General features: G+C 53.6%; 93 protein-coding genes, 2 tRNA genes, 2 pseudogenes and 1 riboswitch (1 of these 98 running past the window's edge). Of the genes and pseudogenes, 45 read left to right on the forward strand and 52 right to left on the reverse strand.

All coding sequences use genetic code 11. The annotated features are described in order from the left end of the window. The first annotated feature begins 2 nt into the window (after positions 1-2). A pseudogene (gene tnpA / locus N512_RS23940) lies at positions 3-328 on the forward strand (IS200/IS605 family transposase). Between the two features lie 79 nt (positions 329-407). On the opposite strand, the gene N512_RS0101810 reads toward tnpA, so the two are convergent. The 3 genes from N512_RS0101810 to N512_RS21970 all read right to left on the reverse strand — a co-directional run bounded on the left by N512_RS0101810 (position 408) and on the right by N512_RS21970 (position 4,018). After that, the gene (locus N512_RS0101810; RefSeq protein WP_028779212.1) at positions 408-2,033 is read right to left on the reverse strand and encodes a phosphoethanolamine transferase; all 1,626 of its coding nucleotides are present in this window, start codon (positions 2,031-2,033) and stop codon (positions 408-410) included. 409 nt (positions 2,034-2,442) lie between these two features. Continuing rightward, complete coding sequence (locus tag N512_RS0101815) at positions 2,443-2,880, reverse strand: MarR family winged helix-turn-helix transcriptional regulator (RefSeq protein ID WP_025009721.1); 438 nt, start codon at positions 2,878-2,880, stop codon at positions 2,443-2,445. A gap of 13 nt (positions 2,881-2,893) precedes the next feature. Continuing rightward, entirely contained in the window at positions 2,894-4,018 is a 1,125-nt protein-coding gene (locus N512_RS21970; protein ID WP_081737057.1) for a cation diffusion facilitator family transporter, read from the reverse strand. Positions 4,019-4,275: 257 nt separating this feature from the next. Between N512_RS21970 and N512_RS0101825 the strand changes: the two genes are divergently transcribed. From N512_RS0101825 to N512_RS0101835, 3 genes are all read left to right on the forward strand, one after another. Next, positions 4,276-6,339 carry a PhoX family protein gene (locus N512_RS0101825; protein WP_028779213.1) on the forward strand — a complete coding sequence of 688 codons (2,064 nt, stop codon included), beginning with the start codon at positions 4,276-4,278 and terminating at the stop codon, positions 6,337-6,339. A gap of 292 nt (positions 6,340-6,631) precedes the next feature. Beyond that, complete coding sequence (gene eco, locus N512_RS0101830) at positions 6,632-7,177, forward strand: serine protease inhibitor ecotin (RefSeq protein ID WP_051472598.1); 546 nt, start codon at positions 6,632-6,634, stop codon at positions 7,175-7,177. 136 nt (positions 7,178-7,313) lie between these two features. After that, positions 7,314-8,009, forward strand: coding sequence for a tRNA/rRNA methyltransferase (locus N512_RS0101835; RefSeq protein ID WP_028779215.1), 696 nt, complete (start codon positions 7,314-7,316; stop codon positions 8,007-8,009). 19 nt (positions 8,010-8,028) lie between these two features. Here N512_RS0101835 and N512_RS0101840 read toward each other — a convergent pair whose 3' ends face one another. The 4 genes from N512_RS0101840 to N512_RS0101855 all read right to left on the reverse strand — a co-directional run bounded on the left by N512_RS0101840 (position 8,029) and on the right by N512_RS0101855 (position 14,789). Further along, positions 8,029-9,396 (reverse strand): efflux transporter outer membrane subunit, encoded by a 1,368-nt coding sequence (locus N512_RS0101840; RefSeq protein WP_231473485.1) that lies wholly within the window; start codon positions 9,394-9,396, stop codon positions 8,029-8,031. A gap of 83 nt (positions 9,397-9,479) precedes the next feature. Beyond that, positions 9,480-12,620 carry an efflux RND transporter permease subunit gene (locus N512_RS0101845; RefSeq protein WP_028779217.1) on the reverse strand — a complete coding sequence of 1,047 codons (3,141 nt, stop codon included), beginning with the start codon at positions 12,618-12,620 and terminating at the stop codon, positions 9,480-9,482. Next, positions 12,621-13,877 (reverse strand): efflux RND transporter periplasmic adaptor subunit, encoded by a 1,257-nt coding sequence (locus N512_RS0101850; protein ID WP_443018260.1) that lies wholly within the window; start codon positions 13,875-13,877, stop codon positions 12,621-12,623. It abuts the gene before it with no gap. 135 nt (positions 13,878-14,012) lie between these two features. Then, positions 14,013-14,789, reverse strand: coding sequence for a tRNA-uridine aminocarboxypropyltransferase (locus N512_RS0101855; protein ID WP_028779219.1), 777 nt, complete (start codon positions 14,787-14,789; stop codon positions 14,013-14,015). Positions 14,790-15,404: 615 nt separating this feature from the next. Between N512_RS0101855 and emrD the strand changes: the two genes are divergently transcribed. Beyond that, positions 15,405-16,586: a multidrug efflux MFS transporter EmrD gene (gene emrD, locus N512_RS0101860; protein ID WP_269319534.1), complete on the forward strand. Its 1,182-nt coding sequence runs from the start codon at positions 15,405-15,407 to the stop codon at positions 16,584-16,586. A 303-nt stretch (positions 16,587-16,889) separates the two neighbouring features. Here the strand turns inward: emrD and N512_RS0101865 are convergent, their stop codons facing one another. The 4 genes from N512_RS0101865 to dapA all read right to left on the reverse strand — a co-directional run bounded on the left by N512_RS0101865 (position 16,890) and on the right by dapA (position 23,493). Next, positions 16,890-19,982 carry an efflux RND transporter permease subunit gene (locus tag N512_RS0101865; RefSeq protein WP_028779221.1) on the reverse strand — a complete coding sequence of 1,031 codons (3,093 nt, stop codon included), beginning with the start codon at positions 19,980-19,982 and terminating at the stop codon, positions 16,890-16,892. Further along, positions 19,979-21,064, reverse strand: coding sequence for an efflux RND transporter periplasmic adaptor subunit (locus N512_RS0101870; protein WP_025009714.1), 1,086 nt, complete (start codon positions 21,062-21,064; stop codon positions 19,979-19,981). The genes N512_RS0101865 and N512_RS0101870 overlap by 4 nt, the downstream gene beginning before the upstream one ends. Before the next feature lie 439 nt (positions 21,065-21,503). Beyond that, positions 21,504-22,604 (reverse strand): outer membrane protein assembly factor BamC, encoded by a 1,101-nt coding sequence (gene bamC / locus N512_RS0101875; protein WP_025009713.1) that lies wholly within the window; start codon positions 22,602-22,604, stop codon positions 21,504-21,506. 4 nt (positions 22,605-22,608) lie between these two features. After that, complete coding sequence (gene dapA, locus N512_RS0101880; protein WP_028779222.1) at positions 22,609-23,493, reverse strand: 4-hydroxy-tetrahydrodipicolinate synthase; 885 nt, start codon at positions 23,491-23,493, stop codon at positions 22,609-22,611. A 174-nt stretch (positions 23,494-23,667) separates the two neighbouring features. On the opposite strand from dapA, the gene N512_RS0101885 reads away from it, so the two are divergent. Together N512_RS0101885 and bcp are read left to right on the forward strand one after the other, a co-directional pair. Then, positions 23,668-24,216, forward strand: a complete 549-nt coding sequence (locus N512_RS0101885) for a glycine cleavage system protein R (protein ID WP_028779223.1) — start codon at positions 23,668-23,670, stop codon at positions 24,214-24,216. Between the two features lie 40 nt (positions 24,217-24,256). Next, positions 24,257-24,724, forward strand: a complete 468-nt coding sequence (gene bcp, locus N512_RS0101890; protein WP_028779224.1) for a thioredoxin-dependent thiol peroxidase — start codon at positions 24,257-24,259, stop codon at positions 24,722-24,724. Positions 24,725-24,840: 116 nt separating this feature from the next. Here bcp and N512_RS0101895 read toward each other — a convergent pair whose 3' ends face one another. Next, a complete protein-coding gene (locus N512_RS0101895) occupies positions 24,841-25,467 on the reverse strand; it encodes a LysE/ArgO family amino acid transporter (protein ID WP_028779225.1) in 627 nt (208 codons plus the stop codon). 156 nt (positions 25,468-25,623) lie between these two features. Here N512_RS0101895 and N512_RS0101900 point away from each other — a divergent pair, with 156 nt between their 5' ends. Further along, positions 25,624-26,517: a LysR family transcriptional regulator ArgP gene (locus N512_RS0101900; RefSeq protein ID WP_028779226.1), complete on the forward strand. Its 894-nt coding sequence runs from the start codon at positions 25,624-25,626 to the stop codon at positions 26,515-26,517. Positions 26,518-26,582: 65 nt separating this feature from the next. On the opposite strand, the gene N512_RS0101905 is transcribed toward N512_RS0101900, so the two are convergent. Continuing rightward, positions 26,583-27,674: an AI-2E family transporter gene (locus tag N512_RS0101905; protein ID WP_028779227.1), complete on the reverse strand. Its 1,092-nt coding sequence runs from the start codon at positions 27,672-27,674 to the stop codon at positions 26,583-26,585. Positions 27,675-27,755: 81 nt separating this feature from the next. Next, positions 27,756-27,977: a sulfurtransferase TusA family protein gene (locus N512_RS0101910; protein WP_025009707.1), complete on the reverse strand. Its 222-nt coding sequence runs from the start codon at positions 27,975-27,977 to the stop codon at positions 27,756-27,758. A 102-nt stretch (positions 27,978-28,079) separates the two neighbouring features. Between N512_RS0101910 and N512_RS0101915 the strand changes: the two genes are divergently transcribed. From N512_RS0101915 to N512_RS0101930, 4 genes are all read left to right on the forward strand, one after another. Beyond that, the gene (locus tag N512_RS0101915; RefSeq protein WP_051472599.1) at positions 28,080-29,549 is read left to right on the forward strand and encodes a M48 family metalloprotease; all 1,470 of its coding nucleotides are present in this window, start codon (positions 28,080-28,082) and stop codon (positions 29,547-29,549) included. Between the two features lie 122 nt (positions 29,550-29,671). Next, positions 29,672-30,022: an arsenate reductase (glutaredoxin) gene (gene arsC, locus N512_RS0101920; protein WP_025009706.1), complete on the forward strand. Its 351-nt coding sequence runs from the start codon at positions 29,672-29,674 to the stop codon at positions 30,020-30,022. Beyond that, on the forward strand, positions 30,023-30,406 hold the full coding sequence (locus N512_RS0101925; RefSeq protein WP_028779229.1) for a DUF2069 domain-containing protein: 384 nt from the start codon (positions 30,023-30,025) through the stop codon (positions 30,404-30,406). It abuts the gene before it with no gap. Between the two features lie 222 nt (positions 30,407-30,628). Continuing rightward, a complete protein-coding gene (locus tag N512_RS0101930; protein WP_028779230.1) occupies positions 30,629-32,578 on the forward strand; it encodes a PKD domain-containing protein in 1,950 nt (649 codons plus the stop codon). A gap of 91 nt (positions 32,579-32,669) precedes the next feature. On the opposite strand, the gene hda is transcribed toward N512_RS0101930, so the two are convergent. Next, positions 32,670-33,380 carry a DnaA inactivator Hda gene (hda, locus tag N512_RS0101935; protein WP_025009703.1) on the reverse strand — a complete coding sequence of 237 codons (711 nt, stop codon included), beginning with the start codon at positions 33,378-33,380 and terminating at the stop codon, positions 32,670-32,672. Between the two features lie 77 nt (positions 33,381-33,457). Beyond that, positions 33,458-34,603, reverse strand: coding sequence for a DUF2066 domain-containing protein (locus tag N512_RS0101940; protein ID WP_028779231.1), 1,146 nt, complete (start codon positions 34,601-34,603; stop codon positions 33,458-33,460). Between the two features lie 211 nt (positions 34,604-34,814). Between N512_RS0101940 and N512_RS0101945 the strand changes: the two genes are divergently transcribed. Beyond that, positions 34,815-36,062 (forward strand): uracil-xanthine permease family protein, encoded by a 1,248-nt coding sequence (locus N512_RS0101945; protein ID WP_028779232.1) that lies wholly within the window; start codon positions 34,815-34,817, stop codon positions 36,060-36,062. A gap of 107 nt (positions 36,063-36,169) precedes the next feature. On the opposite strand, the gene N512_RS0101950 is transcribed toward N512_RS0101945, so the two are convergent. From N512_RS0101950 to N512_RS21975, 3 genes are all read right to left on the reverse strand, one after another. Continuing rightward, positions 36,170-36,658 (reverse strand): GNAT family N-acetyltransferase, encoded by a 489-nt coding sequence (locus tag N512_RS0101950; RefSeq protein ID WP_037473917.1) that lies wholly within the window; start codon positions 36,656-36,658, stop codon positions 36,170-36,172. A 481-nt stretch (positions 36,659-37,139) separates the two neighbouring features. Continuing rightward, positions 37,140-39,077, reverse strand: coding sequence for a sensor histidine kinase (locus N512_RS0101955; protein ID WP_028779234.1), 1,938 nt, complete (start codon positions 39,075-39,077; stop codon positions 37,140-37,142). Between the two features lie 14 nt (positions 39,078-39,091). Further along, positions 39,092-41,311: a GGDEF/EAL domain-containing response regulator gene (locus N512_RS21975; RefSeq protein ID WP_051472600.1), complete on the reverse strand. Its 2,220-nt coding sequence runs from the start codon at positions 41,309-41,311 to the stop codon at positions 39,092-39,094. Between the two features lie 518 nt (positions 41,312-41,829). Between N512_RS21975 and N512_RS0101965 the strand changes: the two genes are divergently transcribed. The 3 genes from N512_RS0101965 (at position 41,830) to N512_RS0101975 (ending at position 43,688) form a co-directional block, all read left to right on the forward strand. Continuing rightward, on the forward strand, positions 41,830-42,264 hold the full coding sequence (locus tag N512_RS0101965; protein ID WP_025009696.1) for a GNAT family N-acetyltransferase: 435 nt from the start codon (positions 41,830-41,832) through the stop codon (positions 42,262-42,264). Positions 42,265-42,318: 54 nt separating this feature from the next. Then, positions 42,319-42,807 (forward strand): LabA-like NYN domain-containing protein, encoded by a 489-nt coding sequence (locus tag N512_RS0101970; protein WP_028779235.1) that lies wholly within the window; start codon positions 42,319-42,321, stop codon positions 42,805-42,807. A gap of 95 nt (positions 42,808-42,902) precedes the next feature. Further along, a complete protein-coding gene (locus N512_RS0101975) occupies positions 42,903-43,688 on the forward strand; it encodes an alpha/beta fold hydrolase (protein WP_028779236.1) in 786 nt (261 codons plus the stop codon). A 96-nt stretch (positions 43,689-43,784) separates the two neighbouring features. On the opposite strand, the gene ruvB is transcribed toward N512_RS0101975, so the two are convergent. The 6 genes from ruvB to N512_RS0102005 form a co-directional block, all read right to left on the reverse strand. Then, on the reverse strand, positions 43,785-44,789 hold the full coding sequence (gene ruvB / locus N512_RS0101980; RefSeq protein ID WP_025009694.1) for a Holliday junction branch migration DNA helicase RuvB: 1,005 nt from the start codon (positions 44,787-44,789) through the stop codon (positions 43,785-43,787). A gap of 35 nt (positions 44,790-44,824) precedes the next feature. Beyond that, positions 44,825-45,442 (reverse strand): Holliday junction branch migration protein RuvA, encoded by a 618-nt coding sequence (gene ruvA / locus N512_RS0101985; RefSeq protein ID WP_025009693.1) that lies wholly within the window; start codon positions 45,440-45,442, stop codon positions 44,825-44,827. Further along, a complete protein-coding gene (ruvC, locus tag N512_RS0101990; RefSeq protein ID WP_028779237.1) occupies positions 45,439-45,960 on the reverse strand; it encodes a crossover junction endodeoxyribonuclease RuvC in 522 nt (173 codons plus the stop codon). The genes ruvA and ruvC overlap by 4 nt, the downstream gene beginning before the upstream one ends. 11 nt (positions 45,961-45,971) lie before the next feature. Then, on the reverse strand, positions 45,972-46,718 hold the full coding sequence (locus N512_RS0101995) for a YebC/PmpR family DNA-binding transcriptional regulator (RefSeq protein ID WP_028779238.1): 747 nt from the start codon (positions 46,716-46,718) through the stop codon (positions 45,972-45,974). 106 nt (positions 46,719-46,824) lie between these two features. Next, positions 46,825-48,606 (reverse strand): aspartate--tRNA ligase, encoded by a 1,782-nt coding sequence (gene aspS / locus N512_RS0102000; protein ID WP_028779239.1) that lies wholly within the window; start codon positions 48,604-48,606, stop codon positions 46,825-46,827. A 188-nt stretch (positions 48,607-48,794) separates the two neighbouring features. After that, positions 48,795-51,611, reverse strand: coding sequence for a diguanylate cyclase domain-containing protein (locus N512_RS0102005; RefSeq protein ID WP_028779240.1), 2,817 nt, complete (start codon positions 51,609-51,611; stop codon positions 48,795-48,797). Between the two features lie 147 nt (positions 51,612-51,758). Here N512_RS0102005 and cmoA point away from each other — a divergent pair, with 147 nt between their 5' ends. From cmoA to N512_RS0102055, 11 genes and pseudogenes are all read left to right on the forward strand, one after another. Then, positions 51,759-52,490, forward strand: a complete 732-nt coding sequence (cmoA, locus tag N512_RS0102010) for a carboxy-S-adenosyl-L-methionine synthase CmoA (protein ID WP_028779241.1) — start codon at positions 51,759-51,761, stop codon at positions 52,488-52,490. Next, positions 52,487-53,455 carry a tRNA 5-methoxyuridine(34)/uridine 5-oxyacetic acid(34) synthase CmoB gene (gene cmoB / locus N512_RS0102015; RefSeq protein WP_028779242.1) on the forward strand — a complete coding sequence of 323 codons (969 nt, stop codon included), beginning with the start codon at positions 52,487-52,489 and terminating at the stop codon, positions 53,453-53,455. The genes cmoA and cmoB overlap by 4 nt, the downstream gene beginning before the upstream one ends. A gap of 63 nt (positions 53,456-53,518) precedes the next feature. Further along, on the forward strand, positions 53,519-54,283 hold the full coding sequence (locus tag N512_RS0102020; protein WP_028779243.1) for an ATP-dependent zinc protease family protein: 765 nt from the start codon (positions 53,519-53,521) through the stop codon (positions 54,281-54,283). A gap of 8 nt (positions 54,284-54,291) precedes the next feature. After that, positions 54,292-55,797: an inactive transglutaminase family protein gene (locus tag N512_RS0102025; RefSeq protein ID WP_028779244.1), complete on the forward strand. Its 1,506-nt coding sequence runs from the start codon at positions 54,292-54,294 to the stop codon at positions 55,795-55,797. Position 55,798: 1 nt separating this feature from the next. Continuing rightward, on the forward strand, positions 55,799-56,746 hold the full coding sequence (locus N512_RS0102030) for an alpha-L-glutamate ligase-like protein (protein WP_025009688.1): 948 nt from the start codon (positions 55,799-55,801) through the stop codon (positions 56,744-56,746). Next, the gene (locus N512_RS21980) at positions 56,733-58,556 is read left to right on the forward strand and encodes a M3 family metallopeptidase (RefSeq protein ID WP_051472601.1); all 1,824 of its coding nucleotides are present in this window, start codon (positions 56,733-56,735) and stop codon (positions 58,554-58,556) included. The genes N512_RS0102030 and N512_RS21980 overlap by 14 nt, the downstream gene beginning before the upstream one ends. Beyond that, entirely contained in the window at positions 58,516-59,586 is a 1,071-nt protein-coding gene (locus N512_RS0102040; RefSeq protein ID WP_231473495.1) for a DUF3541 domain-containing protein, read from the forward strand. Before N512_RS21980 ends, N512_RS0102040 begins: the two co-directional genes overlap by 41 nt. Before the next feature lie 58 nt (positions 59,587-59,644). Next, positions 59,645-60,541 carry a LysR family transcriptional regulator gene (locus N512_RS0102045; RefSeq protein ID WP_028779246.1) on the forward strand — a complete coding sequence of 299 codons (897 nt, stop codon included), beginning with the start codon at positions 59,645-59,647 and terminating at the stop codon, positions 60,539-60,541. A 418-nt stretch (positions 60,542-60,959) separates the two neighbouring features. Then, positions 60,960-61,427: a hypothetical protein gene (locus tag N512_RS0102050; protein WP_028779247.1), complete on the forward strand. Its 468-nt coding sequence runs from the start codon at positions 60,960-60,962 to the stop codon at positions 61,425-61,427. A gap of 153 nt (positions 61,428-61,580) precedes the next feature. Continuing rightward, positions 61,581-61,667: pseudogene (locus N512_RS24600) on the forward strand (Mobile element protein); the annotation flags it as partial. 78 nt (positions 61,668-61,745) lie between these two features. Next, positions 61,746-62,351 carry a hypothetical protein gene (locus N512_RS0102055; RefSeq protein WP_028779248.1) on the forward strand — a complete coding sequence of 202 codons (606 nt, stop codon included), beginning with the start codon at positions 61,746-61,748 and terminating at the stop codon, positions 62,349-62,351. Positions 62,352-62,476: 125 nt separating this feature from the next. On the opposite strand, the gene N512_RS23950 is transcribed toward N512_RS0102055, so the two are convergent. From N512_RS23950 to N512_RS23670, 8 genes are all read right to left on the reverse strand, one after another. Beyond that, a complete protein-coding gene (locus tag N512_RS23950) occupies positions 62,477-63,844 on the reverse strand; it encodes a putative metalloprotease CJM1_0395 family protein (protein ID WP_081737059.1) in 1,368 nt (455 codons plus the stop codon). Between the two features lie 3 nt (positions 63,845-63,847). Further along, entirely contained in the window at positions 63,848-64,102 is a 255-nt protein-coding gene (locus tag N512_RS0102065) for a hypothetical protein (protein WP_025888106.1), read from the reverse strand. A gap of 124 nt (positions 64,103-64,226) precedes the next feature. Beyond that, positions 64,227-65,384: a 2-iminoacetate synthase ThiH gene (gene thiH / locus N512_RS0102070; RefSeq protein ID WP_028779249.1), complete on the reverse strand. Its 1,158-nt coding sequence runs from the start codon at positions 65,382-65,384 to the stop codon at positions 64,227-64,229. Next, complete coding sequence (locus tag N512_RS0102075; protein ID WP_028779250.1) at positions 65,377-66,156, reverse strand: thiazole synthase; 780 nt, start codon at positions 66,154-66,156, stop codon at positions 65,377-65,379. Before N512_RS0102075 ends, thiH begins: the two co-directional genes overlap by 8 nt. A gap of 3 nt (positions 66,157-66,159) precedes the next feature. Further along, positions 66,160-66,360 (reverse strand): sulfur carrier protein ThiS, encoded by a 201-nt coding sequence (gene thiS, locus N512_RS0102080; RefSeq protein ID WP_037473924.1) that lies wholly within the window; start codon positions 66,358-66,360, stop codon positions 66,160-66,162. After that, positions 66,350-68,938, reverse strand: a complete 2,589-nt coding sequence (locus tag N512_RS23955) for a bifunctional hydroxymethylpyrimidine kinase/phosphomethylpyrimidine kinase (protein ID WP_231473487.1) — start codon at positions 68,936-68,938, stop codon at positions 66,350-66,352. The genes thiS and N512_RS23955 overlap by 11 nt, the downstream gene beginning before the upstream one ends. A 1-nt stretch (position 68,939) precedes the next feature. After that, entirely contained in the window at positions 68,940-71,036 is a 2,097-nt protein-coding gene (gene thiC / locus N512_RS21995; protein ID WP_081737061.1) for a phosphomethylpyrimidine synthase ThiC, read from the reverse strand. Positions 71,037-71,263: 227 nt separating this feature from the next. Next, positions 71,264-71,363: riboswitch (TPP riboswitch) on the reverse strand. Positions 71,364-71,527: 164 nt separating this feature from the next. Then, positions 71,528-72,391 (reverse strand): hypothetical protein, encoded by an 864-nt coding sequence (locus N512_RS23670; RefSeq protein WP_156029031.1) that lies wholly within the window; start codon positions 72,389-72,391, stop codon positions 71,528-71,530. Between the two features lie 605 nt (positions 72,392-72,996). Here N512_RS23670 and trhA point away from each other — a divergent pair. After that, positions 72,997-73,677 (forward strand): PAQR family membrane homeostasis protein TrhA, encoded by a 681-nt coding sequence (trhA, locus tag N512_RS0102100; protein WP_037473926.1) that lies wholly within the window; start codon positions 72,997-72,999, stop codon positions 73,675-73,677. A gap of 71 nt (positions 73,678-73,748) precedes the next feature. Here trhA and N512_RS22005 read toward each other — a convergent pair whose 3' ends face one another. The 4 genes from N512_RS22005 to N512_RS0102120 are packed head-to-tail and all read right to left on the reverse strand — an operon-like array spanning position 73,749 to position 80,459. Beyond that, the gene (locus tag N512_RS22005) at positions 73,749-74,399 is read right to left on the reverse strand and encodes a DTW domain-containing protein (RefSeq protein ID WP_051472603.1); all 651 of its coding nucleotides are present in this window, start codon (positions 74,397-74,399) and stop codon (positions 73,749-73,751) included. A 30-nt stretch (positions 74,400-74,429) separates the two neighbouring features. Then, a complete protein-coding gene (locus N512_RS0102110; protein ID WP_037473929.1) occupies positions 74,430-77,588 on the reverse strand; it encodes an error-prone DNA polymerase in 3,159 nt (1,052 codons plus the stop codon). Beyond that, positions 77,588-79,285 carry a Y-family DNA polymerase gene (locus N512_RS0102115; RefSeq protein WP_028779255.1) on the reverse strand — a complete coding sequence of 566 codons (1,698 nt, stop codon included), beginning with the start codon at positions 79,283-79,285 and terminating at the stop codon, positions 77,588-77,590. Before N512_RS0102115 ends, N512_RS0102110 begins: the two co-directional genes overlap by 1 nt. Before the next feature lies 1 nt (position 79,286). Then, a complete protein-coding gene (locus N512_RS0102120) occupies positions 79,287-80,459 on the reverse strand; it encodes an ImuA family protein (RefSeq protein WP_156029033.1) in 1,173 nt (390 codons plus the stop codon). A gap of 152 nt (positions 80,460-80,611) precedes the next feature. Between N512_RS0102120 and N512_RS22010 the strand changes: the two genes are divergently transcribed. Then, positions 80,612-82,039: a HAMP domain-containing sensor histidine kinase gene (locus tag N512_RS22010; RefSeq protein WP_037473932.1), complete on the forward strand. Its 1,428-nt coding sequence runs from the start codon at positions 80,612-80,614 to the stop codon at positions 82,037-82,039. Here the strand turns inward: N512_RS22010 and def are convergent. Beyond that, entirely contained in the window at positions 82,036-82,530 is a 495-nt protein-coding gene (gene def / locus N512_RS0102130; protein WP_028779257.1) for a peptide deformylase, read from the reverse strand. The genes N512_RS22010 and def overlap by 4 nt on opposite strands. Positions 82,531-82,706: 176 nt before the next feature. Between def and N512_RS0102135 the strand changes: the two genes are divergently transcribed. Then, entirely contained in the window at positions 82,707-83,069 is a 363-nt protein-coding gene (locus N512_RS0102135; protein ID WP_037436559.1) for an MGMT family protein, read from the forward strand. Positions 83,070-83,088: 19 nt separating this feature from the next. After that, a complete protein-coding gene (locus N512_RS22015; protein WP_231473497.1) occupies positions 83,089-83,817 on the forward strand; it encodes a DUF3108 domain-containing protein in 729 nt (242 codons plus the stop codon). Here N512_RS22015 and N512_RS0102145 read toward each other — a convergent pair. Beyond that, the gene (locus N512_RS0102145) at positions 83,761-84,561 is read right to left on the reverse strand and encodes a class II glutamine amidotransferase (protein ID WP_025009668.1); all 801 of its coding nucleotides are present in this window, start codon (positions 84,559-84,561) and stop codon (positions 83,761-83,763) included. The genes N512_RS22015 and N512_RS0102145 overlap by 57 nt on opposite strands. Positions 84,562-84,813: 252 nt before the next feature. Between N512_RS0102145 and fadE the strand changes: the two genes are divergently transcribed. Then, a complete protein-coding gene (gene fadE, locus N512_RS0102150; protein ID WP_028779259.1) occupies positions 84,814-87,264 on the forward strand; it encodes an acyl-CoA dehydrogenase FadE in 2,451 nt (816 codons plus the stop codon). A 229-nt stretch (positions 87,265-87,493) separates the two neighbouring features. On the opposite strand, the gene bluB is transcribed toward fadE, so the two are convergent. The 6 genes from bluB to dnaQ all read right to left on the reverse strand — a co-directional run bounded on the left by bluB (position 87,494) and on the right by dnaQ (position 93,026). Next, the gene (gene bluB, locus N512_RS22020) at positions 87,494-88,237 is read right to left on the reverse strand and encodes a 5,6-dimethylbenzimidazole synthase (RefSeq protein ID WP_051472605.1); all 744 of its coding nucleotides are present in this window, start codon (positions 88,235-88,237) and stop codon (positions 87,494-87,496) included. A gap of 201 nt (positions 88,238-88,438) precedes the next feature. Then, complete coding sequence (locus N512_RS22025) at positions 88,439-90,442, reverse strand: cation:proton antiporter (protein WP_051472606.1); 2,004 nt, start codon at positions 90,440-90,442, stop codon at positions 88,439-88,441. A gap of 204 nt (positions 90,443-90,646) precedes the next feature. Further along, positions 90,647-90,723, reverse strand: a tRNA-Asp gene (locus N512_RS0102165). A gap of 50 nt (positions 90,724-90,773) precedes the next feature. After that, a tRNA-Asp gene (locus N512_RS0102170) sits at positions 90,774-90,850 on the reverse strand. 110 nt (positions 90,851-90,960) lie between these two features. After that, positions 90,961-92,271: a TIGR03503 family protein gene (locus N512_RS0102175; RefSeq protein WP_037473935.1), complete on the reverse strand. Its 1,311-nt coding sequence runs from the start codon at positions 92,269-92,271 to the stop codon at positions 90,961-90,963. 8 nt (positions 92,272-92,279) lie between these two features. Beyond that, entirely contained in the window at positions 92,280-93,026 is a 747-nt protein-coding gene (gene dnaQ, locus N512_RS0102180; protein WP_028779261.1) for a DNA polymerase III subunit epsilon, read from the reverse strand. A 72-nt stretch (positions 93,027-93,098) separates the two neighbouring features. Between dnaQ and rnhA the strand changes: the two genes are divergently transcribed. Beyond that, positions 93,099-93,575, forward strand: coding sequence for a ribonuclease HI (gene rnhA, locus N512_RS0102185; RefSeq protein WP_025009664.1), 477 nt, complete (start codon positions 93,099-93,101; stop codon positions 93,573-93,575). A gap of 42 nt (positions 93,576-93,617) precedes the next feature. Here the strand turns inward: rnhA and N512_RS0102190 are convergent, their stop codons facing one another. Together N512_RS0102190 and N512_RS0102195 are read right to left on the reverse strand one after the other, a co-directional pair. Continuing rightward, entirely contained in the window at positions 93,618-94,535 is a 918-nt protein-coding gene (locus N512_RS0102190; RefSeq protein WP_028779262.1) for a LysR substrate-binding domain-containing protein, read from the reverse strand. Between the two features lie 5 nt (positions 94,536-94,540). Beyond that, positions 94,541-95,284: a class I SAM-dependent methyltransferase gene (locus N512_RS0102195; protein WP_028779263.1), complete on the reverse strand. Its 744-nt coding sequence runs from the start codon at positions 95,282-95,284 to the stop codon at positions 94,541-94,543. A 116-nt stretch (positions 95,285-95,400) separates the two neighbouring features. Between N512_RS0102195 and gloB the strand changes: the two genes are divergently transcribed. The 3 genes from gloB (at position 95,401) to N512_RS0102210 (ending at position 99,738) form a co-directional block, all read left to right on the forward strand. Then, on the forward strand, positions 95,401-96,213 hold the full coding sequence (gene gloB, locus N512_RS0102200; RefSeq protein ID WP_037473937.1) for a hydroxyacylglutathione hydrolase: 813 nt from the start codon (positions 95,401-95,403) through the stop codon (positions 96,211-96,213). 274 nt (positions 96,214-96,487) lie between these two features. Beyond that, complete coding sequence (locus N512_RS0102205) at positions 96,488-98,020, forward strand: LysM peptidoglycan-binding domain-containing protein (protein ID WP_037474003.1); 1,533 nt, start codon at positions 96,488-96,490, stop codon at positions 98,018-98,020. A 167-nt stretch (positions 98,021-98,187) separates the two neighbouring features. Next, the gene (locus N512_RS0102210) at positions 98,188-99,738 is read left to right on the forward strand and encodes a methyl-accepting chemotaxis protein (protein ID WP_051472608.1); all 1,551 of its coding nucleotides are present in this window, start codon (positions 98,188-98,190) and stop codon (positions 99,736-99,738) included. Between the two features lie 98 nt (positions 99,739-99,836). On the opposite strand, the gene N512_RS22030 is transcribed toward N512_RS0102210, so the two are convergent. Genes N512_RS22030 through N512_RS0102225 form a run of 3 tightly spaced genes read right to left on the reverse strand, consistent with a single transcriptional unit; the run spans position 99,837 to position 102,746 of the window. Continuing rightward, a complete protein-coding gene (locus tag N512_RS22030; protein ID WP_081737064.1) occupies positions 99,837-100,379 on the reverse strand; it encodes a BsuPI-related putative proteinase inhibitor in 543 nt (180 codons plus the stop codon). Then, positions 100,376-102,211: an AsmA family protein gene (locus tag N512_RS0102220; RefSeq protein WP_028779267.1), complete on the reverse strand. Its 1,836-nt coding sequence runs from the start codon at positions 102,209-102,211 to the stop codon at positions 100,376-100,378. Before N512_RS0102220 ends, N512_RS22030 begins: the two co-directional genes overlap by 4 nt. 40 nt (positions 102,212-102,251) lie before the next feature. Further along, positions 102,252-102,746 (reverse strand): putative 4-hydroxy-4-methyl-2-oxoglutarate aldolase, encoded by a 495-nt coding sequence (locus N512_RS0102225; protein WP_028779268.1) that lies wholly within the window; start codon positions 102,744-102,746, stop codon positions 102,252-102,254. 210 nt (positions 102,747-102,956) lie between these two features. On the opposite strand from N512_RS0102225, the gene N512_RS0102230 reads away from it, so the two are divergent. The 3 genes from N512_RS0102230 (at position 102,957) to N512_RS22035 (ending at position 105,958) form a co-directional block, all read left to right on the forward strand. Continuing rightward, positions 102,957-103,274: a hypothetical protein gene (locus tag N512_RS0102230; RefSeq protein ID WP_025009657.1), complete on the forward strand. Its 318-nt coding sequence runs from the start codon at positions 102,957-102,959 to the stop codon at positions 103,272-103,274. Between the two features lie 363 nt (positions 103,275-103,637). Further along, complete coding sequence (locus N512_RS0102235; RefSeq protein ID WP_028779269.1) at positions 103,638-104,636, forward strand: ABC transporter substrate-binding protein; 999 nt, start codon at positions 103,638-103,640, stop codon at positions 104,634-104,636. Then, entirely contained in the window at positions 104,633-105,958 is a 1,326-nt protein-coding gene (locus N512_RS22035) for a GGDEF domain-containing protein (protein ID WP_051472610.1), read from the forward strand. Before N512_RS0102235 ends, N512_RS22035 begins: the two co-directional genes overlap by 4 nt. 31 nt (positions 105,959-105,989) lie before the next feature. On the opposite strand, the gene msrQ is transcribed toward N512_RS22035, so the two are convergent. Next, positions 105,990-106,604 (reverse strand): protein-methionine-sulfoxide reductase heme-binding subunit MsrQ, encoded by a 615-nt coding sequence (gene msrQ, locus N512_RS0102245; protein WP_037473940.1) that lies wholly within the window; start codon positions 106,602-106,604, stop codon positions 105,990-105,992. Beyond that, positions 106,601-107,596: a protein-methionine-sulfoxide reductase catalytic subunit MsrP gene (msrP, locus tag N512_RS0102250; protein WP_051472627.1), complete on the reverse strand. Its 996-nt coding sequence runs from the start codon at positions 107,594-107,596 to the stop codon at positions 106,601-106,603. The genes msrQ and msrP overlap by 4 nt, the downstream gene beginning before the upstream one ends. 279 nt (positions 107,597-107,875) lie before the next feature. Here msrP and rmuC point away from each other — a divergent pair, with 279 nt between their 5' ends. From rmuC to N512_RS0102280, 6 genes are all read left to right on the forward strand, one after another. Then, on the forward strand, positions 107,876-109,372 hold the full coding sequence (gene rmuC, locus N512_RS22040) for a DNA recombination protein RmuC (RefSeq protein ID WP_051472611.1): 1,497 nt from the start codon (positions 107,876-107,878) through the stop codon (positions 109,370-109,372). A 123-nt stretch (positions 109,373-109,495) separates the two neighbouring features. Further along, positions 109,496-111,370 carry a transglycosylase SLT domain-containing protein gene (locus N512_RS0102260; protein WP_028779272.1) on the forward strand — a complete coding sequence of 625 codons (1,875 nt, stop codon included), beginning with the start codon at positions 109,496-109,498 and terminating at the stop codon, positions 111,368-111,370. A 170-nt stretch (positions 111,371-111,540) separates the two neighbouring features. Continuing rightward, a complete protein-coding gene (locus tag N512_RS0102265) occupies positions 111,541-112,257 on the forward strand; it encodes an EAL domain-containing protein (RefSeq protein WP_028779273.1) in 717 nt (238 codons plus the stop codon). A gap of 13 nt (positions 112,258-112,270) precedes the next feature. Beyond that, entirely contained in the window at positions 112,271-113,173 is a 903-nt protein-coding gene (locus N512_RS0102270) for an AAA family ATPase (protein WP_028779274.1), read from the forward strand. Beyond that, positions 113,061-114,161, forward strand: coding sequence for a DUF58 domain-containing protein (locus N512_RS0102275; protein WP_231473490.1), 1,101 nt, complete (start codon positions 113,061-113,063; stop codon positions 114,159-114,161). Before N512_RS0102270 ends, N512_RS0102275 begins: the two co-directional genes overlap by 113 nt. Further along, positions 114,158-115,343, forward strand: partial view of a transglutaminase TgpA family protein gene (locus N512_RS0102280; protein WP_051472612.1) — the 5' portion only. The gene runs 878 nt beyond the window's last position; 1,186 of the gene's 2,064 nt are visible here — the first part of the coding sequence; the start codon lies at positions 114,158-114,160; the stop codon falls past the right edge of the window. The genes N512_RS0102275 and N512_RS0102280 overlap by 4 nt, the downstream gene beginning before the upstream one ends.

The following is a 115,343-nucleotide window of genomic DNA, read 5'->3' on the forward strand; positions in this document are numbered from 1 at the left end:
GTATGAGCCGATATGAAAGTGCATCGCACGTCTTCTATCGCTGTCAGTATCACATTGTATGGAAGCCAAAGTATAGACACAGGATCTTGAAGGGCCGAGTTGGGCAGGAGGTTTGTCGGAATTTATATCTATAGCGGCATGAAGAGGTGTCGGATAGTAGAGCTAAATATCCAGATAGACCATGTTCACTTACTGGTGAGACTTCCGCCAAGCTTGAGTGTCTTCAGTGGGAGCAAACGAAGAGATCATTCGTCGATATGTAAGGTATCAACAGAAAGTAGAGGCAGAGGAATCAAACGGTCAGATCAAGCTTGGTTTGGATGGGTGACTCTTTTAGCCCCCTTCTAGGGGGCTGTTCAAAGCCACCTGCTATGCAGGTGGATTTTTTACAATTTGAGCAGACTCGCTCAACGGCGACAAAGGGCAATCAAGTCCAACTCAGGCCGGTAAACCTTGCTGCTGACATCGAAGAGCCCCAACAGCGTATCGAACAGGTTGTCGTGGGAAACACTCTTGGCGGCGGCTTCCTTTGCCAGGCAGTCATCATTCAGCCCCAGTTGCTGCTTGAATTGCTTGGAAAACCAAGCCATCCAAGGCACCCTGGTTTGTTCACTCGGCGCTATGGCATAGGGTGATCCATGCAGATACATGCCCTTTTCGCCCAGGGACTCACCGTGATCGGACAGATACATCATTGCCGTATCATAATCGCCACTGCGTCCCTTTAGCTGCTCGACCACCTGAGAGACGATATAGTCGGTATACAGAATCGTGTTGTCATAGGTATTGGTGAGCTGCTCGCGGCTGCAGTTTTGAATGTCACTGCGCTGGCAATCCGGGGTAAAACGGCGATATTGTTCCGGATAGCGCAGATAATAGGTAGGTCCGTGACTGCCGATGATATGCAACACTATCAGCCGATCCTGGCCATTGTTTGGCTGCGACAAGGCTTGTTTGAGTTCATCAAGCAGCACCTGATCCTGACAAAACTGGCCATCACACAGCTTAGGGTCGGCGTTCAGTGCTATCAGCTTGTTTTCCACCCTGTCACACACTCCTTTGCAGCCACTGTCGTTATCAAACCACTGCACTTTCACACCGGCGTGGTTGAGCACATCCACAGCGGTATCCTGAGCCTTGGCGGCGCGGGAGTCATAATCTTCCCGGCTCATTCGGGAAAACATACAGGGTAAAGAAACTGCCGTGGCCGTGCCACAAGAGCTGACATCGCTGAAGATCAGCGGTGAAATCGCCTTGGTGTAGACATTGGTTGGCCTGTCATAGCCATAGTATTGGTAATTTTGCGCCCTGGCGGTTTCACCGACCACCAGCACCATCAGTCTGGCTTTAGTTTCACCGGCTGGTTTTACCTGCTTGGCATCTGTACCCAACTCTTGATATTCGAGCGGCTTTTGCAGGTAGTGCTGATTGATGTATTTGGCCGCCGAGCCGACAAAATAGGTGGGCACAATGTAGCGTTTGATTTCATCATTATTGCGACCAAAAGCCAGATAATTCTGCATATAGAAAAAGGCTATCACCACTATGATGAGGACGTTCGCTATGATGTACAGCGCCTTGTACGCCAGCTCCTTGCCTATGGGCTTATAGGCGATCTGGATACGATACAAGAGCATTGCCGGCAGCACCCCGGTCAACAGCAGATTTAACATTGATGCCCAGTTCACATAGGTCAGGGCCTCGGCGCTGTTGGTCTGAAAGGTATTCTCTATCATGCCGGTATCGAATACTACGCCATATTTGAATGCGGCAAAAAATACCCCCGATGAACACAGCAACAGCACAATAAAAAAAGGTTTGAGAATATATTTAAAGCTGAACAGGGAAAACAGTATCCCCAAAGCCGAGATCAAGAAGATGGGAATGGTAGCCACAAACAAAGGGTCCACATGCGCTTGGTTCTCGAGCCCCTGTTTGACTATGGTAAAAAAAGGCACATTGAACACGGCCACAAAAAACAGTGCCAGTACAAAGGTCAGGCGATTGACAGAGATGGGATTCAACACACTCATTCCTAAATGACGGTTAAAATTGATGCAAGGCCCAGCAATTTTAACCTATGGTTAACTAAATGTTAATATAACAATTTTATCTTAAGGTTCCCTTATCGGTTCCGACATCGCTCATGGGGACGAATTAAGCTTTCAGACTCTGTGCCAATGGGAAAGTTCGCGATGCACCATACGCTAAAACTGCGGTATAAAAGGTTAAAAGAGTCGTTTGATAACTCAAGAGCCGTTTTGCATGCAAATGTCCCGCAATTGTAAGTTGGAGGCGCATTAAGCTTGGCAAACCGGAAGTCGCCAAAATGTCTCTGAGAGTAAATTACGGCAAGTTTTATTGTGCTCTTCCATGTTCCGAAGAAAAAGAAAGCGCCTTTAAAGGCGCTTTGAGGTTTTATATCAGGGTAAACAGTCGCAATTAGAATTCGCTGTTGAGCCGGTTGAAGAACCCAAGCAGTTGCTCCAGCTCAGCGTCACTGAATTTCGCGGTCATCTCTCGGGTTAACTGCAAATGCAGGGCATCATGCTCTTTAAACATCTGCTCGCCCTTTTCGGTTAAGGATACCTGGATGGCGCGCCGGTCATTTTCCAGCGGCTGACGTTCGGCCAGGCCCGCCTTAACCAAACGTTCAACCTGCACGGTCAGGGTTCCTGTGGTAATACCGAGCTTTTCCGCCAGTTCCTTCATCTTCATAGGGCCGTGAGCCCCCAGGATCTCCACTGTATGGATCTGCGCCAGTGAAGCGCCTTGGTCTCTGACTACGCTCTGTTCCCATGAGGACAGACGCTCATAAAACTCTATGATGGCGTGGTTGATTGACTGTTGCAGCGAATCCTGCCGCTGTTGCTGTTTCATCTATTCTTGCACCTCAATGATGATGGTGATGATGTCCTGTCTCTGTGTGGTTCGCTTGCTCACATTCTTTGGCTCTCGGCGTTGCCGCTTTATCGCAGTCGGCACATTGATTTACTTCAATGGTCAGATGATCTATGCGACTGAAATCCGCCAGCAACTCATGATAATAGTCGGTACTGTGGGGAGCGTGGCTCACCAAAGAGATCATGGCTGCGTGATGATCGGCGCTGACCGGCCACACATGAATATCGGTTACCTTGTGGTCTTTTTCGGCTTCTATCCGTTCCACCAGCTTGCGACTGAACTCGGCTTCAACACCTGCGTCAAGCAAAATGGGGCTGGTCTGGCTGATAAGTCCCCAAGCCCAGCGACTGATGATAACAGCTCCGACAATTCCCATCACGGGATCCAGCCAATTCAATCCGAAATATTTACCGGCCAACAGCGCGCCAATTGCCAACAAGGAGGTCAAGGCATCGGCCAATACATGGAAATAGGCTGCGCGCAGATTATGATCTTTGTGTCCGTGGGAATCCCCATGGTCGTGGACATGCAGGTGTCCGTGATCGCTGTGATGGCTGTGATTGTGGTCATGTCCGTGCTTGTGGCTATCTGCCTGGCTATGGCTATGTGCATGGTTATGCCCATGACTGTGGCTGTGGCCATGATCGTGACCGTGATGATCCTTGAGCAGAAATACACTGACGATGTTGACGGTTAAACCTATGATGGCCACCAGAATCGCCTGGTCAAAACGAATATCTTCCGGATACAGGAGTCTGGAGCCGGACTCTATCAGCATCAACAGTGCCACCAAGCCGAGTGCAATCGCACTGGTAAAACCACCGAGTACGCTGACCTTGCCGGTACCAAAGGCAAATCTGGGGTTGTTGGCATGTTTCCTGGCGTAAGAGTAAGCAAACAATGTCAGCATAAATGCAGCGGCATGAGTTCCCATATGCCAACCATCGGCCAACAACGCCATGGAACCGTATATAGTACCGGCAACAATCTCGGCCACCATGGTGACCACAGTCAGCAAAAGCACCCACTTGGTACTCTTCTCTCCCTGCTCATTATGGTGGGTAAAGTTATGATTATGCTGCCAGCGCGTGGTGGTATGAAACTCTGAACTCATAGTTAGCCTGCCGTTATATTTTGATATTCAAACTATTTGATAGGCGAAATATCTCTTTTTCCTGACACAATTTCAAGCATTGCGACTGAAAAAAATCACAAGTGTGACCATGGGATTAACAAACTTCATCCTAAAGTCGGGGGATTATGTCTTATTTGTGTCACCTTTCAGTTATCTGGCTGTCATATGACGTCATTAGTCTTTGCGTCGCATTTGCAATTCCTATAACGAGATAGAAGATCACGGAGTGAAATCTTATGAGCAAGGCGACTTTCGATCCGACGCGTTATAACAAGAGTCAGAACGAACCTTTTGCCCAGGTACTGGATAAACACCTTTCCCGGCGCAATTTTGTAAAAAGTGGCTTGGGCGTCAGTGCCCTGACTGCATTCGGCGGCTTCGGCCTTGCCGGCTGTGGTTCCGACAACAATAACACCTCTGGCACACCGGATCTTGTGCCCCCTACTCCGGTTCCTCCCAGCCAATCCAGTGTTACACTCGGTTTTGAGTCGGTAGCCGGTTCTCGCCTTGATGCAGTGGTTATCCCTGAAGGTTACCGGGCTCAGGTCCTGGCTCCCTGGGGGACTCCGCTGAACAGTAAAGCGGCTGATTGGAAGGCTGATGGCAGTAATACCGCTCAGGATCAGGCCAACTCTGTGGGTCAAAACCACGACGGCATGCATTTCTTCCCGCTTAATGAAGCCGGAACCGATGGCCTCTTGTGTATCAACCATGAGTACATTGAACCAGATGCCCTGCACCCCAACGGCCCGACTATGGATGCCGATACCGGCCTGAGAACCCTGGTCGATGAAGTCCGTAAAGAGATCAATGCTCACGGCATGACAGTGGTACGCATCAAACTCAACGGCGGCAGCTGGGAAGTAGTCAAGGACGACAAACACAATCGCCGCTTCACCGGTGCTTCCACCATGGATCTCAGCGGCCCGGTAGCCTACACAGACAAAGTCGTAACCGCCTTCTCGCCTGATGGCAGCCAGACCCGCGGCACCCTGAACAACTGTGGTAACGGTTATACCCCTTGGGGGACTTACCTCACCTGCGAAGAGAACTGGCCCGGCTATTTCGTCAATAAGGGCGAGATGACTCAAGCCCAAAGCCGTATCGGTGTCAGCAGCAGTTCTACCCGCTATGGCTGGGCCGATCTAGCCGGTCATGCCGAAGAGCGACTGGATGAATTTGCCCGTTTCGATGTCACCCCCAAGGCCAGTGATGCCATGTATGACTATCGCAATGAAGATAACGGCTATGGTTATATCGTCGAAGTCGACCCCTACAATCCCAACTCCCGCGCAGTCAAACGCACAGCCCTGGGGCGTTTCCGTCATGAAGGCTGCGCCTACGGCAAGCTGACCGAAGGCAAACCACTGGTATTCTATTCGGGCCATGACTCGCGCTTTGAATATCTGTACAAGTTTGTTTCGGCGGCGCTTTGGGATCCCAAGGATGCAGACAGCAGCAACCGCCTGGCAACCGGTGCCAAGTACATGGATGAAGGTACCCTGTATGTGGCCAAGTTTAACGAAGGTGGCGTAGGTGAATGGTTGCCGCTGACCATGGATGCCATGACAAAGGACGGCAAGACCCTGGCCGATACATTTGCCAGCCAGGCAGATATCATCATCAATACCGCCGGCGCCGCCGATTTGGTTGGCGCGACACCAATGGACAGACCCGAGTGGTGTGTGGTGGATCCTTTCACCGGCAGTGTCTATCTGACCCTGACCAACAACTCCAAGCGGACAGAAACCAACGCCGCCAACCCAAGGCTTAAAAACAACTTTGGCCATATCATCCGCTGGGATGAAGGTGCCAGTGATACCGAGTTTAGCTGGGATATCTTCCTGTTCGGTTCTCCGGCCGACGGTGACGATGCCACCAACCTCTCCGGCCTGACTGAACTTAACCAGTTGGCCAGCCCGGACGGCCTGGCGTTCGATGCCCGCGGTATTCTGTGGATCCAGACAGATAATGGCGCCAAAGAGGTGACTGAGCACACCAACGACCAGATGCTGGCAATAGTGCCATCCAAGATGGTCGATGGCGACGGCAAGCCTCTGACAGTTACCGCCGACAATCAAACTGAGCTGAAGCGCTTCTTCGTCGGCCCCAATGGTTGTGAAGTCACAGGCTTTGCTATCTCGCCGGACTACACTTCGGTATTTGCCAATATCCAGCACCCGGGGAATTGGCCGGTATCGGCCAATGCCGCCGAGGAAACACCCATCGGCACCAGCATACGTCCGAGGGCAGCGACCGTGGTACTGCGTAAAGTCGATGGTGGTGAAGTCGGCATTTAAATAAACAGCTGTGTTTAAACGAACAGCCGGTTCACACGAACCGGCCTGAACTGACAACGCCCGCCAGACTGAACCTGGTGGGCGTTTTGCCTCTCGATAACTTGAATTAAGAGCAAGCACATAGCTGGTACTATTTTGATTTGTATAGCAATACAAAATTATTTATGATTTTTTTGAAAATAAATAACCCTTTCTCAGAAGCTGGCCGTTTAACTCTACAGAAGCGCAATCATACACAGCGCCAATCCAATAATTGATTTCAGCCCATAGCGGGCCCATAAGGAGAAAACCTATGCTTAAGTCCGGCAAACTGAAACTGGCACTTATCGCTTCCGCTTTGTTATCTGCCCAGGTTTTGGCAGTCAGCCCGCCGCATCCACAGGGATACAATCAGAACATGATTACTGCAAACCAATTTGATGCCAACAGCTATCAGCCGCAGGATAGCAGCAAGATGTTCCCCGCTCCCAAAGAAGGCATGGTGCAACACATACTGACCCTGCCCCAATTGGAAAACGAAGACGACTACATGGTTGAAATTCAGGTGGGCCAAACCCAGATGGTTGACTGCAACAAGCACGGCTTGATGGGCGAGCTGAAGCAGATGGATCTCAAAGGTTGGGGTTACACCTATTGGGAGCTGGATGAAATTGGCCCGGGACGCTCGACCATGATGGCCTGCTTCGATAAGGCCAAGCATGAGGAGTTTGTTCGCATTTCGGGTGAATACAAGCTTAGATATAACAGCAAGTTGCCTATGGTTATCTATCTGCCTAAAAATGCCGAGCTGCGCTACCGGGTGTGGCGGGCCGACACTGTGTTCAATTATTCCAGGTAACACAGTGCCTTAAGCCTTCTGACTGATCAAATAGAGCTGCAACAGACCTTTTCCCGGCCGGTTGCAGCTTTTTTGCTTTATTCTCGATTGCAGAACCTTATAATCGCTGCAGTTTTCCTTTAGAGCCTTTTTTCGGATGAAACTCAGCTTTGTACTCGTCTCCCCTGCTCGCGCCGCCAATGTTGGCGCCGTAGCCCGCGCCATCAAGACCCAAGGGTTCAGTGAACTCATTGTGGTGAATTCGCAAGCTCACCGGGAAGAGGAAGCGGCCTGGGTCGCCTGCGGCGCGGAGGACATACTGGCCAACATCCGTGAAGTGGCCAGCCTGGATGAGCTCAGAGAAGAGTTTGAGCTTATGGTGGCCACCACAGCAAGAGAGCGCGGCAGCCCACGACACTATTTAAGCCCGGCAGAACTCGGCGAACAACTGAGTCATCAGCAGGAACAGGTGAAGCGCACCGCCATCGTCTTTGGCTGTGAGGCCAGCGGCCTGAGTAACGCCGACTTGGCAATTTGTGACTTGCTCAGCTACGTACCACTGGCCACCGAATACCCTTCCCTCAATCTGGCGCAAGCCGTGATGGTCTATTCCTACGCTCTGGGTCAGGCTTTGGCCTGTGCCGATGGCAGCCTGGGGCTAAAAAGTGCTCAATCGCCGTTGGCACAACTCAGCGCCCTCAAACAAAAAGCCACCACTCTGCTGGAGCGAGTCGATGCCGCCGATGATGCCAAGTTAAGCCTGTGGTTGAATGAGAGCCTCTCTCGCCTCAGTGACAGAGACGCCAAAATGGCCCACCAACTGCTGGGCGATATACTCAAGAAACTCGACTGAAGTTACTGTGTTCCCTGGGTTAACTCTTTGCAGGTGCGCCGCCACGCAGGGCGCGGTATAGGGCTATCATAGCCAGCAACTTATCGCGTTTTGACTCGCTCAACGAAAGCTCGGCGCTGAAGCGTTGGCGCTGGGCATCCATCAAATCGAGTGAAGTAGCAACACCGTTCTTGTATCTGAGCCGCGCCAAGCGCACATACTCAGAGGAAGCATCGAGCAAGCGTTGCTGCTCTATCAGAGCCTGCTGCGTTCTCTGATAATCATTCATCGCATTGCGCACTTCCATATAGGCATTCAATACCGTGCTGCGATAAGCAAGCATTGCCTGCACCTGCGCTTCGTTGGCTATCTCATATTCGGCGCTTATCTTGCCGGCATTGAAAATTGGCGCCGTGATCCCACCGAGCAGCGACCAGGTGAGCCCCTTTGAGCTGAAAAGGTTATCCAGGTTATTGGATTCGCGACCATATTCGGCAGTAATGGTAAACCCGGGGAAGAAGGCACTCTTGGCTACCCCGACCCCGGCCGTGGCCGCTACCAGAGCCAGCTCGCTGGCGCGTACATCCGGGCGGCGCGACAGTAGCTGTGAAGGCACCCCAACCGCCAGAGATTCGGGAAATTCACTGCTCACCAGTTTGGGAAGCTCTGGCAAGGGGTGATCGTAAGCCCCCAGTAAGATAAGCAACTGATTACGTTTGGCCTTGCTGTCATATTCGAGCTGAGGCAAGGTCACCATGGCGGTTTGATATTCCACTTCCGCCTGGTGTACATCGAGACCCGAGATCATCCCGTTGGCCCGCCTGAGCTTAGCCAGCTGCAGTTCCTTGGCGCGGATCTGTGCCGTTTCCCGGGAGATCTTAAGTCTTTGCTCAATATCGGTCAGCTCGTAAAAGGCGGTGGCGATATCACTGATAAGACTGATTTGGGATGCCTCAAGCAGCTCTGCCTGCGACAGAGTATTGGCCAGTGCCGCTTCACTGGCCCGGCGGTTGGCGCCCCAGATGTCCAGCTCCCATGAAGCAACCCCGTTAAGACCCAAGGCCGTCTTCGCACTGGGATCTTTATTGGTAATGGCGCTGCTGAGTGACCGTTTGGCTTCAAACTCTAGCCCAAGCTCGGGCCACAGGGCCGCATCGACCACCCGCCCTTCTGCTCTGGCGGCTCGCAGCCTGCTCTGCATCATCGCCAGGTCGATATTGTTTCCCAGCGCCTGGCGAATAAGTGCCTGCAGTTCGGGATTGAGGAAAAACGTCTGCCACTCATCCTTAACGGCTTCATTGGACTCTACTTGCGGCAGCGTCTTATCAAACTGCGCCGGCATGTTGAGCTCGGGGCGCTGATAATCCGGTCCCAGAGTGCAGCCCCAAAGGCCCAAGGAAAGTGTCAAAGCGACTAGCGCCGGTCTAGTGCATTTGCAGCTGACAAGGCTCTTGTTCGGATTCTCTTGGCTCATGGCTAATACTCCGGTCATCATAAGCCTTCCTCCGTTGCCGGCTTTTGGCTTGCCGAATCACCCTTAACCTTGGCGCGAACCCAACCGGCTGTGGTCACAAAGAACAGCGGCACCAGTATAATCCCTATGCTGGTCGCCAGCACCATGCCGCCGAGGATAGGAATAGATACCGAGTGGCGACTGACTGAGCCGGGTCCGGCCGATAACACCAGTGGCAAGACACCGAGAATAAAGGCCATGGAGGTCATCAAAATCGGCCTGAAGCGCATCGCGGCGGCTTCCATTGCCGCCTCCAGTCTTGAACGGCCCTCCCGGTGCAGTTGATTGGCGAACTCGACAATCAAAATCGAGTTTTTGGCTGCCATCCCGATGAGGGCAATAAAGGCGACCTGGAAGAAGAGATTACTCTGCATACCACTGAGCAGTGTTGCCAAAGAGGCTCCCAGCATGGCGACCGGAGCAATAAGCAGCACGGCCACAGGAATGGTCCAACTCTCATACAGCGCCGCCAAAAACAGGAATACAAACACCAAAGCCAGTGTAATGGCGATACTGGTTTGGTTGGCTGAGCGTACTTCCTGGAAGGTAAGCCCGGTCCATTCGTACTTGAATTCGGGCGGCAGCATGGGCTTGGCCACTCTGTTGATTGCTTTTATCACATCGCCTGAAGCATACCCGGCTGCCGGAGTGACGTTGATGGAAGCACTGGAGAACAGGTTATAGTGAGTCACAGCCGCCGGCCCCACAGTGTATTCATAGTCGGCCAGAACTCCGATAGGCACCATGACACCATTGGATGACCGGACATAATAATCTTTGATCTGCTGGGGGAACTGGCGATAACTGTCCTCGGCCTGAACCCTGACCTTATACACCCGGCCAAACAGATTGAAATCATTGACTACAGAGGAATCGGTAAAGGTCTTGATAGTGCTGTAAAGATCGGCCACATCCACCCCGATAGCCATAGCCTTGGCTTCGTTGACCGAGAGATACATCTGCGGAATGGAACCCTGCAGCGACATGGCCGCCGCTGCGACTTCCGGTTGTTGTTTGAGCTGCTCCACCAATTCGTTGCTGGTTTCCATCAGCCCCTTGAAATTGGTTCCCGAAGTATCCTGCAGCACCATCTCAACCCCGGAGCCGTTCCCCAAACCGGGCACGGCCGATGGCAGGTAGAGGTTGAACTCTGCCTGCAATACCTGGCTGAGTTCATGTTTCAGCTCTTTCATCACCTTCTGCACTGTGGCCTGGCTTTGCTCCCGCTCCGCCCAGGGCTTGAGGACCACTTCAAACTGGCCGTTGGCCTGATTCGAACCCGAGCGGCGGTTTTCACCGGCCAGGGTGAAGGACCAGGCTACCGCAGGATGGGCCAGCACATGGCGCTCGGCAATCTTGAGTACCTTTTGGGTGCGGTTGACCGTCGCTCCGGCCGGCAATGTCATATCAATAAAGAAACGCCCCTGGTCCTCATCCGGCATAAAGCTCGATGGCAAGTGGCTCATAATGTACCAAACCGCCACCACCATAGCGCCAAACACCAGGTAACTGCGCCGCGCATGTTTGTTGGCGATACCTACCAGGGATACGTATTTGTCGGTCAATTTGGAGAGGTGGTTGTTGAGCCAGAAGAAGAAACCGCTCTTGGCCGCATCGCCCGGACGCAACAACAAGGCGCAAAGTGCCGGACTCAGGGTCAATGCCACCACTGTCGAGATCAGCACGGCTACGGCAATGGCGACGGCAAATTCCCGATACATAATACCTGTGATCCCGGCAAGGAAGGACACAGGAACAAACACGGCGCACAGCACCAAACTGGTCGCTATCAGGGCTCCGGATAACTCTTTCATGGCGCTGCGGGTGGCCGCCATCGGGCTCATGCCCTTTTCATTGATAAGTCGCTCGACGTTTTCCACCACCACAATGGCATCGTCAACCACAATACCAATGGCCAAAACCAATGCCAGTAGGCTTACTGTATTGATGGTAAAACCGAAGGCCAGCATGGCGGCCAGCGTTCCTATCAAAGAGACAGGTACCGCGATCGCCGGGATAAGGGTCGCCCGCAGGTTCTGCAAAAACAGGTACACCACCAACACCACCAACACTAGGGCTTCGATCAGGGTCTGCACTACCTCATCGATAGACTCTTCGATAAACACAGAAGCATCGTAAAACACCTGCCAGTCCATACCGCTTGGGAACTTGGTTGCGAGTTCGGCCATGGTTTCCTTGACCTTACGGGTCACCTCAAGGGCATTGGCACCGGGCAGCAAATACACCTGCAAGATGGTGGCGTTTTCCCCATTGAGTTGTGATTGCAAGGTATAAGCCGAAGAACCCAGTTCTACTCTGGCAATGTCACGCAAGCGAATGAGCGAGCCGTCGGGATTGGCGCGAACTATGATTTCCTCAAATTCCCTGACACTGGACAGACGTCCGCTGGCGGTTATCGGCAAGGTTTGACTCAAGGCGCTAGTGTTGGGTTGGGTACCCACGGTACCAGCCGGAGTTTCCTTGTTTTGTGCCTTGATGGCATCGATAACATCTGTGGTAGTCAGGCTGTGACCGGCCAAGGCATCCGGGCGCAACCACACCCGCATGGCATAACTGCGAGCGCCTGTGTTACGAACCCGGCCAACGCCGGGGATCCTTCTCAGTGCCGATTCGATATTGATGGAGGCGTAGTTGGAGAGGTAAATCTCGTCAAAACGGGGATCTTTGGAGGTCAATGACAGCTTGAGCAGTTCCACCGAGGAATCCTTGGAGACTGACACCCCGGCGGTCTGTACATCGATAGGCAAGCTATCGATGGCCTGCTGAGTGGCATTCTGCACATCCACCGCCGCCAGATCCGGACTGGTGCCCACATCAAAGGTAATGGTGACATTGGTGCTGCCGGAATTAGTGCTCTTGGAGCTCATATAGATCATATTGGGCACACCGTTGACCTGCTGCTCCAGCGGCGTTGCCACAGACTCGGCGGCTGTAGTGGAAGCAGCCCCCGGATAAGAGGCTGAGATACTCACCTGCGGCGGCGTGATATAGGGATATTGATCCACCGGCAGTTGGAACATGGCTATCAAGCCCAGGAGCACGATAACGATACTGATAACAGCCGAGAATACCGGCCGTCCGATAAAGAACTGAGCCATTTATTTACGCTCCTGTTCTTTTGATTGCTGCTCCAGTGCCTCTTTCTTTTCCTCCTCGTCGAGCCGCTTTTGATACTCTTTGGCATCCAGCGGCTCGGCCAGTTGGCCATGACGCACACGGTGCATGCCTTCGACTATCACTCGTTCACCGGCGTTGAGACCGCTTTTAACCACCACGCCTTCCGGGCCCTGGTATTCAATCACGATAAAGCGCCGCTCAACCTTATTGTCCGGCATCACCACCATCACATAGACGCCGCCCTGATCCACCTGAGTCGAGCGCTGCGGGATCACTATGGCATTGTCTATCTCACTGAGTTTGATCCTGACATTGGTGTATTGACCCGGCAATAACTCCTTGTCCGGATTGGGCAGTACCGCCCTCACCTCAAAGGTACCTGTGCTGGAATTGACCTGGGGATCGGTAAAACTGACGTTACCCAAATAGCGATAATCACTGTTGTCCGGTAAGGTGATACGCACAAAGCCTTCAACCGCCTTGCCTTCAGTTTCCGCTTCCTGCTGTTGGTTGTAACTGGTCATTCGCCGCCTGGCATTGAGGTAATCCAGCGCCGACATATTGAAATTCACATAGATGGGATTCACCTGCTTCACCCGTGTCAGCAGCGATTGCCCCTGACTGCCGACCAAAGCGCCGATATCCACCTCGGAGCGGCTGACCAGACCTGCGATTGGCGCTCTTATCTCGGTATAACTGAGTTCCAGCAGCGCTTCTTCCAGCTCGGCATGGCCGGCGGCCAGGGCCGACTTGGCCTGCGCCAACGCCGACAGGGCATTGTCATAATCCAGCTGACTGGCGGCATCCTGCTCATAGAGGGGTTTCAGACGCTTCACATCCCGCTGCGCCTTTTCCAGTATCGCCTGCTGCGACTCGACGTTGGCCTTGAGTCGATTAACCACAGCGTTATAGGGCTTGTTATCTATCTTATACAAGATATCGCCGGCATTGACCGCGCTGCCCTCGGTAAAGAGCCGCTCCTCGACAAAGCCATCGACGCGGGCCCTGACCTCCACATCCAAAGAGGCCTTGGTGATACCGACATAATTACCGTAGACAGGCACAGTCGCCTGTCTGACCTCTTCCACCACCACCAGTTTGGGCGTGATGGCAACGGGTTCGGGGTCACAACCGAGCAATAAAAAGCCACTGACGATAAGCAGTGGCATAGAGAAAAGCGATGCATTTGAACCCTTTCGGGCGAAGACGGTCATTAGCGCAGCAAAGACAGAGGACATAGCAGCTTCCAGCGTTCAATGGGAGATCCTGATTGTTAAACACCCCGACGTTTGGCGACAGGTTGTTCATTTACCAGTGTAAGTCCTTGAAGCTGCGTGTCAATTCCCGACTATTATTAAGGGAAAGCTAATAACTTACTTAAGCCTCAGTGTTTCAACTTGAAAGGCAAACTGCTCTTTAAGTGATTGAATATGCTCGGGCTTATTTTTTATCAAGCGGCTACGTGTTGCCAGACTGCTGCTGATAAAGAGCTTAAACCAAGTATCAAGCGCTTCGGCGCAGCCCTCTTCACCCAGAGACTGCAGCGTTAAAATTGCCACTTCGGCCGTACCCATCTGAAAGTCGCGGCTCCCCTTTCTGAGCTGATAGCGAGCCAAGGTTTCGGCGCTGAATGACAACATAGGTAATTGATGCAGGTAAGCACTCTTGCGAAACATCTTCACCGCCTCACGCCAACTGCCATCGAGCAAAATGAACAGCGGTCGCTTGTCTTGCTCCGGATCTCCCTGATTAGCGAGCACCTCGCTCAAAGCCTCAGTCACCACCTCTTGCCCCGGTAAGGCATATTCCCCGGGGAACACCAGATAAGGCTGATAATCCGGGTTTTCCAGCAAGGCTAAGAGTTGAGGGTCCGGCTGAGTTCTCGACCAAAGAAAGGCATGGGTATCCGGAATGAGATCGGCTATCAAACGCCCGCTGTTGCTGGGTTTCAATACCTCGGCATCATACATAAGCAAAGCAAACGCCGCTTCGCAGGGCAGAAGGCGCCTGTGCTCACAGGTACAAAAGCTCTGCTCCAACAGGCAACGGCCACAGCGAACAAGATTCTTGCCCCTTGATGCATAAGGCTTGGTCGACAGCGACTGTCGGTATTCATACAGACGGTGTACTGCGTGAGGTTGAATTGACATGAATTTCCCGAATTACAATGACTTAATAACTCTAGTGTACGACTTTCTTACCGCCAGCCTTGTTGCTTTGACTGCCTTGCGTAAGAGCCGGCGCAGTTTACTGCCGCATTCATGTGGCAGCAAGTCGTTTAACCTCACTCTTGCCAGGATAGCCGGCACTTGGTACTTGTCCATAAGGCCGAATGAACGAGCCGGTGGAAAATAATCCATCATCAAGATTTGTAAACATATCATTCCAATATAGAGACTCAATACAGCAATGAAAGCCCTCTATAGAGCTACCATGGCGCTTTCAAAGGTAAACAACCCCAACTTTTGGGTTGTATTCCACCCAAACGGTGTAAAGATTAAGGTACACAAATATATTCTATATAAAATGTTATCAATAGCTTTAATTTTTTTCTTGTATAACAGCGACTTCTGTCATTGAAATTGCAAAATTGCCGAGTATGATAGCGCCCGTCTCGGGAGCTCCCGAGCAGGAAGGGGCAGATACTTATCTCAAGAGGCACTCGCCTTATCGGCATCTTCCCAAACGGTTCTTTAGTTATGGTTCTTTATCAAGGTTGTGGGAGTATTACTGTGGTACCTGATGAGAATGTTTCCGGCGTATCCTTGAAGCCTTTATTAATCATGCTGGTGATGATGGTCGCCAGCGGCCAGATTGCCCAAACCATTTTTGTGCCTGCGCTACCTATGATGGGTGAGCAATTCAGTGTCAGTGCCGGGCAACTGCAGGCGATTATGGGCACTTATCTCTTGGCCTATGGCCTACTGCAATTTGTTTATGGCCCGGTATCGGACAGATTAGGTCGCAAGCCGCTGCTGCTCATCGGTCTTAGTCTTTTCGTCATAGGTGCCATCATCGCCGCCTGCGCCGAGAGCTTTAATACCTTGCTGCTGGCCAGCGCCATTCAAGGCTGCGGCACCGCCAGTGCCGGTGCCCTTTGCCGCTCTATTCCAAGGGATTTCTTCTTCGGCGAAAAACTGGTGCGTTTCAACAGCTATGTGTCCATGGCCGTGGTGTTCTCGCCGCTGCTGGCTCCCTTTATTGGCGGAATGTTGAGTGTGCATTATGGCTGGCATGCCGTGTATTGGTTCCTGGCTTTTTTCGGCGTCTGCGTGGTGATAACCCTGGCGCTGAGGTTCAAGGAATCCCTCCCCAAGGAGAAACGCCAGCCGCAGTCCATGCTCAAGTCCTATGCCTTGGTGCTGAAGCACAGAGCCTTTCGCGGTTATCTGCTGTCATTGGTGGCTACCTTCGCCGGGATTGCCGCCTTTGAAGCCATCGCCGGTATACTCTATGGCCAGGTGCTGGCTATGAGCCCCATGATGGTCAGTTGCTATTTCGTGGCGCCTATTCCGGGTTATCTGCTGGGGGCCTGGTATGCCGGCAGACAGGCATCACTGCATAAACTGTTTCACCACGGCGTAGCCCTGCTGGGTGCCGGGGCACTGTTTTTACTGCTGCCCGGCCTGTCAACTTTGGTGATAGGTTGGAGTCTACTGATTGGCTCAGTGCTCTTCTTTACCGGGGCCGGCATATTGTTTCCGGCGCTAACATCGGCGGCGCTTGAGCCCTTCCCGCGCCAAGCTGGCGTGGCCGGCGCCCTGCTCGGTGGACTGCAGAACTTTGCCGCCGGTCTTGCGGCCATGTTGATGTCGCTGGTGCCCATGATGGGACAACTCAGCATAGGGCTTTTGACTTCGTCCATGGTGGTGCTGGTGGTGTTGGCACTCAACTATGCCAGAACCCATCCGGATATCGATGTGCATACCGCCGGGGACCCGCTCTGATTTCCCTGTCAAACCATTAAGCAAGACCGGCCAGCGGCCGGTCTTGCTGCTTCTACCCCTTACACTTCATTCTCTTCTTTGCGATTCAGACTTTGTCAGCGTTTTAGTCGACGAAGGCATTCGCTTTTGGACGCTATCCTTATGCGCCTTGCCAAACTGCGATCATGACAACAAAGCCAAAACAACCGAATAGCTCAGGCATAAAAAGCGTCCCTAAAGGAGCGCTGGTTTCTAAATCTGAGGTTAAACCGAAAGCCAAACCAACAGCCCCACCTTAAACGGTTTGGCGGCTGATTAGGCCCGTTATTCGGCCAGTTCTTTTTCCAGTTGCTGCGCCACGGCTTCGGGCGAACTGGAATGGCGGGCAAACAGTGAATAAGCCACAGGGATGACCAACAGGGTAAACAAGGTGGCCAGCAAGATACCGGAGAGCACCACCACACCGATAACAAAGCGGGTCTCGGCGCCGGCACCTTCGGCGAGCACCAGAGGCACGGCACCGGCGGCCGTGGTTATGCCTGTCATCAGTATGGGTCTGAGCCTTTGGTTGGCCGCCTGCAAAATAGCGGCATCAAAGTCGACCCCCTTATCCCTGAGCTGGTTGGCAAATTCAACAATCAGAATACCGTTCTTGGCCGCCAGCCCCACCAACATGATGATGCCTATCTGGCTGTAGATATTCAGACTTTGACCGGTCAGCAGCAAGCCCACCAAAGCGCCCACGGTTGCCAGCGGCACAGTCAGCATGATCACCATGGGGTGAATATAGCTCTCAAACTGCGCAGCCAATACCAGGAACACTATCCCAAGTGCCAGCAGGAACACGAAGTACATGGAGCTGCCGGACTCCTGATAGTCGAGCGACTGGCCTTTGTAGCTTATCAAGGCTTCTGCCGGCAGATAGGTGTGGGCCAAGTCATTGAGATAATCGAGCGCCTCACCCAGGCTGTAACCTTCCGCCAAACTGGCCTCCAGCGTAATGGCCCGCATCCGGTTGTAGCGATGGAGCTGACTGGCGTCGGCAAACTCCTCTATGCTGACCAGATTCGAGAGTGGGATCAGCTGCTTGCTGCGATCTGAGCGCACATAGATATTCTGCATATCCGAGGCGGTGTTTTGGCTGTCGCGGTTACCCTCAATGATCACGTCATACTCTTCACCGTCGCGCATAAAGGTGGTCACCAGGCGTGAACCCAACATGGACTCAAGCGTGCGCCCTATATGAGCGATGGAAACCCCGAGATCGGCCGCCCTGTCTTTGTCGATAACGACTCTAAGCTGGGGCTTGGTTTCCTTGTAGTCATGATCCAAACCGACGAGATTGGGGTTTTCCGCCGCTTTTTCCAGCATGATATCGCGCCATCTGGCAAGCTCCTCATAACTGGGGCCGCCAATGACAAACTGCACAGGTTTGCCCACTCCGCGGCCAAAGGCCTGGCGCATTACAGGAAACGCCCTGACGCCGGCGAGATCGGCGAGCCTGGCACGGACATCATTGATGATCTCCTTGGCGGGACGGCGCTGGCCCCAGTCATTGAGCACTATGATCGCCATACCGTTGGAGAAATTGGCCGAGCCGCCCCAACCGCGAGGCGCACGGATCAACAAACGCTTGATTTCGCCGCTGTCGACCAGAGGCATCAAACGTTGCTCCACCTCGTTCATATAGGCTTCAATATATTCATAACTGGCGCCTTCCGGGCCGTTGACCATCAGGAACATAGAGCCCCTGTCTTCTTCCGGCGCAAACTCCTGCGGGATCAGTTTAACCATGTAGGCACTGGCCCCAAGAGCCGCCACCACCAACAGGGAAACCAGCAAGGGGTGCTTCATGGCGCCGGTGAGGCTGCGGCTGTAAAAGCCTGCCAGAGCGTTCATTCCCTTGTCGACCTGGCGCATCAACCAGGTATCCTGGCTCGCGGGTTTAAGCAGCTTGGAACACATCATGGGGCTGAGTGTCAGTGCCACTATCGAGGAAAACAACACGGCGGCACTCATGGTGACGGCAAACTCTTTAAACAGCTTACCGAGATCGCCGTCGAGGAAGGTGATTGGCATAAATACCGCCACCAACACCGCCGTAGTGGCAATAACCGCAAAGGCCACCTCACGGGCGCCGAGAAAAGCGGCTTTCAATGGACTGTCGCCCTCTTCGATGCGGCGGTGAATGTTTTCCAGCATCACGATGGCATCATCCACCACCATGCCGATGGCCAGGATCATCGCCAGCAGAGTCAAGAGGTTAATTGTGTATCCCAAAGCGTAGAGCACGATGAAAGTGGCCAGCAGGGATACAGGCACAGTCAGCGCCGGGATCAACATGGCGCGCACACTGCCAAGGAACAGGTAGATGACGATGATCACCAGAATAATGGCGATAAACAGCGTCTGATACACTTCATCGATAGAGGCTTCGATAAACACTGAGCTGTCGTAGGAGCGTTTGATCTCCATACCCTGGGGCAGAGTCGGGTTGATCTCATCCACCAGTTTATTCACCGCCCGCGCCACTTCCAAAGTATTGGCGGTAGACTGTTTGGAGACCCCCAAGCCTATCATGGCTTCGCCGTTACCACGGAACATGATCCGCTCTTCTTCCGAGCCGATTTCGACCCTGGCCACATCCCCGAGCTTAACCAGGTAGCCATCGCCCCCTTGGGTCAGCACCAGGTTGGCAAAGTCTTCGGCTGTGCGAAAGCTGCGTTCAAGCCGCACGGTAAAGTGACGTTCCTTGGATTCGATGGAGCCGGCCGGCAGTTCGACGTTTTCCGATCTCAGGGCCGCTTCGACGTCGGCTACGGTCAGGTTACGGGCCGCCAGTGCCTGGCGGTCAATCCAGACCCGCATGGCGTAAACCTTGCCGCCACCGACACGCATATTGGCCACCCCGTCGATGACGGAGAATCTGTCGGTGAGGTAACGGCGGGCATAGTCGGTGAGCTGCAAAGTGGTCATCTGATCCGACACCAGATTGAGCCACATGATCACTTCATCGCCGCCATTGGCCTTTTGCACTTCCGGCGGATCGGCCTCTTCCGGCAAGTTATCCAGCAAACCGGCAATCCGGTCACGGACATCGTTGGCGGCGGCTTCAATATCGCGGTCAATATCAAACTCAAGCACCACAGAGGAGCGGCCATCTGTGCTGGAAGAGTCGATATGACGTATGCCTTCAACGCCACTGATCCTATCTTCAATCAGCTGAGTGATACGGCTTTCCACCACAGAGGCACTGGCGCCACGGTAGCTGGTATCTATCGAGACTATCGGCGGGTCGATATCCGGGTATTCGCGTAGTGGCAACTTACCGAAGGACACCAGACCGAAAGCGATCAACAGCAGGCTGATGACCGAGGCGAAAACCGGCCGTTTAACGGAAATGTCTGTCAGTATCATGCTGTGGTCTTCGCCTCTTCAGCCGTCAGGAAGCTGAAATGTTCCTTGAACTCCACCTTGACCTTGTCACCGGGACGGACCTTGAGGATCCCGCGAATGATCACCTGCTCACCCAGCTCGACGCCTTCGAGAATTTCCACCCAGCCACGGCTGCGCAGCCCAATAGTAACCTGACGCTGTTCCACCACACCTTCACTGTTGGCCAGATAGATGTAGTGACGGTTTTGAATAGGAATAATGGCCGACTCAGGCAGCAACAACGCCTCACGGTTTTGCTTGATAAGCTTGACCTTCATCAACATGCCCGGTAGCAGTTGACCATCGGGGTTGGGGATTTCGGCGCGCACCACTACTGCCCGTGTGGTTGGGTTAACCCGGCTGTCGATGGAAACAACCTTGCCACGAAACAACTTATCCGGGTAAGCGACCGCGCTGGCTTCCACGATTTTGCCCGGCAACAAGTCCTGAATAAAACGCTCGGGAACCGAGAAGTCCAGCTTGATCACCGAGATATCATCCAAGGTGGTGATCACCACTCCCGGGGTGACCAGGCTACCGACCGAAACCTGGCGTAAACCCAGGCGACCATTGAAGGGGGCGGTGATCTGTCTGTCCCGCAGCGCCGCCTGTGCCTGCTCGACTTCGGCCCTGGCACTTTCTATCAGAGTTTGCAGTCGGTCGCGCTCGGTTTCTGCGACTGTCTTGCTGGTGACCAGAGAGCTGATGCGGTCGAACTCGCGGGTATTCTCCCGCACCTTGATCCTGGCCAGTTCCACTCTGGCCTGCTGCTCGGCGTCCTGCAGCTTGGCAAGCAGTTGCCCTTGCTTGACTATCTGACCATCATCGAAGCGAATCGAGGTCACCACATCGCTGACCTTGGGGGTGATGGTGACTGACTCATAGGCTTTGGAAGTGCCAAGGGCCTCCACTTCATCCCGCACAGCCTGAATGGCTGCCTTATACACCACAACATTGGGTACCGGGCGGGCCTTTCTCTCCGCCGGGGCTTGCTGCTGATGCCATTGTTGATAACCAATGGCTGCGGCCGCCAGTAGTACCAAAAGGAGTATTATTTTTTTCATTGATTGTCCGAAGGTACAGAGTTTTATGGGTAAAACAGTTTACTCTGCGACTTATCGGCTTCAATACGTTTTACCTTTTCTTACAAATTACATTTATTTGACACAGATACACACACAGTTAAAACAACTGCATCAAAGCTGCCGAAACAAAGATACAGGCTATAGATTAGCTCAAAAACCAAGGACTATTCTGCAAATGGCTTTACAAACAGGGAGGTATTGATTTCATCTCTCGTGCGGTAAAGATGAAGTAGTAGGACAAATATCAAACAAAAACATTATAAATTAAATGGTTACAAATGGCTGGTGCTGAGAAAGCCATAGAACTTCGGTACCGACTTTTGGCACCCAAGGGCAGCAATAGGCTTATGAGGAGATCAAAAAAGGCGCCGAAATCGGCGCCTTTTCAATCACACTCTCTGGTGTAAACCCGCAGAGCTTAACGCACTTTACGATCTTCGCGCATCAAATCCGCCAGGTTCTGATAGACGGCTTCAATGGTTTCATTCGCGAGCGGTTGGTCGGCCACATCGTGCAGGCGGATCTCAGTCTGTTCTTTGTTGGCGGCACTTTCCTGCAGCAATAAACGATAGCTGCCCTCTTTAAGCGCTAACTTGTTATCGCCCCACAGGGAACTCCAGAAGCCAGAATTGTCATTCAAGTTAACATAGAACAAACCTTTGCTTGAGTCCATGTCCACCACTTCCAAACCAAGCTCAGGCAGTACTATCCGCAGACGATCCCAGGTACGCTTGAATGGCGCATCAGCCACCCAGTAGCTCTCGCTGTCGCCGCCCTGATGCAATGACATATCAATACCCAGACTCTGCTTGATACGGTTGGCCTTGATCATCTGCTCACGCTTGAGGCTCATATAGGCCACGGCGCTATTGAGCATATCTATGGTGTAACGGCGCTTATCTTCACCACTGAGCAGTACCGGCAGCTCTGAGCCGTCGTAATGCTCTTCGTGATCTATAAGGTTGATCACCAGGTTACCTGTGCGGCCATGAGGACGAACTTCGACATCGAAACGGAAACGCTGGCGCAGCTGGTAGACTTTATCGCTGCCAAACCAGGAAGAATCGAGCACCTGCTCTGTTTCAATCCAATCTGTTTCGATAGCGCCTTTATCATAATCTTCAGAGACTATGCCATAGCCTTGCTTTTGCAGATAACCCTTAACCGTGCTGAAGATCTCCTGTTTGAGATCAACGCTGTTGTCGATGGACTCAACCACCACTTTGATGTTGTCGCTGCCCTCTTCCACATGGGTGCCTTCAGCCATGGGCAGCACTTGCAAAGGCGGACGAATATCGAGTTTTTCACCAACAAACTCAGCATTACTCTTGGCGCCCGCTTGCGGGATCTCAAACTCTTTACTGAACCTTGGGGTGTCCAATCCTTCCGGGATCACCAAGGGAGCTGAAGTGCCGGCTTCAACATACTCGAAGTTGCCATTGGCCTGACGACGGTCAATCGGCGTACTGCAGGCTGAAACTGCGACAACCAGCACTAAGGGGGAAACTTGCTTTAGCATTAAATTATTCAACCTCTATCCCGGCTTTTTGCATTGCGTTAAGCAACAGACCATGAAACTCCTCGGAAAGTTCAGTCAAAGGCAAACGAATTGTGCCTTCGCTGATGAGTCCCATGCGATGGGCCGCCCACTTAACCGGTATTGGGTTTGCCTCACAAAAGAGTGCACTGTACAGGCCGCTCAGGGGTTCATCCACGGCTTTTGCCTCTGCCGCTCTTCCTTGCAGCGCTGCCTCACACATGGCCTTGAACGCCTTGGGGACGATATTGTTGGCAACCGAGATCACCCCGTTGCCACCAAGGGCCAGGAATTCGCGCGCCGTGGCATCATCACCGCTGAACAGCAGAAAATCATCGCCGCAAAGCTCACGCAGCAGTTTAACCCGTGCGAGATCGCCTGTGGCTTCCTTCACCCCTATGATGTTGGGCACATCACAAAGTTGGGCAACGGTTTCCGGCTTCATGTCAACCGAAGTGCGGCCTGGAACGTTATACAGAATTTGGGGAACATCCGTACTGGCTGCAACCGCTTTATAATGGGCAACCAACCCCTTGGGAGTGGGCTTGTTGTAATAAGGTGTCACCCCCAGCATGGCAGCCACATCGAGTTTCGACAGGCCCTGGGTAAGCTCTATGGCTTCAGCGGTGGCATTGGCACCATTACCGCCTATGACGGGAATACGGCCTGCGGCAAAAGAAAGGGTTTGTGACACCACTTCGAGGTGTTCGCGAATGGGCAGAGTGGCAGATTCGCCTGTGGTACCAACTGCTACTATGGCATCGGTCCCCTGCTCGATATGAAATTCCACCAAACGCTCGAGACTTGCAAAATCCACTGAGCCATCGCCTTGCATGGGCGTAATTAAGGCTACGATGCTTCCGTTTATCATCTTATGTCCCCAAGATTTCAGGATTCGCTATGGTACTGGTGCAGCCAGCCAATGACAAGCACTGTCAGGGCTAACAAATCGAATTAGTTGTGGTAGCATGGTTGACCGCACAAAAAACTCAGCTCAAAGGGGCTGAGTTTTCGCTCTATGATACCGGAAATATGAGGAAAATTCATGACCAACTACCTGGTCGTTACCGCTATGGGGGCCGACCGTCCCGGCCTGGTCAGCAAACTGGCAAGATTAGCCAGTGATTGCGACTGTGACATAGTCGACAGCCGCATGGCGCTGTTCGGCAACGAGTTTACTCTGATTATGATGTTGTCCGGCTCCTGGGCATCCATTACCAAGATAGAAACCAGCCTTCCCAGTCTCAGTGTCGAACTTGAACTGATGACGGTAATGAAGCGCACCTCCAAGCACACGCCGCAAAACTACATCTCGCGCATTGAAGTGACTTTCAACGGTCAGGACCAGCGCGGCACCATGAAGCGCATCTCCCAGTTCCTGGCAGACAGGTCCTTGGATCTCGGTGCGGTGCGCTCCTACTCGGAAGAGCTGCCGGACGGCAGCCAGACTCAGCACGTTTTCCTGGCCATCAATATCCCGGAAAAGGTCGAATTGGATAAACTGGAAACCTGTATCCAGGCCTTGGCCGAAGAGATGTCCCTGACCTGCAACATCAAACGTATGCAGGGTATTGCGGTCCCCAAAGCCGATTGAATCCCACTCATCCCAGATAAAGATCAAAAGGATTGAACGCATGAACACCTTAAAAGCAGGCGATAAAGCGCCACTCTTCACCCTAAAAAACCAAAACGATGAAAATATTTCACTGCAAGATTGCCTGAAAAAAGGTCGGGTACTGGTGTATTTCTACCCCAAGGCGATGACGCCGGGTTGTACAGTGCAAGCCTGTGGCCTGAGAGACAGCAAGGCGGAACTGGACGAATTCAATGTAACCGTGCTTGGAATAAGCACAGATCCCGTGGCGAGACTGGGCAAGTTTATCGATAAGCATGAGCTCAACTTCACCCTGCTCAGCGATGAAGACCACGCAGTAGCCGATGCCTTCGGTGTCTGGGGCGAGAAAAAATTTATGGGCAAAGTTTATGATGGCCTGCACCGCCTGAGTTTCCTGATTGACCAGGACGGCACCATCAGCCACAGGTTCGACAAGTTCAAGACCAAAGATCATCATCAAGTGGTGCTGGACTATCTCAAGGGATAAACCCCACGGCTATTTTGCCGGCTCATATTGCCGGCATTCACTGCATCCCCAAGCCAGAGACGCTAAAAAGCCCGCAATGCGGGCTTTTGTTTTTCTGCAAGATACCTGAACTTACCTCAGAAGCCCCTTCCCTGAAAATAGGGCCACAGAATAGCCAGGGCGATTGACCACATGGTCAACCAGATAAATCTGTCCAGATAACGCCAGGCCGCGGGACGGCTGAACACGGGCGCCAGCAGGCGCGCGCCAAAGCTCAGACTAAAGAACCAGATAAAGGAAGCCAGCACGGCCCCGGCACCAAACCAGGCCCTGACCTCGGTATCAAACTGGGTACTTATGCTGCCGAGCAAAACCACTGTATCCAGATACAGGTGTGGGTTTAAAAAGCTGATCGCCAAGGTGGTGATCATGGCCTTGCGAAATGAATCCGCCGCTTCAGCATCCCCGGTCTCCAACCCCTGACTCTTGAATGAAGAGCGCAGCGCGTTGAAGCCGTACCACAGCAGGAAGGCCGCGCCGCCAAAGCTCGCCAGATGTTTGATGGCCGGCACGGCCAAGATCAACTGCCCTAGCCCGGCAACGCCAGCTGTAATCATCAGGGCGTCTATCAAAGAGCAAGTCAAGGCGATGGGAAACGGATAAGCACGTTTGATGCCTTGCTTCAACACAAAGGCGTTTTGAGCTCCCACGGCAATGATTAGACTGGCACCTATCCCCATGCCCTGAATGAAAGCGGTTTGCATAATCTCTCCAACAGCAGTTCGCCGCGATAGCCGACGACCAATAAAAGTTTTCAATGGCGGCAGTTTACTCCCGGCAAGAAAATTAATATAACTAATGTTTTTTATTGGTTATTAGCAAAACTTATAATCGAGCAAGGATTAACCCAAGGAGTTTTTATGCTGGACTACAGTCACCTCAAAGCCCTGTCTGTGGTGGTCGCTGAAGGCGGTTTTGAGCGAGCAGCCAAACGGCTGCATGTGACCCAATCAGCGGTATCACAGCGGATAAAGCAGCTTGAGGAAAGAGTGGGTCAGGCACTGCTCGTCAGGAGTAATCCCGTAGTGCCGACACCAACAGGGAAGCGGCTCTTGCTCCACTATGCCCAGGTCGAACTGCTGGAGACTGAGCTCAGAGCCGAAATGGACGCCGACGATCCGGCCATGCCCACTGTGGTGAGAATCGCGGTGAATGCCGACAGTCTGGCAACCTGGTTTCTACCGTCCATCAGCGCCATATTCGCCCGCCGTGGTTGGTTGTTGGAATTGATAGTGGATGATGAATCTTACACTCATCACCTGTTGAAAAACGGTGAGGCTGTCGGCTGCGTGACCACCTTGGGTCAAGCGATGAACGGCTGCTCCAGCGAGTTTCTCGGGGTGATGGAGTATGCCTGTGTGGCCACGCCTGAGTTTGCCGAACGTTTTTTCGACGGCTTGCCGGATACCGACTCGCTGGCCTCGGCGCCGGCAGTGGTATTCTCCACCCGCGACAAGCTGCATGAAAAGTACTTGAAGCGCTACTTCGAAATGTTGCCGGGACAATGGTGGCAACACACAGTGCCGTCATCGGAAGGCTTCTTGGAAGCGATTCTACAGGGATTAGGTTATGGCCTGGTGGGCCATCTGCAGGCCGAGCCGCTGTTGGCATCCGGGCGCTTGATTGAGTTGACACCCATGATGCGGATGCGGGTACCGCTTTACTGGCAACACTGGAACCTTAAGGCCAAGCAGACCACTCTGGTATTCAGGGCATTGGCGGCGAGCGCCAGAAACCACTTGTTGCCTGAATGAATAGCGGTTGAAAAAACACAGGCGACCATAGGCCGCCTGTGTCAGTGAACTTGAAATTTACCGCCTTATTCGGCTTGCGCCTCTAAAGCGGCTTTGGCCGCATCTGCTTCGGCGTTGGGCCAGGCGTTCAGTACAGCCTTGACCAGAGAAGCCAGCGGGATCGCGAAAAACACGCCCCAAACGCCCCAAAGGCCGCCGAAGACCAACACTGCGGCTATGATGATCACCGGGTGCAAGTCCACCGCATCGGAGAACAACAAAGGCACCAGCAGGTTGCCATCCAGCGCCTGAATGATGCCGTAACCCAGCATCAAATAACCGAACTCGGGGCTGACGCCCCACTGGAAGAAGGCAACCAGCGCAATAGGTAAGGTCACCAGGGTGGCACCGACATAAGGAATAAGCACGGAAAGCCCGGTCAACACCCCAAGCAGCGCCGCATAGCGCAGATCCATCAGGGCGAAGAATACGTAACTCACTACCCCGACAATCACAATTTCAATCACCTTGCCGCGAATGTAGTTGAAGATCTGCTGATTCATCTCGAACCAAACCTTACGGGCCAGATCGCGATTGCTGGGGAAGAAACGCTTGCTGCCGCGGATCAGTTCATCTTTATCCTTGAGAAAGAAGAACACCAGCAGTGGCACCAGGATGGCGTAAACCATCAGCACCAGCAAGGATGCCGAATAGCCGAGAAGCTGCTTGGCGATATCCAAAAGATGCTGGGTGTCGAGCAATTTTTTGAGCTCGGACACCATGGTATCGAGCTGATCTGTAGAGATAAACTGCGGATACTGCTGCGCCTGCTCCTGCAGCAGGATTATCCCCTTGTCCAGCATGGTGGGAAGGTCAGTCAGCAGCGCAGCACCCTGGCGCCAGATACTGGGGATCAGACCGAATGACAACAAGATCATCAAGCCGATAAAGAGGATCAGTACCAAAGAGGCGGCCGCGGTGCGGCTTATCCCTACCCTTGCCATCTGTGCCACCGGCCACTCCAGCAGAAAGGCCAATACCAGAGCGACCAGCAGCGGCATCAATAAGCCACCGGCGAAATAGATGGTCAAGGCAATACCAAGCAGAATAAACAGCAGTGTCAGAGCCTGAGGATCACTGAAGCGGGCCTGGTACCAACGACTCAAATAGCTAAACATCCGGGATTCCTGTGGTGATGATGGCTGCGGCCATCTTGATTATCGCTTCTTCAAGAAGCTGTGTAGTTACGTCCTGCGCTTCTATTCTGCAACGGACACCTGTAAGCGCAATACGGCCGGCTCGTCGGACTCAATCCGACAATCATAGCCCTGTTTTTTGGCAAAGCGGGGAACATCCTGCCGCGATCCCGGGTCTGAAAGCAAGAGACACAGAGTTTCACCGGGCCGCAAACGTTTCATCGCCATCTTGGCCTTGACCAGGGCTTCGGGACAACGACTCTGAGTTAAATCAATTAAAACCATGATGAGCTTGCTAAACATAAACCTCGGCTATTATCCTAAGTTGCAACTCAAACCACAAGCCAGGCAGTTATGCATTAGTGGCATACAGGAAATCTAATCAGCTTGAGTACATTGACTTTTTCCAAGTTCCGACATTCCATTCTGGCCGGTGCCACTGCTGTTTTAATTGCCACCGCCAGCCAAAGTTTCGCCAATAACGACCTGCCGGATCTCGGTACCGCCGCCGTCAACACCTTCAGTCTCGAAAAAGAGATGGTCTATGGTGACGCCTATATGCGGGTTATTCGTTCCCAGGCGCCTGTGTTATCCGATCCTGTGTTGAGCCAATATGCCACCGAACTGGGTAACAAATTGGTGGCGCATGCCACCGGGGTTAAGACCCCCTTCTACTTTTTCCTGCTGCGAAACGATGAAATCAACGCCTTTGCCTTTTTCGGCGGCCATGTGGCAATCCATACAGGCCTGTTTCTCAACGCCGACAATGAAAGTGAATTGGCCTCGGTACTGGCGCACGAAATTACCCACGTAACCCAGAGGCACCTGGCGCGCTCACTCGAAGCCCAGGAGAAAGCCAGCCCGGCTACCATTGCCGGGTTACTCGGCGCCATCTTGCTGACCATAGCAGCGCCTCAAGCCGGGATGGCGGCGCTGGCCACCACCCAGGCACTCTCGACTCAATCCAAGATCAACTATACCCGCTTGCATGAAAAAGAGGCCGACAGGATAGGCATGCAAATTCTGGTGGAATCCGGTTTCGATCCCAACGCCTCGGCCAACTTCTTCGGCAAACTGGCGGCCCGTTACCGTTTTACCTCCAAACCGCCGCAAATGTTGCTGACTCACCCCCTGCCCGAGTCGCGGATCACCGATGCCCGTAACCGCGCGGCACAGTATCCCCACAGATATGTGGCAGACAACCTTAACTTCCACCTGGCCAAGGCCAGGATCCAGGTGCGCTTTTCCAGCTACAGCGACGATGCTGCACTGTCGCTGTTTGAAACCCAGTTAGCCAAGCACAACTATGCCTTTAAAGATGCGGCCCTCTATGGCAAGGCATTGGCACTGTTTCGCCTCAAGGACTTCAAACAATCCGAGCAGCTCATAGATCAATTGCTGGAAAAAGATCAGGACAACCTCTTCTATCTCGATACCAAAACCGATCTGCTGGTGGAGCGTAAGGATTATCAGGGCGCGATAACGATGTTGGAAGCCCAAAGACGCCTTAAACCCACCTCCCAAGTGATCAACGCCAACCTGGCCAGTGTTTATCTCGAAAGTAAACAGCCGCAGCGAGCAATCCCTATTCTTGAGGATATGGCGTTTCTGGATAAACAAAACCCCTTGCCCTATCAGTTGCTGACCGAAGCCTACAAGCAAACCGGTAACAAGGCGCTGGAACACTTCTCCAATGCCGAGTCCATGGCACTCAGGGCCGACTATAAAGGTGCTATCGATCAGCTCAATTTTGCCTACAAGGCCGCCGACGGCCAACCACTGCAGATTGCCAGAATCGAGGCCAAGATACGCCAGTTCCGTGTCGCCGACCGAGCGCTGGACGAATTGAAGAAATGATCGGCTTACACTTTGATTATGCAGGCTTTCACTGGCCCGTTAATCGAGCCACTTTTCCCTGACGTAACCGCTGATTTTTGCTATCATCGTCGCACTTTTCAGCCAAGGTAAAGAGAAAACCCATGACCCAGGTCACTATTTTCCATAATCCTCGCTGCTCCAAGAGCCGCGAAACACTGGCACTGCTGGAGTCCAAAGGCGTCGAGATCCAGATTGTCGAGTATCTGAAGCAGGTACCGGATGCTGCCACCCTCAGTGAACTGCTGGCTAAACTGGGCATCAGCGCCCGTGAATTGATGCGCACCAAGGAAGAGGAATACAAGGCTCAGGGGCTGAATAACCCGGAATTGACCGAAGCTCAATTGATTGCCGCCATGATTGCCACCCCCAAGCTGATAGAGCGCCCAATCGTCCTGGCCAACGGTAAAGCCGCCATCGGCCGCCCACCGGAAAACGTGTTGGCGATCCTGTAAATGAGCAGTCATGCGTTATTACAGATCTCACGCACGGGCTATCTGCTACTGACGGCCTTGTTGGCCTATGCCTTTATCGGTAAAGGACTCGACGGCGAATACTCGCTGCTGTTCACCAGTCTTTGGCTGATGCCCTTGCTGCTGCCGCTACCTGGGATCCTTAAAGGTAATCCTTATACCTTTGCCTGGGCCAGCTTTATTCTCTGTCTCTATTTTTTGCACGGCTTGACCTTGCTCTATATAGCCGAGGGCAATGAATGGTGGTTTGCGCTGATTGAGAGTCTGTTGATCTCATGCTTACTGATCAGCATGCCCTTCTACGCTCGCAAGCGCGGCCGCGAATTGGGTCTGGGACTCAAGAAACGCGCCAAAGACAAAGAGTAAACCCGGATAATAGATAGGGGCCGATAATGGCCCCTTTTTTTGTACTCTGTTCAGCTCTTGCTCTGCCGTCCTCGCATACTGGCATAATTTGCAACAATTTTTCCCATCTTAAGGACTATTGGTCACCCTGCTGGCCCGTGCTATAGTGCCCAAGCAATACAACCATTTTTATATAAAACAACAACAAATAATAACAAGCAGTCAACCAAGTGGAGTCGTGCCATGAAGATACTGCCTTACCTCCCATTCACCTGTACTCTATTGCTCACCGCCTGTGGCGGTGGTGGCAACGATGATGGCAGCGACCTTATCCCTCCTGTCGTTACCCCACCTCCGGCCTTGTCGCGTTGTGAACAACAAAGTGAATTCGACAACCAAACCACAGCCTCTGGTCTGGTTTTTAAGCTGCAAAGCCGCTATTTAGCCGGTCAGCAAAGCAGTGTTCTGGCCACACTGGGCACGCTCAACAGCCGTAATATGCAGTTCCAGTGGCAACAGTTGTCCGGGCCCAGTGTCGATATGGACATGAATGACAGCCATGTGTTGGCCTTTGTGCCGCCGCAAAGCGGTGATTACCGCTTTCAGTTGAATGTTAGCGGCAGTGATCTCAGCCTGCAGGAAACGGTAACCCTGACAGTGATGGACGGTAGTGGCCTTAATATCCGCCAGGATCACCAAGTGGTAGAGGGCAACAATGTCAGCGTACGACTGGATAGAGTCAATGGCGCTGTGGCAAACAACATCAGCTGGTGTATTGCCGCCGGACCTGAGCTCAACCTGGATCTGACCAACCCTGAACGCCCCTTGTTTGTTGCGCCCGAGGTCAATCAGGACACAGGGGTGATCTTAAGAGCCAGCGCCAGTGTCAATGGCGAGACCTTAAGCGATGAAGTCAGCATACTGATAACAGATGAAGCACAAATCACCTCAGAGTACTTTGATGCGCCCATCGCCCGCACCCATGCCTACAAACGCAACTCGCCTTATGCCGAAGTGTTAAAGCGCTGCACTTATTCCAATCAGTTGAGCGCTTGCCAGCTCAGTACCCTGCCCTTGATAGGCCAAGGCGCCGGCGGCATCAGTGATAAAGAAGCGATAATGAACCGGGTACTGGTATCCCACGACTGGATGGGACGTAATTTTGAAGCCTTCCTCGATCAAATGGACACTCATGGTGACTTTGCCACCTTGCTGCAGTCTGTCACCGCAGTGGTGATAAGTTACGATGTCCGCCCCTCCTTCTACTGGGTGGTCACAGGTGCTATCTATCTGGATCCGGAAGATCTTTGGTTGACGGCAACTGAGCGCGACAGTATCAATGAAGCGCCGGATTACCGTGCCGGTTTCGGTAATGAGCTGCAGTTCCTGATCCCCTGGCGTTATGTCAAAGACAACGATTATGCTTCTGTCTATCGTGATCGCAGCCAGCGCAGCAACCGCCCTATCAGCGAGTTGACAACCGATCTCTCCTCGCTGCTTTATCACGAGTTGGCCCATGCCAATGACTTTTTCCCGCGCAGTGTTCACCAAAGCCTTGAGGGGCCGACTTTGCTGGATGACTATTACCGACGCACGGCGCAAAAAGCCTTGATATCGGATCAGCTCAGCAGCGCCTATCCGCTGGGCAGCACAGAGATGAGCGCCCTGGCCGGCGTGAGCTTTATGGGTCAAACAGCCACCGCCACCCAAAAGGCATATACGCCCGGGGATGTCAGTGGCTTCTTCTCCGCAGACAGAGCTAATGACTTTTACAACTACAGCACCCCCAGGGAAGATGCCGCCATGCTGTTTGAAGAAGCCATGATGAGCTACCGTCTTGGCGTGCAGCGTGATGTGGCGATTACAGACAAACCCGAAACAGTGACCGCAAACAGCATCAGGGTCGACTGGGGCCAGCGGGGACGTATCGGCGCCTCGGCCCTTAGAAACCGTACAGGCTTGGTGCTGAGCGAAATGATGCCTGAGCTCAATGCTCAGCTGCTGCTGGATAGTTTGCCGGCGCCGCTGCAGATGCAACCAGGCCTGAGCTGGGCGGCCAACCTCGGCATATCACCCACACTTATGGCGCCAAAGAGCAATGTCCAGCGTCAGCAAGGGCGTGAACAGACCCAAGTGCCGCTGCGTTTAAGTGGCGATCGCCACAAAACCCCCGTAGGGGTGAACAGACCCTGACACGCTTTTCGGTTTATTCGAGCATCAAAAAAGCGCAGTTTCAGCTGCGCTTTTTAAATGCATTTAAAATAACTAGGCTTGGACTCGACAGTCAGAGGCGCAACATCTCTTTGATAAAAGGAATGGTCAACTTACGCTGATGAACCATGGAGGCCTTGTCCAACCTGTCCAACACATCGAACAAGGTGCGCAGATCCCGGGCCAAACGATTGAGCAGAAAACGGCCCACATCTTCCGGTAATTGCAAGCCACGCATGGCGGCGCGGCGTTGCAATGCCACCAACTTTTCCTCATCGGCCATGGGTTGCAGCTGATAATTGAGCCCCCACTGCATCCTTGAGACCAGATCCGGCAAGGCAAAACCGGCATCTATGGGGGCTGCACTGCCGCTGACCACCAAAGCACAATGTTTCTGCTCGGCTACTCGGTTGTAGAGATCGAATATCGCTTCTTCCCACAAAGGGTGGCCGGCAATGGCATCGACATCATCAATACAGACAAGATCGAGCTGCTCCAAGCCTTCAAGCAAAGCGGTGGAGATACTGGCATGAATACCCAGGGGAATATAGAAGCTGCTGCGTCCCAACTCATTGGCATGAGCGCAGGCGGCGTGCATCAAGTGGGTTCGTCCCGACTTAACCGGTCCCCATAGGTAGACAGCTCCCTGGCTGCGGCCTTCGGCACAGGCCCTCAAGGTCTGGATCAGTTCATCGTTTCCTGCCGCAGGATAATAACTGTTAAAAGTCTCATCGTCCGGCAAGTGAACGGGCAGTGAAAGTTGCAAGGGTGAGTTTTGTGTCACTCAGGATCGTTCCAAATCGCAGTAAATCAAGTAATGCGGGCGCCAAGTCTAGCATGACTGGCGCCGCTGTTAAAACCTCAACGGCTGTGCCATTGGTATGGGCCTATGGGCTGGTTCACATTATCGCTGAATTCTGTGGTCTTGGATGGCTGCGGCAATGTATTCATGTCGTCATTGCCCTGCCCGCCAGCCAAATCCTGAAAACCAGTCTCAGCCGAAGATAAACGTGGTTCCAGACGCAGCAGGTTTTTCAAGTCCTCTTCCGAGCCAAAAAGCTGCACGCTGAAAGTGGCACTGTCACCCTGCAGAGTACTGAGACTGGCTTCACGCACCGCACTGAGTTGGTTGAGAAACGCCTCAATTTCAACCAACTGTTTCATTTGGTTGATGCCGGTAAAACGCACCTTGCTCAGCAGGCCATCACCTGAATCGGCAATCGCGTACCGGGAAACGAAGTAATCAGACAGTGACAGCATCATCTCGGCCACGGCTTCGTCCTTACTGGCGGCCCGCCCCTGACGGCTGAGCAGAGGTTGGCCAAAAGACTGACTGACATCTGTCTTGGGATAAAGCACCAGTTGATAGCTGAATTCACTGCCGCTGGCTTCCAGTGTACCCATGGCAAAGAAGTCCGCCTGGTAACGCCCTGAAGCGGTAGCGACGGTATCCGCAAACAAACCGCGCACATCATTGACATTAATGCGCATCAGATCGTCCAGATCCATCAAAGGAAACATCAAAGGCACACCACGTTCCATCGAGGCATTGGCAAACGCCTTGCGCTCTTCGGCGCTCGAATCATCACTGAGGATAACCCTCTCATTATTGATATCCGTGCTGAGCCAAAACAGGGTCAGGGGACGTTGTTTGCCCCAGACCGGCAAGCCGGCTTCGCGCAGCATGCTGATTATCTTGCGGTGATCGAAATTGGCCTTCAGCTTTAACCCCTCTTCGGTATCCAGATAGCCAAACTGACTGACCATGGCATCGGCATTGGCGAGCTTGGCCTGGATTGCCGGGCTTTCGAGGGCGCTACGGGAGCCGGAGTTTTTCAAAATAACATCTTCCAATGCCTTCTTGAGCCCCTTGCTCTTCTCGGCACTGGTTCGGGATTCCACGGCTACAGTGGCTTCATCCAAACGTTTGACCTCAACAGCCTGGGCCAGAGTTGTGGCACAGAACAGGGAGAGAAAAACGACTGGCTTTATAAATGAATTCAGCATCTTTGCGACGGTAAAAAATGGTCGGAATGGCAAAAGTGTATCATATATGCCTCACTTGGCGAGCCGATGGAGATGAAAAACCTCCCACTTCGTTCATCTTCGGTTCAGCGGTAGAATTTGTGAAAAATTTGATCTAAAACGGCAAATAGTCCCCCACGATTTACAGTGAACTGGTAATATTGGCCGGTTTAACCTAAATACGGATAAAAAAATGAAATACCTTGCCCGTCCTCTGCAAGGCGCACAGATGTTATTTGTCGCTTTCGGAGCCCTGGTGCTAATGCCGCTGCTCACCGGCCTAGATACCAGCGTAGCCCTGTTCACCGCCGGATTCGGCACCCTGTTGTTCCAGTTGATCACCAAACGTCAAATCCCTGTTTTCCTTGCTTCCTCCTTTGCTTTTATTCCACCTGTCATGTACGGCGTGCAAACCTGGGGCGTCCCCGCGACCATGGGTGGCCTGATGACTGCAGGATGCGTCTATCTGGTACTGGCCTCGGTGGTTAAACTGCGTGGCAGTGGTGTAATCATGAGACTCCTGCCTCCTGTGGTGGTGGGACCTGTGATCATCATCATAGGCTTAGGTCTAGCGCCGGTTGCCGTGAATATGGCGCTCGGCAAGAGTGGTGACGGCAGTCAGGTACTGGTTGCTCAGGATACCGCCCTTATTGTTTCTCTGGCATCACTACTGACCACCATAGCAGTGGCCATCTTTGCCAAGGGACTGTTGAGGTTGATGCCGATCCTGGCCGGTATCATAGTAGGTTACGGCCTGAGTCTGTATTACGGCATAGTGGATTTCAATGTGGTACATGAGGCCGCGTGGCTGGCCATGCCCAACTTCGTTGCCCCCGAGTTCAACTGGCATGCCATTGCCTTTATGATCCCGGTTGCCATAGCTCCTGCCGTGGAACACATAGGAGACATTTTGGCTATCTCCAATGTTACCGGTAAAGATTATTTGAAAAAGCCCGGTTTGCATCGCACTCTTGCCGGTGACGGGGTCGCCACCATAGCGGCCACCGCTTTTGGCGGCCCGCCAAACACCACTTATTCTGAAGTGACGGGCGCTGTGACCCTGACCCGCAACTTCGACCCCAGAATTATGACCTGGACTGCCATTACCGCCATTTTGCTGGCCTTTGTTGGTAAACTGGGCGCCCTGATGCAGACGATTCCAGTACCTGTGATGGGCGGTATCATGTGTTTGCTGTTCGGCTCTATTGCCGCTGTGGGCCTCAACTCATTGATCAAGCATCAGGTGGATCTCAGCGAGCCCCGCAACCTCTCCATCGTTGGGGTGACATTGGTATTCGGTATCGGCGGCATGGCTTTCGGTATCGGCTCATTCAGCCTGACCGGTATCAGCCTTTGCGGTATTGTGGCTATAGTGATGAACCTGCTGCTGCCAAGCAGCAAGCCCCACGCAGCCAAGACAGGTGACTCCCTCGCGGACTGAGCCTTATCTCATTTTTGCGTAAACTTGAGTATCAAAGTACAAAGCGCCCAAAAGGGCGCTTTTTCATATTTTAAGCCACCCAAGAGGCCTTAACGACTCTTGGGCTGCTATAACGTCAGGCTCATGGGAATATCCACCATTCCCTCTCGCTCACGAACGCCATCTATACGTTTAAAACCGAATTTCAGGTAAACATTCTCGGCAGTGACGGCTGAATTAACCGTAAATTTGCCCTCATTGCCCTTGTCCAGGCATACCTTTCTGGCCACATCCCAAAGTCGCCGTGCCAGCCCCTGACCTGCTGCATCTTCGCGAACAAACAGATGATACAGATGGCGATTTTCCCTCATGCCTACTACCCCCAAAAGCTCACCTGAATCATTGACAGCCAGATGATAACGGTAATCTCCGTTTAAATAGCCGCTGACACTGGCAGGCGACATGGAATCAAGCAGCATTGCATGAAGCTGAACACCACAGGAGGGCAATACAAACTTGCGGGTTTGGGGAATAATCAGATCACTGATAGCCTGGGCATCGGCAGAATTAGCGATTCGGATACTGGTACTGTTAGGGAAGGTGCGAACAAGTCCCATGTGTGCTCTGCGTCGGCTTACGGGCCTGGATGCAAGGCGTGGTTCGCAGCAAATGGCCTTAGTCCTTTGCAAGAAGCACAACACAGCAGACAGGTCTGTAAGCCACGCCCTTTGGGGCTTTCACAGCAACCGGCTTTCTGCGTTATCCGACTTTGACAGGCCCCGGCATGCCTTCAGTCAGATGCCTTGAACGCCAATTGCTGTGCAAGCCAGAGTGCCACTAGGACTTATTCGCACCTTCCTTAGTATTGGCAGTCAATTGATAACATCCTGTTTTTCGTTCTGAATAGTTAGGGTTAATACTTTATGCATGGAACGCATCTATCTCAAGGTTGTTTGCCGTCAACCAGGGAAAAGTTCAGTCATACATGACAGATACCATCGGGTTATTGTAAAAATACGCAGAATAACAAGTGGCTGAGGTTAAGCTTTATAGGCTTTTATTTCAGGCAAGGACTTTTAGCTTTGCTCAAGGCAGGCTTCAGGCCGGTGCCATATCGGCTTCTTTAGCTGCGGGCTTGACCGCCGTTTGCTCCAGCGGCAACAGCAATATCATCGACGTTCCTATGCCATTGACTCCCGAAGATACCCGCACACTTCCTCCCAACACTTCAGTGGTCAGATGGTGCACTATATGCAGGCCGAGCCCGGTACCACCGCTACCTCGCTTGGTGGTATAAAAAGGGTCAAACACCCTTTGACTATCCTGCTCCTTAATCCCTATGCCGTTATCCATCACGCAGATCTCCACCTTGTTTTGCAGCTTGCGGGCACAGATATGCACTTCGCCCCGGTCGGGTTCTTCAAAGGCATGGATCAGCGCATTGTGTACCAGGTTCTGGATCACCTGCCCTAGGGGGCCGGGATAACTGTGCATATGAATATCGCTGGGAATATCCGTGGTCAACTTATGATGGCTGTGTTTCCACTGGCCGTGATTCAGTGCCAGGATATCCGCTATCAACTCGTGGAGCCAGAAGGCTTGCCTGTCGGCATTGGCCCTGTCAGATGCTACCTGACGGAACTGTTGAATAAGCAGGGCTGAACGTTTGAGATTGCGCTCGGCCAGGGTTAAACCTTCCGCTTGGTATTCAATAAACTCCTCCAACTGCGAGCGTTTAATATTGCCACTGTGATACCCACGCTTGAGTTCGTCCACCCTTTCATTCAGCGCAGTGACACACAACATGGCGGCACCAATAGGCGTATTGAGTTCATGAGCCACTCCGGCCACCATCAAGCCCAGGGACGATAGTTTCTCGGTGCGAACCAGTTCCTGCTGTGATGCCCTCAGTTGAGCCAATGTCAGTGCCAATGCCGCGTTGCTCTGTTGCAACTCATGAGCCTTATCCCCCAGACGCAGATTGGATCGCGCCAAAAATGCCCCCAGTAAAGTCATGCACAGAAGCACCACGGCACCGACACCTGTATAGAGCTGCCTGAGTCTGGCTTGAATGAGCAAAGGCTGCTCATCATGGGACAAGGTGTAAAGCATGGGCACTTGGCTGCCATTGTTTAAGCTCGGGCCCACCCGAGAGAAGGTCCACATACCGGTTTCATCGATAAACTGCCCCAGGCTGGTCTGCTGAATGCGCTGCCAGACCTTGGGGTGAACGACCGCCAGACGCTGCTCGGGATCGCCGAACATAAAGCCCCATTCCCTGTGGCCATAAGTTGAAAGCAGCCAATAGCCTTCGGCATTCAGCAACATGGTCTTGCCGGACTGGCGTAAACGCTCGAGTAAACCACTGCCATCCAGGTTTACCAATGCCAGTCCAAGCTCGCTGGCATTGGTATCCATCACTTTGGTGGCGGCGCGTAAGGTGGGACGATAGGGTTTCTCTATCTCACCGCCTTCGATATTGAGATCAAAAGGAGAGTAATAAACCGCCCCCGGAGCCAGTCGGTTGGCTTCAATCACGTAATAGCGTGATGATTTATCCTGCAATGCGTCGTTGGCAACGACCCGCCTTTGATTATCTGTATGATCAACCCTGACCCGCTCAACTCCTGAGATGCCTATCCAGCGAACTTGCATATAACTGGGATAGGCCTTGCTGAAATCCACAAACAGGCGTTGTAACAAGCTCAGCTGTTCACTCTCGTCAAGCTTTGGGTCGGCCAATACCGATGCCGTCATTTGCGATAGCAGGCTGACATCCTGATGCACCTTGGTCAACTGTGCATCGAGTACCAGAGCGTCTCTGTCTACCAGCTCCCGCTGAGCATAACGCACCTGATCTATCTGCCATTGGGATGCATAGTGATACATGAGCCAGCTTCCCAGCGGTACCAGCAGCCACCAAGGCAAGAGATAACTGACCCAGGTCAACCACTTATTGCGTTTCTGACTCTTGGATGAGGCTTCCCCTGAAATCAGTGGTGTCATCACGGCCTGTTCGGGCAACTCTATCGACATAAGTGGGGTCCCATTCAGCGTTTACTGAGCCACAACAACAGCTCATCCAGTGGCATGGCCTTACCATACAGCCACCCTTGAGCGATATGGCAGCCATTATCCCTGAGCCAGTTGGCCTGGCTGCGAGTCTCAACCCCCTCGGCAACCACAGAAATATTCAATCGCCGTCCCAACTCAATGATCATCGACGCCAGAAAACGGCTGCGCTCATCTTCATCCAGCCTGGCGACAAAGGTCATATCTATCTTCAAGTGATCGGCCGGCAGCTGCAGCAGGTATTCGAGTGACGAAAGCCCGGTACCGAAATCGTCTATCGCAACTGTGCCGCCCCAGGCACGGTGACGCTGGAGAATTTTCGCAACTTGCTGGAACGATTGCATCATGGCGGTTTCGGTGACTTCCAAACACAGACGGCTAGGCTCAACACCGGCCAGACGGCATTGCTGTTTGAGCCTGTCGAGTACATCCGGTTTATCCAGTTGGCGGGCCGAATAATTAAGACTGACCAGAATATCGGTAAAACCGGCCTGATCCAGCGCATGTACCGCCTGACAGGATAACGCAACCACTATGTCGCCTATGCCGTGAATGTAAGACGACTGCTCAGCCAACGGGATAAAGGTGCCCGGAGGTACCATGCCGTCTTCGGTCTGCCAGCGCAGCAAGGCCTCCACGCCGACAACCTCACCACTCTTGAGATCTATCTGCGGCTGGAAGTGCAGTACAAACTCCTGGCGTTGAATGGCGGTATGCAGCCGTTGCATCAACTTGAACCTGTGTGCCGCCTGATGTTCAAACTCGGGATCAAACGCCTGTATGCTGCCAGGCCCACGGGATTTGGCATTTCTGAGCCCGGTACCTGCGGTGCGCAGCAGTTCGGCGGGATCCTGGCCACTGATGGCCAGAGAGACTTCTGTCATACAGGCGGTGAGAATATGACGGCTGTTATCGATTTCAAACGGCGCACTGAACACCCGCTGCGCCCTGTCGATATTGACCTGCTCCTTATGGCCAATGACGGCGAACAGATCTGAATGCAGTCGTCCAATAACAGTCGGCTGCGGAAAAACCTCCTGTAACCTTTCGGCTACCGCCTGCAACACCTGATTGCCAAACACAGAGCCAAACAGATTGTTGAGGCCGGAGAAATGATCCAAATCCAATAACAGCAGATTGTGCGCGCTTGCGCTGGACATAGCCTGCAACCTTGAGAGTTCCCGCAGCAAGGCACTGCGATTGGGGATGCCGAGCAGTTCATCCTGGTAGGCAATCTTGTCGAGCCGGCTTATCAGGGCTACGTTGCCAAAGCCCTTGGAAACATTGGCGGCAAACACCTTTAGCAGCTCCATTTCGGTGTCGTCCAAGGTGCGATCTGTGGCCACATAGATGGCAAATTCGGCCAATGCTGCCGATTTCGGGAAAAACAGCACCTGGCTTTCATCGGTACTGACAAAACGTTTTTCCCTGAGCGCCTGTTCCACCATGGACTGAATAGTGGGATCCGGCAACTCCCTGAGGGCACGATTGGCGTACTGCCGGAAACGGCCACTGCAGGCTATCGTCATAGGCTCAAAGATCTCCTGCCCCGAGCCATCTGCGCTATGACGACCCCGATTGACACAAACCAGCCCCTCATCCGGCACATCAATGAGATTGGCGATTTCACTTAAGGTAACCGAGGCTATCTGTGCCAGCGTTCGCAGCCCAAGCAAACGGTTGCTGGACTCGACAATGAGTTGCAAACCACGGCGGGCAGAGGAAATGGTCTTGAGCTGGTGATAATTACGCACAGCACCCGTCAGTATGTTGCGAATGCCGCGGCTGGCGAGATCGGACTTAAGCACATAATCAGACAAATCATAGTCTTGCATCACAGACTCGGCCGGTGCCATTCCCGGCTGGCCGGTTAAAAGCACAAAGCGGGTATCGGATATCCCCAGCAGATCCCGCACCGCCTTGACTAACCTGAGACCGGCATCTTCGGTTTCCATTACCACATCGACCAGGACTACGGCAAAGTCGGCGTCTTTACCAAGCAAACTGGACGCCTCGGCCATGCTGTAGGCTTGTATGAGTTCGAGAGGCCGCCCCATAAGGGTCATTTTATTGATGGCAAAACTCAGCGAGTTCTGGAATTTGACATCATCATCCACCGCCAGAATACGCCACTTATTGTCGCGTTGATGGGGCTCTTCCGGCGATGTTTCAGACGAAAACAGAAAATCATCGATCATAGTCACTAATCCCTCAGTCACTTTGTCCGCGTTATTACTTGGACAAAACCTGCAGGCGCTCTATGCCCTGCCCGGTACTCAGCACTATTTGCCTCGGCCAACTTCCTGAACCTACGCTCCTGAACCTCAGTTCAGCTGAAATCAGCATGGTTACCGCAATCGCTGCGGCAGCACAATTCGGCATCAAGTACTTTTCAATACAGTACGCTATGTCTGATTTAAAGTGTAATCCACTTTTGGCTTAGTGCCGGTTAACTGTCAGAATGACGGTGTAAATTTTTGCCTAACACCTGTTTCTGCCTGCGATACTGGTTCAGTTGCCAACAACTGACGGGACACAACCTAAGTTGACGGGATTAAAGCAATAAAAGTAAGGCTTTGAGCCATTTATCATTTTTTTAGCTTGCCCGGTTTGCTATTCTGCCCTCCATCATAGGGATTTGCCGAGCCCGCCAGCCAATTGGGGCGGTAAGCCTCCTAATCCCGTAACCAATTAAAATAATCCACAAGGAAGTTATATGATCCGTTCATTCGCCAAGGAAGACATGTATCCGCTATTGGAAATCTGGTTGACCGCCTCCATCGATGCACACGATTTTATCGCCGCAGATTTTTGGCAGTCCCAACTGGATAATATGCGCCGGGTCTATATTCCAGCAGCCGAGAACTATGTCTACCAGCATGGCGCCGAAGTGCTGGGGTTTTATTCTCTCTACGAGAACAGCCTGGCGGCTTTGTTTGTTAAACCTGCGATGCAGGGATTAGGAATTGGCAGTCGCTTACTCGAGCACGCCAGGCAGCAAAGAGAACAACTGACCTTAAGTGTTTACTGCGACAACCAGGCCAGTGTCGATTTTTACCAACGCAGGGGAGCTGTGATTATTGGCGAACAAACCTGCGCCGACACAGGCCACAGAGAATATAGCATGCAGCTGACAGGCCTCAGACCCTGAAAGTGGCTCAGATTGCCGATAAAGTTAGCGCCCTGAAGAGAAGGAACACCCGCTATGAGTGAGCAGCGAGGCAGAGTATTGATCCTGGTTGACGTGCAAAACGTCTACTACACCACCAGGCAAGCGCTCGGGCGCAATCTTGACTACAACCGGCTCTGGTCCAAAGTCACCCGTCAACGGCAGCTGGTTAAAGCCTTCGCCTACGCCATAGACAGGGGCGATAAGAAGCAACGGGAATTTCAAAATATCCTGCGGGCCATCGGCTTTGAGGTGAAACTCAAACCCTTTATCCAACGCGCCGATGGCTCGGCCAAAGGCGACTGGGATGTGGGAATTACCATAGATGCACTGGAATATGCAGATGTGGTGGACACCATAGTGCTGCTGTCCGGTGACGGCGATTTTGCCCTGTTGGCCGAAAAACTACGTCAAAAAGGTAAACGGGTTGAGGTTTACGCCGTTCCCGAATTAACTTCGTTGGCTCTGATCAATACTGCCAGCGAATTCTTCCCCATAGAGGGAGAGTTATTGCTCGGGCAGTGAGCCGGGTTAAGGTCTGCAATCCAGTATCTGCTCTATTGCTTGGCCGGCGTGGTTTACACCGGTTAGCAAAGCCAAGTTCAAAAAGGAAAATAAACATGGAAAACAGTGGTTCAGATAAGCGCCCTTATCTGATTTTGGTGCATGGTGCGCTGGCCAATGCCGAGATGTGGCAACCGCATCTTCCCCACCTTGAAAATGAGTTTGAGATAATCCCTGTCAACTTACGCCATTTCACAGGCCAAACGGACGGCGGTTTCGGCCTCAATACCCACGCCGATGACCTGTATACACAGATAAACAAATTACCGCAGAAGAAGGCTTTGTACCTTGCCGGTTGGTCTTATGGCAGCGATGTGATCCTCAATCTGCAGCTAAAGCATTCTGTTATGCCCACAGGGATATTTCTCTATGAACCCGGTTACCCTGGGGCACTCGAAGGTCAAGTGATGCAAAGCTGGGGGGACGATGCCAACAATATGTTTGCGCCGATATTTGAACGGGTCGCCAAAGGCGAGTTGGCTGCAGCTGTTGAAGCCCTGATAGATGGCTCGGGCGGTAAGCCCGGCTACTTTAGCCGCCAGGCCGAGGATATTCGCAAGCCCCAACTGGCGCTGGCTTATACTTTGCCGATGCAGCTCAATCAAACCGAGAGCCCTGCCATCACAAAAGATGCCTTGAAAGCCTTCAGGCTCCCCCAAACCTGTACCTTGATAATTGCCCACGGCAGCGATACCCGGGCACTGTTTCGCTTGGTCAGTGAGCAGACCTCAAACCTAGTTGAGAGTGCTCAACTAAGAGTGGTGAAAGACGCCACCCATATGTTGCCTTTGGAAGCGCCCGAGCGCCTGGCCGAGCTTATCAAGAAAAGTTTGCTGTCCTAGCCTCGGCATTTTTCCTAAATCACAAAAAAGCGGCAACCTTTCAGCTGCCGCTTTTTTGTCTTATTCCCATTCTGCCCTAGGACTTTGGCCAGTGCGTTATTCGGGTTTTATCATCTCGAAATGGCTGTAGGCCCTGGCAGTGGCTATCCTGCCCCTGGGAGTACGCTGGATAAAACCTTGCTGGATAAGAAATGGCTCCAGCACATCCTCTATGGTTTCCCGTTCTTCGCCTATGGCCGCCGCCAGGTTGTCGAGCCCCACTGGGCCCCCCATAAACTTGTCGATGATCGCCAGCAGCAACTTGCGGTCCATGTAATCGAAGCCTTCGCCGTCCACATCCAGCATATCCAGCGCTTGCTCGGCCACCAACTTGGTGATCCGGCCATCGTGTTTCACCTCGGCAAAGTCACGCACCCGTCTGAGCAGGCGGTTGGCGATCCGCGGGGTTCCGCGGGCACGGCGGGCGATTTCCCTGGCGCCGTCAGAGTCCATCTGCAGTTCCAACATATTGGCAGAGCGGGCAACTATGGTGCTGAGGTCGTCCACATTGTAAAACTCAAGTCGCAGCGGGATCCCGAAACGAGCCCTTAACGGAGACGTCAGCGCACCGGCGCGGGTGGTGGCTCCCACCAGGGTAAATGGCGGCAAGTCCAGTTTGATGGAGCGGGCCGCCGGGCCCTCGCCTATCATGATATCCAGCTGATAGTCTTCCATCGCCGGATAGAGAATTTCTTCCACCACTGGGCTGAGACGGTGAATTTCATCAATAAACAGGACATCACCCGGCTCGAGATTGGTCAGCAATGCCGCCAGATCGCCGGCTTTTTCCAGCACAGGCCCCGAGGTGGACTTGATATTCACCCCCATCTCATTGGCGACTATCATTGCCAAGGTGGTCTTGCCAAGCCCCGGCGGGCCGTAGATCAGCATGTGATCCAAGGCTTCCTGGCGGTTTTTGGCGGCTTGAATAAACACCTTGAGCTGAGCGCGTGCCTCATTCTGACCTGTGTACTCGTCCAGCAACTTGGGACGCATCGCCCGATCGATAAGCTCCTCCTGAGGAGAGCTCTGGGGTTGGATCAGTCTGTCGGCCTCTATCATGCCTTTACCTTCATTCCTCAGTTATCCGCTCCATGTTACAGCATGGATTTGAGTGCGGCCTTGATCAGGGTTTCTGAATCTATGCCTTCAACAAAGGCGCTGGAAACCGCTTTGCTGGCCTGGGCGGGTTTATAGCCCAAAGAGAGCAAGGCTGCAATGGCATCTTCTTCGGCGCTGTTGGGCGCTTCTACCGGGGTAAAGTTGGACTTGAGCACAAACTCACGCTCATTGCCGCTGGAGGCTTCCATCAGGCTCTTTAGCTTGTCGCGCATCTCAACCAATAAACGCTCGGCGGTCTTCTTGCCCACCCCCGGCAGTTTCACCAAGGTGGCGATATCGTCGCGCTCGACACAACTGACAAATTCCTGCGCCGTCAGCCCCGACAGTATGGTCAGCGCCAACTTGGGGCCGACACCATTGGCCTTGATAAGTAACCTGAACAGCGCTCTTTCCTGCTTGGTAATAAAACCATACAGCAGCTGAGCATCTTCACGCACTACAAAGTGGGTATAGAGAGTGGTGCTCTGTTGCAGTTCCGGCAACTCATAAAAGCTGGTCAGCGGCATCTGCAGTTCATAGCCCACGCCATGCACATCCAACAACACTTCCGGAGCTTGCTTTTCCAGCAATATTCCCTGTAAACGCCCTATCATCTGTATCTTCCATAGCTGCGGGCCGTTGCCCGGCCGCCGAGGGCAACCAGACTCTGGCAAGTATGATAATGACACACGGCCACGGCGAGCGCATCTGCCGCATCCGCCTGCGGGGCGGACGGCAGTTTGAGCAGCTGCTGGATCATGTGTTGTACCTGAGTTTTCTGGGCCCTGCCCGTCCCGACCACGGCGCTTTTGATCTGGGTCGCCGTGTATTCAGCCACCGGCAAATTCGCCACTGTGGCCGCCACTATGGCCGCGCCTCTGGCCTGGCCCAATTTCAGCGCCGAATCGGCATTTTTGGCCAGGAACACTTTCTCAATGGCAAACTGCTCCGGCTGATATTGGCGGATAATCTCCGACAGGCCGTCGAATATCTGTTTGAGACGGGAGGGAAGGTCCTCGCAGCTGGTGCGAATGCAACCGCTGCCGAGGTAAATCTGGTGCCTTCCCTGACACTGGATCACGCCGTAGCCAGTGATCCGCGAGCCAGGGTCGATACCCAAAATAATCGCCATAGTCCGCCTTATCAGCCGAGGCGTTCCATCACATCATCGGCAATTTCCGCGTTGTGATAGACTTCCTGAACGTCGTCGTGATCTTCCAGCGTATCGATAAGACGCAGAAACTTGGCGGCGGTATCTTCATCCAGATCGGCCTTGGTCGATGGCACCATGGTTACTTCAGCATTCACCGCTTCAACCCCAATGGCATCCAGCGCATCTTTCACCACACCGAAATCGGCAGGTGCAGTGTAAACATCCACTGAGCCGTCATCATTGCTGACCACATCCTCGGCGCCGGCTTCCAGCGCGGCTTCCATGATGGCATCTTCATCAACGCCCTCTTCGTAGCTGATAACGCCCTGCTTGGTGAACAGATAAGCCACTGAGCCATCTGTCCCCAGGTTGCCGCCGGACTTATTGAAGGCGTTACGTACGCCGGTCACAGTGCGGTTGCGGTTGTCTGTCATACACTCGACCATAACGGCGGTGCCGCCCGGGCCGTAGCCTTCATAAACCACGGTTTCCAGCGACTGGCCATCGAGTTCACCGGCACCGCGCTTAACCGCACGTTCGACTGTGTCACGGGTCATGTTGTTGGACAGCGCTTTGTCGATAGCGGCACGTAAACGGGGGTTGGAATCCGGATCTGAGCCACCTTCGCGGGCCGATACTGTCAGCTCGCGGATAAGTTTGGTGAACAGTTTACCGCGTTTGGCATCCTGAGCTGCCTTGCGGTGTTTGATGTTGGCCCATTTACTATGACCTGCCATAGGTATATCTCCTCTCAATACCGGTTTAAATTCAGACCGGTAAAAAAACAGACCGAGGCTTATGCCCCGGTTTGATTCACACTTTTATGACTTCAAGCTCAGTCCTTCAGACTTCAGCTTTGTCGGCCGCCTTTTCAGCAACCTTGATACCCAATTCCACCAGTTGTTGTGGATTGGCCTCACCCGGTGCATTGGTCAACGGGCAGGCGGCGGTAGTGGTTTTCGGGAATGCCATCACGTCACGAATCGAGCTGGCGCTGGTCATCAGCATTACCAGACGGTCGAGACCGAAGGCCAAACCTGCGTGCGGTGGTGTGCCGTAGCGCAGTGCTTCCAGCAGGAAGCCGAATTTTTCTTTGGCTTCTTCATCTGTGATCCCGAGAATACGGAATACTGTGGCCTGCATCTCCTGGTTGTGGATACGCACAGAGCCGCCGCCGAGTTCGGTACCGTTGAGTACCATATCATAGGCGTCGGATACCGTCTCGGCCGGGTTGGCTTCCAGCTCAGCCGGAGTCACGCCCCTTGGCGCGGTAAACGGATGGTGCACTGCGTACAAGCGACCATCTGCCTTTTCAAACATAGGGAAGTCAACAACCCACAGTGGCGCCCACTCGCCCTTGAGCAGGTTGAAATCTTCACCCAGTTTCAGACGCAGCGCGCCCATGGCTTCGGCAACCACGTTGGCCTTGTCGGCACCAAACAGAATGATATCACCGCTTTGCGCGCCGGTGCGTTCCAGCAGCGCCTTGACGATATCTTCATTGAAGAACTTGAGCACAGGTGACTGAATACCTTCCATGCCGGCAGCCAGGTCGTTGACCTTCATCCAGGCCAGACCGCGAGCGCCATAGATACCAACATACTTGGTGTAGTCGTCTATCTGCTTACGGGACAGCTCGGCGCCACCCGGCACCCGGATAACCGCCACTCGGCCTTCAATATCGTTGGCCGGGCCGTTGAATACCGCAAACTCAACATCCTTGACCAGATCGGCCACGTCCACCAGTTCCAGTGGGTTACGCAGATCCGGCTTGTCGGAACCGAAACGGCGCATGGCTTCGGCATAGGTCATGGTTGGGAATTCACCCAGGTCCACGTTGAGCAATTCGAGGAACAGACCGCGCACCATCTCCTCGGTCTTTTGCATCACCTGCTCAGAGCTCATGAAAGAGGTTTCGATATCAATCTGGGTAAATTCAGGCTGACGGTCGGCGCGCAAGTCTTCGTCGCGGAAGCACTTGACGATTTGGTAGTAACGGTCGAAACCTGACATCATCAACAGCTGTTTGAACAGCTGAGGCGACTGAGGCAAGGCGAAAAACTGCCCCTTGTAAGTGCGGCTTGGCACCAGATAGTCACGGGCGCCTTCCGGCGTGGCCTTGGTCAGAATAGGGGTTTCGATATCCAAAAAACCATTGCTGTCCATAAAACGACGCACGGCACTGGTGACCTTGGCGCGGAAAATCAGTCGCTGGGCCATTTCCGGACGACGCAGGTCCAGATAGCGATACTTGAGACGCTGCTCTTCGCTGTTGTTCTGGAAGTTATCCATACTCAGCGGCAGAGGGTCAGCGGCGTTGATTATGGTCAGTTCCTTACCCAGCACCTCGATTTCGCCGGTACGCATATGAGCGTTGACCTGGCTGTCTGGACGGGCTCTGACCACACCTTTGACCTGGACACAGAATTCGCTGCGCAGTGTGCTGGCGACATCGAAAACCTCAGGCAAGTCCGGGTCATATACTACCTGGATCAGTCCTTCACGATCCCGGAGATCCAAAAACACCACACCTCCCAAGTCGCGGCTACGGTTCACCCAACCCACCAGGGTCACTTCTTGTCCAACGTGGGACTTGTTTACGTCCCCACAATAATGACTGCGCATCTGCTTTATATCCTTTATTCCGGCCTGCTGAGCTCTGGAACGATTCAACACGATAAGAGCGGCATTATAGAGAATATCTGCCACTTACCAAAGTACTTCACTTTCAGACGGTGAAGTATCAAACAGTTTGCTCCCTTTGACCAGTGGCTGAACCAAGGTCAAGGCACGAGCGTTCAAAATAACAACAATCAGGCACTGCGATAACAACTGCCGCCACTCTCTTTGGCGCGATACATGAGTTGGTCGGCCCGTTTGAGCAGTTCGATGGCGTTGTCGCCGTCCACCGGATACACGCTGATCCCGACGCTGAGCGACAGCTGCACACTGATGTTTTGCCACTTGAGTGGCCCGGCAAGCGATTGGATCAAATTATCCGCCACCTGACAGACAGCATCAAAATCCTGAATTCGATTGAGTATCACCACAAACTCGTCACCGCCAAAGCGCACCAGAGTATCAGATTTACGGATCACCGCGGCCAGGCGCTGGGTGACCTGCACCAGCATTCTGTCACCCACCTCGTGACCATAGGTGTCGTTTATGGCTTTGAAGCCATCGACATCCAAAAACAGCACCGCAAAACGCTCCTGCTCTCTGGCATGTTGCAAAAACGCCTGCTCCAGCCTGTCATCGAGCAGTGCCCTGTTGGGTAAGCCGGTGAGCGGATCGTGATTGGCAAGATGCTTCATCTTGAGCTCGGCCTCACGCCTTAAGCTCATTTCCCGGCTGAGGCGCCGATTGAGCTGCAACACCAGCAGTACAATAAACAGCGCAATCAAGAGTGCCAGCAGAAAATAGCCCAACCACTCCTTGTATTGTTGGCTCTTGTCGGTAATCACAGTGCCAACCCATTTTTCATGGATCCTTTGCCGTTGGCTGTCATCTATACCGCTTATTACCCGGTTAATCAAAGGCACCAAGGGTTTATAGCCGGGCGTGACGCCAATATGGCTCTTTTGATCGGCCATATCGGTTATCAGGTTCATCTTCAGCGCCGGATATTGCCCGGTAGAAAGGGCCGAGGCCAGCGATACCACTTTATCGATAAAGAGATCCGCCCTTCCCAGGTTGACGGCTTCCAACCCTTCGCGCATGCCGGGCACCAACACTGGGCTTATGCCCTGGCTCTTGGCCATAAGCTCACCGGCCAACTGATAACCTTCAACAATCGCCACTCGCTGGCCATTGAGTTGTCCCAGGCTATAAAGATTCAGATGATCCACGGTGGAAACCATGGCCCAGGGCGATGGCCAATAACCGTCGGAAAAAGCCAGCGCAGCATGTTGCTCATCCCTCGCCGCCAGACTGGCGGCCATCACCACTTCGCCGCTGCCAAGCGCCTTGAGGAGATCGCGCCACTCATCGAAAGCCACGGGCAGCAGTTTAAGCCCCAACTGCTGCGCCACCCTCGTCATCACATCGGCATTAATTCCGGCAAACTGCCCCTGCTCATCCTTGAATTCAAAGGGGGGCCAATCCTTGAGGTAACCCACTTTAAGCTCGGGCAAGCTTTCAAGATAGCCCAGCTCTGCCTGGGTCAATGGCAGCCGACTTTGATCCCTGCTGTAAACATGATCGTCACTATTGAGCATCCATTTGTTTTCCAGCGCCGCCAACTCCTCGCGGGTCAACAGATTAAAGCCTGCGATCAGCCTTTGGGTCAGGCCATCGTCCTGCCTGCGGGTCAACACATAGATATCTGAGCTGAACTGCAAGGCTTTTGCTTGCTGGTAACCGGCCCAGAGTCCATGAGTCAACAGATAGTGCTGAGTCCAGGCCGAGGGCGAGACGAAGCCTGAGATATCGCCCCGGTCGGCGGCATTGACCATGGCATCGAGAGAGTCGAAATACTTGAGCTGTACCTTGGGCAAGGCTTGTTTCAGCTCAGTGATATAGGGTGATGACGGGAAAATCCCCAAGCGTTTGCCGTCCAATAGCGCCAGCGGACTCTCCATCTGGCCTTTGAGAAACAGACGGCTGCTTTGGGTGTGTAAGTGCCAGGCACGCTTGAGTCCAGAGCTGAGATCGTCACTTTCCGGATAGCCTATATGGGCATCGACAATCCCCTGCTTGACCTGCTCCAGAGTGCTGTTCATGCTACCGGCAACAAACTCCACCGGCACCCCGGTTTTGGCGGACCATTTGTGCCAGATATCCACATACAGGCCGTGGGGTAAACCATCCGGGCCAAGATCGGAAAACGGCTCCATATTCAGTGGCATGGCAACCGTGATCCCATGCTGATCGGCGCGATACCCCAGCCAGCGCCTCTGGGTCTGGACGATAAACTCAGGAGTGATCTGGGCAAAGCCACTATCGATTTCGGCCACCAAGGCCTGCCTGCCTTTGGCGACAGCCGGTGCCACCGGCGAGTGCTTTATCAACATCCGATTGGCGGTGGGATATTGCTGGGCAATACTGCGGGCCAATTGCCGGTCACGAAGATACCCTTCCATGCCGGCAAACACCTTGATTTCTCCGCGAGATACCGCCTTGAGCAATGCGTCGCGACCTGGGTATAAGGCAAATGAAAGGCCGGACTCCTGAGCCTTAAGATCCGATTCGTGGGACGAGCCTTTGACTATCCCTATCCGATACGGCAGCAGCTTCTCAAAACTGTCCTTGTGCCTCAGTTCAGAGTGCAGATAAAGGTAGGTGTCAATACGACTGATTGGCTTGGCAAATTCAAACTCGGCTTCGCGCTCCGGGGTCAGCGCCAACGCCAGGTGTACATCCGCCTTGCCTTCTTTGAGCTGCTTCAGGGAATCGTTCCAGTGCCGCGCCACTAGTGTGATGGGTCTTTGATTGACCCGGCTCCATTCCTGCCAGAGATCCACCAGGATCCCCTGTGGCTGGCCGGCATCATCAACAAATTGGTAGGGATAACTATCCTCCCCCATCACTATGACGAGTGGTTTGGCGGGGGACTGGACTTGAGTGGCCGCATCCAGCGGCAGACATACGAGCACACACAATAGACTCAAAAGAGAGGTCAGCGATTTCAAGTGCTTATTTCCTGGTAAGGCGATGTAATTATTTTGTTATTCCTGCACTATTAGACAAAAAATTTGCGTCAATTACCAGAGCGCACTTGCTGCTTTCACGCGGGATTCGGTAAAATAGGTCACTGATTTTCCCGCACAAGATTTCAGATGAACACTTCTCAAGACACCATATATGCGACTGACTGCGGTCAGGTCTCTGACTTTGCTTTTGATGACAGGGTAGCCGGCGTATTCAGCGATATGATCCGCCGCTCTGTGCCGGGTTACGGCCAGATCATCAACACCATTGGCGACTTCGCCGAGCGCTTTGTGACACAAGACAGTAAAGTCTATGATTTAGGGTGTTCTCTTGGCGCGGCAACTTTGAGTATTCGTAGGCGTATTGAAGGCAAGGGCTGCGAGATTATCGCCGTCGACAACTCACCGGCGATGACCGAGCGCTGTCAGGAGTATCTCAATGCTTATGTCAGCGATACCCAGGTGCAGCTTATTTGTGGTGATATCCGTGATATCGTCATCGAAGACGCCTCCTTGGTGGTGCTCAACTTTACTTTACAGTTTCTGCCGCCCGAGGATCGCGATACCCTGATCCAGAAAATATATGCCGGCTTAAGACCCGGTGGCGCCTTGGTGCTGTCGGAAAAAATCCGCTTCGGCGATGAGGTTATCCAACAAGTACTGGATGAACATCATCTGGATTTCAAACGCGCCAATGGCTATAGCGAGTTGGAGATCAGCCAAAAGCGCAGCGCACTGGAAAACGTGATGAAACCCGATCAACTCAGCAATCACTACAACAGATTATACCAGGCCGGTTTTGCCCATTACGGTGTCTGGTTCCAGTGCTTCAATTTCACATCCATGGTAGCTATCAAGTGATCAGTTTCAGTAATTTCTATCAACAGATTGCCGACTCCAATCTGCAGCATTGGTTGGAAACACTGCCGGCCAAACTCGGCGACTGGCAAAGAGAGCACAAGCACGGTGCCCTGCCCAAGTGGGAGAAAGTGCTCGCCAAGCTCAATTACCCCAGCCCCGACAGCCTGGATTTCAAAGACAGTGTCACCATAGGCTCAGGTGAGCAACTGGCAACGGGGCAGCGGGAAAAACTGGAAAACCTGCTGCAGTTGCTGCATCCCTGGCGCAAGGGGCCATTTCATATCCATGGCATTCATATCGATACCGAGTGGCGCTCCGATTGGAAGTGGGAGCGGGTCGCGCCCCATATCAGCCCCTTGGCAAGCAGAACCGTGCTGGACGTAGGTTGCGGCAGCGGCTATCACATGTGGCGCATGTATGGTGAAGGCGCCAAAATGGTTGTCGGTGTCGACCCCTCTTCACTGTTTTTATGCCAGTTTGAAGCGGTCAAACGCCTGGCCGGCGGGACTCTGCCGGTACATCTGCTGCCTTTGGGTATAGAAGAGCTGCCGCCACTGGACGCCTTCGATACTGTGTTCTCCATGGGAGTGCTGTACCACAGGCGCTCACCAATTGACCACTTGTTGCAGTTGCGTGATCAATTGCGAACCGGAGGTGAACTCGTGTTGGAGACTTTGGTCATAGAAGGTGATGAAAATGCCGTACTGCTGCCACGGGATAGATATGGAAAGATGAATAATGTATGGTTTATTCCGTCCGTTGCCGCGTTGCAACTCTGGCTTGAGAAGTGCGATTTTCGTGAGGTTCGCTGTGTCGATCTTGATGTCACTTCACTGGCCGAGCAACGCTCCACGCCCTGGATGCGCAACGAATCTCTGGTGGATTACCTCGATCCGACCGACATCAATTTGACAGTGGAAGGTTACCCCGCCCCCAAACGGGCAACCTTTATCGCGATTAAGTAAGTCGAGTTCACCGAACCCTATATAAAAGTGACGCAATCTGGAAAACAGAATACAGGAAGCACTATGTTGAAACAGACGATTTCAATCGCCGTCATGGCCTCCATGGCAACACTTGCCGGCGGCTGCGCCAGCACTCAGGAAGTGGCAAATGCCCCGGTGCCGGTCGACGCCCAGACCTTGCAGTCCAACCTCGCCTCTCAGGAAGCCAGCATAGTCAATGTGATTGCTCAGGCTCAGAATCAACAGCAACAGCATCTGGATGCCCTGAATACTCAGCTTCAGAGTTTACAACAGCAGATGAAGAAACTGCAGCAGCCCCCGAAGGAAACCATCAAGGAAGTACAGGTGCCTGCGCCCTGCGAAGCTTCACCTATTGGCGACAAATATATTCTCGGTGAAGTCGAAAGCGTCTTTATCGATGAGCTGAATGCCAGTTTCGATACCCGTATCGATACCGGTGCCGAATCCTCTTCACTCGATGCCCGCAACATTATTCTGTTTGAGCGTGATGGCGCCCAGTGGGTTAGATTCGATGTGATGATCAATGGCGCGGATGCGCCGGGAAAAACTTTCGAATCCAAGGTGGTACGTTTTGTCCGTATCAAGCAAGATGCCGATGAAAAAGACGATCGCCGTCCAGTGATCCACGCCCACCTCAAAATAGGCAAATATGCCGCCGAAACCGATCTTAACCTTACCGACCGCAGTCACCTCGAATATCCTTTGCTGCTCGGCCGCAAGTTTATGAAAGACATAGCCGTTGTCGACGTAGGCCAAGCTTACCTGCACGGCAAAGCCAAAGACTTAGTGATTTCGAGCCATAAATAGGAGCGGTAATGCATTCACGGAAACCTTTCTACCTGGTGGTAGCTCTGCTGTTTATTGTTGGGCTCAGCGCCAGTATTTATCGTGGTATTGAACACAATGTGCCCTTCCTGCCCGGTGAGCAGGTACAAAGTTGGGCTGTCGATGCCAAAGTCAGTTTTCAGGGTACGGGTGGCCCGGCAGAAGTCTCTTTCTCCCTGCCACAGGATCCGGCATTTGAAGTCTTGATGGAAAATGCCACCTCCCCGGGTTATGGCCTGACTATCAGCAACAATGAACAGGGCCGCCGCGCGCTTTGGTCGATTCGTCAAGCCAATGGCCAACAGGACCTCTACTACAAGGTCACCCTGATCCCCACAGGCCGTGAAATACTCAAGGCTCAGGAAGAACCTCTGCCTCCGGCACCTTATATCTGGTCTGCGACCGAGAAAGCCGCCGCCGAGCAGGTGATGGACGAAGCCTGGGCTCGCAGTGCCGGTAACCTTTCTTTTGCCCGTGAGATCATGCGCGCCATTGCCGGCCGTGATCGCAGTCAAAACATAGAGCTGCTGCTTTCGGCCAACTCACCCACCAAGCTGTTTGTCCATATGCTCAATAGCCGCGGTATTCCAACTCAGGAAGTCAATGGTCTGTATCTGGAAGATCAGCGCCGTCGGCAGCAACTTTCTCCCTTTGTCGAAGTCTATCAGGACGGTAAATGGCATCTGTTCGATCTGGTCAAAGGCACAGAGGGCCGTCCGGAAAACATGGTACTGTGGGAGCGCAGCGGTAAATCGGTATTGGACGTTCTGGGTGGCAGCAACTCCCAGGTCAACTTCTCCATGCTGAAAGACACACGTTCAGCCCTGGCGACCTCCATAGACATGATGGCCAAAAACAACGCCATCGACTTTTCCCTCTATCAACTGCCGCTGGAAGAACAGAGTCTGTTCAAGGGTATTTTGCTGATCCCCATCGGAGTGCTGATGGTGGTATTCCTTAGGGTTATCATAGGCATCAAGACTTCAGGTACCTTTATGCCTGTGCTTATTGCCCTGGCCTTTATCCAAACCACACTGCTGACCGGCCTGATAGGTTTCCTGCTGATTGTGGCCTTTGGCTTGATGATCCGCTCCTATCTATCGCATCTGAACCTGTTGCTGATTTCGCGAATATCGGCGGTGATCATAGTGGTGATAGGCATCATAGGCCTGTTTACCCTGCTGTCGTACAAGTTTGGGCTCAGTGAAGGCCTGACTATCACCTTCTTCCCGATGATCATTCTCGCCTGGACCATTGAACGTATGTCTATCCTCTGGGAAGAGGAAGGCGCCAAAGAGGTGATGGTGCAAGGTGGAGGTTCACTTCTGGTAGCCACTCTGGCTTATCTGGCCATGAGCGCCACCTGGGTACAGCACTGGGTGTTCAACTTCCTGGGTATTCATTTGGTGATCCTGGCGCTGGTGCTGCTGATGGGTCAGTACACGGGTTATCGACTGCTGGAGCTCAAGCGCTTCAAGCCACTGGCAGGAGAATAAGATGAATTTTGCCTGGCCATGGCAGCTACGCCGCGCTGGCGTGCTGAATATGAACAAGCGCAATATCGACTATATTGGCCGCTACAATCCGCGCAAGTTTTACAAACGGGTGGACGACAAGCTCACCACCAAGCAACTTGCGCTTGCCAATGATATTGCCGTACCCGATCTGATAGGCGTGGTGCGCGAGCAACACGGTATCAATAGCATTCCCGAACAAGTAAAAGATCGCAGCGGCTTTGTGATCAAACCCTCCAAAGGCTCGGGTGGCAAAGGGATCTTGGTGATCACCCATGTCGAGAATGGTCGCTTCTATAAGCCCAATGGCAATGAAGTCACCCCGAGCGAGGTCGATCGCCACGTTTCCAATATCCTCAGCGGCCTGTTCTCCCTCGGTGGCAAGCCGGATGTGGCCATTATTGAGGGCTTGATTGAGTTCGATCCCGTATTCGATGGCTTCAGCTATGAAGGGGTTCCGGATATCCGCCTGATAGTGTTCAAGGGTTTTCCTGTGATGGGAATGCTCAGGTTGTCCACCGCCGCTTCCGATGGCAAGGCCAACCTGCACCAGGGCGCGGTTGGTGTCGGCTTGGATATCGCCACCGGCCGCGGTCTGCATGCGGTGCAGTTTGACTGCCCGGTCGATTTGCATCCGGACACGGGGCGTAACCTGATTGAAATCGAGGTGCCCCACTGGGATACCTTGCTGCACACGGCCTCGAGCGCCTATGAAATGTGCGAACTGGGTTATCTGGGAACCGATATGGTACTGGATCAAAACAAGGGACCACTGCTGCTGGAGCTCAACGCCCGTCCCGGGCTTGCCATCCAGATAGCCAATGGCATGGGGATATTGCCAAGGCTGCAGCATGTGGAAAGAATGACGGGCAAACCCATGTCAGTGGAAGAACGGGTCGCTTATGCCAAGAAGCACTTTGCCAGCCGCTAACTCCGGCCTGAGTCCGTCTCGCCTCAAGTCCAGGCTGCCATTGTCGGTGTTGGCGTCGCTGCTGGCATCGACTGTGGCCTCGGGCATTTCCCCTGCCCTGGCCGCGCCTGATGCCGTCCCCTTGCTGACGGCCCAATGTGTCGAATACAGCAGCAATTTTCAACCTGAATTTCAGGATCTGCAGTTGCTGGAGCGGCAAACCCTCGGGCTGCACAATATCAATGACCGCCTCGGTTATTATCGGAGTTTTCCCCTGTCAGCGGCGCAGCATGAGCTGCTGTTGCAGTGTCAGTTGAAACTAGCCGACACCATGGATAGATTCCTGAGCGAACCGGCGCTGATAAGCCTGACATCCGAACTGAACCAGGATGATGAGCCACAACTTCAGGCATTGGCCCAGAGGTTGGACTGGTTGATGCAACAACATCTGGGCATAGAGGAAAAGGCCCGTCTTCATGGCGCCCAGGCCAGCATTCGCCAGGGAATGCGCAGTGACGATCTCAAGCTGGAGTTGGGACAATGTGCCCTGCCCGGCATGCAACAGGCTCTCAATCCCGAAGATAATTCAGCGGAGCAGGAAGCCGCTCAATCAGCCCAAAAGCCCGGCTTTTTTGCAGTCAATATCGCCTCTTACTTGATGCAACAGGCCGATGGTGATTGTCGCGCCAAGGTTTGGCGCACTTATCAGGGACGCGCCAGATTACGCAATCAACTGCCGCTGTCATCCGTTTTTGCCCTGAGACAGGAGCAAGCCAAGGCGCATGGTTACCCGAGCTACAGTGATTTTATCCTCAGTTCCCAGTTGCTAAGCACGCCAAGCGATGTGGCCAAATTTCTCGATATCAGCACTCAAAAACTGGATTACGCCCCTTGGGATCTGGGCCGCAAGTTACAGCAGGCCCAGTCAACCGAAATAGTCGCGCTCAAAGACTCTGAAGTACTAAAAGCCCTGTTTGACCATCTCAAACCGCTGGGATTAACCACAGAGCAGATTAACGACGACTGGCTCAGGGTGTATCACCATGGTCGGCTGCTGGGTGAACTTCTTATCAGCGAAGGCAAACACAACCGCCATAAAATGCTGCGCCGCGCCGTTGTCGGCCAACAAACCGGCCAGAGCGAGCTGGTGCTTAAGCCTCAGCAACTTAGGCTCAAAGATTATCAGACCGCAGTTTCTTCCCTGAGCGCCGCCATAGCCCAACTCAGTGGCGGCGGTCGTTACTATCTCAATAACAGTCTGGAGTTGCCTCAGGATGGCGCCGGAGTGGGCAAAGCCTGGCTTGAACGCTATCTGAGCGGTGCCTTTACATTTTCACTCAAGCCGGCTCCCGGCTCGCGCGAACAACTGGCCGAAGAATACCAGCAGCAGCTCAAGGTGTTTCGTGCCAAAGTGGCCCTCGCCAGCTTTGAAGCCTTTGGCAACAGCCAATACCCACAGCTGCACAAGGCGTTTGAAGCCAGTTTTAATGGCTCCTGGCCCGAAGTCAGTGATTATAGCTACAGCTTTGGCGCCATCAGCGATCAGGGGCCGCTCTATTATCTCGGGCTCTGGCAACAACAGCTTGCCAAAGCCATAGATGTTCACACCCGGGGCTGCAACCCGGCGCAACTATTTGATCTCTTGCTGGTCAACGAATCAGCCCAACCTATGGTCGCCCGTTTGCAAAGCCTGTTTGGCGCTGCCGATGCGGCCACACTCATCCGGAGGATACGCGATGCCAATACTCAAGAGAACCGGTCAACTGACACTTGCCCTCTGCCTGGGAGTGATGAGCAGTACCCTGGCCGCCAAGAGCCAGCCCAGCGCTGACGAGGTTTATCAACGCATTCAGCAGAATCTGGAGCAGCATCTCTACCAGTTGCCACCCAGGGTGCAGGGCCATTACGGGATCCGTCTCTATCGGATGACAGGTGACGAGCAGTACGCCAACGCCGCCTTGGTGGATCTGTTTGCGGTTACTGAAGCGCAAAGTTTCTATGCCTGCCAACTGGACGACCCTGATTTTGTCAAAAGTGAATCGCTCAAGGCGATATCCCAACTGGGCAATGGCCCCAGGGCCAAGGCACGCAAAAAAGCGCTCAAACCCTTCCCCGAATTTCTGTTTTATACCGATGTGCTGCTGCGCTACGCCAGTCGCATAGATGAATTGGGATTTACCGGGCCCTGTCACGACAAGTTGCTCAAAGGGCTCAAGAGTACAGATCTGCAGCACGGCCTGACCGACGAAGCCATGATTGAAGCCTGGGCGGCGCAGCTGATCAATTATGTTTACTGGGCCAAGCAGCTTGGCGTTGGCGATTACCTGGAAGACTACAAAGCCGCCTTCAAACGTGTCTACCCGGATGCCGAGGATGGCAAGCTCAGTAAGGCACAATATCGCAATAAGCTCTATGGCCTGACTCACTTTATCTTCGCCGCCAGTGAATACTATCAGCACCCGGTAGATGCCAAGGAGTTCGCCTGGATCCTCGACTACTTCGAAGCCAACCGCGAGCGGATCCTCAGTGATGCCACCAACGATATTATTGCCGAAGTAGGAATAAGCTATCTGCTCGCCGGCAAGGGCAAAGATCATCCCATGGTGAAAGCCACCCAGGCACACATCATCAAGTCCTTCGATCCTGAGGTAGACTTTATTCGCTCCCCCAAAGGCAACCCGGCGCTGGCCCTGGGTGAACACCGTAATGTGCTGGCGATGATGCTGCTCAAATGGCCGGAAAAACTGCATAAAGGCCCCTATTTGAGTGAGCTCAAGGCGACCCGAAAATACCTGCCGATGCAGGTGACGCCACTCGAGTCAGTCAAACAGGCGACCAAGTCGACGAAAAAGGCTAAATAGTTTGAAAAACTGGCAGTTTCCACCCATGATAGGCCGAAATCTGACGAGTTTTTAGAAAATGAACAGACCCAAGTCCACATTGGAACAGTGGCGGATCCTGCAGGCCGTCGTCGACTTCGGTGGTTACGCCCAGGCCGCCGAGCAGCTCAACAAGAGCCAGTCATCCCTCAACCATGCTGTGGCCAAGCTGCAGCATCAGTTGGGGATCCAACTCCTCGAAGTGCGTGGCCGCAAGGCCTATCTGACCGAATGCGGCGAAGTACTGCTTCGTCGCTCTCGTCACGTCACTCAGGCTGTGGGGGAATTGGAGCAGCTCGCCAGCAATCTGGAACAGGGGTGGGAGCCGAGTCTGAGCATCGCCAGGGAGTTGGTCTACCCCATGGAAACCCTGACCGAGGCGCTGGCCGCCTTTCTGCCCCAGAGCCGCGGAACCCGGGTCACAGTGCGGGACACAGTGATCAGCGGTACCCAGGAGATGATCAAAAACCATCAGGTGGATATTGCGATTTGCGGTACCCCGCCCATGGGGTATATCTCAGAGCCCCTTTGCGACTTGGACTTCTACCTGCTCTGCCACCCTTCCCATCCGCTGGCGGCTCAAGTGGAAATTGAAGACGACAGAGTGCTGGCCCAGCATCTGCAAATTGTGATCAAAGATACCGGCGTCAATAGTCAGCAGGAAATCGGCTGGCTCAAGGCCGAGCAGCGCTGGACCGTCAGCAACTTCCACGAAGCCAAGGTGATCCTGGCCAAAGGCATAGGTTTTTGCTGGATCCCGGCGCATCTGGTCAAGCAGGAGCTGGAAAATGGAGAATTGGTACGCCTCAGTCTCAAAGGTTCCAGCAGCCGCAAGATACTGCTCAGTCTGGTGGTGCCACAGAGAGACAAACAGGGCCCGGCCTGTAAGCTGCTGGAATCACTGATCCTGGCTCAACATAAATCTGGCTCAGTATAAATCTGAGCTCATTATAAATAGTGAAAAACGGAGCAACTTCATATTTACCCTGTGTCCCTATGGTATGACGTCACGAATATCAGTTAGAAAAAGACTCGAACAGCCCCTGGAGAGCACTATAATGCTTGTTTTTCACACAGTATTATTGAGGTTTTGACAAAAACCTCGGAAATTTGAAGATAATCTTGCGTATTATTTCTGAAAAATCACAGAAAATATCATTAAATTCATATAGATATAAAACACTGTTGGTAGATAATAGGTTTGGAAACCACGCATACGCGTATAGCTGCAAGGGATATTTTGGCTAAACTCTATTATATCTAACTAATAAAAAAGATAGCTATGCGCGTTTTCACTCCTCCGAGGGTTAGAACACGCATGCACACTAAACAGCTGTTAGTTTTAAAAGGAATTTATGAGCAATCACACAACAACATGCATACCTGTAAATGATGAATATGCTGCTTTGGTTGGCAAGGCCGTATATGTATTCTCATACTACGAATCGACTATTATCCAAATAGCTGAAAAACTCGAACCCGGTTTTCTTAACGAGTATTGTCGTGTAAACAATATGACATCTGGCGCGGTTAAGCATAGGTTCAAAATTGCAATTCAAAAGCCATCGATTCAAATAACAACCAATCAAGTCAAACAACTTATGGCTTGTTATAAAACGTTCTCTGACTTAATCGTTCGCCGGAATGCTTTAGTTCACGCTCACCCAATAACTGCTACTGATGGTTCGCAGATACTTGCGTATCAAGCTCACACCGATAAACCAATTGCAGATATTCAGTGGCCTGCTTCGGAAATAGAAAGCATAATCGCTGATATTGATTCAGCCGCAATTGAGGCAGGACAACTTTTTGAGCAACTGTAAAAATAAAACTAACAAGTTTAGTCAGTACCGCCCAAGGAAACCTTGGGTAAGAGAATATGGAAAGAATATAGGAAAGAGTATGGACACCCAGCGATAATGGCACGGAAGCCCCCCCGACTATGCTTTGTTTAAGCATTTAACAAGGAGGTTATTGTGCCGCGCCCTCGCCGAACTCAAATTAGTCTTGAAGATACGCCTTACTATCACTGCTGCAGCCGAGTGGTACGGCGTGGCTTTCTGACTACAAGGATATCTTTTGTCAAATCACCTAACTGTGCTTGAACGCAGACAGAAAGAAGGTTAGGTTATTGTTTTATAATGGGTGGCTTGATTTTTTCACGATCTTTGTTATCAAACATTTTAGCCAACTATAATTTTCCGCTTAATGCGGCGTTAGGCAAGCATATGGTAAAACTCGTTGATTCTTCTCGCTGGGAACCCCTAATAGGTAGGCTATTCATTGCCTTTGGCAGCATTGAGCGAACCACCCACAAGTGTATCCGTGATTGGGCTGGTTCAAATATTCACAAACACTTTGTTCGCGCAGGGTTGTCTGCACGAATAGATCTTGCAATTGATCTCATCGCATCTCAAGAAGCGGAGAAAGCCACAAAAGACGCATATTGCAAGTCTCTTCAAAAAGCTAAACAGTTAGCAAAACACCGAAATCTTGTGGCCCATAATCCGCTTTGCCTTGTCTTTTTCCAAGATGAACTTGAAGACTCATTTCTTGAGGCGATTGCACACAGTACTGATGACAACAAACTCTTGTCATTCGATGAATTACTATCTGTTGTGGAAGAAGCTGAGCAACTTGCAGAAGATATTACCCATAATTTTGTAGCGTTCCGCTTTGAAAAACTAGATTTTGAATCTCTCAAAAGTTTTCCAAGCTTAGGAAAGCCACGAAATGCCAAGCAATGAGAATATGGCCCCCAGCATTAAGGTACTGAAGTCCCCTCCGACTATGCTTTGTTAAGCATTTAATAAGGAGGTTATTATGCCGCGCTCTCGCCGAACTCAAATTAGCCTTGAAGATACGTGAAGCACTAACGACTCTCATCCCGAATGCGCTGCGCCTGTTGCTGCTCAGCGGCTATCACATCGGCAACTGAACCCGACTCAAGCTGCAACTCGGCCTTGGGTGGACTGAAAGTCTGTTCATTCAAGGCATTTGACTGCTGTGCTATGGCGCCCATCAGACGAGACAGGCCTATGGGAAAGTTTGCAGAGTCGCCAGCCTTGGGATCAAAGGAAGGCGCGGACTTTTCAGCCGCCGAATCTGCGGCTCCCAACAGGTTTTGACTCAGCTCAGGCTTTGGTGCGGCGGCAAGTCTCTGGGTTCCAGCCTCTTCTCTTGCCTGGTTATATTTGCGCATCGCCTCGGCGGCGACCCGGATATCGGCCATGGAGGGATCGACAGGAGCCATCGCCGCCGCATAGACCTGTTTCATTTTCGCCATGGTCGCCAGCGGATCGCCGTTCACCACAGAGACATCTATCTGAACTTCACCTTCAACCGCGTAACGTTTGCCATCGGGTCCTTTCTCGAATTCAAATGCCGGTTGTCCGGCATGGATCCCACCGACTGCGGCATGAGCCTGTTCATGGGAACGTACTTGGGTATCGCGCTTCATCAGGGAGTCGATTTCCCGCTCAAGCGCCTGTTGCTCACGACTCTCTCGGTTCTGCTGCTGTTTCTGTTGTGCCTCATCCGGCTTGGGTTCGGCTTCGCTTGTACTATTCGGCTCCCCGGTTGACTGGCGAGCCGCCCTGTCGTCCCCTTCTTTTACTTCGCTGCCAGCCTGGCTTGATGAGCGACTCGAAGAGTTGCCGGAAGTGTTGTCAAAAGCCTGCTCTGCCCCACTCATAGAGTTGGCGGAAGTATTTGTGCCATTAAAAGCGGAAACCTCTGGCGCTTCTCCCGCTAAAGTTACTGGTGTCGCAGGGCCGCCGACAATGTCAGCCCCTTGGCTGGAAAAGGCAGATGCTTGAGTCGATGCCCCCGCGAGCGGCATCGATGCTTGAACCTCTCCATGCCAATGACCTGAGCTGGACAAGGCCGCGGCCCCAAGGGCTCCTTTAGTCAAACTGACAAGTGCTTCCCGCGGCGGCTTTACGGTTTGTGGCTCTGAATGTGGTGCAGCTGAACCTTGGAGCGGGCTTGAATTGACTGGGCTTGTATTGACTGAGCTTGTATTGATTGTGCTTTGATTTCCCGAGCTCAGGTTTATTGGGCTTGGCTTTACGCCACTTACCTGAGAGGGATTTTGACTGGCGGAGATTTTACCGACAGGGTTGGCGCTGATAGGCGATTGGTTTATGGAGCTGCCACTGCTTAAGTTGGCAATTGACGAGCTTGGCCGCCGGGACACGGCTGTTGCCGTCAGCCCCGCGCCGGCCAGCGCGCCAACCATATATTACACCTCGATATCTATGATACTGCCCAAGGTGTCGGATGCGCGTTCAATCACCTCTACTGAAGCTTGACCCTGGGCCTTGGATTCCAATGCCGATACCAATGCCGAGGTTTTGTCTGCCTCCTCAACCGGGCGGGCCGAATCGGCCTGCTGCGCAGGTGCCGGACGGGCGATATCCACTGTTGCCTGAGTCAGGCCGGACTGGGCGCTTTGCAGCCCTTGAACTCCCGCCGAAAAAGCCGATGGAATTTGCATGATTGCCCCTTGTCTGTATTGGACTGTGGATTTTCGTTCTGCGGCTAAAATCAGTTGCTACCATTTCAGCCACAGCTTTGAACAATTATTGGCCAATTCAGCGCAAATGTACAGCCCGAAAGGTTTATGTCCCTTGATGGGTTTCCGCAAAAGAGGCGCCTGCGAGCCAACTCGCGTCCCAATCTTTCCACACAGGTTGCATGCCTTGTGCTCGAATGGCGCTGACCACCTCAGGGACTGTGCGCTCATCACTTATCTGGAACTGATCCAGCTGCAACTTGGGATTGCTGTAACCACCTGGCTCTGTTGAGCTGGCAGCACTCACATGGGTGATCCCAAGAGGCAATAGATTATCCCTGAGTGAGGCGCTCTCCCGGGTAGAGAGACTCAACTCCAGCGCCGGGCTGAACAAGCGCATGGCGCAGATAAGCTGTACCAATCCGGCATCATCCAGGGTAACAGCCGGCGTTACTCCGCCAACGCAAGGCCTGAGCCTTGGCAGCGACACGCTGAAGCGGCTACGCCAGTACTTTTGCTGCAAATAGTCCAGGTGCAATCCCATCAGTGCCGAGTCCAGACGCCAATCATCCAGCCCGAGCAAGACCCCCAGGCCTATCTTATCGACCCCGGCCCTGGCGGCTCTGTCCGGTGTATTGAGCCTGAAACCAAAGTCCTTTTTATTGCCTCTGAGATGATGGCGGTCATAGGTGGCGGGCTGATAGGTCTCCTGATATACCATCACGGCATCCAGCCCCTCATCAACCAGGCGCCGATAACCCGCTTCGGCGAGGGGCTGCACTTCAATCGCCAGGTAGCTAAAGTCCTGCTTGAGTCTCAAAAGCGCCTGGGCAAAATAATCCAGACCTACCTTGGTTTCATGTTCCCCGGAAACCAGCAACACAGAATCAAAGCCGCGCTGCTTGAGAATGGCAATTTCAGCATCCAGTTCGGCCTGGCTTAGGGTCTTGCGGCGAATTTTATTGCTCATGCTGAAACCGCAGTAGTCGCAATCATTGGCGCATAGATTGGAAACATAGAGCGGCGCATAGAGACCTATGTTGGCGCCGAACTTCTTGCGGGTGAGCGCAGCAGAGAGCTGCGCCATAGGCTCGAGAAATTCCCGGGCCGCCGGTGACAAGAGAATGGGCAAGGCCGAGGGATTGTGCGCTATCGTCTCGGGCCGCGCCAGACAACGCTCCACCTCAGCGGCGCTGACACTGGCAATAGCAAGGCGCAGTAGATCTCTGTCGATAGCGGTAAAACGCTCGAGAAAATCAGCCATGGTTGTCTCCCAGATTGAGAAACCCGGTCAGCGGACTGGTGTTTTGGGCCCGATTGCTGATAGTCCCGAGTCCGGCAAGATAGGCCGATCGCCCGGCGCGCACCGCATCTTTGAAGCAGCCCGCCATGGTCACGGGATCCAAGCTGGAGGCGATGGCAGTATTAACCAGCACGGCATCGGCGCCCAACTCCATCGCCCGCATCGCCTGAGACGGCGCGCCGATCCCGGCATCCACCACCACAGGTACATTGGCCTGCTCTATGATGATCTTCAAAAAGGGTTCTGTGGCCAGCCCCTGATTGGAACCTATGGGACTGCCAAGCGGCATCACGGCGGCGCAGCCTACCTCTTCGAGGCGCAAGCACAACACGGGATCGGCATGCACATAAGGCAGTACGGTAAAGCCTTCGGCGCACAAGACCCGGGCCGCTTCCAGTGTTTCTACCGGATCCGGCAATAGATAACGGGGATCCGGGTGGATCTCCAGCTTCAAGAGTTGGGTGCCCAGCATCTCCCGCGCCAGCTCGGCGGCAAAAATCGCCTCCCTGGCATTGCGGGCCCCGGCTGTATTGGGCAGCAACTGCACGCCGCGCTCTTTGAGCGGTGCCAGCAATTCATCGCTGCCCTGGTTAAAATCGAGCCGCTTCATCGCCACAGTGACCAACTCGGCGCCGCTGGCCACGAGCGAGCGTTGCATCAGCTCTGCCGAAGCAAACTTGCCGGTGCCGCCAAACAGCCTGGATTGAAACTCAAACTCGCCAATTTGCAACATATCTCAACCCCCTGCAACGGCGGAAAACAGCTCGAGGCTGTCTCCGTTTTGACATTCAAGCACTGGCCACTGAGATCTGGGCACTACGGCGCCATTACGCACCAGCGCCACGCTGCCAGGCGCTATATCACACCATTCGAGCAGCTGTAACAGTGTCATCGCCTCAGGCAACTCTTTGACTTGATTGTTTATCTTAATTTGCATCACGATTCTCCTCACGGCTAAGCTCAGAACGCCCTTTCATAAATTGAGCTTCGGTTTGATTTCCAGCCTGAGATTGGGTTTGACAGCAAAGACATGCCGGGTCGGCGCAAAGCGCAGCCTCACGCACGCTTAAGGTTCGGCAATCCAAGCTGATGAGGCGTCCCAGGGTGCTGCGCTCTCCAAGCAGGGTATTGATGGCTGCCAGCGACTGCATCGCCGCCAGGGTTTGCACCGCCGGGCCCAGCACCCCCATGTCGCGACAGCGCCCCGAGCCTGTGCTATCCCGCGGGAACAGGCATTCATAACAGCCCGCCTCGGGGTTAAGCCAAGGGGCGGTATGACACAGCAGGCCGGAATCGGCGCTGATCGCCGCCGCAATCAACTCTTTGCCCAGCTTCACACAGGCTTGGTTAAGGTTATGACGGCAAAGGAAATTGTCGCTGGCATCCAATACCAGTGACGCCTCACTAATAAGCTCCGCGCTCTTGGGGCCAAATAGCTTGGGGTCAATCTCAATCAGGCAGTTTGGATAATCGCGCCCTAGCTTTCCCTTGGCCACGTCGACCTTCAAACGGCCTATATCCTGCTCGTTGTAGAGCAGTTGCCTCGGCAGATTACCCAGCTCGACAATATCGGGATCGATAAGAATGAGACGCCCTACTCCGGCGGCGGCCAAAGAGTGCGCCAAATGATGACCAAGGCCTCCGAGCCCCACTATGGCGACCGTCTTGGCCCGTAAGGCGAGCTGCCCCGCTTCTGAGACTCTGGGCAGCAGCAACTGACTGCCGTAACGGATAAAGTCGCGGTCGCTCAGCCCGGCACAGTCCTGAACCCCAGCACAGTCCTGAACTCCAGTATTTTCCTGCTCAGCTGCACCTTCCTGAACCCCGACATCGTCCTGAAGCCCGGCATTTTGCTGAGCATAGCTAATCCCGCTTGCAATCGGGGCTGCTCGCCCTAACCAGCTTTGTGTCAGGCGCCTGAAGGCCGTTACCGGTTCGGCGGCCTCGGTAATGGCCCGCACCACGGCGACATTGGCCACACCGGTATGCTTGACGGCATCGAGGTTATGCTCGTCAATGCCGCCAATGGCGAGCGTCGGCAGCAAGGAGCCGAAAGTTTCGCTGTAGGCGCCAAGGCGCGCCAGTCCCTGGGGCAGAGATGGCATTACTTTGGTCTTGGTGGCAAAGATATGTCCGAGGGCCAGATAACTGGGCCTGTGGCGCAATGCAAGCAGCGCCTCGAAATAACCATGACTGGATAACCCCAGCGCCAGACCGGCCCCTTGGATGGCCTCAAGGGATGCCTGGCTGAGATCCTCCTGGCCCAAATGCACACCAAAGGCGCCGTGGGCAATGGCCTGTTGCCAGTGATCATTGATAAAGACCCGCGCCTGGTATTGGCGCCCGAGCGCGATGGCGCGAATGATCGCCTGCTCGGCGCTCGAGCCGGGCAGCACTTCCTGCTTGAGACGCAATTGAATGGTGCGGCAACCTGCCTTGAGTAAGGCTTCCAGCAATTCGACATCGGCCACGACCGGGTAGATACCTAAATTATGAGGCAGTGTTTTAAAGCCTTCAGCACTAACGCCTTTAACACCAACGCCTTTAGCACTAACAGCATCAGCAGAGGTTGGCGCTGCAAGCCAAGGGGCGCCGAGCACCTGGGCTGGGTTGGCCCAGGGATAATCCTCCAGCGGCCAGATGACAGGCATAAACCCGGCGGCCAGACAAGCCCCGGGCCGACCTAAGGGGCCGGGACCACGGCCTACCCGATAGCTCTGCGCCAAGGCGCCATTGATATAGGCCTTGGCCAGGATTAGGGCATCGGGCAAGATCCAGTCGTGGGCCAGAAATGCCGCTATGGCACTGGATAACGTGCAGCCGCTGCCATGGTTATTACTGGATGCTTGCCTTGGGCTCGCCAACACAAACCCCTGCCGTTGATGCAACCCGGAGCTGTGAGGCAAGTCTTTAAAAAGCAGTAAGTCTTCTGCCAGGCCGCGCGCGATCCCCGCCTCGAAATCCCCGCCCTTGGCCAAGAGATGGCAAGGCAGTTCGTTTGCCAGGCAAGTTGCCGCATCTTGCCAGGAAGGAAAGTCATGAATATCGCTGTGACTCAGCAACGCCAGCTCGTGAATATTCGGGGTCAGCACAGTGGAGAGCGCCGCCAGCGGCCGGTAATCGAGCCGCGCTGCGCCCGTTGCAGTGCTCTTTGAGAGTGCATCGCCGCAACTGGCCACCATGACAGGGTCGACCACCAAAGGAACATCAGGCAGGTGCCGAGCCAACCAGTCACAAAGCAGCTGCAACTGCGCTTGATTGGCGAGCAAACCGATTTTTATCGCCTTGGGCGGCAAGTCACCGAGCAGAGCATTGAGCTGCGCCAGCAACATCTCCTCGCTCACCGCCTCGGTTAGCGTCACTGCCACACTGCTCTGGGCGGTCAAAGTGGTGATGACAGAGCAGCCATGACAGCCAAGATTACTGAAGGTGGCCAGATCGGCCTGGATACCGGCGCCGCCGCCACTGTCTGAGCCGGCTATGCTCCAGACTATCGGCCTTTTATCAGCCGCCATTTCAGGCTTCCTCTTCATAGCGTGCAGCCTCTGGCTCGGACTTGGGTTTGGGATTGGACTCGGGTTTTGGATTGGACAAGGACTTTTCGCTTGCTGTAGCCGGATGATACAGGGCGCTGCCACCGGCCTTGAACTGCGCCGACATCCGCGCCATCCCCGCCTCGGCATCCAGTACTTCCAGCGGCTGTGCCATCAGTTCTTCTGCCTGCACTGGCTCGGTTTGGCGCTCTGCCGAGTCTGTCCCTGACGAATCCCCCGAAGCCACCTGAGACGTAACCAAAGACGCTGCATAGTCGCGTACATCCTGGGTGATTTTCATCGAGCAGAACTTGGGGCCGCACATGGAGCAAAAATGCGCCACCTTGGCAGACTCCTGAGGCAGGGATTCATCGTGGAACGCCCGGGCGGTATCGGGATCCAACCCCAGGTTGTATTGATCTTCCCAGCGAAACTCGAATCTGGCCTTGGACAACGCATTGTCGCGCAGCTGGGCGCCTGGATGTCCCTTGGCGACATCGGCGGCATGTGCCGCAATTTTGTATGCAATAAGCCCTTGTTTAACATCCTCTTTGTTTGGCAAGCCCAGATGCTCCTTGGGAGTCACATAACAGAGCATGGCGCAGCCGTACCAGGCAATCATCGCCGCGCCTATGCCAGAGGTGAAATGATCGTAGCCGGGCGCAATATCCGTGGTCTGGGGCCCCAAGGTGTAGAAAGGCGCCTCATCACAGTACTCAAGCTGCTTGTCCATATTCTCCTTGATCAGCTGCATCGGAATATGGCCCGGCCCTTCGATTATGGTCTGCACATCGTATTCCCAGGCGATTTTCACCAGTTCACCCAAGGTTTCCAGCTCGGCAAACTGAGCCTCGTCGTTGGCATCGGCAATCGAGCCGGGGCGCATGCCGTCACCGAGCGACAGTGACACATCATAGGCGGCGCAAAGCTCACAGATGTCGCGGAAATGGCTGTAGAGGAAGTTTTCCTTATGATGGCTCAGGCACCACTTTGCCATAATGGAGCCGCCGCGGGATACCATGCCGGTCACCCGATTGGCCGTCATGGGCACATAGCGCAGCAAGACCCCGGCATGAATGGTGAAGTAATCCACTCCTTGTTCGGCCTGCTCTATCAGGGTGTCGCGAAACACTTCCCAGCTGAGATCTTCGGCAATGCCGTTGACCTTTTCCAGCGCCTGATAGATGGGCACGGTACCTATGGGCACAGGCGAGTTGCGTACTATCCATTCACGGGTTTCGTGGATATAACGGCCGGTGGACAGATCCATTACCGTATCGGCGCCCCAACGGGTGGCCCACACCAGTTTTTCCACCTCTTCCTCGATGGAAGAGGTCACCGCCGAATTACCGATATTGGCGTTGACCTTCACCAAAAAGTTGCGGCCGATAATCATAGGCTCAGCTTCCGGATGGTTGATGTTGGCGGGAATAATGGCGCGGCCACGGGCCACTTCGCTGCGAACAAACTCAGGGGTTATCGGCGTGGCAACTATAGCGCCAAAGGCTTCTCCTTTGGCTTTGCGGGCCAGTTGCGGATCTTTGGCAAGCGCTTCGTTGGCCCGGGCCATATTTTCACGAATGGCGATATATTCCATTTCAGGAGTGATAATGCCGGCGCGGGCGTAATGCAATTGGGTCACCCGCTTACCCGGCTTGGCCCGGCGCGGTTTGGGCAAAGCGTCGAATCTCAAATGATCCAGCCCTTCATCCGCCAGCCTCTGCTGGGTAAAACTGGAGCTGACCGAAGTCAGCTCTTGCGTATCATCACGCTCTAAGATCCAGCCCTGGCGCAGTTTATCCAGGCCCTGGCGCACATTGATAGCCGCGTTGGGATCTGAATAAGGGCCGGCACAATCATAAACACGTACGGCGGGATTGGGTTCAAATTGCTCACTGCCATCTTGGGTTGGTATTCGGGTGTCTGTCTGCCTGATTTGGCGCATGGCAACCTGAATATCGGCCCGGGAGCCCTGAACAAACAGCTTCTGTGAATTGGGATGCTGCAAGGGTTTAAGGTTATCGATAAAGGCCTGGGCGGCCTCACGGGTTTGACGACGATTGGATTGACGATTTGACATAAGCAAGCTCACTCTTTTGGAAAATGAAATTGCTTGTCAGGAGAGTTGAATAATAAGCGGCGCAAGCTGACTGGTTAAACTCCTTGATTTGGAGTCCTCCTCCGGCGGTGTTGGCAGACTGACCTCGTGGTTTCAGGTCAGTTCAATGTCCGCTTGAGAAGCCAGATATCGCCTCGGCTCTTTTAGCCTTTGGCATAGATTTTTGCTCGCAGTGGCTGCGGTAATGCTGCAGCTGAATGCTTGTTTCCTTCGCAGGTGCTAGCCTGATCAGGTTCAACGGATCCCGAATAAACGGTCTCAGCCCAGAGGGCACTCCGACAAGATTGCTGCCGAGTATAAGCACAAGCCGAAGCGGGAAACAAGCCCAATAACAAAACTCGCCGCAGGTTCAAACCTATTAAAATCACAATTTAATTATTTGAATTAAATGAAAATACTCGCAAAAATTGAACAAAAAATTTATTTCAAGTCAAATAAATTGATTGCAAAACTCACTTACCAAGCCGCTTTAGACGGCTGGCCACCGCCTCCTTGAGCGCTTTTTCCATCTCTGTCTGACCGCACTTAAATGGAAAACCCAAGTTTTCGGCATAGGGATTGAGTGGAGTCGGCACCTTGACGACTCGATAGCAGGTATCACCATCCTTGACGATACGGTTAGGGTCGAGCGGCAGATCCAGACTGGCCACTTTATTGAAATCATCGGCGTCATTGACCCAAAGCACCTCCATCTCCCCATCCATTTCACTGAGGCTCTTGCGTCCCGTGGCCTTATCCGCATATTGCTGTGATAACTGCTGCAGCGCCTGCTGTTGAGAGTGTTGCAATACTTTTCGGGCAGACTTTAATGCGTTTGAACTGAAGTCCAGCTGAGCTTGCTCTGCCGGCTGCGGTCTAAAGTCATTTGCTCGCTCGGGCGCAGGTACGGCTGCATTTTTCGTTTCTTCAATGACTCTACCAATAGGCTTAACGCTTTGATCCCGAGTCTTGGGGATCCTTTGCTCTTTCTGGTCTTGAACAGCCACTTGTTCAGTCTCTTGCTCTGACTCTTCGGCGGCCTGTTTTTGTTGCTCAGCTTTTTGAACCTCTATCGCTTCCTTGGGCTGGGTTATTGCTTCTTCGGCCAAGGCTTCCGGCACTGGCGTTAACGGTTTTGGGCTGGGCTGACTGAAATACAGATAGGATTGCAGCGCCTTGGGTTTGGCAGGCTCTGTCACCACTCTTTGCCATTCGGCCTGCTGCCAAAACCAGGATATCCCCAGCAATAGTACTAAGTGCACGGCTCCCGCCGCAGTCCAACTGCTGAAGGCGTTGCCCTTTGCCTCACCATCCCCCTGCTCTGCTTTTTTAGCCATGCCAACTTGCGCCAGGCATTGGGGTTGAAACCCAAGCTGTTGACTAAAAGGCGATAGGGCAAAGAAAGGGGCAATCGAATGTGATTGAGAATGGCTTGGTTGGCAGGAACAGGGATTAATGATGTCATCCAGACCAAGCTCAAAGGCAGCATCCCTACCCGGGATGCTGATGCTCAAGCTTGCCATTGCCGCCGAGCTTTCGTCTCGGCTGGCAATAAACTTTTCTGGAAGAGAAGGCATAAGCCGCTGATTTATCCGTCGCTGAATGTAAACTCAGTGTTAGAGAAAAACCCTCGGCAAAAAGTTCATTCCCTTGTTTGAAAAGCAATTTACGCTACAAGCTCAAGTCTACGGCTTCAAGCAAAACAAGTAAAACCCTTGTCGAATAAGATTGACGGAATCCTCTGAACAAAATAACCGTAAAAAGCGACTTGGAAGCCGGGCAACGAGTTGTTAAGGTGCAACATTAGACGTTTGCAAAAAATGCAGACGATACGGTTCAAAGAATAAATCCATCTCAGCGAACACCTGTACACTTTTATCTAGCCATGGCGCTACGGCGCTGTTAGACTCACTTTCAATGAGGTCGAACCAGAGAGTCAATCATGCCCAACAGCAAAACCCCAGCAGCCGAAGCCCAGTTCAATGGCCAGTTTTCCGCTGGATATAGTCTGAATGAAGAGATAGCCAATGCCGTCAGCCATGGTTTGGGGGTGATTGCCGGCATTCTGGGATTGATGCTGATGTTGCTCAAGGGCTGGCATTCGCTGGATGCCATTCAGTTAACAGGTGTAACCATCTATGGCGGCAGTATTATCCTGCTGTTCCTCTGCTCGACCCTGTATCACAGCATTCCTCACCCTGTGTGGAAACGGCGCCTCAAGATGCTGGATCACTGCGCCATCTATCTGTTAATCGCCGGAACCTATACCCCGCTGATGTTAATTACTTTGGCCGATGCCCAGGAAGAATGGGTGCTGATAGCCATCTGGTCGTTGGCATTGGGGGGAATAGTGTTCAAGAGCTGCTTTATTCACAGATTCAAGGCGCTGAGCCTGGTGCTGTATCTGGCCATGGGCTGGCTCTGCGTCGCCGTGTTGCCTGAGCTTATCGATAACCTGTCAACTGCCGGGTTCAACTTGCTGTTGGCCGGGGGGCTGAGCTATAGCTTAGGTGTGATCTTCTACGCTACCAAGGCGATCCCTTTCAATCATGCCATCTGGCATCTGTTTGTGTTGGGCGGCGCCGTTTGCCATTTCCTGTGTGTTTATCTGACGGTGATCTAACGCAGGCGGATAGACTTAACTCAGGCCGCCGTAGAGACGGCTTCCGGCTTGCTGTGCCAACTCTAGCGCAGCTAGGCCGGAGCTCTTATCTCAGCCTGCCATTGATTAAACTCACTGAGTAACCGCCTGGCGGCGATACTATAGTCTCCACCCAAGTTTTGCCAAACAGCCGCAATACATTCCAAGGTACATAACCCGCCCTGGCGCTGATTGCGCCGTAAGCGAAACGCCGAGCCCTGCTCTGCTTGCAGTTCGACTCTGGCAAGCGACTGCAGATAGGGGCTTTGGCGATACATCTTGCCGGCCTCCTGCCAGGTTGCATCGAGTATGACCAGCGAATTTAGCGGCTTCCCTAATTTCAGAGCAGCTTTCAGAGCAGTTTTCTGTGCGGCTTCCTGAGCAGTGTCTTGAGGCAATATTGCGCCCTGAGCCGGGCTTTGGTTTAGCTTTGAACTTTGGTTTGGAGTTGGGTTTAGGCTTAAGTTTGGGCTTTCATTTGCAGCTTGAGCTCGCGAAATACTTTCTTCAGAAGTACTTTCTTCGGTTTGCGGATAGAGTAAGGCGGTTCGCCCCAAAGACAAGTGCGCCATTAACCAAGCATCCGGGGCTTTACGCGCCCACAGTACCCGTTTACAGAGAGTCGGATAAGCATTAAGCGCCAGGGTGGCTGTGTTACTGGCTCGATTCAGCTCTCTTTCATGGGTCAGCAGGATTATTTTCACAGGCAGTTGCAGCTTAAAATGGGTTATCGGCTAATGGAAATCCCGCGAGTGTACCACCAGCGCGTGCATACTGCCCGAGATATCCTCCAGCCGACCGGCCAGCAGATGCAATACGCCGGACGAAAACTCCACGACCCCGCTCACCTTGAGGATCCTGGCGCTCAAATAAGCCTGTCTCTGGGCCCTAGCCGTATCACTCCATACCACCAGATTAACATTGCCGGTTTCATCTTCGAGGGTGATGAAGGTGACTCCACTGGCGGTGCCAGGCCTTTGCCTGCCGACCACCAGCCCCGCCACAGTCACATTCTGGCCATGACGACACTGCCACAAAGAGGCGGCGCTGTGACACTTGCCGAGTAACCCCTGCTCTCTGAGCAGTGCTAGAGGATGGCGCCCCAGAGTTAGCCCGGTACAGGCGTAGTCAGCCAGCAAGGCATCGACTTCGGTGACCTCAGGCAAGGCGGTTTCAAGGCGAAAATCGGCCTCGTCCGGCTGCTCAAACAAAGGCAAACTCTGCTGACGGGCGGCCAACTGCCACCTGATCTGATGGCGATCGCCCCCCAGGGTAGCAAAGGCATTGGCGCTGGCCAGCGCCTCCTGCTCACGCCTTGGCAGTGCCAGAGCCGCCAACTGCGACAAGTGATTAAAGCCCTCGCCCCGGCCCGCGACTATCTTGGCGGCGCTGTGCTCTGATAATCCCTTGACCAACCTGAACCCGAGGCGCAGTGCCAAGGAGCCATCGGTTTGTCGATCCAGTGTGCTGTGCCACTGACTGAGGTTGATGCAAACCGGCAACACCAGGCCGCCATGATGACGAAGATCCTGAATAAGCTGTGACGGGCTGTAAAAGCCCATGGGTTGACTGTTGAGTAAGGCGCAGCAAAACACCACCGGGTAATAGTGTTTGAGAAAGGCCGAAACATAGGCCAGGAGCGCAAAGCTGGCCGAATGAGACTCGGGAAAACCATATTCGCCGAAGCCGCGGATCTGGTTGAATATCTGCCTGGCAAAGGTGTCACTATAGCCTCGGGCCGTCATCCCCTGAAGCAACTTGTGTTCAAATTGCTCCAGCTCGCCACTGCGTTTCCAGCTGGCCATGGCGCGGCGCAGCTGATCGGCTTCCCCACCACTGAAACCGGCGGCGACCATGGCCAATTGGATCACCTGCTCCTGGAAAATGGGCACCCCCATAGTGCGTGACAACACGCCTTCCACCTCGGCCGAAGGAAAAGTGACCGGCTCGATTTTATCACGGCGGCGCAGAAAGGGATGCACCATGTCTCCTTGAATTGGACCCGGGCGCACTATGGCTATCTGTATTACCAGATCGTAATAACAGGCGGGTTTGAGCCTGGGCAGCATGCTGGTCTGGGCTCGCGACTCCACCTGAAACACCCCCATGCTGTCGCCCTGCTGCAACATACGATAGACGGCCAGATCTTCCCAGCGAATATCCGACATGGCAAAGGGACGAATGTGACGGGAGATCAACTCGAAACATTTGCGGATCGCGGTCAGCATTCCCAACGCCAATACATCGACCTTTAACAGCCCCAGACTCTCGAGATCATCCTTGTCCCATTGGATCACAGTGCGCTTGGCCATGGCGGCATTCTCTACCGGCACCAGCTCGGCCAATGGCCCGGCCGAAATCACAAAGCCGCCGACATGTTGCGACAAGTGCCTTGGAAAACCCATCAGGGTCTCCACCAGCGGCAACAACCACTGCCCCAAACCTTGTTGTGGCAACAGCTTGCCTTGTTGCAACTGCTGCTGCCAAGGCACTTGCGGATCGCGGCGATCGACAGCGCCTATCAGCTCATCCAGCCGTTGCTCGCTGAGCCCCAGAGCCTTACCAACATCTTTCATGGCACTCTTGAAACGATAAGTGATCACACTGGCGGCCAGGGCTGCACGCTCACGGCCATATTTTTGGTAGATATACTGGATCACCTCTTCGCGGCGTTCATGTTCAAAATCGACATCGATATCCGGCGGCTCATGGCGCTCCTTGGAAATAAAACGCTCAAACAGCATGTTGACCTTGGTAGGATCCACCTCGGTGATCCCAAGGCAATAACAGACCACAGAGTTGGCGGCCGAGCCACGTCCCTGATGCAGTATCCCTTGCCTGGTGGCAAAACAGACCAGATCATAGATGGTCAGGAAAAAGTATTCGTAATTGAGCTCGGCAATCAGCTTGAGCTCGCGCCGATACTGAGTCTGCACTTCAGGTGGTACCGCCTCGCCAAAACGCCTGCGGGCGCCCTTTTCCACCTCCTGCGCCAGATATTCACTGGCGCTTAGGCCGCTTGGCTCCAACTCGGCCGGGTACTCATACTTGAGTTCATCCAAGTTGAAATGGCACCGGGACGCCAGCTCACAGCTCATTGCCAACCAGGCTTGAGGGTGACGCCTGGCCATAGCGGTTATCGGCTTAAGCGCCATTTCGGCATTGCCCGATAACAGCTCACCGGCCATGGGCACGGCGCGGCCATGGCGGATACAGCTGAGCACATCGTGCAGCCTTTGTCGCTCGGCAAGATGCATCTGCACATTACCGGCGGCGACACAGGGAAGGGAAAAACGATTCGACAGCGCCTCACAGGCCTCGAGATACCAAGCCTCTCCGGGTTGCAGTTGCCGCTCCATCAAGAGATAAAGCGGCAGTGAAAACACGGCTTTGACCCGTGTCGCCAGGACATTCAACTGTGCCAGACTGCGCTGCTGCAGCTGCGTCAGCCAAGGGGTTTGCTGACTTGGGCTTTGGTGAGTAAAGCTTTGCAAGTCGGCCTGCGCCAGCAACTCGCTCACAGATGGTGGCCGCCACAGGCAAAAGCAGCCGCGGTCAATGGCCGCAAAGTCATCCAGGGTTAACCGATACTTGCCCTTATCGGCCCGGCGCCGCCCCCGGGTTATCAGAGTGCTGATAAGACCATAGCCCCGGCGATTTTTTGCCAGCAGCACCAGGCAGCCTTCCGGCAGGTGGAATTCGGCGCCGACAATCAGCTTGATACCGCTTTGTTTGGTGGCCTCATGCGCCTTGACCACTCCCGCCAGAGAGCACTCGTCGGTAATGGCGATGGCCTCATAGCCCAGTTTGGCGGCCTGCTGCACCAACTCATCCGGGTGGGAAGCCCCGCGCAAAAAGCTGTAATTGGAAATAGCATGCAATTCGGCGTACATCAGCTGAACCAAGCGTGAAGAAAGAGCCCATTAGCGGTGCGAAACAGCCAACACAGACCGCCATTCTCCTTATGATGGGCAAGAAAATAATCTCGGCAGGGAAAAGGCCCTGAATGCCAGGGGCTCTGTAACCTTTCCGGCCCCCTAAGCAGCTCCACGGCTTCAGGAGCAATGGCTTGCGGCTCTTGCAGCAGCCAAAGAGGCCGCAGCGCCAGCGACGGCTGAACGGGCGGCCTTGCCGGTGGCGGCCAACGAGTCAGGGGATCTGCAGTACTGGCCAGTTCAGGCATGGGATCGGCCGCCAACACCAAAGAGCGCACCTTATGGCTACCTAACCTGGCCTGTAATCTGGCGAGTAATTGATTGGCATCCTGCTGCAGCCCTTCTCTGGACTCGGTCAACTCACGACTACCCAGCTGCTGCGACACAAACTGCCTGGCTCGCAGCTCAATATCGACGACCGGGCTCGGCAGTTGCAATCCTTCCAGCTGTAAGCGGCAGAGCTGAGATAGTCCCTGCAGTTGATATTCCCCGAAGGGATAGTTGAGTGTCAGTTGCAGCGCCGGCGTCTCTGGCTCGCGAAACTTCAGCCACAGCTCCAACTGTTGCACCGCCAACTGCCTGATCCGCAAATAGGTTGCCAATTCCCCCAGCAGCTTTTGCAATGGAAACAGCAATCCCTGAACCCACTCAACATCATGCAGCAAGGTCAACCTGGCCTGAAACTGTTCGGGTAACTCATATCCCTTGCGGCAACAGGGCAAACGCCCCTGGATTTGTGCCAGCAGCTGCAGCAAACCCTGACCAAAGCGCCGCCCCAACTCGGCAAGGGGTAAGGCATCAAGCATGGCTAGAGTCGTCAACCCAAGCGCGCCGAGCCGCTGCCGTTCCTCTTGGGTTAATGGCAGCAAATCCAGTGGTAAATCTGGCGGTAAGCCGTGATGCACCTTGAGGCGCCCGGCTTTTTCAGCTGTGGGCGTGCTCATGAAGGCAGCTGATACCGCGCTGATGCCGACGTGAGTATGCCGCGCCAATATCGCCGCATCCAGCGGTCTGTGTGCCAGCACCAATGAGCATTCCAGACCATAGTCGGCGACTTTGTTGAGATAAGCCTCGACAATGGCGCTCAAACTGCCAAACAGTTTAACCATGGACCCCACTTCCAGCAGCAGTGTATCTGTAGGCCAGCGCGCATCGGCCGCATTTTGAGCAGCTTGTTCGGTAAGCCCGGATAACAACGGCGGCCAGATTCTGGCGCTGAAATCATAGCTCCACTGACATAACCAATCCCGCAACGCCTCGCTGTCCACCTCCTGCAGTGGCCAAAGTTGCAACTCTCCGAGCAGCGACTGAGCGCTGCCGACACTCATCCCAGCTGTAACGCCTTTTGCTTGAGCGGCGGGACAGGCCGAATGTATGACCAGCTTCCGGCTGTCATACAAGGCCATGGGGACTTGGGGATCAAAAGGCTCTGACGCCGCAGCGGTTGGCACTGCTTTTGGCTGATTTTGGGTTTGGGGCTGAGTTTGAGCGCGTGTTTGAACCTGAGCCGCACCACTGCCTGTCATACTTCCAGTCATAGTGTCGGTCATAGTACCTGTCATAGCGCCCGCCATATTGCCCAGCATAGCCAGACGATAACGCTGATATTGCAGCAATAGCTGTGGAAACCAGACTCCCATCCATACCTGGGGCATCTCAGATAGCCTCTTGACTCTGAGCTGTATGGCTTTGATCGGCTTGGCTCTGAGCTGTATGGCTTTGAGTGGTTTGAGGATTGACCGTTTGCGGATTAGCGCTTTGAAAAAGCCCCGCGGGCTTGTTTGACTCTTGCCGTACCGTCCAGGGATTAGGCGCGCATTCATTGGATGCAACCGTCGTTGACTGCGCCATCCCCCAAGGACCATGAAGCACGTTACCATAAAACACAGTGCTATGAAAACCAGTGCCATGTAAACCAGAGCCGTGAAGCACAGTGCCATTGGCCTTGCGTCCGGAATGGTTTGGCTCAATTGAATCTGTTGAGTTACTTAAACTATGATTGAGACCCGCCTTGCCGTTTCTCAGGGTTACCACGCCTGGCTCGACATGGGGCAGTTCAAGCGCCAGTGCCGGCAAGCCACGCAGATGCAATTCAGGGACGGGCCAACCACCGCGACGCTTTAAAATTTGCAGCCTGGCGGTATTAACGCCAGCCGCGCTGATAGCCAGCTTTAGGGTGACAGGATGATTGCTGTCTGCCTGAGCCATAGGCAACTGGCAAATTCCCAGCGCCTTGCCCTGCTCTGCGGCAAGTTGCAACCTTCTGGCCTCACTCAGTGTCAGCTTGTCCAGCCAACTCAGCACCAGGGGACAGGCGCCGCTGCTCAGCCCTTGCTCCATGGCCCAGAGCACCTCTTTACGCTGGGTTAACTCCAGCCACAAAATACGCTCGGCGGCAATACCGTGCTGGGCAAAACTCTGTGCCAGCGGCTGCAGTGGCGGCGCTATCAGCATTATCATGGCATCTCTGGACTCATCCCCTCTAAATTGATTTCTTTTGGACTGATTTTTTTCGGACTGACTTGTTGCCGAATGATTTCTTTCGAAATGAGAGCCACACTGAGCCGGCAGTAAATAACGCATCAAAGGCAACAACAGGCTGAGTTCCCCGTGCCCAGGAGACTGACTGAAGAGTTCACAAATGCCCTGCCTTGGCCACCCTGCATCACTGAGCTGCGCATCCAATCTTTCAAAACCACTGGGATACCCCAATGTTTTGCCCTGACTGCCCGGCCCCAACCAGAGATCCCGGCGCTCCAGCAGGCCGTTCAAGGCCTGAGATTTTGCTGGATCAGATTTTACAGAGTGAGTTTTGGCTGAAAGAGACATGAAAAACACCGATACTGTATTTTTATACAGTATAACGAACTTTAGCCAACTGACAAGTCGTGCTGGCGCCAAAGCCTTAACCCGAGATAGAATAAATGAGAATGATTATCGAAACATATTCTCGACTTCAGCGAATAATTCAGGAGCTTGCCTTGTTGCCCTTTTCCGGCCTGTTTTCCCAACTCCAATGGCGACTGTTTGGCTATTTTGGTGTGTCATTACTGCTTATCCTGCTGCTCGCCAGTGGTATTGAAGCCATGTTGCTAAACCGCTTGTTACTGCTGCCCCAGCAAACCCAAAGCCAGTTACAGCAACTGGCCGATGAGGCCAACGACTGTATCGTCAGGGGCGATCTAGCCGGACTGGCGGATTGGGAGGGGCGTCAGGCATTTGTACTCTATGTGCTGGATAGCAAGCAGCAGGCGGTGAGTCAGCGGGAAATGCACCCGCACTTTGTTTACAAACTCAATTTCCTCAAGCAGTTGCAGCAGCCTATGGGGGACAGGGTGCAAAAACCTTTGATAGGTCTGCCATTACGCAATAGCCTGGAGCCGGATAATCCCCTGCTCTTGGTGGTGCAGCTCAACGCCTCTTTACACCCGGCGCAGCAACTGGATAAAAGCCTCTGGCTTATCCGTATCCTGGTAGGACTACTGGTGCTCTTGTTGTTCAGTCGTCTGTTGAGCCGCTATCTGATCCAGCCGCTGAGTTTATTGCGCAGTGCCACCCGTCAGCTGGCACAGGGTCAACTCGATACCCGGATTGCCGGTCATTTTTCACTAAAGCAGCCGGAGTTTTTCCAGTTGGCGACCGACTTTGACCATATGGCCGAGCAGCTGCAAAAGAGCATTCAGACCCAGCAGCGGTTACTGAGGGATGTCTCCCACGAACTGCGCACTCCCCTTGCCCGGCAGGAGCTGGCCTTACACCTGTTGGAAAATCGCTTGGGGGAGGAACATCAACAACCGCTTGCCAGGCTAAGACGCCAGGGTGAAGAGATGGCGCAATTGATTAACACTATTTTAGACTTCAGCCGCCTGAGCAACGGCTTCATCAAGCTGACGGCAGCGCCTTTTACCCTGACAGAATTACGCCGCTCACTGTTGCAGGATCTGGAGTTTGAGTCTGGCCCCAAGCAAAGCATAGTCTGGGCACAGGCCCACATTGATGAGCAAACTTTGCATACCGATATGGCCTACTTGAAGCGAGCGCTGGAAAATGTCTGCCGCAATGCCCTCAAATATGCCGGTGAAACCTGCCGGGTGGAAATCCAGGTATCTCAGCTGGGTGACGACAAATTGGGTGATAGCAGACTGCAGCTGAGTGTCAGCGATAATGGCCCCGGGATCCCCAAAGAGCAACTGGAAGCCTTGTTCAACCCTTTCACCCGTTTGGATGAAGCGCGTCACTGCTCTCAGGGAGGTTATGGGCTGGGGTTGGCGATTGTGCGCCAGTGTATGCAGCTCCTGGGCGGCTCGGCCCAAGCGGTCAACCGGCCTCAGGGCGGTTTGAGCATATTGCTTGAGCTGCCGCTGCAACTGCCAAGCTGCAGCGAAGCCCAACTTAAGTCTATCGCTTAGGCGGTAAACTTACGCACCTTCTTCAGTGCCATCTCCTGTTTAAGGCGGGAGAGATGCTCGATAAATACCTTGCCGTGCAGATGATCGATTTCATGTTGCAGCACTATGGCCAGGAAACCATCACTGTGGATCGTCTGGGCTTGGCCCTGGCGATCCAGATAGCTGACAGTGACCGACTCGAAGCGTTTTACCTTGGAGCGATAACCGGGAATGGACAAACAGCCCTCTTCACCGATAAATTCGCCGCTGGACTCAGTGATCTGCGGATTGATCAGCACCAGAGGTTGATTGCGCTCTTCTGAGATATCAATGACGACTATCGCGTGTTCACTGCCCACCTGGGTCGCGGCCAAGCCGATACCATCGTCTGTGTGATACATGGTTTGCAACAGATCATCGATGAAAGACTGCACGGCTTCTATTTCGGTAACAGGCTTGGCTTTACGCTTGAGCCTGGGATCGGGAACTGTCAAAATATCCATAATTGCCATAGGGTTATATTCTCAATTTACTCGACTTGGCGTTCAATGGGCGCCATTATGGCGAAAAAGCATCAAAAGGCAAACCTTGCGTGTGCAGCGCAGAGCCGCCAAGGCACTTTTGCCAAGTGAGTAACCTCCGCTATGGAATGGTATTATAATTTGCGCCAATAGCATCAGGAGCCAAGATGACCCCGGAAACGAGCGCCCCGCCACTAAGTCCAATGCAGAAGATTTGGCACATAGTTGCACTGATCCCCGAAGGTCGGGTGGCAAGCTATGGCAAAATTGCCGACTATGCCGGCTTGCCCGGACGGGCCCGCTATGTTTCCCGGGCACTGAAACAGGCGCCGGACAGCCTGGCACTGCCCTGGCACAGGGTTATCAACAGTCAGGGGAAAATCTCCTTTGCCAAGGACACCCATCCGTTTCAGCTACAGATGAGCCTGCTGCGCAGCGAAGGCGTACAAGTGAACCAAGGCAGAATTGCCCTGTCTGAATATGAGTGGCGGCCGGACATGGCCACTCTGGTCTTGTCCATGCCGTTTTAACCACAGGAGACTGCCTTTGATCCGTTCGCTTCTACTTTTGATACTGTTACTGCCCTTGCCGTTATGGGCGCAGACCAGCCCCCTGGCACCCCACACCGCCGAATATCAGGTCAATTATGGCGAAATCAATCTCGGTGGCGCCCGTTTTATGCTGTTGCCGCCAGAGGGCGACTTCTATCAATACAAGTTGGACAGCGATCTCAGCCTCTTGGTGCTGAGCGATAAACGCCATATCCGCAGTGAATTTACCTATCAGGATGGTCAACTGACGCCGCTGCGCTTCAGCCATCAGCGAACCGGCACAGGCCCCAACTTCAATGAGCAGATAGCCTTTGCCAAGGAACAGGGCAAAATTTTCAGTCGCTACAAGGATGAAAAGAGCAAATTGGACTATTCAGGCACTCTCTACGATGCCCTGATGGTACAGCTGCAGTTTCGGCTGGATCTCGCCGCCGGCAAGGAGCCCCTGGCCTATGAGCTGGTCAAGGACAACGAGATAGATGACTATCGTTTCAAGATAGTCGGCAAGGAGCGGATGACACTGGACAGTGGCGTCTATAACACGGTGAAACTGGAAGTGGTCCGCGACAGCACCAAGCGGCAGACCTTTGTTTGGATGGCGCCGGATCTCGGCTGGCTGCCGGTGCGCCTGACCCACTTTGAGTCAGGCAGTAAGCAGCTCGATATCAAGTTAGCCAAGCTGAGCCTGGGCTCGGAAGTCAATAACCAGCTCGCCAAGACGGAATAATTTCCAGTCCCCCGGCGCCAACAGCTGCCAGTTTTCATTGCCGGTCAGCGGCCGGGTGGCTATAACAGTGACCACATCCTTGGGGGTGGTCTGGGTGTCGAAATCAATCACCACATCCGTGTCTATCAGCTGCGCCCGGCCAAAGGGCGCCCGGCGGGTGATATAGCAGAGGTTATTGCTGCAATAACTCATCAGATAACGGCCATCGCTGAGGATCATATTAAACACCCCAAGAGTGCGGATCTCCTCGGCAAGCTGGGCCACATACTCAAACACGGGCAAAATATCGTCCGGCTCGGATTCGCCGAAACGCTCGACCAGGCGACTCATTATCCAGCAAAAGGCCTGTTCACTGTCTGTGTCACCCACAGCCTGAAAGCGGCCGCTTTGAAACTTCTGTTCATAGTCAGACAACTGGCCGTTGTGGGCATAGGTCCAGTAGCGGCCCCAAAGCTCGCGGGTAAAGGGGTGGGTATTTTCCAGCGAGACTTCACCGCGGTTGGCCTGCCGAATATGGCTGACCACCACTTCACTCTTGATCGGGTATGACTTGATAAGGCTTGCCACATGGGACTGGCTGCTGGGACTGGCATCCTTGAAGGTGCGGCTGCCCTTGCCTTCATAAAAGGTGATCCCCCAACCATCCACATGGGGGCCGGTCACCCCGCCTCGCTCCGCCAGCCCGGTAAAGCTGAAGACAATATCCGTTGGCACATTGGCACTCATCGCCAGCAGCTCACACATCTTGTTTTTCCTGTCACTGAATCTGTTATTTAATTATCTGCGGCATTGTAGCCAAGCCGTGTCGGCAGGGGAATTATTGCTTGCAATAAAAAATTTAAACAATTGTTTGAAAAATGCTTGTATTCGATTTCGCTTAGGTTTAATTTTATTGCGACACAGGTCTGACCACATACTATAATTGTGATCTTGATCGCTCTCAAGCGAGGCGTTCTACACTGAATAAAGTGGTCGTTTTATTAAGGAGAACAAACAGTGACTACCCTACTATGGATCCTGGCATTGCTCTTGGTTTTAGGAGCAGCAGCGTACCTCAGAGTATCCCTGCTGACCGCAACCATAGCCGCCGCAGTGGTCATGGCAGCAGGCAGCCTGCTGGATGTAACTGGACTGATTAGCTGGATAATTTTCCTGGTTATTGCCCTGCCGCTGAACCTGAGTGCCTTCAGGCAGAGTGTGATAACCCGGCCATTACTTAAACTCTATCGCGGCATCATGCCGGAGATGTCTTCCACCGAAAAAGAGGCGATTGAAGCCGGTACTACCTGGTGGGAAGCCGATCTCTTCGCCGGTAATCCCAACTGGAAGAAGCTGCACAACTATCCGGTTGCCCGTCTGAGCGCCGAAGAACATGCCTTCCTGGAAGGACCTGTGGAGGAAGTCTGCCGCATGGTTAACCAGCATATGGTTTCCCATCAATTGGCGGACTTGCCTGCCGAAGTATGGCAGTTCCTCAAAGACAAAGGCTTCTTTGCGATGATCATCAAGAAGAAGTACGGGGGTCTGGAGTTCTCTGCCTACGCCCAATCCCGGGTACTGCAAAAGCTGGCCGGTGTCAGCAGTGAACTGGCCTCGACCGTAGGTGTGCCCAACTCACTTGGCCCGGGCGAGCTGCTGCAGCACTATGGTACCCCGGAGCAGCAGGATCACTACCTGCCCCGCCTGGCCAAAGGTTTGGAAGTTCCCTGCTTTGCCCTGACCAGTCCTGAGGCCGGTTCAGATGCCGGCGCCATTCCGGATTTCGGTGTGGTCTGCAAAGGCCAATGGCAAGGTGAAGAAGTACTGGGGATGAAACTGACCTGGAACAAGCGCTATATCACCCTGGCACCTGTTGCCACAGTTTTGGGGTTGGCATTCAAGCTTAAAGATCCCGAGCATCTGCTGGGCGATAAGGAAGAGCTGGGCATTACCTGCGCCTTGATCCCGACCGATGTTGAAGGTGTGGAAACCGGCCGACGCCACTTCCCGCTCAACTGTATGTTCCAAAATGGTCCAACCCGAGGCAAAGAGGTGTTTGTTCCTCTGAGCTTTATCATAGGTGGCCCGAAAATGGCGGGACAAGGCTGGCGCATGCTGGTGGAATGCCTGTCGGTTGGCCGCGGCATCACCCTGCCCTCCAACTCAGCCGGTGGTGTTAAAACCGCGGCTTTGGCAACCGGTGCCTATGCCCGCATTCGTCGTCAATTCAAGCTGCCTATCGGTAAGCTGGAAGGCATTGAAGAGCCAATGGCGCGCATCGGTGGTAACGCCTATCTGATGGACGCTGTAACCTCCTTGACCACCACAGGTATTGATCTGGGTGAAAAGCCTTCCGTCATCTCGGCGATAGTCAAATATCACCTGACCGACAGAATGCAGAAATGCGTTATCGACGCCATGGATATTCACGGTGGTAAAGGGGTATGTCTTGGCCCCAACAACTATCTGGGACGCGGATATCAAGCGGCACCTATCGCCATTACAGTTGAAGGGGCCAACATTCTGACCCGCTCAATGATCATCTATGGTCAAGGCGCCATTCGCTGCCATCCATATGTACTGGCAGAGATGGAGTCGGCCTTTGATAGCGACGTAAACCGCGGCCTGAATAACTTTGATGCGGCGCTGTTTGGCCATATTGGCTTTACCACAAGTAACCTTATCCGCAGCCTGTGGATGGGCCTCACCGGCAGTCGCTTCTCCAATGCGCCTTTTGCCGACAAGACCAAGCGTTACTATCAGCATATGAACCGCTTCAGTGCCAACCTGGCCTTGCTGTCGGATCTGGCGATGGCGACCTTAGGGGGTAACCTCAAACGTAAAGAGCGGATCTCTGCCCGCCTGGGTGACTTGCTCAGCCAGTTGTATCTGGCATCGGCAACCCTCAAGCGTTATCAGGATGAAGGCCGTCAGAGTGAAGATCTGCCACTGGTACAGTGGGCGGTTGAAGACGCGCTCTACAAGCTGCAGTCTTCTCTGGATGATCTGCTGGATAACTTCCCTGCTGGCCTCGGCGGCGTGCTGCGCCTGGTGTTGTTCCCCTTCGGTCGACCACTGAAGCGCCCAAGTGATGTGTTGGACCACAAGGTAGCCAAGATAATGCAGACCCCTTGTGCCAGCCGTGACCGTCTGGGTAAGGGACAATTCTGGGAAGCTTGCGACAACAATGCCGTAGGTATTCAGGAACAGACCTTCAAAGACATACTGGCGGCAGAGCCCTTGTATGACAAAGTCTGTAAGGCTGCCGGCAAACGTCTGCCCTTCATGTGGCTGGATAAAGTGGCCGCAGAAGGCAAGGCGCTGGGGGTTCTGAGCGATGATGAAGTGGCCCTGCTGGAGCGCGCTGAAATCGGCCGAATGAAATCCATCAACGTGGATGACTTTGACCCCGCCGAACTCAAGGCCCAGAGCCTGGAGCAGAACAGCCGCGAAGAACAAGCCGCTTAAACCTGCCGAGTAACAAGCATGAAAAAGGAGACTCTGAGTCTCCTTTTCTTTTATGGCGGGACAGACTTGATCACTTTTATGTGTCTATCTTTTATGTCTCTATCTTCTCTGTGCTTATCTTCTTGTAGCTATCTCCACCTATTTTTCACCGACCTTCCCGCTCTGCCATTTCATCCTTGCCCTGGGCTCATATCTGCGCGTAGCTCAACAGTTTCTATAGAATGAGATGTCATTTTCCGCTTTGGCGCTCTCTTTGACGCAAGAATTCGGCCAGCAGCTCATCGGTTTGTTGCTGCTGCGCAGCCTGCCAGCCATCTTCATGAACCGCCAACTCAAGTGGTCGCCGGGGCAACCAGCCTTTGCGCTCAAGCTCAGGGGTATCGTTGAAAGCGCTCACCCGCCCCAGACACAAATAAGCGATAATTCTTATCTCCTCAGGTATCCCCAAGGTCTCACGCAGCACTTCATCATCAAGAATACTGACCCAGCCCACACCCAGGCCTTCGGCTCTGGCGGCGAGCCACAGATTTTGCACCGCGCAAACTGCGCTGTAGTTGTCCATTTCCGGCTTGATGGTGCGGCCAAGTACCACAGACCCGGTGCGGCTGGGATCGCAGGTCACACAGATCCCCAAAGGCGCCTCAAGAATACCTTCAAGCTTTAACCGTTGATAATGAAGCCGTCTTTCGCCACTGAACTGTTCCGTCGAACGGGCATTGGCGACATCAAACCCCTGTTTAATGGCGCGGCGCTTGGCTTCACTGCGCACCAGAATAAAGTCCCAAGGTTGCATAAAGCCAACGCTGGGCGCATGGTGTGCCGCATCCAGGATCCTCTGTAAGCTCTCCTCGGAAACCGGCTTTGACAAAAATTGGCTGCGTACATCGCGGCGGGCAAATATCGCCTTGTACAAGGCTTCTCTCTCCTGCAAAGAAAACGCTTCTGCTTCGGAGGAAACGGCAAAATCGGACATGGTTCACCTCTTTAATGGCTGATCTTTAACGCCTGCGGTGCCCGGACTATAGCAGGCATGTTACAGGAAGCGCCAATCCGGCATCTCAAGATTTGATGCTGCATTAATCTTCTATAGCCAAACCTTGTGATACAAAAATACCGGGCCGTTTTCATGACCCGGTATTTTCCGTTTGCTTTCGGCGCCGTGGCTCAAATTTGATCAGGCGGTAACTTTCCCCTTGTCTTCCCCATTACCTTTCCCGCTCTCTTTTCCACCGGCTTCGCCCTCTTTATCACAGCTCACTTTGTCTTGAACATCAGCCTCAGTTAGCGCGGTTTGCTGCTCTTTCGCTTCCTGCTCCTTGGCCTTTTGCTCGGCTTCAGCCCTTGCCTGCTTGAGGGTTTCCTCCGCTTCCTTGAGCGCCGATGCCTCCGCCAGCGCCTCTTTGGGGATCAGGCTGATAAGCTCGATTCCTCTTGGCAAATCTGTAGTGTTGCCGGTCAACATAGTGACCTTACCATTTTTCAGGTACATCAGCGGCACCACAGTTTCACCATAGCGGCGGCAAAAGTCTTTGTAGCCAAAGCTTTCTGTCAGGTTAGTGCTCTTCAGCACCCCGCCCTTGGACATCAAACTGGCCAGTTTGGCGTAGGAGACAGTTTCACCGAATAGGCACATACGCTTCAAATAGGACTCAGACAATTGATGGCGGGCACTGGTACCGTTGCTTTCCGTGTTACTGAGACCATAAACCTTCTTCTGTCCGAGAATATCCTGGAAATGGAAATAGACCACAGGGTTGAGCTGACGATAGGGAGACAGGATCAACACCTTGCCGATGCCGGTCAAATCCAGATAGGTGTCGGCATGCTCCGAGGCCGGGTTGCCAAAGTAAACCGGAATATTATCCATCCGCGCCAAACGAATGTTATCCCAGTTACTGTCGGCAAGGATCACCTTGATATCCTTGCTCTTGAGCACCTTGGCCAGCTCCCGGGAAAACTTGGAAGCGCCAAAAATCAGCAGGCCGCGGGCAGAGCCTGCCTGCACCCCAAGAATACTGGCCCAGCGTCTGGCGGTGAGCGACTGGATCACAACTGTGCCTATGATGATTAAAAACACCAGTGGCACTATGGTCTCGGCGCCGGGCACTTCCATCTTTTCCAGCTTGATGGCAAACAGTGATGACACGGCCGCCGCCACTATCCCCCGCGGCGCCACCCAGCTCAAAAACCACTTTTCAGCGCTGCTGAGCGAAGTGCCTATACCCGAGAGCCAAATGCTCAGCGGCCTGGCCACCAAAAGCACCACTGCCAGTACCCCAAGGCCGCCCAGACCAAGGTCCAGCATGGCCGACGAATCCAGCCTGGCCGCCAGCAAAATAAACAGCGCCGAGATAAGCAGTACCGTGAGTGTCTCTTTGAACTCGAGGATATCGGCAATATCCACGCCGCGCATATTGGCGAGCCAAATCCCCATTACTGTCACTGTCAACAGGCCGGACTCTTCCTGCAATAGGTTTGAACCAACAAAGACCCCGAGCATTATGGTCAGTACAGCCGTGTTGGTCAGATAGTGGGGCAAAAGATTGCTTCTCAGCACCCGCCCGACAAGATAACCGGCCAAGGCACCAAGCCCAAGGCCAATACCCAGCATAGAGCCGAGTGCCAGCAGTACATGCGCTGTCTGCCCGGCGCTGACAGTAATGTACTCAAACACCAACACCGCCAGCATGGCGCCTATGGGATCTATCACTATCCCCTCCCAGCGCAGAATGCTCGCCAACTGAGACTTAGGCTTAACGGTTCTGAGCATGGGCACTATCACAGTCGGCCCGGTAACCACTACCAAGGCCCCAAACAACAGTGCCAGCGGCCAATCAAAACTCAGCAGGAAATGCGCCGCCGAGGCGATGCAGCCCCAGGTGATCAGCGCGCCCACAGACACCAAATGCGTCACCATCCGGCCGTGGTCCTTGATCTCCTTGAAGTTGAGCGTCAACGCCCCTTCAAACAGAATAACAGCAACGCCGAGGGAGATGATGGGAAACAGCAAGTCGCCGAAAATCGCATCGGGATCCAGTAAACCCAGCCCGGGACCCAGCAACAAACCACAAAGCAGCAGCGGCAATATCGCCGGCAAACGCATCCGCCAGCCAATCCACTGACACGCCAGAGATAAGACTCCTATCAACGCCAGCATGGCGGTGATTTTTTCAACCATAAGTAGAATCCTTTTTTGTTTCTTTCGGGCGACCCGAAACAGCTTTACAGCATGAGCAACGCCAGAGTCAATCGCTGTTTCTGTATGAGCATATATGAGTTAAAGAGGATGGGATCAGAAATTTTTGTGGCAATGTGCCAGATTCGGCTTGAAACCAGATAAAACAAAAAGCCCGGTCATTGCTGACTGGGCTTTCTGCTTGTTTGGCGGAGCGGACGGGACTCGAACCCGCGACCCCCGGCGTGACAGGCCGGTATTCTAACCAACTGAACTACCGCTCCAAACTCTTGCTTATCGCCTGGGCAATAAGGCTTGAATTCGTTAACTTGACTGGCGGAGCGGACGGGACTCGAACCCGCGACCCCCGGCGTGACAGGCCGGTATTCTAACCAACTGAACTACCGCTCCACTCAAGTTGCCGGGAATAATACGTAGGCCCCTTGTCAGCGTCAACAACTTTTTTACCCCGAGGATCCCGATTAGCTAAAAAATCAGCAAAGCATGGATAATCAAGATGTTCAGTTGGATTTGCGCTCATCCTCATCGGGTAGGGTCAGGTCAATCTCCTGCACATCATCTTCCTTGGGTGCCGCCTGCTGTTTTGCCAGCAACTGCTCTTCAGCCGCAGCCAAGGCCTGCTTCAGACTTTGACGCTTGCGCCAAAACAGAATCGCACCGACCCCAAACAGTAACAGCAAGACGTTACCACCTATGATCAGGTAAAGGGCATTTTGTTTGGCCGCCGCTTCTTCTTTGGCTGCTATTGCTGCAGCCCTGGCGGCCATCTCTTCGGCGCTCGGTGGCGGCTTGGGAGGCTCGACAAAATTGAAAAAGCGCTCCGGCAGGGTCAACACCAGCTCCCTTCCCTGCTTGTCTGTACTGAAGACAGTGCCCTTAATACGGTAACTGCCAAAGTCACTCACCTGGGGCAGCACGAGTTGCGTGGTGCCTTCCGTGGGCTGACGCACAGTAACCGGCAGTTGCAATCCAGCCGGTCCCAAGAGCTCAATATCGAAATAGGTTTCCTCAAGGCGCAGAATGTCTGGATTGGCACTCAGCATCAGGCCCCATGGCTGAGTCAGGGGATCGTCCGGCTCAACCACCTTAATATCCACAGGCGAAGGTTCGAGGCGAAATGCCTGCTTAAACTCACGTTCAAACACATCGTTTTGCACACTGATCTGCAGGGTGTAATCTCCCCAGGGCTGGTTGAGGTTGATATTGGAAGTAAAGGTGCCGTCATCTGGCCGTTCATCCAGCGCCTCTCCGTTGTCCTGATAACTGCCGACAATAAGGGTACCGGCGGCAAAGTTTTCATCGCCCGGTTTGTGGGAGGAAACAAAACGCGCCGTCCATTGCAACAGGTATTCAAGCCCGGGAAGTCGCATTCTCAGCGAATCACCGGTGAGATGGGCGGTCAGCTTAAGGCGCTCGCCCTGATACAGTGGCTGAGGCAGTTCATCCACCTCAATCCCCAGCTCGGATACCCGGGTGATTTGGGAGCCGGGCACCACTTTACCAATGAGCTGCCAAGGGCCTGGCACAGGGTTTTCCACCGCAATCATGTCGCCTGTGACGCCATCGGTCCATTTGACATTCTCCGGGTGGCGCGAGGCATACCATTTACTGCCATCAGGCAAAACCACCACCACAGGGGCGGAGCCGTATTCCCGCTGCACCAGAAGCACGATTCTGTCGACCATATGGTCGACCCGAAAACGATTCTTAAGCTCAGAGGCCTGTTCCTTGGGTACTATATCGGCCACTGCCGGGGCCCCAAGGCCAAGCAGCAGACACACCATGAGGCCCAGTGCTGGTCTCAATCCCATTATTTGCTTCAATCCATAGGTTGTGGCTCGTCGCGCCAGAGGCACTTGCCTGATTTTGCAACTAAATCGAGCCTTTGCTCATGCATATTCAGTTCATCGGCCGATGCGGCGATCACTTTAAGTTTTGCGCGATTGGCATCGAGACGCATGATGCCGCCGGCTTCCTGACCGGCTTGTTCACTGGAGAGGTTGAACTTGGTCTGGCCGCCTGTCATCGCCAGATAAACATCGGCGAGGATCTCGGCATCGAGCAAAGCGCCGTGATACTCGCGGCGGGAGTTGTCTATGTGATAACGCTTACACAGGGCATCCAGATTGTTCTTTTGCCCTGGGTGCAAAAACTTGGCGATGGCCAGGGAGTCGAGGATCTGACAAATATCCGCCGTCACCGGCCCTCTGGGATTGGTCATGGAAAACTCATGATCCATAAAGCTCACGTCAAACGAGGCGTTGTGAGCCACAATCTCCGCCCCTTGAATAAAGGCGATAAAGTCGGAGGCTATTTCATGAAACCTGGGCTCGTTGGCCACTCTCTCATCTGTGATACCGTGAACCGCAATCGCTTCTTCATCAATGGGTTGGCCCGGATTGATATACTGGTGGAAAGTGCGGCCGGTCAAGCGGCGGTTAATGACTTCCACACAGCCGATTTCAATGATTCTGTGGCCTAGATAGACGGGGCCTGCGCCCTGGTTCATACCTGTGGTTTCGGTATCCAGAATGATCTGCCGACTGGCATTCGATATGATATTCATCTATTTTTTGCAGCTTCCTGAGTGAATTTACGGGTATACTCGCCCGCATTTGCCGGATATGGTAACAACTTGATGAGCGAACTGAAACAGATCCAGATATACACCGACGGCTCTTGCCTGGGCAACCCCGGGCCCGGCGGCTATGGTGTTGTCATGCGCTATAAACAGCATACCAAAGAACTCTCCGGTGGCTTTGCCCTGACAACCAACAACCGCATGGAGTTGCTAGCACCTATCATAGCGCTTGAGAGCCTGAAAGAGCCTTGCAAAATCGTGCTGACCAGCGACAGCCAATATATGCGCCAGGGGATCACCCAATGGATCCACGGCTGGAAGAAAAAAGGCTGGGTCACTTCCAACAAGACGCCGGTGAAAAATGTCGATCTCTGGCAGCGACTCGATAAGGCCACGCAACAGCATCAGATAGACTGGCGCTGGGTCAAGGGCCACGCCGGACACCCGGAGAACGAGCGTTGCGACACCCTGGCCCGCGAAGCCGCCGAGGCCAACCCTGCCACAGTCGATCAGGGTTATCAGGCCAGTCTTTAATGGCTACAGTCTTTAGAGGCTTGGTCGTTAGAAGCTTGGTCTCTAATGACTACCTTTGTCCGCGACTGTCTTGAGTTTCAAAAACTTGCCGCAAAAGTCGATAAAGGCCTGCGCCAACGGCGTCAGGCTGTGGCTCTTGTGGCGAATAAGGTAAAACGGCCGCTCGAGCGCCAGCCCCTCCACCTCCACCAACGCCAGCTCTCTGCGAGCCAGCTCTTTATCCAGTGTCAGCTCAGACAAAACCCCAAGCCCGGCGCCCTGTTTCACCGCCTGTTTGATGGCATCCGGAGTTGGAAAACAGAAACGGGCTTCTGGCTGCAGGTCAAGGCGGTTGGCGGCATCGACAAAGTACTCCCGGGTGCCCGAGCCCTCTTCTCTCAATACCCAGGAGAGCCCCTTGAGCTCGCTTGGCGATACCTTGCTTCCCGCCAGCGGGTGCGCCGGATGGCAGAACACCTTGAGACAGTCCTGATGCCAGGGCAATACGGCGATACGACTGTCGAGGCAATAACCTTCAATGAAGCCCAACTCGGCGCGAAACTCGGCCACATCACGGATAACCTTACGGGTATTGTCTATCGCCAAGTCGACCTGAGTCTGAACGTGCTGCTGGCTGAATGCCACCGCCGCCTTGGCCAGCAGAAAATTGCCTATGGTGGAACTGGCGCTGACATTTAGCATACCGGCCAGTTCATGGTTGTTCGGAGTAAAAGCCTGCTCTATGCGCTCGATGCGCTGCAGCACATCGCTGGCCAGAGGCAACAGCAGACTGCCTTGAGAGTTGAGCTGCAAGCGGTTGCCTATACGCTCAAACAAACGGGTATCGAGCTGCTTTTCAAGCTCCGACAGTGCCATGGAGGTGGCCGGCGCAGAGAGGTTAACCCGCTCGGCGGCCTTGGCCACTTGGCCTGTGCGGGCCACGGCTTCAAAAATCATTAACTGTTTCAGGGTAATACGCATTGCAATTATTGCTCTTCTTTAGTGTGGCGCTCCAGTTGCCTGCCGGAGAATCCCGGTGTCGGCGTGGGTTGCCAGCCGGGGATCCGCTGACGACGTTTATCCCCCAAGGGGGTTAACGGCGAATCCAGCTTGCGGGCCACCAATAGATACAGAGAGCCGGTACCCGGCAGCCACTTTTGCTGCCAATGATGCCATATCCTCAAGGGCGCGGCTTCGCTGAGCAGCGAATGGTACAAGAGCCGCTCATCGTGCACCAACTGATACCCCAGAAGCCCCAGCCAGTCCTTGACCCTGGCCGGCATAAAGAAATGGCCGCTCCAGGGTAAAGCCTGCTGAAATCTGGGCAGCAGCTTGCCGAAAAAGGCGCAGCTGAACGGGTTAATCCCGACGATGAAAAGATAACCTCCGCTGACCAGCACTCTGTCGGCTTCACGTAAAATCCGGTAAGGGTTTGCCTCAAACTCCAGTACCAAGTTCATCACCACCGCATCTATGCTGGCCGGAGCCAACGGCAGCGAGGCAAAATCGGCAACTATCGAAGCGCCGTTGCCGGGATAGAGGGAAAACTGATGCCCGACCGGACAGTTTTTGATCTCGAGTTCGCGGCTTAAGGCCCCCAGGCGCAACAGATGATAACCAAACACTCTGGGCCACCAATAGGCCAGTTTGCTTTCCAGTTCACGTTTGATAGTCTCACCGGCTGGCAAACTGTCCCAGGAGCTGGGTCTGGACTCAGACGAGAGAGGCATAGATACTCCGGTTAAGCCGTTCTAGGCTCAGCTTAATAACGAACCCCCTATACAAGCAAGTATGAGGCTCAGTAAAATTGAAACTGATCCCGTCGACTCAAAGGAGCCTTGAGCTTATGTCCAATGTCAATGTCCCCCTCGCCCGGCCAAAGATAACGCCCATTGCCGCCTTCGATGACAACTATATCTGGGCCATAGTGGCACCCCAAGGTGATTGCTGTTGGGTGGTGGACCCGGGTGATGCCGCGCCCGTGTTGGCTTTTTTGGCGCAAAATAATCTGACGCTGGCCGGGGTACTGATAACTCACCATCACAGCGACCATACCGGCGGTATCCTGGCCTTAAAGGAAACTTTCGGCTCGCTCCCGGTATACGGGCCTGCCAATCCGGCCATCAAAGGCATTACCCGGGCACTAACCGAGGAAGGCGAATATCGGCTTGAGCCTGGGCAAGGCCGATTTGCTTTAGAGTGTCGACTGTTCAAGGTCCCCGGGCACACGCTGGATCATATCGCCTACTTGATTGGCGATGCCCTCTTTTGCGGCGATACCCTGTTCTGCGCCGGCTGCGGCCGCCTGTTTGAAGGCAGCGCCGAACAGATGTACCACTCCTTGAGTCAGTTTGCGGCCCTTGATGACAACACCAAGGTGTATTGCACCCATGAGTACACCTTGGCCAATTTGCGTTTTGCCAAAGCCGTTGAACCGGATAACCAGGCACTGGCTGACTACCAACTTGCCGCCGAAGCGCTGCGCGAGCAGCAACAACCCACACTCCCCTCCACTATTGGTCGTGAAAAGGCCATCAATCCCTTTATGCGCTGCCAAAAGAACACACTGCAGAACGTACTGGAGGCCCACAGCGGCCACCCCTGCCATGATCCCGTGAGCCGCTTTGCAGTTCTCAGGCAATGGAAAGACAATTTCTGAAAACCGGGTTACAATAAGCCGCTTTTTTGTGTCGTTATTATGACAATGCCAGGCCAAGATAGATTTATCTACTTGTTTTAAATAACAATACTTGGCTTTCAGTAACGGCACTTCTTTTTCACCACGGAAACCAAACCAGGGTAAAAGTACCACCCAAGGTACTATCCCGGGCCAAGGGACCAGGCCTATCCCGGGTTTCCGTTTGATGTGCGTTTGCCTGTCTGTTCAGGCCATCATTCGAGGATTGCTGTTTTTGAAGCAAATCAGATTTTTTATGTTGGCGGGGAGCCTTTCCCTGCTTGGCGGCTGTCAGCTGCTGTCTCAGGCGCCGGAGTCCACTGCCGAAGCGCCCGTCAAGGCCACTCCGGCTCCGGTCATCAGTCAGGCTCCACAAGTCATCAGTGAGCCCGAAGTCGCTGTCACAGATGTATGGCAACGGATCCGCAGCCAACTCAATATGCCGGTTCCCGATGAGAAGCTGGTGCGCCAGTACCGCCAGTGGTACATCAATAATCCAAGACACCTGGAGCAGATCTCCGAGCGGGCTGCCCCTTTTATGTATTTGATTGTCGAGCAGATAGAAGAGCGTAAATTGCCGATGGAACTGGCGCTACTGCCGATAGTGGAAAGTGCCTTCGACCCCTTTGCCTACTCCCATGGTGCAGCCTCCGGGCTGTGGCAGTTTACGGCGCCCATGGCGCTGCATTTTGGCCTGGATATCAACTGGTGGTATGACGGACGCCGCGACGTACCTGCTGCCACAGCCGCTGCGCTGAATATGATGGAATACCTCTACGACAAGACGGGCAAGAACTGGCTCTATGCCATTGCCGCGTATAACACAGGCGAAGGTCGGGTGTTGAACGCGGTCAAGCGTAACCGTCAAAAAGGGCAAGCTACCGATTTCTGGTCCCTGTCACTGCCCAAGGAAACCGAGCGTTATGTGCCGCAACTGCTGGCACTGGCCGATGTGATCAAAAACGCCGACAAATACGGCATTAACCTGACACCAATTGCCAACGAGCAGAAGTTGGAAGTTGTCGATGTCGGCAGCCAGATAGATCTGGCTCTGGCGGCGCGCCTGGCCGGTATGGAAGTCAATGAACTGCAACAGTTCAACCCGGGTTTTAATCGCTGGGCCACAGCGCCGGAAGGGCCACACAAATTGGTACTGCCGTTGGACAAGGCCAAAGAGTTTGAAATCGCCCTGGCCAGCACTGAACCCAGCGAGCGCCTCAACTGGCTCAGATACAAGATCCGCAAGGGTGACTCCCTTGGAGTGATAGCCAAGAAACATCATACCAGTATCGATGTAATCCGTTCTGTCAACGGCATCAGTGGCAACAATATTGTCGCCGGCAAGCACCTGTTGATCCCGGTCGCCCTCAAGGATGCATCGGCCTACCCGCTCTCCAAAGAGCAGCGTCTGGGTCAGAATAAGTCCGGCAAGAGCAAACACAGCTACCAGGTCAAGTCCGGTGACTCCCTGTGGCAGATAGCCAAGGATAATGGTGTCAGTGTCAACGAGCTGGTGAAATGGAACGGTATCTCGGCCAAGACGCCGCTGCGTCCCGGGAAACAGCTGACCATCTGGACTAAAGCCTCTGGCAAATCCCAGAATGCCAACGCCGTAATGCGCACAGTGAAATACAAGGTTCGCTCCGGGGATTCGCTGGCACGAATAGCCAGCAAGTTCAATGTCACTGTGGATGATCTGCTGGAATGGAACCAGCTCAAGGCCAGTAAATACCTGCAACCCGGACAGATGTTGACCCTGTTCGTGGATGTGACCCGAGTCAAGACCTGATAAAAACTCCTACCCAAGCGGCATCTTTGATGCCGCTTTTGATCCTGCTCTAACTTTCACAAGCCGCTTCGGTACAATTGTTAACCATTTGTTCGCTGTCACAAATTTGACGCTCATCTTTGTCGATAATCATCCGCTGAATTAATCCACCCTAAATAAAAACAAAAATGAGCAGAGATTTGTCCATTACCGGCATCGAGACGCCGGTGCCTGAAGGTGCCCGTATTCTATCAACCACAGATCTCAAAGGGCGTATCACCCACATCAATCAGGAATTTGTCGAACTTTGTGGCTTTTCCCATGAAGAGTTGTTGGGCCATGGGCATAACATAGTGCGCCATCCTCATATGCCCAAGGCGGCCTTTGCCGATCTCTGGCAACAGATCAAGAGTGGCAACAGCTGGATGGGTTTGGTAAAAAACCGCCGCAAGGATGGTGGTCACTATTGGGTCAACGCCTACGTCACCCCAATCCGCCGAAAAGGCAAAATAGTTGAATATCAATCAGTGCGAACCAAGGCAACACCAGAACTGATTGCCAGAGCCGAGGCCTGCTACCGGGCCATCAGTCAGGGAAAATCAGTACTGCCACGCGTTAAACTCGACCTGACAACCAAACTGGCGCTATGCTGGGGTGCATCACTGCTATCCTTGATGCCACTGCCCTGGCTAAGCGGTCTCTGGCAATTTGTGCCTGTCTGCACCGCGGCAACTTTAATGGGCTGGAGCCTTTTCAGACTCAAACAGAGGTTAAATAATGTCAGTCAACTCAGCCGCGGAGTACAGAATAATCCACTGATGCAGGCTATTTACTGCAACAGCACAGATGAACTCGCCGAGCTGGAATTGAGTCTGAGAATGCAGCAGGCCGAGATATTCGCCATCACAGGGCGGATAAAAGACAGCGGTGAGATCCTCGATAACAGTTTGAGTGCCCATCAGGCCGCCGTCGATGCCAACTACCGTGAACTGGCACAGCAAACCGGCGCACTGAAACAGCAAGGTGATGCCATCAACGAACTCAAAGGTGCTGTGACAGAGATTGCCGAAACTTCCGCCAACACCGCCAACGAGGTCACTGAGCTTGAGCAAAGTAACCGGCAAACACTCGAAGCCCTGGCCGCCAGCCGCGCAGCCAACAGTGAAATCACCGCTCTGCTTACCAAGGTGGAGGCTCAACTGCTGGCGCTGGATAAACGCTGCAGCAGCATTAACACCGTGCTGGAAGTGATAGAGCAACTATCGGATCAGACCAACCTGCTGGCACTCAATGCTGCAATCGAAGCGGCCCGGGCCGGTGAAGCCGGCCGCGGATTTGCCGTGGTGGCCGATGAGGTACGTAACCTGGCAATGCGCTCCGGTGAATCCGCCGGTGAAATACATCAAATTATTGCCGAGCTCAGTCTGCAAAGTCGGCAGACAGTGACCGAGATGGAGCGCAGCCAGCAACTGACCAAAGAAAGTCTGCAACTGGAGCAAAAGTTGGCGCAGCGGTTGGATGAAGCCACCAGAGCCCTAGGCCGAATTGCCGCACATAGCCAGCAAATCGCCGTTGCCACCGAGCAGCAAGCCTGTGTGGTTGAGCAGTTGCACCGCCACTCAGAGCAGTTGCAACAAGGGGTTGGCAGCCTGACCAGCAACAGTGAAGCCGCAAGCCATCACGGCGAAGAGTTGACCCGCCAAAGTGAGCGGCAAAAGGAACTGATAGCCCAGTTTTAACGCGCTTTACCGCCCGTTACAGCTTGGTCAAAGACTGAGTATCCCAATAAAAAAGTCAGGCTTAACCTGACTTTTTTATTCCAACCTAGATAAGCGCCTTAACGCCTTGCCACCGGCACTTCCAGCATGGCCATAGCCGCCAACTTGGACTCCAGAGGTTTGCCTTCAAAGCGGGCCTGGAAGCTGTATCCCTCAGGGCCAATTCGCTCAAGTGTCTTGGCCGGTACCTTGAACATCACTTTCAGCGTCTGTCCCGGCTTGATACTGGTATCTCTGATAGCCTGGGTAAACATCATTTCATCCGACCAGGCCCAGACTCGCTGTTCCTTATCATCCACCAACCAGAGATCCGCCGTCATCCCTGAGTTAAAACGGATCCCAACCACATGCTCGCTCGGGTTACGGATCTCCAGCATCGCCTGCAGCGGCTGCTTATTGACTACTTCTGCAAACGTCAGTTTACCCTCAAGCAAGGCAGTTGTCGGTGCTTTTTTGATGGTACCAAAGTGCAGTGTCGGCATTCTGAGTTCCTCCATCCCAGTCGGGGTCTTTTGAGGCACAGGCTCAGTAGTTGCAGCATTGGAGCCGCTGCAACCTGCGAGTGCCAAGACCGCCAGTAAAGGCAAAACGGCGCGCATCATTTACCTCCTCCGAGTTTCTTGAAGATGCTGTCTTTAAGCTTATCTTTCACCTTCTCGGTTTCTTCCTTGAGTTTGGAATCAAACAGCGCCTGGGTATCGAGTGCAAACTTGGGTTCCTGGAATGAACCGGAAATCATCAGCGGAATTTCAACACCGGCCAGATCATTCTTGCCTTCACCGCCTTGGCCCTTGAGGCTGCCTACCACTGAGGTTTTCAGCTTATAGTCCAACTGCTCACTGATAAGGTTGGCACTGCCGGCACCCGCCAGGCGAATGAGTGGTGAGGCCATCGCCAGATCCGGGTTATTGGCCACACCATTTTTCAGACTGAAACTGCCGGTCAGGCTGGAGAAGTCTGTCTTGCGTTCGCCCTCTTCCTGAGCCGACAAATCACCTTTTAGCTTGGCCTGGGCGCTGCGGATCATATGAGGGATATTCACGCCGTAAAGGGCACCGTCACTGATTTCAAACTTGCCGTTGGCGTCCAGGTTCTGCTTGATGTTATCCGGAATTAAGCTCTTGCCTTTACCTTTGACATTAAAAGCGGTGGCACCGGCAAGAATTTCCAAATCGGCCGCATCCTTGAGCAAAGGTTGAATTTTGACGCCACTGAGCTGAGTATCAAAATTGTAGCTGGCGACCTTATTGCGACCGTCAAGCTGTGCCTTGGTCATCAGTTTGCCCTGATACAAGTCAGCGCTGAGCTGCTTCATATCCAGCACGCCATTGTTCAGAGCCAGATCCATTTTCCAGTTTTCAGTGGTCAAGCCGGCAACCTTAATGGCCTTAACAGTAAGATCCATGGCGAAATTGACCTGCTTCATCGCACTCAAGTCCGGTTCACTGCCGGCCTTGGCGGCCGTTGCCGACTCAGTGGTTTTGACTGCGGCTTTATCTTCCTCACCGGCAGGCAGTAACTTGTCGAGGTCAATTTCCCCCAGGGCCAACTTGGCTTTCACATCCGGTACCTTGCCGCCGAAAGCCACTTTGAGATCCCCTTTGCCTTCAATATCGGCCACCTTGAGACTGCTCAATACCAGCTCGGCGTTTTGACGGTTGAGATCCAATTTCACATCGGCATTCAGATCGGCGCTCAACTTGCCGCCGGGCATACTCTTGCCTTCAACGCGATTTTCAATGGCAAAGCCGGTGATCTCCAACTGCTTCATGTCCAGTGAGATCTTCAATTGCCCTTTACCCTCGCTGGCAATTTTCATGTCCGGCATGCTGCCGCTGAACTTATAAGCCAGAGGGGCAAATTTACCCAGCGAAAACTCGCCCAAGGTCAGGGACTCAAGTACAAAGGTTTGGTCACTGCCACTTCGCTTGTCGAGCAGATGAATTTGGGTATTGGTGATATTGATGCCACCGATATTGAGACTGGCCAGCCCCTGAGCGTTGCCTTCTGTATTCTTGGGTTGCTCTTTGGCCGTACCGGCATCGCCGCTGAGCCCATCCAGACTGGTGCGGCCGTCTTTCTGGGTTATGAGATCCAGTTTCAAGCCATCGAGGTTTAACTGGGCAATTTCCACTTCTTTACGAAACAGCGGCATCAGAGCAACTTCAGCGACAACCTGATTGACTGCCAACATCTGTTTCTCATCAAAACCATCCGGGTTACTCAGGCTGATACCGCCCAATTCAATTCCCAGAGTCGGGAAAAAAGTCCAGTTGAGATCCTGACTGATGACCAATTCACGCCCTGTCTGTTTTTTTACCGCATCGACTATTTGGGGTTTAAAGTCGTTGGGATCAAATAACAAGGTCAAATACAGAACCAGACCGAGAAACAATACCGCGAAAATACCCAGTATCCACTTAACCACTTTCATAATAGTTTCCTTGTTCAACAATAAGGACGAAGGCGCTTGTTCAACTGATAAAGGCCATATTCAAGGGATTTTGGCTGACGGCGATGCCATTATCATCGGCATAGAGCGTCATGCCGGGAGTTATCTGCACATCACCAATGGAAAGCGCACAGTTGATTTCTCCAGCCCCCTTACGCTCGGTTTTGATAGGTACCGCCGCCAGGGCCTTTACCCCAAGCTGCATGGTCGCCAAGGTGGCAACATCGCGCACGGCGCCATAAATCACGACTCCCTGCCAACCATGGTCAACTGCGCTTTGGGCAATAAGATCGCCCATCAGGGCCTTGGATGTAGAGGCACCACCGTCCACCAACAGCACTTTACCCGTGCCATCGGTAGCCAACAGCTGTTTCACCATGGAATTATCCTCGAAACACCTGACGGTTACGACTTCGCCCCAAAAAATAGACTTGCCACCAAACTGGTGAAAAACAGATGGCAGCAACATGAGATCATTTTCATAATGATCAAAGAGATCCGGTAACAAATCCAGCATATAGGCCTCCGTGCAAATACTGCTTTCTAGGTTAACGCCCTTATCCTGCCACCACAAGTTTCATGATAGCAGAACAGGCATCTCCTACGCTGTGCAGTGAAATGCTTGAGTAAGTTCGGAAATATACTATAAACTACTACAAGTGACAGCTTTACGATCCCTTTATCCTGTCCACTCTTTCGGGCAAAACTTCGTTTTAAGTGAACATACATGACAAAAGATCTCGATTTGCAGAGTGCTATTGCGGCGCTCGATGCATATGGATATGAAAAAAAACACTCAACGGATCTTGAGCAAGCCAGAAACAAACAACAGATGACCCGTTACTTGAAGTCTTTGGACTATAGCCTCAGGCGTTTGAAGCTTCTGCAGGAAGCGGTCAATGAATTGGTCGAAGAAACGCAGAACGACTTGCATAAACAAGAGCAAGTACAAACCTTCAAGACCAAGGTCATCAATTTATCCCGCGAACTCAATATGTCCTACGATGAAGTATTGGTCTATATGGCCAATCAAGGCGGTAAGTAAGTCCTATAGGGAAGTGAGTTCAGTATCGATCGCAATATAGTTCGATATACCAGAGAGGTGCAGACAATATCTGCGCCTCTCTTTTTATAACAATGATATAAACCCTTTCTGTCCAACAACTGTTTATTCCATCTTTTAAATTTCATTCCGTTATTGAAAGTTTCTAGTGCCTAACAAAAAGCAATAAGTATCCGCTCAAATCCCCAACCTATTATTCGTCCGGATTATTCCAAATAATCCCATGGAAATTATGAGGCTTTATAGCGCACCCTCTTGTTTGCACTACACTTAAGGAAAGTACAAACGGCCCAGTTTGAAAAGATAAGGGCTCAAAGCTGTGACGAATGGAGGGCAGCAACCACTATGGGAAAGATGCTAGTGCCTTTGGCTCTGCTGCTACTCTTGTTTATCTGGCTCAGCGGGCCCAGGCAACCAACCTCCCCTGTTTTACTCAATCAGACCCCGGTTCGTATCGCCGTGTCCACCTCGCTGCTTTCAGCCCCTGTTATCATTGCCGATAAGCTCGAACTCTTTGCCCGCGAAGGCGTCTATGTGGTGCTGCAACCACTTCAAGGTGGCGATCTTTGTTTCGAGGCCCTGCTCTATCACAGAGCGGATCTGGCCACCAGCTCAGAGTCAGTGGTGATGTTCAACAGCTTTGAGCGAACCGACTTTACCGTGCTGGCCAGCTTTGCCGAATCGGATAACGACATTAAGCTGTTAACCCTGAGCCAGAGCGGTATCACTACCCCGGCGCAACTGGATGGCAAACGCGTTGGAGTCGTTGCCGGCAGTGCCAGCGAGTACTTTCTCGATACCATACTGAATATTGCCGGACACCCAGCCTTGGCGCCAGTTAGGGTGGATATCCGCCCGTCTGGCTTGGCACCGGCGCTGTTAGCTGGCGATGTGGATGCGATTTCAGTTTGGGAGCCCTACGGATTTCAGCTGCTCAAGCATCAACCGGGCAAGATAAGCGAGTTCCCCAGCCGGGGGTTATATAGCCTTTCTTTCAATCTCATCAGTCGTAAGGCCGACAACCAAGCGTACTACGAACATCATGTGCGGATCCTCAAGGCGTTGAAACTCGCCAGTGAATTTATTGTTCTGCACCCGCAGGAAGCCCGTCAACTGGTTGCCGAGTATCTGCACCTGCCAACAGAGGAGGTTGCCGCCCTCTGGCCCGACTACCTGTTCCGTCTGTCGCTGGGTAACAGCCTGCTCAGTAATCTGCAGTCGCAAGCCCGCTGGGCCATGGCCAGCGGCACCATTGAAGCCCGACAGCTACCGGATTTCAGAAGCGTCATAGATCCCACAGCATTGGATCAGATACAACACATGTCTTTGGTGGAGCAGCAATGAAGCTATCCAGCCGCCTCAATATTCTGGTCATTCTCTGCATCACCCTGACGCTGGTACTGGCGCTGTCACTGCTGCAACAGCGCCATTTTTCCCAGCAGACATTCCAGCAGATGCACAAACTGGTGGAGCTGCAACTGCATCTGGATCTGCTGCGCTCCAACTTGTGGCTGCTGCAGCAATACCGGGATACCCGGGCAGTTGAAAATACCCAGCGGGATCTGCTGCGCCTCAACGCCCTCTTGAGTAACACTCAGGTCGATGATGAGCAGCAACAGCAGCTATTGGCCAATTTAAAACGCCAGAGCAACAACATCGGTACCCTGCTGGAGCATTCCCTGCCCAAGCTGTCGCTGATAGCAGATGATCAGTTGGTCAGCAGCATGTTGCTGTCCAGATACAATATGAGCATTCAATCCATGAGCGAAGATCTGTTTCGCTTTCAACATTACACCATGGACAGAGCCCGTATGCTGCAGCTCAGTCATCTCTATCTCAACGGCGCCCTGCTGCTGGCCATTGCCCTGTTGGTGACAGGCTTTACCCTGCATACTCTGAGGCGTTTTCGGCGCCACTTGGGCAGTTTGAAACGCGGCATTCGCGATCTGGCCAAAGGCGATCTTCACAGCCGTATCAGGTTGGAACAACAGGATGAACTCTCGGAGCTGGCCAATGAATTCAACAATATGAAACAGGCATTGATGGAAACTACAGCCCGAAAGGAGCAGTTACAGCTGGAAGTGGAGGCGCAAACCCGTCAGTTGCAGCAGCAACAGGATAGGTTAAGATATTTGGCGGACCATGACGATCTCACCGGTGCACTCAATCGCGGTGCCGCCACCACCGAGCTGGAAAACGCCATAGTACGTTGCCAACGTCAACAGCTTAAAGCGGCGCTGCTGTTTATCGATCTGGATAAATTCAAACCCATTAACGACAACTTTGGCCACAGCGCCGGTGACACAGTGCTGGTGGAAATCGCCAAAAGGCTGCGAGAGACCTTAAGACGCTCGGATTTGGTGGCCCGTATCGGCGGCGATGAATTTATCATCTGGCTGGAGCCGATAAATAGCCGCGAAGAAGTCTGTGCCGTGTTGGAAAAGATTCATGCCTTGGGTGCCGATATCCCCTGGCAAGGGCAACAACTGCAAGTCGGCCTGAGCACCGGCATCAGTCTCTATCCCGAGCATGGCGACACCCTGGCCGAACTCATCGGCGCTGCCGACAGTGCCATGTATCAGGCCAAGCAGGCACAACCTCAGGCTTCCATGGAACTGGCACTAAAGAAGCGCTACAGCTTTGCCTCACCCAGTGCCGATGCCTGACTATGCTTGCCCGGCCACACACGCCTGAACTTCAAACTGCCGGCCAGAGGCGCCTAAACCAGCTGAACCTCGGCAGTCTTATCGCCAACAACAGCAACATGGCAGCAAGGTAAAGGCTGGGCTCAATGATTTCAGACTTCACCGACCAGTAATAATGCACGGGTACCAACAGGGCAATGGCATAAATACTGTAATGCAGTTGCTGCCAACGTCGCCCCATCCGGCACTGCAATGCCTTGAACGAGGTCAGCGCCAGCGCTGCAAGCAACAACCAGGCGCTAGCCCCCACCAGAATATAGGGGCGCTTGATAATTTCACTGAATAGCAGCTCCCAGGCAAACAGCAGATCCAGGCTGAAATAGCTGAGAATATGTAAACAGGCCCAGGCAAATACCCAGAGTCCGAGCAAACGCCGAGTCTGCATCAACAACCCCAATTTGAATTTTCTGGCAACTGGCGATACCAACAAGGTGGCCACCAAGGCGTTGAGTGCCCCTTTGCCGGTGAAATGGATAATATACTGCACAGGATCGCCACCGGCGCTATCTGTCACCACTTGCAGAGCCAAATAAAGCAGTGGCAAGCCGGCCGCCAAATGCAGCAACGCCTTTAACCAAGGCAGTAGCTTGGGGTCTAAGCGCATCAATAATATTTCCTTAAATCCAGATCCCGGTAAAGATGGGCTACTTGCTCGCCATAACCGTTGAACATCTGGGTCGGGATCCGTTTGGCAGAGAAGATCCCACCTTCGGCAATCCGCCGCTCTGTCGCCTGTGACCAACGCGGGTGATCCACCTTGGGGTTCACGTTGGCATAAAAACCATATTCATGGGGTGCCAGTTGATTCCAACTGGTCGGTGGCTGTTTGTCCAAAAGCCTAATTTTCACGATAGATTTAATGCTCTTGAAACCGTATTTCCAGGGCACCACTAAACGCACGGGAGCCCCATTTTGCGGCGGCAGTGTCTTGCCATAGAGGCCCACCGACAGGAAGCTTAACTCGTTCATCGCCTCATCGAGTCTTAATCCCTCCACATAGGGATAATGAATGCCACCGCCCATCAAGCGATTGCTTTGCCCAGGCATCTGCTCGGGATCAAACAGGGTTTCAAAGGCCACATGAGTTGCAGAGGATTTGACTCCGGCCTTGGCCAGCAAAGCCGCCAGCGGAAAGCCGACCCAGGGGATCACCATGGACCAGGCCTCGACACAGCGCAAACGATAGTGGCGCTCCTCAAGGGGAAGCAACTTGAGCAGATCGTCATAGTCCAGTGTCAAAGGGCGCTCGACCTTGCCTTCCACTTTCAGCATCCAGGGATTGACCTTGAGGCCCTGACTAGTTTCGAAGGGATCTTGTTTACCTGTGCCAAACTCGTAAAAGTTGTTATGGCGGATCACCTTGTCAAGGGGTGTCAGGCTTCCCGGTAATTGAAAGTTCGGGTTGCTGCGATAGTTGAGATTTGAGGTCACAAATGCCTCGCTCTCGCGCTTTTCACCAAAAAGGTCAAACAGGCCTGCCTGAACATGGCCGGGAATACTGGCACCTATGGCGCCGAGCCCCAACGCCTTGACTATGTTGCGCCGATCGCGAAACACGGCTTCCGGCGTGACTTCAGTTGCTGGCAACTCCCAGGGCATTTGCCTGCCGATACCCGGTTTAAATTTTTTATTGCTCACAGAGACCTCTCAATAGCTGCAGTCAATTCAGTTTATAAGACCCAGGCAGGCAAAGAAAAATTTCCTGCTGGAATAATTCCTGCTGCTTCATTGGCTGAACCTTGGCTGACAAGGGGTACAAAATGGGCAACTCTTGGCCATTTATCCTGAGTCTGCATGCCCTGGCCCTTGAAGGCCCTGACTCATTCTGCGACTCTATCCGGGTTTTCCGCTCCTCTTTTTGCACTCAAGGGACATGATATGGACTTGGCCACCACAATTTCCGCGCCTCAACTCATTGCCGCCGCAGCAGTATTACTGCTGGGTATCTTGCTTGGCGCCCTCTTTAATCAGCGCATGACCCGCGGCCGCTGGCAACAGATCAAAGACCAGTTAGTGCTGCAACATGAACAAAGATGCAGCGAACTTAACGAACAACTCAGCAACTGCCAGGAAAAAGCCGAATGGCTAGTGTCCCAGCTCGGCAAGGCAGAGGCCATTGCCGAGCGGGTGCCCGACCTTGAACAGCAACTTAAGGATGCTCAGCGCAAGCAGTTGGAAACTCAGTTAAACCTGTCAAAATCCAATGCCATGCAGCAGACAATCAGCGCTCGCTTCGACGCCGAGCAACAGGCGCTCAACGATAAGATTGAACTGCTTGAGCGCAGTGAAACCCGCCTGAAAGAGCAATTTGAAAACCTGGCCAACAAAATTTTTGAAGACAGAAGCGAAAGGCTAAAATCCCAGAATCTATCGCAGCTGGATGGTGTTCTTGGGCCGCTGAAACAACAACTCGAAGGATTCAGAAGACAAGTTCATGAATCCTACTCACAGGAACAGAGTGAACGTTCCTCACTGAAACACCAGCTGGAAGATCTCAAGCAGCTCAACCTGCGCATGAGCCAGGATGCGGTCAACCTCACCAAGGCGCTCAAGGGCGACAACAAACAGCAAGGCAACTGGGGGGAAGTGATCCTGGAGCGGGTGCTGCAGGAAAGTGGCCTCAGACAAGGGCACGAGTATGACGTGCAGCAGGATCTGAAAAATGATGCCGGCAAGCGCTTTAAACCCGATGTCATCGTCCACCTGCCGGCCAACAAGGATGTAGTGATAGATGCCAAGATGTCACTGCTAGCCTATGAGCGCTACTACAATGCCGACACCGATGAAGAGCGCTCCCTGGCGCTGCGTGAACATATCAACTCTATCCGCGGTCATATCAAAGGCCTGAGTCAAAAGGACTACCAGCAACTGCACGGCATCAAGAGCCTGGATTATGTGCTGATGTTTATTCCGGTGGAACCCGCCTTCCTGCTGGCACTGGAACAAGAGCCGCAGTTGGTTAATTTTGCGCTCGAAAACAACATCATGCTCGTCAGCCCAACCAATCTTTTGGTGGCACTGCGCACCATCAATAACATCTGGCGCTACGAGTATCAGAACCAACATGCACAAAGGATCGCCAGGCAAGCCGGCAAAATTTACGATAAACTCTGTGGCTATCTGGAAGATATGGACAAACTCGGGCGCGCGCTGGACAATGCAGAGAAGTGTTTCAACGGCGCCATGAATAAGCTGGCTACCGGCAGGGGTAACCTTGTCCGCCAGGCTCACCAGATGCAACAGTTGGGCGTTGAAACCAGTAAACAACTGGATAAACAGTTGCTTGAAAAAGCGATGACAGAGACTTCCTTGTCTACAGAGCAGGAGGTTGATGCCATAGAGGATGCAGAGCCGGACAGCGAACTGGCTTCCTGAGCTCAACCCCGCTCTCAAGTGAACCAGGCCATCAACAAGGAGTTTTAGATGCGCAGAGCCTTGACCCGAATCGCCCTCGCCGGCAGCGTTGCCTTGAGTGCATTGACAGTATCCACTCCCTGGATGCTGTTTCCCGGGATAGGCCATGCGGCCAAGGCACCTGCCGCTTTGGAGCAACAACGCCAAAGCTACCTAAAGGCCAGAGAAGCGCTGGATAAAGGCCAACTTGAGGAGTATCGCAAGCTCAGGGCCCAACTCAAGGATTACCCACTCAATATCTATCTGGATTTTCACGCCGAGCTGGATGACATAATGGCGCTTTCTGGCTCAAAGGCGCTAAAGGCACTGGACAAGTTTGAGCATTCACCCTTGCACGCCAGTGCCCGCCACAGGTATCTGGTGCAAGCTGGTGCCGACAAACGCTGGCAAGACTTTCTGGCCATTTCCCCGGAACTTCCCCGAGCCACAGAGCTGCAATGCTATTTTTACCGGGCCAAGCTTGGCCAGGGTGAGACTCAGGTCGCCTGGGATGGCGCTCGCCAACTCTGGCTCTATGGTCGCTCCCGTCCCAAGGAGTGCGATCCCCTGTTCAATGCCTGGAGCAAGGCCGGGCACCGCACTCAGGAATTGATTTGGTCGCGGATGATGCTGGCCTTTGATGCCGGCCAAAGCGGTCTGCTGCAGTATCTGGGGCGTAAAGTGACTCAGCATCAGAGCCAGGCCAAGCTGCTGCAGGCGGTATACAAGGATCCCAATCGCCTCAGGCACATGAATCAGTTCGATGGCGATGCCCCCATCTACAGCGATATAGTGTCCGCCGGGCTTAAGCGCTTGGCCCGCAAAGATCTGCGTCAGGCAGTTCGCCTGTACGTCAAGTATGAAAAGGCCAGCAGATTCAGCGATTTCCAAGGGCGACAACTCAACCGTTATCTGGTCAGGCGAGCGCTTATCGTCGAGGACGAGGGGCTGAGAGATCATATCGACACCATGCTGCCGCTGCTCAAGGCCGACGATCTGACCGAGCGCCGTCTGCGCTGGGCTATTGCAGAGCAAAATGACGCCGATATCCGCCGTTTTCTGCCGCTGCTCAGCGACGAAGGACGCAACGATGCCCGCTGGCGCTACTGGCACCTGAGGGTCAATGGCCGGGACGATGCCATGCTCGAAGCGCTCAGCAAAGAACGTAATTTCTATGGTTTCTGGGCCGCCGCCGAACTCGGTGTCGCCCCTAACCTGGCGCATGTGCCGACTCAATCCCAAGCGCAAATGCAGGCAAGACTCGCCGATGACAAGGCGCTGGCGCGGGTATCTGAACTGCTGGCGCTGGATAAACTGGTCGATGCCCGCATCGAATGGAGCCAAATGCTCGCCCGCCACAACAAGCAGATGCGTGCCCAGTACGGCGTCTACGCTCAGGAGCAAGGGTGGGACGCGCTGGCGGTTGAAGCCAGTATTCAGGCCCGGCTATGGAATGATATGGAGATGCGCTTTCCCTATGCAGCAGACCCTTTCTTTACTCGGGCCGGCAAAGACTTCAAAGTCAATGTCAATGAAATTCGCGCAATCTCCCGCCGCGAAAGCGCCTTCTACCCCTATGCGACTTCGTCAGTGGGCGCCAGAGGCCTGATGCAGCTGATGCCGGCCACCGCCAAGCAAACCGCAAAAGAGTTCAAACTGGCGTTCAACGGCAGTCGCAGTCTGTACGACCCGGCCATCAATGTGCCACTCGGTAGCGCCTACTACACCAAGCTGCTGGAACAGTTCGACAACAACCGGGTGCTGGCCGTTGCCGCTTACAATGCCGGCCCTCACAGGGTAAAGCGGTGGTTGAAGCAGAGCGATGGCAAACTGGATGTGATGGGCTTTATCGAAACCATCCCCTTCAGCGAAACCCGCTCCTATGTGCAGGCCGTATTTACCTACCGGCAGATTTATGAGCTGCGTCAACAACAGGCGCTGCCACAATTCAGTGAAACAGAGCTTGGCCGCCGCTATTGAAGCGGCGGTGAATTGGCACTGAGTCAATTTCCCAACGCTTTGATATTAAAGCGCTTGTTCCTCGCTGTATTTTTCAGCGCTCGGTACTTTAGTGGGGTAAATGGGCTTGTTATCCCACGGCTATAATGGGAATAATTAGCATTCATTTAGCTAACTCCGTTGATGACTGCATGGATCTTTCTCCTCCGCGGCACATTGCCTGCGAATATCAGCCACTTGTTTGCCCCAGGGCCCTGACCATTCAGGGCTATGAGGCCCTGGCCCGCTTTTACAATCAAGAGGGAAAGGCGCTGGCGCCAAATCTGGTATTCGACTGGCTGCACAGAGACAGCCGCGCCCTGGCGGCGGTAGAACTGCAAGCCAAGCTGTTGCAACTCAATCAGACGCCTAAAACGCCAAGGCTGCACCTGAATCTGGATCCCCACGCGCTGGACAGCACCAACTGTCAATGCATGATGCAGGCGCTGGACAAATATCAGCAGCAAACCGGAGGCTTGACGGTAGAGCTGATAGAAAACACCTGTGTCAATGACGCCGATAAGGCCCAGGCACTACTCAAGGAACTGCACCGCCGCGGGATTACCGTGGCGCTCGATGATGTCGGTGCTCCCCATGCCATGGTGTCGCTGCAACTGCTGACTGCCATCGACTGCATCAAGCTCGACCGTCACTGGCTGAGTGCCATCAAGGCACCACTCATGGCTAAGCTTTTGGAAAATCTGCTTAATTTTGCCAAGTCCTGCCAAAAAATAACTATACTCGAAGGAATTGAAACCGAGCAGCACCTGTCTCAGGCACTGGCTTTGGATGTGGATTTAGTGCAAGGTTTCTATTTCAGACCTCAGTTCATCCAGACGGAGCCGGAACTGATTTCAGTGACCATCTAACAAGGAAGCCAATGTGTCCAAGAGCCAGATAACCCAGGTACTGCAGCAACTCGAGCAAGTTTTGATAGGCAAGCCCAGGGTAATACGGCTGGCACTGGCCTGTTTACTGGCCCGCGGCCACCTGCTGATTGAAGATCTGCCGGGCATGGGCAAAACCAGTTTATCCCACGCACTGGCGCAAACCTTAGGCCTTAGCTATCAGCGGGTTCAGTTTACCAGCGACATGCTGCCGGCGGATATTCTCGGGGTTTCCATCTTCGATAAGCAGCAATCTGAGTTTGTATTCCACCCTGGCCCCATCTTCAAACAGATGGTGCTGGCCGACGAAATCAACCGCGCCAGCCCCAAGACCCAGAGTGCCTTACTCGAGGCGATGGCAGAGCGACAGATCACTGTCGACGGTGTGACCCACAGGCTGCCGCATCCCTTTTTCGTGGTCGCCACCCAAAACCCCACCGACCAATCAGGCACCTTTCCACTGCCGGAATCCCAGCTGGACCGCTTTATGATGCGCCTCTCCATTGGGTATCCCAGCCAGGACGCCGAGTTGGCCATGCTCAAAGGACAGGAACGCAACCAGCCCCTGCCCCAGTGTCTGAGTGCGCTCGAGCTGGATCAACTGCAGCAGGAGTGCGAACAGGTGGCCGCTTCCGATGCCCTGCTTAACTATATTCTGGCGCTGGTGGAAGCTTCCCGCAGCCAAAACGAAGGCTATGGCCTTTCCCCCAGAGCCACCAAGGCGCTGCTGGCGGCTGCCAAGGCCTGGGCCTATATCCAGGGCCGTCAATATCTGGTGCCCGAAGATGTGCAAGCTGTGTTTGGCGCCGTTGCCGAGCACCGCCTGCGGCATTCGAGCCAACTTCAGGGCGAGCAGTTATCGGCCAAGTTACTCGGCACCATTAACCCCATTCGGTGACGGCGAGATGGCCTCTGTGACCTCCCTCTTCTCTGCCCGGCTCAACCGCTGGTTGTCACGGCGTATTCCCGCCGCCAAAGAGCAACGTTTGAGCCACAGAAGCATCTTTATTCTTCCCAGCGGCTTCGGCGTTATCTGGCTGGCGCTGGTACTGCTGCTGTTTCTGTTCGGCACCAACTATCAAAACAACCTGGTGATCGGCCTGGCCATAGTATTGGCCAGCGTGTTTCACACCTGCATCATTCACAGTTACCGCAACTTAGCGGGACTGAGACTCAGTGCCCGTAAGCCTCCCCAAGCCTACGCCGGCGACAGCCTCTCCTTCCCTGTGACCGTCAGCGCCGACAGAAGCCTGTTTCGGCTCGGTTTCAGCTACCCGGGAGAGCGGCAAGTCTTTGTCTCCTGTGTCGATAACCAGGAGCAGACGGCTTTGGTGCCCATGCAGCCAAGGCCCAGAGGCCTTTGGCATCCAGGTAGACTCAAGGTGGAGTCCTGCTATCCTCTGGGGCTCTGTCGCGCCTGGTCTCATCTGGATCTCGACACCAGTCAATGGGTGTTTCCAGCGCCTGTGGTCAGCACACCTAAACTGGGGCGCAGTGAACACGTCCCCGAATCCCAAGACAGTGGCGAGTGGCTCAGCGGCGTCGATGAATACGCCGGTCTTAAGAGCTATGTTCCGGGTGAATCGCTCAAACAGGTGGCCTGGAAACAGTGGGCTCAGGGCCGAGGCATGCTCAGCAAGGAGTTTGCCGAGCCTCAGGGGGCGCCCTTGTGGCTGGAGCTTGATAGCAAGTTAACCGGCGATGAGTTGGAAAAGCGCCTGGGTGAGCTGAGTTATCAGGTCAATCAACTGGCCCATTCAGGCCAAACCTGGGGGCTTAAGTTAGCGGGCAGGACCATAGCGCCTTCTCAAGGCGAACCTCAGCGTCAGGAATGCCTCAAAGCCCTGGCGCTCTATCCGGCCAAGGCTGAAGGTACCGGCCGATGAAAACCGCGCGCTTGAAAGCAACGCTCAAGGAAACCTCGGAGGAGATCATCACCCGCCGCACCTTGCTTTGGCTGCTGATCACCAACCTGGCAGTGCTGGCGCCGCTTGCAGGCAAAATCACCTTGGGAACCCTGGGGATCTGCGCCATCTGTTTTGTCTGGCGCTTGGGGATCTATCTTGGCAAGGTCGCCAGGCCCCCCAGAGTGCTGGTGACTGTGCTGGCCATTGCTGCGGCGCTGACGTTGGCGCTGGTGAGTCGCGAACTTGGCCTGCTCAATGCCCTGGTCAACTTGTTGATCCTCGGCTATTCCCTCAAATATATCGAAATGCGCAGTCGCCGCGATGTCAAAGCCGTGGTACTGGTGGGCTACTTTCTTATCGCCCTCACCTTTATCGACCATCAGCAGATGCTCGACACCCTGCAACTCTCGCTGGTGGCGGCGCTCAACACCTGTGTGTTGGCAAGCCTCTACCACGAACAGGCCTCGTTCAATCGCCAGATCAAGCTAACCCTGGTGCTGCTGGCACAGAGTCTGCCGCTGGCACTGCTGCTTTTTGTAGTGCTGCCGCGTTTCAGTCCGCTTTGGATGGTACCGCAGATGAAAAGCAGTACCACAGGTCTGTCCGATGAGCTGAGCTTTGGTGATATCTCACGCCTGACCAAATCCAACGAGCTGGCATTTCGCGCCAGTTTCAAGGGCCAGATACCGGCTCCGGAAGACAGGTATTGGCGCGCACTGGTATTGGAGGAATATGACGGCAAACGCTGGCAACAGTCGCGGGGAATAAAGGCGCTGCAGCAAGACAGCTTTATAATGAATCGCCGCCCCGAACCCGGCGCCCCAAAAGGGCCTTTTATCGATTACAGCATCATAGCCGAGCCGAGCGGCCAGCATTGGCTGTTCGGCTTGGATCTCGCCTACAGCATGGATCCACGCCTGGTGAATCTGCCGGACTTTCGCCTCTATGCCGTGAGGCCGGTAGAACAAAGGTTGCAATACCGGGTGATGAGCTATCCTGATGCACCCCTGGATAACCGCTTGAGAGCGCCGCTGCGGCAGCTCAATCTGAGCCTCCCCGATGGAATCAACCCCCGCAGCCGCAAACTTGCCGCCGATTTTGCCCGCCGTTATCCGCAAGCCGAACAGCGCTTGACGGCCATGATGCAGTATTTCAACAGTC

It is taken from the genome of Shewanella sp. 38A_GOM-205m, assembly GCF_000518445.1.
GTDB lineage: Bacteria > Pseudomonadota > Gammaproteobacteria > Enterobacterales > Shewanellaceae > Shewanella > Shewanella algae.

Bases quoted from the DNA above. Each gene is read 5' to 3' on its own strand.
- N512_RS0102025 (WP_028779244.1), top strand. From the start codon at position 54,292: ATGCATTCACGGAAACCTTTCTACCTGGTGGTAGCTCTGCTGTTTATT.
- N512_RS22030 (WP_081737064.1), bottom strand. From the start codon at position 100,379: ATGATGCGCGCCGTTTTGCCTTTACTGGCGGTCTTGGCACTCGCAGGT.
- N512_RS23670 (WP_156029031.1), bottom strand. From the start codon at position 72,391: ATGGCTAAAAAAGCAGAGCAGGGGGATGGTGAGGCAAAGGGCAACGCC.
- thiS (WP_037473924.1), bottom strand. From the start codon at position 66,360: ATGCAAATTAAGATAAACAATCAAGTCAAAGAGTTGCCTGAGGCGATG.
- N512_RS0101870 (WP_025009714.1), bottom strand. From the start codon at position 21,064: ATGAAAAAAATAATACTCCTTTTGGTACTACTGGCGGCCGCAGCCATT.
- N512_RS0101970 (WP_028779235.1), top strand. From the start codon at position 42,319: ATGAGTGAGCAGCGAGGCAGAGTATTGATCCTGGTTGACGTGCAAAAC.
- N512_RS0101950 (WP_037473917.1), bottom strand. From the start codon at position 36,658: ATGGGACTTGTTCGCACCTTCCCTAACAGTACCAGTATCCGAATCGCT.
- N512_RS0101910 (WP_025009707.1), bottom strand. From the start codon at position 27,977: ATGGTTTTAATTGATTTAACTCAGAGTCGTTGTCCCGAAGCCCTGGTC.
- N512_RS0102225 (WP_028779268.1), bottom strand. From the start codon at position 102,746: ATGCTGGATTTGTTACCGGATCTCTTTGATCATTATGAAAATGATCTC.
- bluB (WP_051472605.1), bottom strand. From the start codon at position 88,237: ATGTCCGATTTTGCCGTTTCCTCCGAAGCAGAAGCGTTTTCTTTGCAG.
- N512_RS0101845 (WP_028779217.1), bottom strand. From the start codon at position 12,620: ATGGCTCAGTTCTTTATCGGACGGCCGGTATTCTCGGCTGTTATCAGT.
- N512_RS22025 (WP_051472606.1), bottom strand. From the start codon at position 90,442: ATGGTTGAAAAAATCACCGCCATGCTGGCGTTGATAGGAGTCTTATCT.
- N512_RS0102205 (WP_037474003.1), top strand. From the start codon at position 96,488: ATGTTGGCGGGGAGCCTTTCCCTGCTTGGCGGCTGTCAGCTGCTGTCT.
- N512_RS0102120 (WP_156029033.1), bottom strand. From the start codon at position 80,459: ATGTCTCTTTCAGCCAAAACTCACTCTGTAAAATCTGATCCAGCAAAA.
- ruvC (WP_028779237.1), bottom strand. From the start codon at position 45,960: ATGGCGATTATTTTGGGTATCGACCCTGGCTCGCGGATCACTGGCTAC.
- N512_RS0102175 (WP_037473935.1), bottom strand. From the start codon at position 92,271: ATGGGATTGAGACCAGCACTGGGCCTCATGGTGTGTCTGCTGCTTGGC.
- N512_RS23950 (WP_081737059.1), bottom strand. From the start codon at position 63,844: ATGGTTGGCGCGCTGGCCGGCGCGGGGCTGACGGCAACAGCCGTGTCC.
- N512_RS0102230 (WP_025009657.1), top strand. From the start codon at position 102,957: ATGACAAAAGATCTCGATTTGCAGAGTGCTATTGCGGCGCTCGATGCA.
- thiC (WP_081737061.1), bottom strand. From the start codon at position 71,036: ATGTCAAATCGTCAATCCAATCGTCGTCAAACCCGTGAGGCCGCCCAG.
- dnaQ (WP_028779261.1), bottom strand. From the start codon at position 93,026: ATGAATATCATATCGAATGCCAGTCGGCAGATCATTCTGGATACCGAA.
- gloB (WP_037473937.1), top strand. From the start codon at position 95,401: ATGTCCAATGTCAATGTCCCCCTCGCCCGGCCAAAGATAACGCCCATT.
- N512_RS0101825 (WP_028779213.1), top strand. From the start codon at position 4,276: ATGAGCAAGGCGACTTTCGATCCGACGCGTTATAACAAGAGTCAGAAC.
- N512_RS0101810 (WP_028779212.1), bottom strand. From the start codon at position 2,033: ATGAGTGTGTTGAATCCCATCTCTGTCAATCGCCTGACCTTTGTACTG.
- cmoA (WP_028779241.1), top strand. From the start codon at position 51,759: ATGAACACTTCTCAAGACACCATATATGCGACTGACTGCGGTCAGGTC.
- N512_RS0102220 (WP_028779267.1), bottom strand. From the start codon at position 102,211: ATGAAAGTGGTTAAGTGGATACTGGGTATTTTCGCGGTATTGTTTCTC.
- N512_RS0102040 (WP_231473495.1), top strand. From the start codon at position 58,516: ATGAGCAGTACCCTGGCCGCCAAGAGCCAGCCCAGCGCTGACGAGGTT.
- rnhA (WP_025009664.1), top strand. From the start codon at position 93,099: ATGAGCGAACTGAAACAGATCCAGATATACACCGACGGCTCTTGCCTG.
- aspS (WP_028779239.1), bottom strand. From the start codon at position 48,606: ATGCGCAGTCATTATTGTGGGGACGTAAACAAGTCCCACGTTGGACAA.
- N512_RS0102135 (WP_037436559.1), top strand. From the start codon at position 82,707: ATGACCCCGGAAACGAGCGCCCCGCCACTAAGTCCAATGCAGAAGATT.
- N512_RS0102260 (WP_028779272.1), top strand. From the start codon at position 109,496: ATGCTGTTTCCCGGGATAGGCCATGCGGCCAAGGCACCTGCCGCTTTG.
- N512_RS0102030 (WP_025009688.1), top strand. From the start codon at position 55,799: ATGAATTTTGCCTGGCCATGGCAGCTACGCCGCGCTGGCGTGCTGAAT.
- N512_RS0102020 (WP_028779243.1), top strand. From the start codon at position 53,519: ATGTTGAAACAGACGATTTCAATCGCCGTCATGGCCTCCATGGCAACA.
- dapA (WP_028779222.1), bottom strand. From the start codon at position 23,493: ATGATAAACGGAAGCATCGTAGCCTTAATTACGCCCATGCAAGGCGAT.
- N512_RS0101835 (WP_028779215.1), top strand. From the start codon at position 7,314: ATGAAACTCAGCTTTGTACTCGTCTCCCCTGCTCGCGCCGCCAATGTT.
- N512_RS0102050 (WP_028779247.1), top strand. From the start codon at position 60,960: ATGAGCAATCACACAACAACATGCATACCTGTAAATGATGAATATGCT.
- rmuC (WP_051472611.1), top strand. From the start codon at position 107,876: ATGGACTTGGCCACCACAATTTCCGCGCCTCAACTCATTGCCGCCGCA.
- N512_RS0102045 (WP_028779246.1), top strand. From the start codon at position 59,645: ATGAACAGACCCAAGTCCACATTGGAACAGTGGCGGATCCTGCAGGCC.
- N512_RS0101945 (WP_028779232.1), top strand. From the start codon at position 34,815: ATGAAATACCTTGCCCGTCCTCTGCAAGGCGCACAGATGTTATTTGTC.
- N512_RS0101865 (WP_028779221.1), bottom strand. From the start codon at position 19,982: ATGATACTGACAGACATTTCCGTTAAACGGCCGGTTTTCGCCTCGGTC.
- N512_RS0101885 (WP_028779223.1), top strand. From the start codon at position 23,668: ATGACCAACTACCTGGTCGTTACCGCTATGGGGGCCGACCGTCCCGGC.
- N512_RS0101940 (WP_028779231.1), bottom strand. From the start codon at position 34,603: ATGCTGAATTCATTTATAAAGCCAGTCGTTTTTCTCTCCCTGTTCTGT.
- N512_RS0101975 (WP_028779236.1), top strand. From the start codon at position 42,903: ATGGAAAACAGTGGTTCAGATAAGCGCCCTTATCTGATTTTGGTGCAT.
- N512_RS0101955 (WP_028779234.1), bottom strand. From the start codon at position 39,077: ATGTCGATAGAGTTGCCCGAACAGGCCGTGATGACACCACTGATTTCA.
- N512_RS0102210 (WP_051472608.1), top strand. From the start codon at position 98,188: ATGAGCAGAGATTTGTCCATTACCGGCATCGAGACGCCGGTGCCTGAA.
- arsC (WP_025009706.1), top strand. From the start codon at position 29,672: ATGACCCAGGTCACTATTTTCCATAATCCTCGCTGCTCCAAGAGCCGC.
- N512_RS0101925 (WP_028779229.1), top strand. From the start codon at position 30,023: ATGAGCAGTCATGCGTTATTACAGATCTCACGCACGGGCTATCTGCTA.
- N512_RS0102075 (WP_028779250.1), bottom strand. From the start codon at position 66,156: ATGTTGCAAATTGGCGAGTTTGAGTTTCAATCCAGGCTGTTTGGCGGC.
- ruvB (WP_025009694.1), bottom strand. From the start codon at position 44,789: ATGATAGAGGCCGACAGACTGATCCAACCCCAGAGCTCTCCTCAGGAG.
- def (WP_028779257.1), bottom strand. From the start codon at position 82,530: ATGGCAATTATGGATATTTTGACAGTTCCCGATCCCAGGCTCAAGCGT.
- N512_RS21970 (WP_081737057.1), bottom strand. From the start codon at position 4,018: ATGAGTTCAGAGTTTCATACCACCACGCGCTGGCAGCATAATCATAAC.
- N512_RS0101905 (WP_028779227.1), bottom strand. From the start codon at position 27,674: ATGTTTAGCTATTTGAGTCGTTGGTACCAGGCCCGCTTCAGTGATCCT.
- N512_RS0102055 (WP_028779248.1), top strand. From the start codon at position 61,746: ATGGGTGGCTTGATTTTTTCACGATCTTTGTTATCAAACATTTTAGCC.
- N512_RS22035 (WP_051472610.1), top strand. From the start codon at position 104,633: ATGAAGCTATCCAGCCGCCTCAATATTCTGGTCATTCTCTGCATCACC.
- bcp (WP_028779224.1), top strand. From the start codon at position 24,257: ATGAACACCTTAAAAGCAGGCGATAAAGCGCCACTCTTCACCCTAAAA.
- N512_RS0102115 (WP_028779255.1), bottom strand. From the start codon at position 79,285: ATGCCCCAGGTATGGATGGGAGTCTGGTTTCCACAGCTATTGCTGCAA.
- N512_RS0102235 (WP_028779269.1), top strand. From the start codon at position 103,638: ATGGGAAAGATGCTAGTGCCTTTGGCTCTGCTGCTACTCTTGTTTATC.
- N512_RS0101965 (WP_025009696.1), top strand. From the start codon at position 41,830: ATGATCCGTTCATTCGCCAAGGAAGACATGTATCCGCTATTGGAAATC.
- bamC (WP_025009713.1), bottom strand. From the start codon at position 22,604: ATGCTAAAGCAAGTTTCCCCCTTAGTGCTGGTTGTCGCAGTTTCAGCC.
- N512_RS0101900 (WP_028779226.1), top strand. From the start codon at position 25,624: ATGCTGGACTACAGTCACCTCAAAGCCCTGTCTGTGGTGGTCGCTGAA.
- N512_RS0102195 (WP_028779263.1), bottom strand. From the start codon at position 95,284: ATGCCTCTCTCGTCTGAGTCCAGACCCAGCTCCTGGGACAGTTTGCCA.
- N512_RS23955 (WP_231473487.1), bottom strand. From the start codon at position 68,938: ATGGCGGCTGATAAAAGGCCGATAGTCTGGAGCATAGCCGGCTCAGAC.
- ruvA (WP_025009693.1), bottom strand. From the start codon at position 45,442: ATGATAGGGCGTTTACAGGGAATATTGCTGGAAAAGCAAGCTCCGGAA.
- N512_RS0101850 (WP_443018260.1), bottom strand. From the start codon at position 13,877: ATGTCCTCTGTCTTTGCTGCGCTAATGACCGTCTTCGCCCGAAAGGGT.
- thiH (WP_028779249.1), bottom strand. From the start codon at position 65,384: ATGGCTGATTTTCTCGAGCGTTTTACCGCTATCGACAGAGATCTACTG.
- N512_RS0102275 (WP_231473490.1), top strand. From the start codon at position 113,061: ATGTGCAAGCTGTGTTTGGCGCCGTTGCCGAGCACCGCCTGCGGCATT.
- eco (WP_051472598.1), top strand. From the start codon at position 6,632: ATGCTTAAGTCCGGCAAACTGAAACTGGCACTTATCGCTTCCGCTTTG.
- N512_RS0101930 (WP_028779230.1), top strand. From the start codon at position 30,629: ATGAAGATACTGCCTTACCTCCCATTCACCTGTACTCTATTGCTCACC.
- N512_RS21975 (WP_051472600.1), bottom strand. From the start codon at position 41,311: ATGATCGATGATTTTCTGTTTTCGTCTGAAACATCGCCGGAAGAGCCC.
- N512_RS0101855 (WP_028779219.1), bottom strand. From the start codon at position 14,789: ATGTCAATTCAACCTCACGCAGTACACCGTCTGTATGAATACCGACAG.
- N512_RS0101895 (WP_028779225.1), bottom strand. From the start codon at position 25,467: ATGCAAACCGCTTTCATTCAGGGCATGGGGATAGGTGCCAGTCTAATC.
- N512_RS0101815 (WP_025009721.1), bottom strand. From the start codon at position 2,880: ATGAAACAGCAACAGCGGCAGGATTCGCTGCAACAGTCAATCAACCAC.
- N512_RS0102265 (WP_028779273.1), top strand. From the start codon at position 111,541: ATGGATCTTTCTCCTCCGCGGCACATTGCCTGCGAATATCAGCCACTT.
- N512_RS0102190 (WP_028779262.1), bottom strand. From the start codon at position 94,535: ATGCGTATTACCCTGAAACAGTTAATGATTTTTGAAGCCGTGGCCCGC.
- N512_RS0102065 (WP_025888106.1), bottom strand. From the start codon at position 64,102: ATGCAAATTCCATCGGCTTTTTCGGCGGGAGTTCAAGGGCTGCAAAGC.
- msrP (WP_051472627.1), bottom strand. From the start codon at position 107,596: ATGCCCTGGGAGTTGCCAGCAACTGAAGTCACGCCGGAAGCCGTGTTT.
- N512_RS0101995 (WP_028779238.1), bottom strand. From the start codon at position 46,718: ATGGCAGGTCATAGTAAATGGGCCAACATCAAACACCGCAAGGCAGCT.
- N512_RS0102145 (WP_025009668.1), bottom strand. From the start codon at position 84,561: ATGTGTGAGCTGCTGGCGATGAGTGCCAATGTGCCAACGGATATTGTC.
- N512_RS0102110 (WP_037473929.1), bottom strand. From the start codon at position 77,588: ATGTACGCCGAATTGCATGCTATTTCCAATTACAGCTTTTTGCGCGGG.
- trhA (WP_037473926.1), top strand. From the start codon at position 72,997: ATGCCCAACAGCAAAACCCCAGCAGCCGAAGCCCAGTTCAATGGCCAG.